This is a genomic window from Cupriavidus sp. C3SS-1 (genome assembly GCF_057073755.1).
The window spans coordinates 562,764-675,443 of sequence record NZ_CP172699.1 but is presented as its reverse complement, the minus strand read 5'-3'; the positions used below and the strand labels follow the sequence as shown (position 1 = coordinate 675,443).

The 112,680-nt window shown below is 66.7% G+C and carries 105 protein-coding genes and 1 tRNA gene (2 of these 106 running past the window's edge); 65 read left to right on the top strand and 41 right to left on the bottom strand.

Features of this window, described 5'->3' with window-relative positions; translation table 11 throughout:
• The 3 genes from fdxA to ACIGJC_RS03200 form a co-directional block, all read right to left on the bottom strand.
• Positions 1–135 carry the 5' end (the start) of a ferredoxin FdxA gene (gene fdxA, locus ACIGJC_RS03210; protein WP_483710585.1) on the bottom strand. The gene continues 195 nt to the left of window position 1, outside the view, so only the first 135 of its 330 coding nucleotides appear in the window; the start codon lies at positions 133–135; its stop codon lies off the left edge, out of view.
• A gap of 113 nt (positions 136–248) precedes the next feature.
• Entirely contained in the window at positions 249–1,172 is a 924-nt protein-coding gene (ppk2, locus tag ACIGJC_RS03205) for a polyphosphate kinase 2 (RefSeq protein WP_483710584.1), read from the bottom strand.
• A 254-nt stretch (positions 1,173–1,426) separates the two neighbouring features.
• Complete coding sequence (locus tag ACIGJC_RS03200; RefSeq protein ID WP_483711457.1) at positions 1,427–2,743, bottom strand: sigma-54 interaction domain-containing protein; 1,317 nt, start codon at positions 2,741–2,743, stop codon at positions 1,427–1,429.
• Between the two features lie 273 nt (positions 2,744–3,016).
• On the opposite strand from ACIGJC_RS03200, the gene ACIGJC_RS03195 reads away from it, so the two are divergent.
• The 11 genes from ACIGJC_RS03195 to ACIGJC_RS03145 all read left to right on the top strand — a co-directional run bounded on the left by ACIGJC_RS03195 (position 3,017) and on the right by ACIGJC_RS03145 (position 11,740).
• Positions 3,017–3,910, top strand: coding sequence for an MBL fold metallo-hydrolase (locus ACIGJC_RS03195; protein WP_483710583.1), 894 nt, complete (start codon positions 3,017–3,019; stop codon positions 3,908–3,910).
• Entirely contained in the window at positions 3,907–5,286 is a 1,380-nt protein-coding gene (locus tag ACIGJC_RS03190) for an NAD(P)/FAD-dependent oxidoreductase (RefSeq protein ID WP_483710582.1), read from the top strand. The genes ACIGJC_RS03195 and ACIGJC_RS03190 overlap by 4 nt, the downstream gene beginning before the upstream one ends.
• A gap of 6 nt (positions 5,287–5,292) precedes the next feature.
• Positions 5,293–6,108: a sulfite exporter TauE/SafE family protein gene (locus tag ACIGJC_RS03185; protein WP_483710581.1), complete on the top strand. Its 816-nt coding sequence runs from the start codon at positions 5,293–5,295 to the stop codon at positions 6,106–6,108.
• Positions 6,109–6,220: 112 nt separating this feature from the next.
• Complete coding sequence (locus tag ACIGJC_RS03180) at positions 6,221–6,907, top strand: DUF2076 domain-containing protein (protein WP_483710580.1); 687 nt, start codon at positions 6,221–6,223, stop codon at positions 6,905–6,907.
• A 156-nt stretch (positions 6,908–7,063) separates the two neighbouring features.
• Complete coding sequence (locus ACIGJC_RS03175; RefSeq protein ID WP_483710579.1) at positions 7,064–7,345, top strand: hypothetical protein; 282 nt, start codon at positions 7,064–7,066, stop codon at positions 7,343–7,345.
• A gap of 141 nt (positions 7,346–7,486) precedes the next feature.
• Entirely contained in the window at positions 7,487–8,500 is a 1,014-nt protein-coding gene (locus ACIGJC_RS03170; RefSeq protein WP_483710578.1) for an FUSC family protein, read from the top strand.
• Between the two features lie 161 nt (positions 8,501–8,661).
• Positions 8,662–8,886: a DUF2188 domain-containing protein gene (locus ACIGJC_RS03165; protein WP_483710577.1), complete on the top strand. Its 225-nt coding sequence runs from the start codon at positions 8,662–8,664 to the stop codon at positions 8,884–8,886.
• A gap of 81 nt (positions 8,887–8,967) precedes the next feature.
• Entirely contained in the window at positions 8,968–9,480 is a 513-nt protein-coding gene (locus ACIGJC_RS03160; RefSeq protein ID WP_483710576.1) for a CinA family protein, read from the top strand.
• A gap of 36 nt (positions 9,481–9,516) precedes the next feature.
• On the top strand, positions 9,517–9,750 hold the full coding sequence (locus ACIGJC_RS03155; RefSeq protein ID WP_483710575.1) for a hypothetical protein: 234 nt from the start codon (positions 9,517–9,519) through the stop codon (positions 9,748–9,750).
• Between the two features lie 99 nt (positions 9,751–9,849).
• Positions 9,850–10,833 carry a chemotaxis protein CheB gene (locus tag ACIGJC_RS03150; protein ID WP_483710574.1) on the top strand — a complete coding sequence of 328 codons (984 nt, stop codon included), beginning with the start codon at positions 9,850–9,852 and terminating at the stop codon, positions 10,831–10,833.
• 31 nt (positions 10,834–10,864) lie between these two features.
• The gene (locus tag ACIGJC_RS03145; RefSeq protein WP_483710573.1) at positions 10,865–11,740 is read left to right on the top strand and encodes a DUF72 domain-containing protein; all 876 of its coding nucleotides are present in this window, start codon (positions 10,865–10,867) and stop codon (positions 11,738–11,740) included.
• A 43-nt stretch (positions 11,741–11,783) separates the two neighbouring features.
• On the opposite strand, the gene ACIGJC_RS03140 is transcribed toward ACIGJC_RS03145, so the two are convergent.
• From ACIGJC_RS03140 to ACIGJC_RS03130, 3 genes are all read right to left on the bottom strand, one after another.
• A complete protein-coding gene (locus ACIGJC_RS03140) occupies positions 11,784–11,933 on the bottom strand; it encodes a hypothetical protein (RefSeq protein ID WP_483710572.1) in 150 nt (49 codons plus the stop codon).
• A gap of 25 nt (positions 11,934–11,958) precedes the next feature.
• Entirely contained in the window at positions 11,959–12,477 is a 519-nt protein-coding gene (locus ACIGJC_RS03135) for a hypothetical protein (RefSeq protein WP_483710571.1), read from the bottom strand.
• A 256-nt stretch (positions 12,478–12,733) separates the two neighbouring features.
• Positions 12,734–13,198, bottom strand: a complete 465-nt coding sequence (locus ACIGJC_RS03130; RefSeq protein WP_483710570.1) for a hemerythrin domain-containing protein — start codon at positions 13,196–13,198, stop codon at positions 12,734–12,736.
• A gap of 194 nt (positions 13,199–13,392) precedes the next feature.
• On the opposite strand from ACIGJC_RS03130, the gene ACIGJC_RS03125 reads away from it, so the two are divergent.
• A complete protein-coding gene (locus ACIGJC_RS03125; protein WP_483710569.1) occupies positions 13,393–14,607 on the top strand; it encodes a zinc-dependent alcohol dehydrogenase in 1,215 nt (404 codons plus the stop codon).
• Positions 14,608–14,743: 136 nt separating this feature from the next.
• Here ACIGJC_RS03125 and sodB read toward each other — a convergent pair whose 3' ends face one another.
• Positions 14,744–15,325, bottom strand: a complete 582-nt coding sequence (gene sodB / locus ACIGJC_RS03120; RefSeq protein WP_483710568.1) for a superoxide dismutase [Fe] — start codon at positions 15,323–15,325, stop codon at positions 14,744–14,746.
• Between the two features lie 143 nt (positions 15,326–15,468).
• On the bottom strand, positions 15,469–16,854 hold the full coding sequence (gene xseA, locus ACIGJC_RS03115) for an exodeoxyribonuclease VII large subunit (RefSeq protein WP_483710567.1): 1,386 nt from the start codon (positions 16,852–16,854) through the stop codon (positions 15,469–15,471).
• Positions 16,855–17,908: 1,054 nt separating this feature from the next.
• Between xseA and ACIGJC_RS03110 the strand changes: the two genes are divergently transcribed.
• The 7 genes from ACIGJC_RS03110 to ACIGJC_RS03080 all read left to right on the top strand — a co-directional run bounded on the left by ACIGJC_RS03110 (position 17,909) and on the right by ACIGJC_RS03080 (position 23,143).
• Positions 17,909–18,529 (top strand): MotA/TolQ/ExbB proton channel family protein, encoded by a 621-nt coding sequence (locus ACIGJC_RS03110; RefSeq protein WP_483710566.1) that lies wholly within the window; start codon positions 17,909–17,911, stop codon positions 18,527–18,529.
• A 24-nt stretch (positions 18,530–18,553) separates the two neighbouring features.
• Positions 18,554–18,985, top strand: coding sequence for an ExbD/TolR family protein (locus ACIGJC_RS03105; protein ID WP_483710565.1), 432 nt, complete (start codon positions 18,554–18,556; stop codon positions 18,983–18,985).
• Positions 18,986–19,110: 125 nt separating this feature from the next.
• Positions 19,111–20,208 carry a tetraacyldisaccharide 4'-kinase gene (lpxK, locus tag ACIGJC_RS03100; RefSeq protein WP_483710564.1) on the top strand — a complete coding sequence of 366 codons (1,098 nt, stop codon included), beginning with the start codon at positions 19,111–19,113 and terminating at the stop codon, positions 20,206–20,208.
• Positions 20,189–20,392, top strand: a complete 204-nt coding sequence (locus tag ACIGJC_RS03095; RefSeq protein ID WP_483710563.1) for a Trm112 family protein — start codon at positions 20,189–20,191, stop codon at positions 20,390–20,392. Before lpxK ends, ACIGJC_RS03095 begins: the two co-directional genes overlap by 20 nt.
• 10 nt (positions 20,393–20,402) lie before the next feature.
• Positions 20,403–21,212, top strand: coding sequence for a 3-deoxy-manno-octulosonate cytidylyltransferase (gene kdsB, locus ACIGJC_RS03090; protein ID WP_483710562.1), 810 nt, complete (start codon positions 20,403–20,405; stop codon positions 21,210–21,212).
• Between the two features lie 335 nt (positions 21,213–21,547).
• On the top strand, positions 21,548–22,213 hold the full coding sequence (gene adk, locus ACIGJC_RS03085; protein WP_483710561.1) for an adenylate kinase: 666 nt from the start codon (positions 21,548–21,550) through the stop codon (positions 22,211–22,213).
• A gap of 171 nt (positions 22,214–22,384) precedes the next feature.
• Positions 22,385–23,143: a 3-hydroxyacyl-CoA dehydrogenase gene (locus tag ACIGJC_RS03080; protein ID WP_483710560.1), complete on the top strand. Its 759-nt coding sequence runs from the start codon at positions 22,385–22,387 to the stop codon at positions 23,141–23,143.
• Positions 23,144–23,170: 27 nt separating this feature from the next.
• On the opposite strand, the gene ACIGJC_RS03075 is transcribed toward ACIGJC_RS03080, so the two are convergent.
• Positions 23,171–24,007, bottom strand: a complete 837-nt coding sequence (locus tag ACIGJC_RS03075; RefSeq protein WP_483710559.1) for a helix-turn-helix transcriptional regulator — start codon at positions 24,005–24,007, stop codon at positions 23,171–23,173.
• Between the two features lie 138 nt (positions 24,008–24,145).
• Here ACIGJC_RS03075 and ACIGJC_RS03070 point away from each other — a divergent pair, with 138 nt between their 5' ends.
• A complete protein-coding gene (locus tag ACIGJC_RS03070; RefSeq protein ID WP_483710558.1) occupies positions 24,146–24,931 on the top strand; it encodes a class I SAM-dependent methyltransferase in 786 nt (261 codons plus the stop codon).
• A 15-nt stretch (positions 24,932–24,946) separates the two neighbouring features.
• On the opposite strand, the gene ACIGJC_RS03065 is transcribed toward ACIGJC_RS03070, so the two are convergent.
• Positions 24,947–25,861, bottom strand: coding sequence for a LysR family transcriptional regulator (locus ACIGJC_RS03065; RefSeq protein ID WP_483710557.1), 915 nt, complete (start codon positions 25,859–25,861; stop codon positions 24,947–24,949).
• 99 nt (positions 25,862–25,960) lie between these two features.
• Between ACIGJC_RS03065 and ACIGJC_RS03060 the strand changes: the two genes are divergently transcribed.
• Complete coding sequence (locus ACIGJC_RS03060) at positions 25,961–26,977, top strand: bile acid:sodium symporter family protein (protein ID WP_483710556.1); 1,017 nt, start codon at positions 25,961–25,963, stop codon at positions 26,975–26,977.
• 74 nt (positions 26,978–27,051) lie between these two features.
• Here ACIGJC_RS03060 and ACIGJC_RS03055 read toward each other — a convergent pair whose 3' ends face one another.
• Together ACIGJC_RS03055 and tsaE are read right to left on the bottom strand one after the other, a co-directional pair.
• Positions 27,052–28,551, bottom strand: coding sequence for an N-acetylmuramoyl-L-alanine amidase (locus ACIGJC_RS03055; protein WP_483710555.1), 1,500 nt, complete (start codon positions 28,549–28,551; stop codon positions 27,052–27,054).
• Positions 28,545–29,066: a tRNA (adenosine(37)-N6)-threonylcarbamoyltransferase complex ATPase subunit type 1 TsaE gene (tsaE, locus tag ACIGJC_RS03050; RefSeq protein WP_483710554.1), complete on the bottom strand. Its 522-nt coding sequence runs from the start codon at positions 29,064–29,066 to the stop codon at positions 28,545–28,547. Before tsaE ends, ACIGJC_RS03055 begins: the two co-directional genes overlap by 7 nt.
• Positions 29,067–29,082: 16 nt before the next feature.
• On the opposite strand from tsaE, the gene queG reads away from it, so the two are divergent.
• The gene (gene queG / locus ACIGJC_RS03045) at positions 29,083–30,264 is read left to right on the top strand and encodes a tRNA epoxyqueuosine(34) reductase QueG (protein WP_483710553.1); all 1,182 of its coding nucleotides are present in this window, start codon (positions 29,083–29,085) and stop codon (positions 30,262–30,264) included.
• On the opposite strand, the gene ACIGJC_RS03040 is transcribed toward queG, so the two are convergent.
• Complete coding sequence (locus tag ACIGJC_RS03040; RefSeq protein ID WP_483710552.1) at positions 30,257–31,150, bottom strand: AEC family transporter; 894 nt, start codon at positions 31,148–31,150, stop codon at positions 30,257–30,259. The two genes, queG and ACIGJC_RS03040, sit on opposite strands and share 8 nt — an antisense overlap.
• A gap of 228 nt (positions 31,151–31,378) precedes the next feature.
• Here ACIGJC_RS03040 and ACIGJC_RS03035 point away from each other — a divergent pair, with 228 nt between their 5' ends.
• The 6 genes from ACIGJC_RS03035 (at position 31,379) to plsY (ending at position 36,047) form a co-directional block, all read left to right on the top strand.
• Complete coding sequence (locus ACIGJC_RS03035) at positions 31,379–31,948, top strand: chalcone isomerase family protein (RefSeq protein ID WP_483710551.1); 570 nt, start codon at positions 31,379–31,381, stop codon at positions 31,946–31,948.
• Positions 31,949–32,060: 112 nt separating this feature from the next.
• Complete coding sequence (locus ACIGJC_RS03030; protein WP_483710550.1) at positions 32,061–33,029, top strand: tripartite tricarboxylate transporter substrate binding protein BugE; 969 nt, start codon at positions 32,061–32,063, stop codon at positions 33,027–33,029.
• A gap of 313 nt (positions 33,030–33,342) precedes the next feature.
• Positions 33,343–33,822, top strand: coding sequence for a methylated-DNA--[protein]-cysteine S-methyltransferase (locus ACIGJC_RS03025; protein ID WP_483710549.1), 480 nt, complete (start codon positions 33,343–33,345; stop codon positions 33,820–33,822).
• Positions 33,823–33,866: 44 nt separating this feature from the next.
• Positions 33,867–34,802 (top strand): site-specific tyrosine recombinase XerD, encoded by a 936-nt coding sequence (gene xerD / locus ACIGJC_RS03020; protein ID WP_483711456.1) that lies wholly within the window; start codon positions 33,867–33,869, stop codon positions 34,800–34,802.
• Positions 34,803–34,835: 33 nt separating this feature from the next.
• Positions 34,836–35,327 carry an aminoacyl-tRNA deacylase gene (locus ACIGJC_RS03015; RefSeq protein ID WP_483710548.1) on the top strand — a complete coding sequence of 164 codons (492 nt, stop codon included), beginning with the start codon at positions 34,836–34,838 and terminating at the stop codon, positions 35,325–35,327.
• 111 nt (positions 35,328–35,438) lie between these two features.
• Positions 35,439–36,047 carry a glycerol-3-phosphate 1-O-acyltransferase PlsY gene (gene plsY, locus ACIGJC_RS03010; protein WP_483710547.1) on the top strand — a complete coding sequence of 203 codons (609 nt, stop codon included), beginning with the start codon at positions 35,439–35,441 and terminating at the stop codon, positions 36,045–36,047.
• A 13-nt stretch (positions 36,048–36,060) separates the two neighbouring features.
• Here plsY and ACIGJC_RS03005 read toward each other — a convergent pair whose 3' ends face one another.
• The 9 genes from ACIGJC_RS03005 to ACIGJC_RS02965 all read right to left on the bottom strand — a co-directional run bounded on the left by ACIGJC_RS03005 (position 36,061) and on the right by ACIGJC_RS02965 (position 47,196).
• Positions 36,061–37,023, bottom strand: a complete 963-nt coding sequence (locus ACIGJC_RS03005; RefSeq protein WP_483710546.1) for a CobW family GTP-binding protein — start codon at positions 37,021–37,023, stop codon at positions 36,061–36,063.
• A complete protein-coding gene (locus ACIGJC_RS03000) occupies positions 37,023–38,672 on the bottom strand; it encodes an amidohydrolase (RefSeq protein ID WP_483710545.1) in 1,650 nt (549 codons plus the stop codon). Before ACIGJC_RS03000 ends, ACIGJC_RS03005 begins: the two co-directional genes overlap by 1 nt.
• Positions 38,673–38,720: 48 nt before the next feature.
• Positions 38,721–39,782 (bottom strand): ABC transporter ATP-binding protein, encoded by a 1,062-nt coding sequence (locus tag ACIGJC_RS02995; protein WP_483710544.1) that lies wholly within the window; start codon positions 39,780–39,782, stop codon positions 38,721–38,723.
• Positions 39,783–39,785: 3 nt separating this feature from the next.
• Positions 39,786–40,814 carry an ABC transporter ATP-binding protein gene (locus tag ACIGJC_RS02990; RefSeq protein WP_483710543.1) on the bottom strand — a complete coding sequence of 343 codons (1,029 nt, stop codon included), beginning with the start codon at positions 40,812–40,814 and terminating at the stop codon, positions 39,786–39,788.
• Positions 40,815–40,824: 10 nt separating this feature from the next.
• The gene (locus ACIGJC_RS02985) at positions 40,825–41,652 is read right to left on the bottom strand and encodes an ABC transporter permease (RefSeq protein ID WP_483710542.1); all 828 of its coding nucleotides are present in this window, start codon (positions 41,650–41,652) and stop codon (positions 40,825–40,827) included.
• Position 41,653: 1 nt separating this feature from the next.
• Positions 41,654–42,631, bottom strand: coding sequence for an ABC transporter permease (locus ACIGJC_RS02980; protein ID WP_483710541.1), 978 nt, complete (start codon positions 42,629–42,631; stop codon positions 41,654–41,656).
• 89 nt (positions 42,632–42,720) lie between these two features.
• Entirely contained in the window at positions 42,721–44,325 is a 1,605-nt protein-coding gene (locus ACIGJC_RS02975) for an ABC transporter substrate-binding protein (RefSeq protein ID WP_483710540.1), read from the bottom strand.
• 817 nt (positions 44,326–45,142) lie between these two features.
• A complete protein-coding gene (locus ACIGJC_RS02970) occupies positions 45,143–46,408 on the bottom strand; it encodes an ATP-binding protein (protein ID WP_483710539.1) in 1,266 nt (421 codons plus the stop codon).
• A gap of 56 nt (positions 46,409–46,464) precedes the next feature.
• The gene (locus ACIGJC_RS02965; RefSeq protein WP_483710538.1) at positions 46,465–47,196 is read right to left on the bottom strand and encodes a response regulator; all 732 of its coding nucleotides are present in this window, start codon (positions 47,194–47,196) and stop codon (positions 46,465–46,467) included.
• Between the two features lie 326 nt (positions 47,197–47,522).
• Between ACIGJC_RS02965 and ACIGJC_RS02960 the strand changes: the two genes are divergently transcribed.
• From ACIGJC_RS02960 to ACIGJC_RS02945, 4 genes are read left to right on the top strand one after another with little or no spacing between them, the layout of a single operon-like run.
• Complete coding sequence (locus ACIGJC_RS02960) at positions 47,523–48,971, top strand: MdtA/MuxA family multidrug efflux RND transporter periplasmic adaptor subunit (RefSeq protein ID WP_483710537.1); 1,449 nt, start codon at positions 47,523–47,525, stop codon at positions 48,969–48,971.
• 9 nt (positions 48,972–48,980) lie between these two features.
• Positions 48,981–52,121, top strand: coding sequence for an MdtB/MuxB family multidrug efflux RND transporter permease subunit (locus ACIGJC_RS02955; RefSeq protein WP_483710536.1), 3,141 nt, complete (start codon positions 48,981–48,983; stop codon positions 52,119–52,121).
• Complete coding sequence (locus tag ACIGJC_RS02950) at positions 52,118–55,429, top strand: efflux RND transporter permease subunit (protein ID WP_483710535.1); 3,312 nt, start codon at positions 52,118–52,120, stop codon at positions 55,427–55,429. The genes ACIGJC_RS02955 and ACIGJC_RS02950 overlap by 4 nt, the downstream gene beginning before the upstream one ends.
• A gap of 8 nt (positions 55,430–55,437) precedes the next feature.
• On the top strand, positions 55,438–56,901 hold the full coding sequence (locus tag ACIGJC_RS02945; RefSeq protein WP_483711455.1) for an efflux transporter outer membrane subunit: 1,464 nt from the start codon (positions 55,438–55,440) through the stop codon (positions 56,899–56,901).
• A gap of 248 nt (positions 56,902–57,149) precedes the next feature.
• On the opposite strand, the gene ACIGJC_RS02940 is transcribed toward ACIGJC_RS02945, so the two are convergent.
• Positions 57,150–58,073: a LysR family transcriptional regulator gene (locus tag ACIGJC_RS02940; protein WP_483710534.1), complete on the bottom strand. Its 924-nt coding sequence runs from the start codon at positions 58,071–58,073 to the stop codon at positions 57,150–57,152.
• A 105-nt stretch (positions 58,074–58,178) separates the two neighbouring features.
• Here ACIGJC_RS02940 and ACIGJC_RS02935 point away from each other — a divergent pair, with 105 nt between their 5' ends.
• The 7 genes from ACIGJC_RS02935 to ACIGJC_RS02905 all read left to right on the top strand — a co-directional run bounded on the left by ACIGJC_RS02935 (position 58,179) and on the right by ACIGJC_RS02905 (position 64,785).
• Entirely contained in the window at positions 58,179–58,631 is a 453-nt protein-coding gene (locus ACIGJC_RS02935; protein ID WP_483710533.1) for a PACE efflux transporter, read from the top strand.
• 149 nt (positions 58,632–58,780) lie between these two features.
• A complete protein-coding gene (locus tag ACIGJC_RS02930) occupies positions 58,781–60,043 on the top strand; it encodes a flavin-dependent oxidoreductase (RefSeq protein WP_483710532.1) in 1,263 nt (420 codons plus the stop codon).
• Between the two features lie 57 nt (positions 60,044–60,100).
• Positions 60,101–61,261: an ABC transporter substrate-binding protein gene (locus ACIGJC_RS02925; RefSeq protein ID WP_483710531.1), complete on the top strand. Its 1,161-nt coding sequence runs from the start codon at positions 60,101–60,103 to the stop codon at positions 61,259–61,261.
• A gap of 29 nt (positions 61,262–61,290) precedes the next feature.
• Positions 61,291–61,881: a MarR family winged helix-turn-helix transcriptional regulator gene (locus ACIGJC_RS02920; RefSeq protein ID WP_483710530.1), complete on the top strand. Its 591-nt coding sequence runs from the start codon at positions 61,291–61,293 to the stop codon at positions 61,879–61,881.
• A gap of 72 nt (positions 61,882–61,953) precedes the next feature.
• Positions 61,954–63,471, top strand: a complete 1,518-nt coding sequence (gene dacB, locus ACIGJC_RS02915; RefSeq protein ID WP_483710529.1) for a D-alanyl-D-alanine carboxypeptidase/D-alanyl-D-alanine endopeptidase — start codon at positions 61,954–61,956, stop codon at positions 63,469–63,471.
• A gap of 166 nt (positions 63,472–63,637) precedes the next feature.
• Positions 63,638–64,465, top strand: coding sequence for an AzlC family ABC transporter permease (locus ACIGJC_RS02910; RefSeq protein WP_483710528.1), 828 nt, complete (start codon positions 63,638–63,640; stop codon positions 64,463–64,465).
• On the top strand, positions 64,462–64,785 hold the full coding sequence (locus ACIGJC_RS02905) for an AzlD domain-containing protein (protein WP_483710527.1): 324 nt from the start codon (positions 64,462–64,464) through the stop codon (positions 64,783–64,785). The genes ACIGJC_RS02910 and ACIGJC_RS02905 overlap by 4 nt, the downstream gene beginning before the upstream one ends.
• Here ACIGJC_RS02905 and ACIGJC_RS02900 read toward each other — a convergent pair.
• Entirely contained in the window at positions 64,768–65,931 is a 1,164-nt protein-coding gene (locus tag ACIGJC_RS02900) for a helix-turn-helix transcriptional regulator (protein ID WP_483710526.1), read from the bottom strand. The genes ACIGJC_RS02905 and ACIGJC_RS02900 overlap by 18 nt on opposite strands.
• Before the next feature lie 49 nt (positions 65,932–65,980).
• A complete protein-coding gene (locus ACIGJC_RS02895; RefSeq protein WP_483710525.1) occupies positions 65,981–67,087 on the bottom strand; it encodes a helix-turn-helix transcriptional regulator in 1,107 nt (368 codons plus the stop codon).
• Positions 67,088–67,428: 341 nt separating this feature from the next.
• Here ACIGJC_RS02895 and ACIGJC_RS02890 point away from each other — a divergent pair, with 341 nt between their 5' ends.
• From ACIGJC_RS02890 to ACIGJC_RS02860, 7 genes are all read left to right on the top strand, one after another.
• Positions 67,429–68,625: a phosphoglycerate kinase gene (locus ACIGJC_RS02890; RefSeq protein ID WP_483710524.1), complete on the top strand. Its 1,197-nt coding sequence runs from the start codon at positions 67,429–67,431 to the stop codon at positions 68,623–68,625.
• Between the two features lie 38 nt (positions 68,626–68,663).
• The gene (gene pyk, locus ACIGJC_RS02885; RefSeq protein WP_483710523.1) at positions 68,664–70,100 is read left to right on the top strand and encodes a pyruvate kinase; all 1,437 of its coding nucleotides are present in this window, start codon (positions 68,664–68,666) and stop codon (positions 70,098–70,100) included.
• A 111-nt stretch (positions 70,101–70,211) separates the two neighbouring features.
• Entirely contained in the window at positions 70,212–71,276 is a 1,065-nt protein-coding gene (gene fba / locus ACIGJC_RS02880; RefSeq protein WP_483710522.1) for a class II fructose-bisphosphate aldolase, read from the top strand.
• Between the two features lie 102 nt (positions 71,277–71,378).
• Positions 71,379–72,287, top strand: a complete 909-nt coding sequence (locus ACIGJC_RS02875; protein WP_483710521.1) for a phosphoribosylaminoimidazolesuccinocarboxamide synthase — start codon at positions 71,379–71,381, stop codon at positions 72,285–72,287.
• Between the two features lie 53 nt (positions 72,288–72,340).
• The gene (gene purE, locus ACIGJC_RS02870; RefSeq protein ID WP_483710520.1) at positions 72,341–72,838 is read left to right on the top strand and encodes a 5-(carboxyamino)imidazole ribonucleotide mutase; all 498 of its coding nucleotides are present in this window, start codon (positions 72,341–72,343) and stop codon (positions 72,836–72,838) included.
• Positions 72,839–72,878: 40 nt separating this feature from the next.
• Positions 72,879–74,123: a 5-(carboxyamino)imidazole ribonucleotide synthase gene (locus ACIGJC_RS02865; protein WP_483710519.1), complete on the top strand. Its 1,245-nt coding sequence runs from the start codon at positions 72,879–72,881 to the stop codon at positions 74,121–74,123.
• Positions 74,124–74,152: 29 nt separating this feature from the next.
• Positions 74,153–75,139: an L-threonylcarbamoyladenylate synthase gene (locus ACIGJC_RS02860; protein ID WP_483710518.1), complete on the top strand. Its 987-nt coding sequence runs from the start codon at positions 74,153–74,155 to the stop codon at positions 75,137–75,139.
• Positions 75,140–75,439: 300 nt separating this feature from the next.
• On the opposite strand, the gene ACIGJC_RS02855 is transcribed toward ACIGJC_RS02860, so the two are convergent.
• Together ACIGJC_RS02855 and ACIGJC_RS02850 are read right to left on the bottom strand one after the other, a co-directional pair.
• A complete protein-coding gene (locus tag ACIGJC_RS02855; RefSeq protein WP_483710517.1) occupies positions 75,440–76,453 on the bottom strand; it encodes a Bug family tripartite tricarboxylate transporter substrate binding protein in 1,014 nt (337 codons plus the stop codon).
• 172 nt (positions 76,454–76,625) lie between these two features.
• Entirely contained in the window at positions 76,626–79,592 is a 2,967-nt protein-coding gene (locus ACIGJC_RS02850) for an SNF2-related protein (RefSeq protein WP_483710516.1), read from the bottom strand.
• 240 nt (positions 79,593–79,832) lie between these two features.
• Between ACIGJC_RS02850 and ACIGJC_RS02845 the strand changes: the two genes are divergently transcribed.
• The 5 genes from ACIGJC_RS02845 (at position 79,833) to ACIGJC_RS02825 (ending at position 83,350) form a co-directional block, all read left to right on the top strand.
• Entirely contained in the window at positions 79,833–80,027 is a 195-nt protein-coding gene (locus ACIGJC_RS02845) for a zinc-finger domain-containing protein (protein WP_211948900.1), read from the top strand.
• Between the two features lie 112 nt (positions 80,028–80,139).
• Positions 80,140–81,162, top strand: coding sequence for a lipopolysaccharide heptosyltransferase II (gene waaF, locus ACIGJC_RS02840; protein WP_483710515.1), 1,023 nt, complete (start codon positions 80,140–80,142; stop codon positions 81,160–81,162).
• Positions 81,163–81,179: 17 nt separating this feature from the next.
• Positions 81,180–81,620: a YybH family protein gene (locus ACIGJC_RS02835; RefSeq protein ID WP_483710514.1), complete on the top strand. Its 441-nt coding sequence runs from the start codon at positions 81,180–81,182 to the stop codon at positions 81,618–81,620.
• A 55-nt stretch (positions 81,621–81,675) separates the two neighbouring features.
• Entirely contained in the window at positions 81,676–82,743 is a 1,068-nt protein-coding gene (locus ACIGJC_RS02830; protein WP_483710513.1) for a YheT family hydrolase, read from the top strand.
• Between the two features lie 28 nt (positions 82,744–82,771).
• Positions 82,772–83,350, top strand: coding sequence for a DUF2946 family protein (locus tag ACIGJC_RS02825; RefSeq protein WP_483710512.1), 579 nt, complete (start codon positions 82,772–82,774; stop codon positions 83,348–83,350).
• A gap of 15 nt (positions 83,351–83,365) precedes the next feature.
• Here the strand turns inward: ACIGJC_RS02825 and ACIGJC_RS02820 are convergent, their stop codons facing one another.
• Entirely contained in the window at positions 83,366–85,153 is a 1,788-nt protein-coding gene (locus ACIGJC_RS02820; protein WP_483710511.1) for a beta-barrel assembly-enhancing protease, read from the bottom strand.
• Between the two features lie 73 nt (positions 85,154–85,226).
• On the opposite strand from ACIGJC_RS02820, the gene moaC reads away from it, so the two are divergent.
• Positions 85,227–85,706: a cyclic pyranopterin monophosphate synthase MoaC gene (moaC, locus tag ACIGJC_RS02815; RefSeq protein ID WP_483710510.1), complete on the top strand. Its 480-nt coding sequence runs from the start codon at positions 85,227–85,229 to the stop codon at positions 85,704–85,706.
• 24 nt (positions 85,707–85,730) lie between these two features.
• On the opposite strand, the gene ACIGJC_RS02810 is transcribed toward moaC, so the two are convergent.
• On the bottom strand, positions 85,731–87,071 hold the full coding sequence (locus tag ACIGJC_RS02810) for a GGDEF domain-containing protein (protein ID WP_483710509.1): 1,341 nt from the start codon (positions 87,069–87,071) through the stop codon (positions 85,731–85,733).
• 204 nt (positions 87,072–87,275) lie between these two features.
• On the opposite strand from ACIGJC_RS02810, the gene ACIGJC_RS02805 reads away from it, so the two are divergent.
• Together ACIGJC_RS02805 and ACIGJC_RS02800 are read left to right on the top strand one after the other, a co-directional pair.
• The gene (locus ACIGJC_RS02805) at positions 87,276–87,794 is read left to right on the top strand and encodes a hypothetical protein (protein WP_483710508.1); all 519 of its coding nucleotides are present in this window, start codon (positions 87,276–87,278) and stop codon (positions 87,792–87,794) included.
• Positions 87,791–88,321 (top strand): YMGG-like glycine zipper-containing protein, encoded by a 531-nt coding sequence (locus ACIGJC_RS02800; protein ID WP_483710507.1) that lies wholly within the window; start codon positions 87,791–87,793, stop codon positions 88,319–88,321. The genes ACIGJC_RS02805 and ACIGJC_RS02800 overlap by 4 nt, the downstream gene beginning before the upstream one ends.
• Before the next feature lie 4 nt (positions 88,322–88,325).
• Here the strand turns inward: ACIGJC_RS02800 and ACIGJC_RS02795 are convergent, their stop codons facing one another.
• The 8 genes from ACIGJC_RS02795 to recA all read right to left on the bottom strand — a co-directional run bounded on the left by ACIGJC_RS02795 (position 88,326) and on the right by recA (position 96,823).
• Positions 88,326–90,131: a PglL family O-oligosaccharyltransferase gene (locus ACIGJC_RS02795; protein WP_483710506.1), complete on the bottom strand. Its 1,806-nt coding sequence runs from the start codon at positions 90,129–90,131 to the stop codon at positions 88,326–88,328.
• Positions 90,132–90,225: 94 nt separating this feature from the next.
• On the bottom strand, positions 90,226–90,723 hold the full coding sequence (locus ACIGJC_RS02790) for a pilin (protein WP_483710505.1): 498 nt from the start codon (positions 90,721–90,723) through the stop codon (positions 90,226–90,228).
• A 318-nt stretch (positions 90,724–91,041) separates the two neighbouring features.
• Positions 91,042–91,737, bottom strand: coding sequence for a TerC family protein (locus tag ACIGJC_RS02785; RefSeq protein WP_483710504.1), 696 nt, complete (start codon positions 91,735–91,737; stop codon positions 91,042–91,044).
• Positions 91,738–92,007: 270 nt separating this feature from the next.
• Positions 92,008–92,889: a succinate--CoA ligase subunit alpha gene (sucD, locus tag ACIGJC_RS02780; RefSeq protein ID WP_483710503.1), complete on the bottom strand. Its 882-nt coding sequence runs from the start codon at positions 92,887–92,889 to the stop codon at positions 92,008–92,010.
• A gap of 87 nt (positions 92,890–92,976) precedes the next feature.
• Positions 92,977–94,146: an ADP-forming succinate--CoA ligase subunit beta gene (gene sucC / locus ACIGJC_RS02775; protein ID WP_483710502.1), complete on the bottom strand. Its 1,170-nt coding sequence runs from the start codon at positions 94,144–94,146 to the stop codon at positions 92,977–92,979.
• 87 nt (positions 94,147–94,233) lie between these two features.
• Positions 94,234–94,908: a DUF2889 domain-containing protein gene (locus ACIGJC_RS02770; RefSeq protein WP_483710501.1), complete on the bottom strand. Its 675-nt coding sequence runs from the start codon at positions 94,906–94,908 to the stop codon at positions 94,234–94,236.
• Positions 94,909–95,190: 282 nt separating this feature from the next.
• Entirely contained in the window at positions 95,191–95,661 is a 471-nt protein-coding gene (gene recX / locus ACIGJC_RS02765) for a recombination regulator RecX (protein ID WP_483710500.1), read from the bottom strand.
• Positions 95,662–95,761: 100 nt separating this feature from the next.
• Entirely contained in the window at positions 95,762–96,823 is a 1,062-nt protein-coding gene (gene recA, locus ACIGJC_RS02760) for a recombinase RecA (protein ID WP_483710499.1), read from the bottom strand.
• Positions 96,824–97,118: 295 nt separating this feature from the next.
• Between recA and ACIGJC_RS02755 the strand changes: the two genes are divergently transcribed.
• The 5 genes from ACIGJC_RS02755 to ACIGJC_RS02735 all read left to right on the top strand — a co-directional run bounded on the left by ACIGJC_RS02755 (position 97,119) and on the right by ACIGJC_RS02735 (position 101,929).
• Positions 97,119–97,808 (top strand): response regulator, encoded by a 690-nt coding sequence (locus ACIGJC_RS02755; protein ID WP_483710498.1) that lies wholly within the window; start codon positions 97,119–97,121, stop codon positions 97,806–97,808.
• 69 nt (positions 97,809–97,877) lie between these two features.
• Positions 97,878–99,422, top strand: coding sequence for a sensor histidine kinase N-terminal domain-containing protein (locus ACIGJC_RS02750; protein ID WP_483710497.1), 1,545 nt, complete (start codon positions 97,878–97,880; stop codon positions 99,420–99,422).
• Positions 99,419–99,739 carry a DUF4212 domain-containing protein gene (locus tag ACIGJC_RS02745; RefSeq protein ID WP_483710496.1) on the top strand — a complete coding sequence of 107 codons (321 nt, stop codon included), beginning with the start codon at positions 99,419–99,421 and terminating at the stop codon, positions 99,737–99,739. The genes ACIGJC_RS02750 and ACIGJC_RS02745 overlap by 4 nt, the downstream gene beginning before the upstream one ends.
• Positions 99,740–100,005: 266 nt before the next feature.
• Entirely contained in the window at positions 100,006–101,700 is a 1,695-nt protein-coding gene (locus tag ACIGJC_RS02740; protein ID WP_483710495.1) for an MFS transporter, read from the top strand.
• A 152-nt stretch (positions 101,701–101,852) separates the two neighbouring features.
• A tRNA-Met gene (locus ACIGJC_RS02735) sits at positions 101,853–101,929 on the top strand.
• Positions 101,930–102,105: 176 nt separating this feature from the next.
• On the opposite strand, the gene ACIGJC_RS02730 is transcribed toward ACIGJC_RS02735, so the two are convergent.
• Positions 102,106–102,744: a LuxR C-terminal-related transcriptional regulator gene (locus tag ACIGJC_RS02730; RefSeq protein WP_483710494.1), complete on the bottom strand. Its 639-nt coding sequence runs from the start codon at positions 102,742–102,744 to the stop codon at positions 102,106–102,108.
• A 182-nt stretch (positions 102,745–102,926) separates the two neighbouring features.
• Positions 102,927–103,994: a CaiB/BaiF CoA transferase family protein gene (locus tag ACIGJC_RS02725; protein ID WP_483710493.1), complete on the bottom strand. Its 1,068-nt coding sequence runs from the start codon at positions 103,992–103,994 to the stop codon at positions 102,927–102,929.
• 356 nt (positions 103,995–104,350) lie between these two features.
• Between ACIGJC_RS02725 and ACIGJC_RS02720 the strand changes: the two genes are divergently transcribed.
• Complete coding sequence (locus ACIGJC_RS02720; RefSeq protein WP_483710492.1) at positions 104,351–104,788, top strand: universal stress protein; 438 nt, start codon at positions 104,351–104,353, stop codon at positions 104,786–104,788.
• A 44-nt stretch (positions 104,789–104,832) separates the two neighbouring features.
• Here ACIGJC_RS02720 and ACIGJC_RS02715 read toward each other — a convergent pair whose 3' ends face one another.
• Together ACIGJC_RS02715 and ACIGJC_RS02710 are read right to left on the bottom strand one after the other, a co-directional pair.
• A complete protein-coding gene (locus ACIGJC_RS02715; RefSeq protein WP_483710491.1) occupies positions 104,833–105,873 on the bottom strand; it encodes a serine/threonine protein kinase in 1,041 nt (346 codons plus the stop codon).
• Between the two features lie 19 nt (positions 105,874–105,892).
• Positions 105,893–107,398 carry a DEAD/DEAH box helicase gene (locus tag ACIGJC_RS02710; protein WP_483710490.1) on the bottom strand — a complete coding sequence of 502 codons (1,506 nt, stop codon included), beginning with the start codon at positions 107,396–107,398 and terminating at the stop codon, positions 105,893–105,895.
• A gap of 291 nt (positions 107,399–107,689) precedes the next feature.
• On the opposite strand from ACIGJC_RS02710, the gene ACIGJC_RS02705 reads away from it, so the two are divergent.
• The 5 genes from ACIGJC_RS02705 to ybeY form a co-directional block, all read left to right on the top strand.
• Positions 107,690–109,381: a ClcB-like voltage-gated chloride channel protein gene (locus tag ACIGJC_RS02705; protein ID WP_483710489.1), complete on the top strand. Its 1,692-nt coding sequence runs from the start codon at positions 107,690–107,692 to the stop codon at positions 109,379–109,381.
• Between the two features lie 106 nt (positions 109,382–109,487).
• Positions 109,488–109,874 (top strand): hypothetical protein, encoded by a 387-nt coding sequence (locus ACIGJC_RS02700; RefSeq protein ID WP_483710488.1) that lies wholly within the window; start codon positions 109,488–109,490, stop codon positions 109,872–109,874.
• An 83-nt stretch (positions 109,875–109,957) separates the two neighbouring features.
• A complete protein-coding gene (miaB, locus tag ACIGJC_RS02695; protein WP_483710487.1) occupies positions 109,958–111,310 on the top strand; it encodes a tRNA (N6-isopentenyl adenosine(37)-C2)-methylthiotransferase MiaB in 1,353 nt (450 codons plus the stop codon).
• A gap of 23 nt (positions 111,311–111,333) precedes the next feature.
• Complete coding sequence (locus ACIGJC_RS02690; RefSeq protein ID WP_483710486.1) at positions 111,334–112,332, top strand: PhoH family protein; 999 nt, start codon at positions 111,334–111,336, stop codon at positions 112,330–112,332.
• Positions 112,333–112,680, top strand: the start of a protein-coding gene (ybeY, locus tag ACIGJC_RS02685) for an rRNA maturation RNase YbeY (protein ID WP_483710485.1). It continues 408 nt past the right edge of the window; the window shows 348 of its 756 coding nt (coding positions 1–348); it begins with the start codon at positions 112,333–112,335; its stop codon lies beyond the right edge, outside the window. It begins immediately after the preceding gene.

Here is a 112,680-nt window from a genome sequence, read left to right as displayed (position 1 = left end):
CATCGAGCAATCGATGCACTGGTCAGGATCGATGGCCAGGAAGTTGGGCCCTTCGTGGAAGCACGACATGGGGCAGACTTCCACGCAATCGGTGTGGCGGCACTGGATGCAGGCATCCGTCACGACAAAGGTCATCTTTGGGGGCAAACAGCGGACAGCAAACCCTTTGATGCTAGCGCGCCACCGCCGCCGGCGGGCCGGCAAGCGCTGTCGGACTCGTTCAAAATGCCTGAACCGCAGCAGCCGGATCAGTAGATCTCCGGAACGATCATGTCCTGCGGCACCGGAATGCGCACATAATCGGCATGCCGCTCGCGCTTGGGCAGCACCACGGGTTCCTGGTCGACGTCCGTATAAGGCACCTGCTGCAGCAGGTGATGGATGCAGTTGAGCCGCGCGCGCTTCTTGTCCACCGCCTGCACCACCCACCAGGGCGCTTCCGCGATATGCGTGCGCTCCAGCATGATTTCCTTGGCGCGCGTGTAGTCTTCCCAGCGGCGGCGCGACTCCAGGTCCATCGGGCTGAGCTTCCACTGCTTGAGCGGATCGTGGATGCGGCTCAGGAAGCGCAGGTGCTGCTCGTCGTCGGAGATCGAGAACCAGTACTTGATGACCTGGATGCCCGAGCGCACCAGCATGCGCTCGAACTCCGGCACGGAGCGGAAAAACTCTTCGTACTGGTCGTCGGAGCAGAAACCCATGACGCGTTCGACGCCGGCGCGGTTGTACCAGCTGCGGTCGAACAGGACGATCTCGCCAGCCGCGGGCAGGTGCGACACATAGCGCTGGAAATACCACTGCGTGCGCTCGCGGTCATTGGGCGCGGGCAGCGCGGCCACGCGGCACACGCGCGGGTTCAGGCGCTGTGAAATGCGCTTGATCACGCCGCCCTTGCCGGCCGCATCGCGGCCTTCGAACAGCACCACTATCTTGTGGCCGCTGTTGACTACCCAGCTCTGCAGCTTGACCAGTTCGCCCTGCAGGCGGAACAGTTCGTGAAAGTAGCGCTGGCGGTGCGCCCGTTCATCGGGTCCATCCTCGGCCAGCATGGCCTGGCCGTCGGGGCCCGTCACGAATTCACGATCCTCCAGTTCGAGTTCCAGCTCTTCGTCGTACTGGTCCGCCACCTCGCGGTGGATGCGCCGGATCAGCGCCTCTTCATGGTTGGTCATGTCATGCTCCCCATGCTTGTTCCGGTTTCGGCCAGGGCCTGGCACAGGCCCTCAGGGGGGCAATGCTAGTGCCCAAGTATGGCAATGGAGTGAAGGACTGCGCTACGACTACAAGTGGTTGCTCCCCGCTCCCATCGGCTGCGGGTGTTTTCTCCCCTCTCCCATAAACGGGAGCGGGGAGAAAACACGGGGCACGCCACCGTTGCCAGCATCCTCACGACGCTCCACGGTTCCTCGCTGCGAAAAGCCGCGGTTCACTCCAGCCCCAGCGCCCGCAGCCGCCGGTAAAGCGTGCGCTCGCTGCAGCCCAGGTGTGCCGCCAGCGCTTTGCGCGTGCCCGGGAATGCCAGCGCCAGCGTGCGCAGCGCCGCATCGTCGGGCCAGCGCGTGCGGCCGTGGCCTTGCCATGCGATCTCGCCCGGCGAATCCACGCGTACCGGCGTGGCCCGGCCCTGCAATAGTTCAGGCGGCAAATCGCGGGCGCGGATCACGCCGTCATCGGCGAACAGCATGGCGCGCTCCAGCACGTTGCGCAGTTCGCGGATATTGCCGGGCCACGCGTAGGCGCTCAGCCTTGCCGCAGCGTCGTCATCAATGCGCACGGTACGGTCCACCGGCAGCGCGCGCCGCAGCAGCGCCTGCGCCAGCAGCGGGATGTCCTGCCAACGCTCGCGCAAGGCAGGCAGGTGGATCGGAAACGCATTGATGCGATACAGCAGGTCCTGCCGGAATGTGCCCTGCGCCACCATCTCCTGCAGCGGCTTGTGCGTGGCCGCCACGAGGCGGAAGTCGGCGGCATGCGTTTCCAGCCCGCCCACGCGGCGGAACGTGCGCGACTCGATCAGCCGCAGCAGCTTGACCTGCATGGCCAGGGGCACGTCGCCGATCTCGTCCAGGAACAGCGTGCCGTGCTGCGCGGTTTCCACCAGCCCGGGCTTGCGCGACTGCGCGCCGGTGAACGCGCCTTTCTCATAGCCGAACAGCTCGCTCTCGAACAGCGTTTCAGACAGGCCCGAGCAGTCCACCACTACGAACGGTCCAGTGGCGCGATCGCTGGCGTCATGCAGTGCGCGCGCGAACATCTCCTTGCCGGTGCCGGACTCCCCTTGCAGCAGTACCGGCAACGCGGACGGCGCTACGCGATGCAATTGTTCGAGCACCGCGTTGAACGCGGGCGAGCGTCCGACCAGCCCGCCCTCGCTGACGCGTGCGGACGCGCTCCTGACGGTATCGAGCCGTTCGACAAAGGCGACGATGCTGCCGTCGGCGCCCACGATGGGCCGCAACTCGACATCGACATGCTCGGGACCGCGCGGCGTGTGGTGAACGTGCAGGACGCGGTCGCTGCCCAGCGTCTCGCGCGCCTTCTGCATCGGGCAATGCTCGCCGGCGCGGTCGCAGGGCTCGTCGTACTGGTGCGAGACCTGGTAGCACTTCCTGCCGACGGTCTGGGTCCCGTTGCGCGCGAACTGCCGCTGGTAGGCGGGATTGGCCGCGACGATGTTGTAGTCGGGATCGAGCACGATCATCGGCTGCGCCTCATGTTCGAGGAAGGCGATCAGCGGACGCATCGCGTCGGCCTGGACCGGCGCATTGCCGGTCTCGGAAGGGGAAGTTTTCGGGGGCGCCATCATTGTAGGCAATCCACTGCCACGGACTGCCAATCACTGCCATATGACAGAGGAGTATGCCATAGGCGCACGCTGGAAGCGGCGCTCCCAAACGGCCCCAGCATCTCTTTCTCCTTGATTACCCTGAAAAAAACCGCCCTGATCGCCAGCATGCGGCGCAGCAGGCACGGAAATTGACTTACTACGGCCCATAACATCAACTGGCAGACAAAATTGGCAGCTACCCCCTCGGCCCCCAGCCTTGCCGTAGAAGGCTTTTTCGACCCTCGTACCAGTACCGTCAGCTACCTCGTGCTCGACGAGGCCTCGCGCCAGTGCGCCGTCATCGACAGCGTGCTGGACTATGACGCCAGCGCCGGCCGCACCAGCACCGCCAGCGCCGACCACCTGATCGCGCGGGTACAGGCGCTCGGCGCCACGGTCGCGTGGATTCTCGAAACCCATGTCCATGCCGACCATCTTTCCGCCGCGCCGTACCTGCAGGCGCAACTTGGCGGCATGACCGCCATCGGCAATCACATCACCACCGTGCAGGACGTGTTCGGCACCATGTTCAACGCCGGCACCGCGTTTGCGCGCGACGGCAGCCAGTTCAACCGCCTGCTGGCCGACGGCGACGTCCTCAACATCGGTGGGCTGGAGATCACGGTGCTGGCCACGCCGGGCCATACGCCCGCCTGCCTGACCTATCTCGTCAGCGACGGCAGCCGGCAGGCCGCCTTTGTCGGCGACACGCTGTTCATGCCCGACTACGGCACCGCCCGCTGCGACTTTCCGGGCGGCGATGCGCGCACGCTGTACCGCTCGATCCGGCGCATCCTGTCGCTGCCGCCGCAGACCGAGCTCTACCTGTGCCACGACTACCAGCCCGGCGGCCGCGAACTGTGCTTCCGCACCACCGTGGCCGAGCAGCGCCGCGCCAACCTGCATGTCCACGACGGCGTGACCGAAGACGATTTCGTCGCCATGCGCACGCAGCGCGATGCCACGCTCGGCATGCCCGCGCTGATGCTGCCGTCCGTGCAGGTCAACATGCGCGCCGGCCACCTGCCGGAGCCGGAGGACAACGGCGTGCGCTACCTGAAGATCCCGCTCAACGCGGTTTGAAGCCCTGCGGCCCGGCCGCCTCTCTTCCGCCGCCTGCCGGCGGCGGGCAGCATTTACCCTCAAGGAACGCCCCAAACATGGATCCTCGCCCCCAAGATCCCCGCCCTGCCGTACGTAGCGGCCATGCCCCGGCCGCCAAAGTCATCGACAGCACGCACCGCGTGGTCATCATCGGCGCCGGTGCCGCCGGCATCGCCGTGGCCGCCAGTCTGCTCGCGCGCGAGCCGGGGCTGGACATCGCACTGATCGACCCCGCGCAGCACCACTACTACCAGCCCGGCTGGACCATGGTGGGCGGCGGCGTCTTCAAGGCCGCCGCCACCGTGCGCGCGATGGCGGACTGCATTCCGCCGCAGGCGCGCTGGATACGCGCTGCGGTGGCCGCATTCGACCCCGAGCGCAACGAGGTGCGGCTCGACGATAGCCGCATCGTCCGCTATGAGCAGTTGATCGTCTGCCCGGGCTTGCAACTCGACTGGGACGGCATTGAAGGCCTCACGCACGCGCTGGGGCGCAACGGCGTGACGTCGAACTACCGCTTCGACCTGGCGCCCTACACGTGGCGGCTCGTCAGCGCGCTGCGCGGCGGCAAGGCGCTGTTCACGCAACCGCCGATGCCGATCAAATGCGCCGGCGCGCCGCAGAAGGCCATGTACCTGGCCTGCGACGCCTGGCGGCGAAAAGGCACGCTCGGCGCCACGCGTGTCAGCTTCCTCAACGCCGGCGCAGCGCTGTTCGGCGTGGCGGATTACGTGCCGGCGCTGATGTCGTACGTGCGGGCATACGGCATCGACCTGCGCCTGCAACACCGGCTGACCGCCATCGACGGTGCGCGCCGGCGTGCGCGCTTCGTGCGCACCCTGGCCGACGGCACCACGCAGGACGTCGAAGAAGACTTCGACATGATCCACGTCGTGCCGCCGCAAAGCGCGCCCGGCTTTATCAAGGCCAGCCCGCTCGCGGATGCCGCCGGCTGGGTCGGCGTCGACCCGGCCACGCTGCGCCACCCTGCGTTTGCCAACATTTGGGCGCTCGGCGATGTGACTAACACCGGCAATGCGAAGACCGCGGCCGCCGCGCGCAAGCAGGCGCCGATCGTCGCGCACAACGTGCTGGCCAGCCTGGGCCGCGCGCAGGGCCTGGCCCACTACGACGGCTATGGCTCGTGCCCGCTCACGGTCGAGCGCGGCAAGATCGTGCTGGCCGAGTTCGTCTATGGCGGCAAGGTCAAGCCGACGTTCCCGAACTGGTTCATCGATGGCACGCGCCCTTCGCGCGCGGCGTGGATGCTCAAGGCCAACGTCCTGCCGTCGCTCTACTGGGAGGGCATGCTCAAGGGCCGCGAGTGGCTGGTGCGGCCGGCAGTGGTCGGATAGCCCGCGATGGAAGCCACTATCCTGACCGCCGCGCTCGGCGGCGTGATCGGCGCCATCCTGGCCGCCACGGGCGCGGGGGGCGGCATCCTGGCCGTGCCGATGCTGGTGTTCGGCCTGCATCTCGGCGTCGCGCAGGCCGCGCCCATGGGGCTGATCGCGGTGGGGATGTCGGCCGCGGTCGGCGCGGGACTCGGCTTGCGCGACGGCATCGTGCGCTATCGCGCCGCGGCGCTGATCGGCATGCTCGGCATGGCCGTGGCGCCGCTCGGCGTGGCGCTGGCCGGGTGGCTGCCGAATGCGCCGCTGATGGCGGCGTTCGCGCTGGTGCTCGGGCTCAATGCCTGGCGCACCCTGCGCAAGGCCGGCACGGTGGCAGCGCCCACGGAACCACCGCCGTGCGTGCTGCAGCCACAGCGTCGCCGGTTGCTATGGACGCGTCCGTGCGCCCGCGCGCTGGCCGCCATCGGCGCGCTGTCCGGCTTGCTGAGCGGGCTGCTCGGCGTGGGCGGCGGCTTTGTCATCGTGCCCGCTCTGCGCCGCTATACAGACCTGCCTGCGCGCAGCGTCCTGGCCACGTCGCTGGCGGTGATCGCGCTGGTGTCGGCAGGGGCCATCGCGGCGGCCACCGCGCGGGGCCGCGTGGACTGGGGCATGGCCCTGCCCTTCGCGCTCGGCGCGGTGGCGGCGATGCTGGCGGGCAGGCGTTTCGTCGCGGCGGCGCCGCCGGCACGGCTGCAGCGCCTGTTCGCGCTGGTGAGCATGGCCGCGGCCATGCTGATGCTGTGGCGCGTTGCCACGGGCGTGGCGTCAACGGCCGCCTGATCCAGTTGCAGCGAGAGCATGACGATCGCCCCCCGCTTTAAGTTTCGCTTAAGTCTCAGCCCATAGACTGCTCCCGTACCCAAGCACCGGATCGCCCGGACAGGAGAAACTCATGGCCCCCCAGGAACTGCAGGCACTCGAAACCTTTCTGACCCAGCTTGTGCAGGCCCGCGCCAGCGCCAGGGACCCGCAGGCCCAGCAGCTCATCGCCGAAGCCGTGGCCCGGCAGCCTGACGCGGCCTACCTGCTGGTCCAGCGCGCCATGCTGCTCGACCACGCGCTCGCCTCGGCGCAGGCGCAGGTCGCATCGCTGCAAGCGCAGCTCGCCGCCGCGCAGGCCAACGCAGGCAATGGTGGCTTCATCAGCGCGCAGAACGCATGGGGCAACACGCCCATGCAGACGGCACCCGCGCCGCAAGTCATGCAACAGCCTGCGCCGCAAGCGATGCCACAAACGATGCCGCAAGCCGCGCCGGTGCAGGCATCGCGCCCGGGCTTGCTCGGCGGCGGCTTCGGCAGCACGCTGGGCAGCATCGCCACTACCGCGGCCGGTGTGGCTGGCGGCGCGTTCCTGTTCCAGGGCATCGAGAACCTGTTCCACCACAACAGCGGCAGCGGCTTCCTCGGCCAGTCGGGCTCGGGCCAGGCACCGTCCGAGACCATCGTCAACAACTACTACGGCAACGACGACGCGGGCAACAGCAATATGGCCACGGCAAACGGCTTCCTTGACGATGGCGGGCTGTCCGGCGGACTCGACGACGGTGGCTTCTTCGACGACGATTCGTCGCTGGCGTAAAGCGCACACGGCGCAACGCGCGCCGGCAGGAAGCTTCCCCTGGGCGAGGGCCAGATGCTATGTTGGCAGGACGGATTCGAGGCAGGCCGCGTCGCCCGCGCGAAGCGACCTGCCCGTACCGCACATTCGCGCCCGCCATCCAGGGGAGGACATTGCATGCGCGCACGCTTGCGCCCGCCCACCGAAGGATTCCGATGGCTGTGGCAGTTATCTGCGGCCGGCTGGGGATATTGCGGCCTGGCCTACGCAAGCGCCGGACGGCTGCCGCCGCACTGCTGGCCGGCCAGGTCCGGCATGCCGCTGCGCGACCGGTATTCGTCGCGCCGGACCTCGCTGGTGCTGTTCACGCTCGCCTACCGCAAGGGCGTTGCGCCCGGCGGTGCCGCGCCGCCCAGTGAAATCGTGTCGTGGCGCAACCAGGCGTGGATAACGGCCTAAGGGCCTAAGGGCCTAAGCAGCCCGCACTCGCCGCGGTAGCGAAGCGCCATCGCGCCATCTCTCGCGGGCAACGCCAACGCGCGGCTTGCGGCCACGCGGCGTGACGTACACTGGGCATTCGCCCCCTGCCGCCACGCGACCATGCTCGATCTCCTGCGCAAGACCACCGATGTGCTGTTCGATACGAACCGCCGTTTCCGCCAGGCCAGGCAGTTCCATGCAATTCGCGTCGCGCTCGCGCTGCTGGTTTCGATCGCGCTGACCACCGGCATCGACATCCCGCACGGCGAGTGGGCCACCATTACCGTGCTGGTGGTCATCGGCGGGCTGCAGCACCACGGCAATATCCGCCGCCGCGCGGCCGAGCGCGGCCTGGGCACGCTGATCGGCGCGCTGGCGGGCCTGGCGCTGATCGTGCAGCAATCGTATGTCGGCTTGCCGCTGCTCACCTATGCGCTGATGGCCGTGATCTGCGGCTATTGCGCGTACCACGCGATCGGCAAGGGCGGCTATATCGCGCTGCTCGCGGCGATCACCGTGGTGATCACAGCCGGCCATGGCAACCAGAATGTCTATGACGCGCTGTGGCGCACCGTCGATGTGTTCATCGGCACGGCGATCGCGCTGGTGTTTTCGTTCGCGCTGCCGGCCTATGCCTCCTATGCCTGGCGCATCCGGCTGGCGGCGCTGCTGCGTGCGAGCGCGGCGGTCCACCGCAGGATGCAGAGCGGCTTCACCGATGCCGCGGAACAGCGCACGGCAATGCTCGACCTCGGCACGCGGCTGATCCCGTTGCGTGGACTGATTCCGTCCGTGGCCAAGGAGACCGGCGTGCCGGCCGCGGAGTTCGAAGAGATCCAGCACGCCGCGCGCGTCTGCATCAGCGCGCTGGAACTCATGGCCGCGATCGAACAGGAGACCGGCCTGCGCGAGGGCGAAGACCCGGGCATCGAGCCCGCGCTGCTGTCGATGGCCGAGGCGCTCGAGACCGGGCAGGCGCCATCGCCGGCCTCGTCAGCAACCGCCGCCCAGGCCGACCCGCTGCCAGGCCCGCTCCCTTTCATGGCGCGCCAGCTCGCCGCCGACCTGGCCCGCATGCGCGCGCGCCTGGACCGGCTCGGCGCGCAGCACGGCTTTCCCTACGGAACGCGATAGCCCGCACAGGGGCACCGTCCGACGGCGCATCGATACCCGGACCTCCGTGCCCCATGCGCGTGTCCGCAAATCGCCTACGCCCTTGTCAGACGCGCGCCGATTGCCGCGGTGCCTCGTCCGGTGAATTAATCAAGGTGAACGGGACAACCGGAGGTACCGGAATGAAGTCCATGGACGTGCATGTCGTGCCGGCGCAGCAAGGCTGGGCCGTCGAGGAAGCCAGCAGCCCGGCCAGCCGGAAGCTGTTCGCGACGCAGGAAGATGCGATCGAGGTCGCCACCGAGATGGCCCGGGAGCGTCGCAGCGAGCTGTTCATCCATGGCAGGGATGGCCAGATCCGCAGCCGCAGCTCATTCGGCCATGATCCGCGCCATATACGGGGCTGATGGCCTCGGCACACGTAGTCGGCATGCAATTCTGGCGTGGAGCTTGCTGCGAGTATTGCGCACAACCCTGCGGAGCCAGCCATGGACCCGATCGAGGAAACCGCCCGCTTCCTGCAGCGGCGCGGACTGCGACTGGCCACGGCCGAGTCATGCACGGCCGGCCTTATCGCTTCGCACATCGCCGATGTGCCCGGCTGCGGCGGCACATTGCAATGTGCCATCGTGGCCTATTCGCCTGATGCCAAGACGCGGATCCTCGGCGTAACCGACACGCTCATTGAACGGCACGGGCTGACCAGCGAGGAAGTGTCGCTTGCCATGGCAAAGGGCGCGTTGAAGATCAGCCGGGCCAACGTCGCCGTGGCCAATACCGGCGTGGCCGATGATGGCGCGCCGGACGGCACGCCGCCGGGCACGCAGTGCTTTGCGTGGCTGATCCGCCTGCCGGCGCGCGCTGCCCTGCCCTATGCATTCACCGAGACCAGGCGCTTTCGCGGCAACCGCACCGAGATCCGCGAGGCGGCAGCCGTATGGGCACTGCAGCGCATTCCGCACTACTACGCGCTGGCAACTTCTACCGGCACGCCGCCCTAAGGGGCGCCCATCCTTACCGATATCGAGGCACCACTCATGACTTCCACCAGACAAGCACCTGAAAAGCATCCGTCGGACCACACGCCGCAGTCCCCGCAAGCCCCGGACACCGTCGAGGTGAAGGTCTCCGGCGAAGGCAACGGCCTGGTCGATGACGAGACCTCGGGCTCGATGCCCTTGCCGGACCCCGGCAAACCGGTCCTCGACTCCCGCAAGACGGCCAACCAGGCCAACGGTGGCGAAGGCGACGAAGACGCGACCAGCCAGTAAAGCGGGCGAGATCGCGCGCGGGCCGCCGCACGTTGACGGGCTCCCCGACAGCCCCCATGGCATGGCGAATGCGTGGAGGGTGGTATCACTGGAGCTGAGATGAACAAAAATGTCGTCACGATCGGGGGTTCACGCGGGGCGTTCGCCGTACTGCGGACCGTGGTGACGGCCCTGCCCGCGAAAATCGACGCCGCCATTTTCGTCGTGCTGCACGTGGGCAAGCACAAGTCGGAACTGCCATCGCTGCTGAGCCGCTGGGGCAAGTTGCCCGCATCGTATCCTGTCCATGGCGATCCCTGGCACCACGGGCATATCTATGTGGCACCGCCTGACCACCACATGATGATCACGGAGGATACGATCCAGCTTTCCCGCGGTGCCAAGGAGAACTTCAGCCGCCCCGCGATCGATCCGCTGTTTCGCTCCGCGGCCGTGGCGCTTGGCGCGCGCGTGCTCGGCGTGATTCTCAGTGGCGATCTCGACGACGGTGCCGCCGGGCTGGCCTTTGTTCGGGCGTTCGGCGGGCGCACGTTGATCCAGAACCCACACCAGTCCGAGGCGGCGTCCATGCCGCGATCGGCCATGGAGGCAGCCGGCGCCGACGCCACGGCGGGCCCCGAGGAGCTCGGTGAAGCGATCCTGGCCATGCTGAGCGCCGGCATCGAGGGCGAACGCAAGCCCATGCGGGAGAAAGACATGCAAGCACTGCGAACCGAGGCCGCTACCGCCGAAAGCGCAATCGGCGGCTATGAGGCGCTGGACAGCATTGCTTCCCGCGCGACGATCACGTGTCCCGACTGTGGCGGAGCGATGTGGCAGCTGCGCGACGGGCAGCCGCTGCGCTTCCGGTGTCATACCGGCCATGCCTTCAGCGGCCTGGCTTTGACCACTGCGGAGGACAAGGCCGCCGAGCAGGCGATGTGGACGGCGCTGCGCGCGCAGAAGGAGGCGCTGGCGCTGGCGCGGATCCGCGCGACGCAGGCAAAGGCCGACGGCAACCATGACGCCTACCAGCTTGAGCAGTCGCGCATCCAGCAATGCGAACGGCTGCTGAAGGTCCTGCACACCGCGATGTCCACATGAGCGCGAGGTGCGCCGCGGTGCCGCTGCGGCCATGACGATACGCGTCGGCATCTCCGGCTGGCGCTACGCGGGGTGGCGCGGCGTGTTCTATCCACCGGGGCTCGCGCAGCGGCGCGAACTCGAGTACGCCTCGCGCCAGGTGGAGAGCATCGAGATCAACGGCTCGCACTATTCGCTGCAATCGATCGAAAGCTGGCAGGCATGGCACGACGCCGTGCCCGATGATTTCATGTTTGCGGTCAAGGGCCCGCGCTATCTCACGCACCGGCTGCGTTTTCGCGACGAGACGGCCGTGCCGGCATTGGCAAACTTCTTCGCCTCCGGCGTGCTTGCGCTGCGGCGCAAGCTGGGCCCGTTCCTGTGGCAGTTTCCACCAAACTTCCGGTTTGACCCCGAGCGCTTCGAACGCTTCTTGTCGCTGCTGCCACGCGACACCAGTGCGGCACTCGCGCTGGCCCGTGCGCATGACGGGCGCGTGAAGTCCCCCTGGCTGGCGGCAGAGGCCCACCAGCGGTTGCGCCACGCCGTCGAGATCCGGCACGAAAGCTTCCGTACCGCGGAATTTCCCGCGCTGCTGCGCCGCCACCGCGCTGCGCTGGTGATATCGCACGCGATCGCCGACTGGCCTTACTCCGAAGACGTGACCAGCGACTTCGTCTACATCCGACTGCACGGCGCCGAAGCGCTATACAGCGGTGCCTATGCCGACCAGGCGCTGGACCGCTGGACGCAACGCATCCGCGCCTGGGCCGCCGGTGGCGAGCCCGCCGATGCGCTGCGCATCGGCAAGGCTGCCGCGAAGCGCGCGCGGCGCGACGTGTACTGCTATTTCGACAACGACAAGAAGGTCAACGCACCGTTCGACGCGCGCAGGCTGCGCGAGCGGCTCGACCGGACCGGGCATTGAAGACTGGGGCTGCCGCAATGTATGGAAGCCAGCCGCGCCACCTTTACCATGCGAGCCGTGGCGACAGGACAAACAGCAGGTAGACGAACCCCACGACGCAGAGCAAGACCAGCAGCGAAAGATAGAAGCGGCTGCGCCCATGCGGATCGGTCTTGCGGTACAGACGGTGCGACTTCTCGAAATGCGGCCTCATGGCAGCGCTGCGCAAGGCGGTTTCATCACGCGCGTCCGGCCGCAGGCTCTGTGGCCACGCGCAGTTCGCTGCATAACACGCAATCCGGCAGGCATTCACTGGCCACCGCTTCGACGCGCAGCTTCGTGGCCAGGTCGCGCACCGTGCCGCGCAATGTCCATACGCCGTCGCGAAGTTCGGCCTCGACGATGCCGGGATCGACGATCCCGGCCAGCTCGATTTCCAGCCGTTCGCGCAGCCGCGCTTCGCTGGCCGGCACTGCCGTGCGCACGCCGTCCCCGTCGAAGCGCCCGGGCAGCGGCTCGGGCATTCCGCTGCGCCCGGCTGGTGTCGGCCCCGGCGCATTGGCTGGCGCGACACCATACATGCCGTAGCGCTCGACGCCCGCCGGCTCGTTGAGCCCCGACGGTACATAGGGCTGCACGGGCTCGTTGTCGTGACTGGCAGGCTTGACGTCGCCGGCCGCGGCGTGGCCGTGATCGTCGCTCACCGCGCTGTGGCCACCATAGCGGTAGTCGGTCAATCTTGTTCTGTCTTCAGGCATGGTGCGGACTCCAGGAGATCCACCGTGATCCACACGGCTCTGATGTTCTGCGAGCAACGTTTGTACCAAGCCGGGCATGCATGACGTGACCGCATATCGTATTGGCCTTTTTTGGCCCGGCATGGCTTCATCGGCCGGAATCAGCCGGGCCACCTTCAAGCTGGCGGTAGTTCTTGCGCCGCCATTGAAGAAAAGGGGTACGGGAGTTGCTTGCAGCGTCGCCCGCGGCGCCTGTATCGGGCGTCCGGTTCCCGCGTCAGGCATGCTCGCCAAGCAACTCCGTTTTACGCGCTTCGAGCTGCTGCGCGACATCGGCGAGATCGACCTTGGCCTGGATGACGGCGGGGAACAGTTCGTTCTCCTCTTCCTCGACATGATGGCCGACATACTCGGACAGCACCGTGTATCGTGCCTCGAGCATTTCCGGCTCGCCGGACTCGATCTCCGCGACCAGGTCCTTGGCGACGCCGTGCTCGACCTTGGCCTCATCGAGCATGTCGTCCATCTTGTCGTTCACGCCGCGCAATGCGGGGTAGAAGATCTCTTCCTCGATCTGCGCATGGACCGTGAGCTGGCGGCAGGTCTCCGCCGCAATGGACTGTTTGTCGGCATCTTCCTTCGCGTCCTGGAACTGCTTGAACAGCTTCTTCACGGCACGATGATCGTCGGCCAGCAGGCCAAGGGCGGCACGTTGCCCGGTGGGGATTTTCGATTTGTCCATGATGTCGTCCCTGCAATGGAGATTGAGCCATTGGCGCGCCCGCTGCGCAGCACGCCTCGCCCGCCAGCAGCAAAATGCGTTCCATGCGGGGCGCCGTGGTCAGATTCGAGGATGCGCTGGAGCGGCAGTCCCGTGCATGTCACGCTTCTTGCGTCTGCAGGGGAGGCGTTTTCAACCCGTGCAGGAGACCGCATATGAAAGCAGTGGTATTTCACGCGATTGGTGACATCAGGCTGGAGGACGTGCCCGATCCGCGCATCGAAGAGGAATCCGATGCCATCGTGCGGCTCACCGCCAGTGCTATTTGCGGCACGGATCTGCACTTCGTACGCGGCACGATGGAAAGCCTGAAGCCGGGCACGGTGCTCGGCCATGAAGGCGTGGGCGTGATCGAGCAGCTCGGCAAGGCAGTGCGCAACCTGGCAATCGGCGATCGCGTGGTGATTCCGTCCACGATCGCATGCGGATACTGTTCCTATTGCAGCGCCGGCTACTACGCGCAGTGCGACAACGCCAACCCGCATGGCAAGCAGGCCGGCACGGCGTTCTACGGCGGCCCGGAGCAGACCGGGCCGTTCCAGGGCTTGCAGGCCGAGAAAGCGCGCGTGCCGATGGCATCGGTCAATCTCGTCAAGCTACCGGACACCGTGACGGACGAGCAGGCGATCATGCTGTCCGACATTTTTCCCACCGGCTATTTCGCCGCGGATATGGCGGGCATCCATCCCGGCCATAGCGTGGCCGTGTTTGGTTGCGGCCCGGTCGGGCAGTTCGCGATTGCGTCGGCAAAGCTGCTGAACGCCGGACGCGTGCTGGCGATCGATGCCGTGCCGGACCGGCTGGACATGGCGCGCGCACAGGGCGCGGAGACCATCAACTTCGACGAGGAAGATCCGGTGCAGGCCATCCTGGCGCTGACCGGCGGCATTGGGGTCGATCGCGCCATCGACGCGGTCGGTGTCGATGCCGTTCACGCGCATCATGGCCCGGCGTCGGGCGATCCCGCCAATGCCGAAGGAGAGAAACTGAAGGACAAGCTCGCGCCCCACGCGCGCCCTGACGGCCGCAACTGGGTCCCCGGCGATGCGCCCGCACAAGCGCTGCAATGGGCAGTGAAGAGTCTGGCCAAGGCCGGGACACTGTCGATCATCGGCGTCTATCCGCCCACCGACAACACCTTCCCCATCGGCGCGGCCATGAACAAGAATCTGACGCTGCGCATGGGCAACTGCAACCACCGCGCGTATATCCCGAAGCTGGTTGAGCTGGTGCGCACGGGTGCCATCGATCCGACCGCGATCCTCAGCAGGACGGAACCACTCGCCGATGCGATCGCGGCATACCGGCAGTTCGACACGCGCCAGCCGGGGTGGATCAAGATCATGCTGGAGCCGGCAAGTGCCGGTTAATGGCGGTAAGTGGCCGCGCAAAAAAACAAGCCCTCGCTGTGGAGGGCTTGTTTTCAATGCCGAGGCCCGAGCTGAACTGTCGGAGCCTCATGGGCTATCGCGCCGGCGTGCTGATCGCGTCAGCACGCAGCGGATCTCAGCCGGCGAAGTTCTTGCTGGCGAAGTCCCAGTTCACGACGTTCCAGAATGCCTCGACGTACTTGGGACGGGCATTGCGATAGTCGATGTAGTAGGCGTGTTCCCACACGTCGCAGGTCAGCAGCGGCTTGGCGTCGGTGGTCAGCGGGGTGGCGGCGTTCGAGGTGGACACCAGGTCGAGCGAACCGTCGGCCTTCTTGACCAGCCAGGCCCAGCCCGAACCGAACGTGCCGACGGCGGTCTTGGTGAACTCTTCCTTGAACTTGTCGAACGAGCCCCATTTGGCGTTGATGGCATCAGCCAGCGCGCCGGTCGGCTGGCCGCCGCCGTTGGGCTTCATCGATTCCCAGTAGAAGGTGTGGTTCCACACTTGGGCAGCGTTGTTGAAGATGCCGCCGGACGACTTCTTGGTGATCTCTTCCAGGGTCGCGTTCTCGAACTCGGTGCCCTTGATGAGGTTGTTCAGGTTGGTGACGTAGGTCTGGTGATGCTTGTCATGGTGGAACTCCAGCGTCTCCTTGGAGATGTGCGGAGCCAGGGCATCATGCGCGTACGGCAGCGGGGGGAGCTTGTGTTCCATTGTTCTGTCTCTGTGGGTTGGGGTTGTGGTCGGGAATGCGGCCGGGGAATTGCCGATTGTAGGAGACTTGCAAGACCCACGCAAACCGCGGCGCAAAGCCCCCTGAGGTCATGTTAGTTTGTCCGCGGCGGGTCGGTCTGGGTTCAGATTCCGCCCAGCTTGGCCTGTACGGCGGCAATCGCGACGTCGGCCACGCCTTCGGCCAGATGGGCCTCCACCACGCTGCCGGGACGCAGTTCCGCAGGCGAGCGCAAGGCGTGTCCGCGCGGGTCCAGCAGCACCGCGTAGCCGCGTTCCAGCGTGCGTTGCGGGGCCAGCAATTCCAGCGCGCCCGCCACGCGTGCCAGGCGCTGCGCCTGCCGCTCCTGCTGGCGGGCCGCCGCGGCCTGCATGCGCTGCGCCAGCCGCGCGACGCCGGCACCGGCCGCCGCCGTGTCGGGCCGGCAAGCCGTCCAACGCATGGCGAGCAGCTGCTGGCGATGGCGCTGCGCCACCAAGGTCTCCCGCAACGCCGCACGCAAGTGTCGCGCCAGATTGTCGACACGCGCGCGCCGCTCCTGCAGTTGCGCTTGCGGGCTGCGCAGCCGCCGCGCGAGCCAGTCCAGGTGCTGTGCGCGCCGGTCCAGTTCCCGTCGCATCGACTGCACCAGGCCGTCGCCGGCGCGGCGCGTCAGCGCCAGCAGATGCCCGCGGTCCGGACTGACCAGTTCGGCCGCGCCGGTGGGCGTGGGCGCGCGCACGTCGGCCACGAAATCGGCAATGGTGAAATCGGTTTCATGGCCCACGCCGGAGATCACCGGCACCGCGCTGCGCGCAATGGCATGCGCTACTACTTCTTCGTTGAAGGACCACAGGTCTTCGATGCTGCCGCCGCCGCGGCACAGGATGATCACATCGCATTCGCGCCGCGCGCTGGCCTGGTCGAGCATGTCGGCAATTTTCTGTGCGGCGCCGGCGCCCTGCACCGGCACCGGATAGACCGCCACCGGCACATGCGGCGCACGCCGGCGCAGCGTGGTCAGGACATCGCGCAAGGCAGCCGCCTGCAGCGAAGTCACGATGCCGATCGCACGCGGATGCGTCGGCACGGGCCGCTTGCGCTCGGGAGCGAACAAGCCTGCCTGGGCGAGCTTTTCCTTCAGGCGCAGGAACGCCTCGTAGAGATTGCCAAGGCCCGCGCGGCGCATGGCCTCCACCCCGAGCTGCAGGTCCCCGCGCGCTTCGTACAGCGTGACCACGGCGCGTACTTCCACCGCTTCGCCTTCACGGGGCGTGAAATCGACATGCTGGTTGCGCCCGCGAAACATCACGCAGCGAATCTGCGCTCGCGCGTCCTTGAGCGAAAAGTACCAGTGGCCGCTGGAGGCCCGGGTGAAGTTCGAGATTTCGCCGCGCACCCACGTCAGCGGAAATCCGCGCTCGAGCATGGTCGCGATCGCGTGGTTCAACTCGCCGACGGGAATCGCTTCGCGCGGGTTGCGGGCAGGCATGGAGGACGATTCGCGCGAAAAGGTCTGCGGCTCTGGCATGGGGCGTCGCCGCGCGTGCGGCGTGGGTTGGACATGTCCACAGCATAACGGCTATGTCAAGAGGACAGTTATGTTGTCGCAGACCATTGGCGGAGTCCCCATGAGTAGGTACAACCCTTTGATTCTTATGAATTTTCAGACCGCAACAAAAATTAGGCAATGTAACCAATTTCCTTACGCGTCAACCACTTACGGGGCGCCTGTGGGGCTTGTTCACAAAGTTATCCACAGGATCTCTGGATAAAAGAGAACCATCCGGCGCAACTGGTGTAAAGGTGTAGCGCTCGCCGCCTGCATCCAACCCACTGCCTTCCGCCATGTCGGAGGGATGGATCGCGGGGGCCACTCGCCTGTTTTGAGCCCGTTGGCGCGTGTCATTGCCCATTTTTTTGGCAACAACAGAAAAACTCAGAAAAATCAATGACTTAAGGCCGATCTCCAGAGGTTGTCCACAACCCGTCCACAATGCTCTCCTTGTGCTGTGTGGAAAAAGACCGACATGGATCAAGGCGACGGCCGCGGAGGTCGCGAGCCCGTTGCGCGCCACATTGCCTATTTTTTAGGCGACAGGATGACTTTTCATTAAAATCAATGACTTAGGCGTCTTCTCAGAACAATTTCCACAGGCCGTCCACAATCCTGTCCCGCAACCGTGTGGAAAGCAGCGGGTAAACCCCTCCCGAGGCTCGGAAAGGGCTATCCACAGCCGAATAAATGCCGTGAGACCCCATCTGCACAAAAAACAGGCAGGATCTCCTTTACCCTTATGGATCAACAGGTTAGCGTGCTTGTCAGGCTGGTTTCCACAATCCATCCACAATCCTGTCCCGCCTGGCTGTGGAAAGTGTGCGCCGCCGCACCGATGCGCGGCCGAGACACCCTTTGACAGCGTCTTGCCGCGCGCCATGGCGCGGGTTAGAGTGCTGCCTGATTTTCGGAGCAGTGCCGCTGCGTGCAAGCCTCGGTGTGCGCGTATCCAAGGCCTGCCATATAAAGCCGGTCGTTGTCTTGTCGTGTCTGATTGTCGTTCCTGGTTGTCGATTCGGGGGTCCCATTGTTTTCGATCATTCAAGCGGCCGGCTGGCCGATCTGGCCGCTGCTGCTCGCTTCGGTAATTGCGCTGGCACTGGTCGTCGAGCGTTTTCTGACCCTCAAGCGCAGCAAGGTACTTCCCGCCCGCCTCTACGATGAGGCGCTGTCGGCCGCGCAGCAACGCCGCGCCACGCCGGAGGTGGTCAACACGCTCGAACAGAGTTCGCCGCTGGGCCGCGTGCTGGCGGCGGGCCTGCGCCACGTGGTGCTGCAGCCGCATACCTCGCGCGACGCCGCCAAGGAAGTCGTGGAAGAAGCCGGGCGCGTGGTCGCCCATGAGCTGGAGCGCTACCTCAACGCGCTCGGCACCATCGCTTCGGTCGCGCCGCTGATGGGGCTGCTGGGCACGGTGATCGGCATGATCGAGATCTTCGGCAGCCAGGGCGGCACGGGCGCCAATCCCGAGCAGCTGGCGCACGGTATCTCGGTGGCGCTGTACAACACCGCCTTCGGCCTGATCATCGCGATTCCCGCCCTGATCTTCTGGCGCTATTTCCGCCGCCGCGTGGACGACTACGTGGCCGAACTGGAATTCCGCGCCACGGCGTTCCTGGACGCCATCCTGCCGCAACGGCGCGGCTGAGCGCCGGAACAGCCAGGAAGCGCCATGCAATTCCGTTCCCGCCAGCGGCGTGAAGAGCCGGAAATCAACCTGATTCCGCTCATCGACGTACTGCTCGTGATCCTGATCTTCCTGATGATCACGACCACCTACTCGCGCTACACCGAGCTGCAGATCCAGCTTCCGACCGCCGATGCCGAGCGCGCGCAGCAGCGCCCGCAGGAGATCGTCGTGTCGGTGTCTTCGCGCGGCGTCTACTCCGTTAACAAGCAGGTGCTGGAGCAGAAGGATGTGACCAGCCTGGCGGACCAGCTGCGCGCCGCGGCCGGCCCCGCCACGAGCGGCCAGCCGCCGGTGGTCATCGTCAACGCCGATGCCCAGGCAACGCACCAGGCCGTCATCAACGTGATGGAAGCCGCGCGACTGGCCGGGCTGTCGCGGCTGACCTTCGCCACGCAGAGCGCCCAGCCGCGCTGACCGCTGCCAGCATCGGGCCCCGCCGGACAAGGGGCCCGGGGTTGCCGCATGCGCACGGCAATGCCCATAATGTGCGCGTCCGGCTGGCCACAGCGCCAGCCAACCAATCCTCCCCCTGCCCTCCCATGTCCGTTCCACGCCATGACTTTGCCGATTTCGTGACCGCCCAGTGGCAGCGCCGCGGCTGGTTCGCGTGGGTGATGCTGCCGTTCTCGCTGCTGTTCGGCCTGATCGCGCGAGTGCGCCGCCATGGCTACCTGCATGGCTGGTTCAAGTCCACGCGGCTGCCGATGCCCGTGATCGTGGTCGGCAACGTGACCGTGGGCGGCACCGGCAAGACGCCGGCCGTGATCGCGCTGGCGCAGGCACTGACCGAGGCCGGCCTGCGCCCCGGCGTGGTGTCGCGCGGCTACGGCGTCACGCTCAAGCATCCGCGCCGGGTCAAGCCGACGTCGAAGGCATCGGACGTCGGCGACGAGCCGTTGCTGATCGCGCGCGCGGCCGACGTGCCGGTCTGGGTGTTCCCCGACCGCGCGCTGTGCGCGCAGACCATGCTGGTGTCGCATCCCGGCGTCAACGTGCTGCTGCTCGATGACGGCCTGCAGCACTACCGCCTGCAGCGCGACTTCGAGATCGTGATGTTCGACGCCCGCATGGGCGGCAACGGCCTGCTGCTGCCGGCCGGCCCGCTGCGCGAGCCGCTTTCGCGTCCGCGCGACGCCACGCTGATCAACGACCCCAACTTCCGCGCCACGCCGGACCGGCCCGATGTCTATGGCATGCGGCTGGAACTCGACGATGCGTGGCAGCTCAACGACCCCGCCATGGCGCGCCCCGTCAGTGCCTTTGCCGGGCGCCGCGTGCTGGCCGCGGCCGGCATCGGCAACCCGGAGCGCTTCTTCGCCAGCCTGCGCGGCGCCGGCCTGAGCCCGAGGACGCTGCCGCTGCCGGACCACTACGATTTCGCCGACGATCCGTTCGCCGGCAACCCCGACGCGCTCGACGCCGACGTCATCCTGATCACCGAGAAGGATGCCGTAAAATGCGAGCGATTCGACGACCCGCGCATCTGGGTCGTTCCCACCACGCCCGTGATCGACGCGGGCCTGGTCGACAAGATCCGGCGTGCCGTGCAGGCGCGCATCCCGGCCGCGACGGCGCCTGCATCGGGCGGCGCCACCGGCCCCAACAAGGAACCCCGAGATGGACAACCGGCTGCTTGAAATCCTGGTCTGCCCGCTTTGCAAAGGCAAGCTGGAATACGACCGCGCCGCGCAGGAACTGATCTGCCACGCCGACAAGCTGGCCTACCCGATCCGCGACGGCATTCCCGTCATGCTGGCCGACGAGGCCCGCCAGTCGGTGCCGGGCCGCGTGATCGACCCGGATGCGCCCCGGGCTGGCTGAGACCCGCATCATGAGCATTCCCGCCTTCACCGTCGTCATTCCCGCGCGGCTAGCGTCCACGCGGCTGCCGGACAAGCCGCTGGCCGATATCGGCGGCAGGCCGATGGTCGTGCGCGTGGCCGAACGCGCGCATGCCTCGTCGGCGCGGCGCACGGTGGTGGCCACCGACGCCCCGGCCGTGGCGCAAGCCTGCGCCGCGCATGGGATCGAGGCCGTGCTGACGCGCGCCGACCATCCGTCGGGCACCGACCGCCTGGCCGAAGTCGCGGTCCGGCTTGGATTGCCCGACGACGCCATCGTCGTCAACGTGCAGGGCGACGAGCCGCTGATCGACCCGCAACTGATCGACGATGTCGCGCTGCACCTTGCGCACCATCCCGACTGCGCCATCGCGACCGCCGCCCATCCCCTGCACGAGGTGGCCGAGGTCTTCAACCCGAACGTGGTCAAGGTGGTCTGCGATGCCGCCGGCCGTGCGCTCTACTTCTCCCGCGCGCCGATTCCCTGGTCGCGCGACGACTGGGCCGGCGTGCCCGCGGTGCCCGCCTCGATGGCGCAGGTGCCGCTGCCGCCCATGCCAGTCCTGCGCCATATCGGCCTGTACGCCTACCGGGTCGGCTTCCTGCGCCGCTTCCCGACGCTGGCGGCGGCGCCGCTGGAGCAGACCGAGGCGCTGGAGCAACTGCGCGCCATGTGGCATGGAGAGCGCATCGCCGTGCTGGAAACAGCCGCCGCGCCAGCGCCCGGCGTCGACACGCCGGCCGACCTGGAGCGCGCGCGCGCGCTGTGGGCCCAGGGCATGGCGCAGGAAGGTCCCTGAGCCACTTTGTTGCGCGGCGACGGCTTTTGCGTTGGGGTTCATACACCTGCAACAGGAATCGGCCCGATTTCGGGCCGGATTCTCTTCGCCTCGTGGCATAATGCCTGGCGATACAGAGCCGTCGGAATAGCGCACCAGAATGCGCTGGCCGGCCAAGGCTCGGTGGGGAGATACAGATAGAGCCCGTCCGGTGACCCGCGCCGCGTTCCGCAGCGCCGCACCGGCCGACCACGTGACCTGATCCAAGCGCGCGCAGTAAGTCCTGCGTCAAGTTACGGCGTTACCCTCGTTCTCGTCTCCCGCCACACCAGATTCAAAACTCTGAGGACCCGTAAATGCGTTTGATCCTGTTGGGCGCGCCTGGCGCCGGCAAAGGCACGCAAGCCAAGTTCATCTGCGAGAAGTTCGGCATTCCGCAAATCTCCACGGGCGACATGCTGCGCGCCGCAGTGAAGGCCGGCACGCCGCTGGGCATTGAAGCCAAGAAGGTCATGGACGCAGGCGGACTGGTGTCGGATGACATCATCATCGGCCTGGTCAAGGACCGCCTGAAGGAAGCCGACTGCAAGAACGGCTACCTGTTCGACGGCTTCCCACGCACCATTCCGCAGGCCGAGGCCATGAAGGAAGCCGGCGTCGCGATCGACTACGTGCTGGAAATCGACGTGCCGTTCGACGCCATCATCGAACGCATGGGCGGCCGGCGCGTGCACGTGGCATCGGGCCGCACCTACCACGTCAAGTTCAACCCGCCCAAGGTCGAAGGCGTCGACGACGTGACCGGCGAAGCGCTGATCCAGCGCGACGACGACAAGGAAGACACCGTGCGCAAGCGCCTGGACGTCTACGCCCAGCAGACCCGCCCGCTGGTCGACTATTACTCGGACTGGGCCGCCAAGGGCGACAGCACCGCCAAGGTGGCACCGCCCAAGTACCGCAAGATCGAGGGCATGGGCGACGTCGAGAGCATCACCGCGCGCGCGTTCGAGGCACTGAAGTAAGCCCCGGCACTTGAGCCATCCCAAAAAAGCGACCTCCGGGTCGCTTTTTTGTTTCTGACGAGGCATGGCCTCCCCTCTTGCCAGCTGCGCATGGCTCCGTACAATAGCGCGGAAGTTGACGTTTACGTAAACGGCAGTTGCCACGGCGACTGATCACAGAGGAGACAGCAGATGGACATCCAGGGCAATGTATTCATCGTTACGGGCGGCGCGTCGGGCCTGGGCGCCGGCACCGCGCGCATGGTGGCCGAGGCGGGCGGCAAGGTCGTCATTGCCGACCTGAACGAGGCCGCGGGCAATGCGCTCGCACAGGAGCTGGGCGGCACCTTCGTCAAGTGCGACGTGGCGTCCGAAGCCGATGGCCAGGCCGTCGTGGCCGCCGCGCAGGCGCTGGGCCGCGTGGCGGGGCTGGTGAACTGCGCCGGCATCGCCGTCGCCAGCAAGACCGTGGGCAAGAACGGCCCGCATCCGCTCGATGCCTTCGACAAGACCATCCGCGTCAACCTGATCGGCACCTTCAACATGATCCGGCTGGCGGCGGCAGCCATGGTGCAGAACGCGCCCGATGCCGAAGGCGAGCGCGGCGTGATCATCAACACCGCCTCGGTGGCGGCGTTCGACGGCCAGATCGGGCAAGCCGCCTATGCGGCCTCGAAGGGCGGCGTGGTCGGCATGACGCTGGCCATCGCGCGCGACCTGTCGCGCGACGGCGTGCGTTGCGTGACGATCGCCCCGGGCCTGTTCGAGACGCCGATGCTGCTGGGCATGCCGCAGGATGTCCAGGACGCGCTCGGCAAGATGGTGCCGTTCCCGTCGCGTCTCGGCCGCCCGGCCGAGTATGCCAAGCTCGCGCAGGCCATCATCGGCAACACCATGCTCAACGGCGAAGTGATCCGCCTTGACGGCGCGATCCGGATGCAGCCCAAGTAAGCGTCCGCTCTCCCCACTGCTGCGGGCTCAGGCCGGCAGCAGCATCACCAGCATCAATCCCGGCGCCGCCGCCGGCCATAGCGTTAGCTGCTCGAACTGCAGCGCGCCGAGGGCCGGGTGGTGGAAACCGCGGCGTCCGCCTTCCCGGTCTTCCACGTCCTGGGACTGCCAGGCGGCGCGAAAGGCCGGGCTTTCCATCATCAGGCCCTCGATCAGCGCACGCATGGGCGCATCGTCCGCGTGGCGGATGCTGTGCGCGCGGAATTCCGCCACCAGGCGGCCGGCGCGGTGCGGCCAGTCCTCGACCAGCGCCTGCAGCGGCGCGGACAGGAACATCGCGCGCAGCAGATTGCGCTCGGGGTTGTCGGCATCGAGCCAGCCGACGAACAGCCGCGCCGCGGCCTCGTTCCACGTCAGTGCGTTCCACTGGCGATCCAGCAGGTAGGCCGGGCCGTTGATGGCATGCACGCTGGCCATGACTGCCGGGGGAACCGCCTCGGTGCCGGCCTGCTGCGCATCGCGTCGCCCAGCCAATTCGAACAGGTAGGCACGCTCCGCCCGCGACAGGCGCAGCGCGGTGGCCAGGCTGGCCAGCGCCCGCGCCGACAACGCGACCGGGCGCCCCTGCTCCAGCCAGGTCACCCACGTGGCGCTCAGTCCGGCCAGCTGGGCCACTTCCTCGCGGCGCAGGCCCGGCGTACGGCGGCGTCGGCCGGGCGGCAGGCCCACATCGTCGGGCGCGAGCCGTTCACGGTGGGCGCGCAGGAATGCGCCGAGTACCGCCTCCCGCGTGACCAGCGCGGCCGCGCCCGGCTCTGATGGAGGATCCGGCGATGCAAAGGTATCTGAAAGAGATTCGACCATAGGCTGGTGCGTCTTATACCAGGATAAAACGGTAACTTGTACCGGGAAAACGATCGCCCTACAGTAGTCCGGAACCCGCACCGCGGGCAAGTCCCCGATCATCAGAAGACCGGCATGCAGCCGGTTCAGGAGCCAGTCATGCAACAACAGGAACTCGTCGCGGCCCAGTTCGGCGCCACCGCCAGCGCTTACCTCACCAGTGCCGTCCACGCGCAGGGCGCAGACCTGGAACAGCTCAGGCAGGAGCTCGCGGACCTGATCCCGGCCGACAAGCGGGCATCCAGCACGGTGCTGGACCTCGGCTGCGGCGCCGGGCACGCGAGCTTCGCCGCCGCGGCCGTGGCGGGCACGGTCACGGCGTATGACCTGTCGCAGGAAATGCTCGACGTGGTGGCAGGCGCCGCGCGCGAACGCGGGCTCGCCAACGTCGTGACGCGCCAGGGCGCCGCGGAAACGCTTCCGTTCGAAGACGGCAGCTTCTGCGCCGTGGTCTCGCGCATGAGCGCCCATCACTGGCGCAATGTGCCGGCGGCGCTGCGCGAGATGCGCCGCGTGCTCAAGCCGGGTGGCAAGGTCGTGCTGATCGATATCGTGGGCGCCGAGGATCCGCTGCGCGACACCTGGCTGCAATCGGTCGAATTGCTGCGCGATCCGTCGCACGTGCGCGACTACACCGGCCCGGCGTGGCGCGCGATGTTCGCGTCGGCGGGCTTCGCGGCAGACGAAATCGGCGTCTCGCCGGTCTGGCGCATCGGCATCGAGTTCCAGAGCTGGGTCACGCGCATGCGCACCGCGCCGGTGGCGGTCGAAGCCATCCGCCACCTGTGGCAGCTGGCGCCCGCCGAAGTCCGCGAGCACTATCGCGTGCAGGCGGACGGCAGCTTCGACCTGGAAGCGGTCATGGTCACTGCCCGGGCACGCTGAAGACACCGAGGCCGCTCAGGCGGCCTCCGGCTCCGGCCCCGCTGCCGTGATGCCGAGATTGCGGACCAGCGACCATACCGCCGCCGCGGCCGGCGACAGCGAGCGATCCGCGCGCCGCACCATGACAATGCGGCGCTCTTCGCGCGGCACCAGCGGCCGCCATACCAGGGGCGACGCCGCCGGCAGCGGCAGCGAGTAGGTCGGCAGCACCGACGCGCCGATGCCGGCCTCCACCATGCCGAACACGCTCGCCGAGTGTCCCATTTCCTGAATCACCCGCGGCACGATGCCGTGGCGCCCGAACACGCGATCGATCAGGGGCCGGCTGCCCGAGGCGAGGTCCAGCAGCACCAGCCGCATGCCGTCCAGCGCCGCCCACGGCACCGTCTTTTCCTGCGCGAGCGGATGATCGCGCAGGCACACGAAGCAGAACGGATCGGTCACCAGCGGCTCGATGGTCAGTCCCTCATGCACGAGCGGGTCGATCAGCACGCCGAAATCCACGCCGCCGACACGCACCTGCTCCAGGCCATCGGCCTGCACGTTGTCGCGCACGGTCAGGCGGATTTCCGGGTATTGCGCCGCGCATGCGGAGACAACCATCGGCATCAGCCGCGCCGAGATCGTCGGGGCGCCAGCGATCACCACACGACCACGATAGTGCTCACCAAGCTGGCGGGTGTCTTCGAGCGTGTCGTCCAGCTGGCCCAGCAGCCGCTCCAGGGCCGGCGCGAGAGCATGGCCCGCCGGGGTGAGTACGACTTCCCGGGTAGTGCGATCCAGCAGCCTCACGCCAAGTGCCGTTTCAAGCTCCGCGACGCCGCGGCTGATCGCGGATTGCGTCAGACCGATGGCATCGGCCGCCCGGCTGAAACCGCCCTTCTCCGCCACGGCGAGAAACACCCGTAGCTGCCGGATTGTGTAATTCATGCAACGACGAGATAAATGAATGCAATAAATGAATTTGCATTCTAGACCTGGGTGTCGTCCAATACTAGGCTAAACCCTTAGACGCCTTAGAAGTCCAGCATGCTTTCCAAGCTCAAGAAACTCTACGACCTGATCGACGGCTTCGTCCTGATCATGCTGACCGCCATTGGCATTGCCCTGCTCGCGCCCGAGTTCGGCAGCAGCCGCGGTCCGCTGCACCTTGGCACCGTCACCAGCCTGGGCGTGGCGCTCGTCTTCTTCCTGCATGGCGCGGCATTGTCGCGTGACAAGCTCGTGGCAGGGGCCCGGCACTGGCGCCTGCACGTGTTCGTGCAGACCTTCACCTACGTCGTATTCCCGGTGGTCGGCCTGCTGCTGATGCTGTCGCTGCGCAATTCGCTGCCGCCGGACCTGCTGCTCGGCGTGTTCTATCTTTGCGCGCTGCCGTCCACGGTATCGTCGTCGGTGGCCATGACCTCGATGGCGCGCGGCAATGTGCCGGGCGCCATCTTCAACGCCACCATCTCGGGCCTGATCGGCATGGCCGTGACGCCGTTGCTGATGGGCCTGGTGATCAGTGCCAGCGGCGCGTCGATGCCGCTGGGCAAGGCGCTCACGGGCGTGGCGCTGCAGCTGCTGCTGCCGTTCGCGCTGGGCCAGTTGATGCGCCCGCTGATCGCTGGCTGGCTGGCGAAGAAAAAGCACATCACCAGCAAGGTCGACCGTGGCGTGATCGTGCTGATCGTCTATTCGTCGTTCTGCGACGCAACCGCCGAAGGCCTGTGGCACCACTACCACTGGCAGACCATCGCCGCCGTGATGGGGCTGGCCGCCGTGCTGCTGTTCGTCGTGCTGGGCACGACCACGTTCGTTGCGCGCCGCCTGCACTTCAGCGTCGAGGACGAGATCACCGCGGTGTTCTGCGGCTCCAAGAAGAGCCTGGCCAACGGCATTCCGATGGCCAATATCCTGTTCGCCGGCCACCCGGCGCTGGGGCTGCTGGTGCTGCCGCTGATGGTCTATCACCAGTTGCAGCTCATCGTTTGCTCGGTCATTGCCGCGCGCTATGCGAATCGCGATGCGCTCATCGAGGACGCGAGCACCGCACGCGCCTGAGCTTCGCCGCACGGATGAAAAAACGGGGGATGCAGTGCATGCATCCCCCGTTTTTCTTTTCCGCCCCGTGACCGCTACACCGAAGGATTCTTCGACAACGGCGGATTGCGCGCGAAGTAGCTGCGAATCCCGCGCAGGATCGCATTGGCCAGTTGTTCCTGGTGCGCGTCGTCATTGAGCTTGCGCTCTTCCTCGGGGTTGCTGATAAAGGCCGTCTCGACCAGGATCGACGGGATATCCGGCGCCTTCAGCACCGCAAACCCGGCCTGCTCCACGCTACCCTTGTGCAGTCGGTTGATGCCGCCGATTTCCTGCAGCACGGCCTTGCCGACCTGCAGGCTGTCGTTGATCTGCGCCGTGGTCGACAAGTCCAGCAGCACGCGCGCGACCTGCGCGTCCTTGTTCAGGTTGGCGCCGCCAATCAGGTCCGACGCGTTTTCTTTGTTGGCCAGCCAGCGCGCGGCCGTGCTGGAAGCGCCGCGCTCCGATAGCGCAAACACCGAGGCGCCCTTCGCTTCCGGCGACAGGAAGGCATCGGCGTGGATCGACACGAACAGGTCCGCCTGCACGCGGCGGGCCTTCTGCACGCGCACGTTCAGCGGCACGAAGAAATCGGCGTCGCGCGTCATCATCGCTCGCATATTGGGCTGCGCATCGATCTTGGCGCGCAGCCGGTGCGCGATCTGCAGCACCACGTCCTTCTCGCGCGAGCCCGAGGCACCGATGGCACCCGGATCTTCGCCGCCATGGCCGGGATCGATCGCCACCGTCAGCAGGCGGCGCATCTTGAACGGGCGCTCGGCAGTGGGATCGCCCTGCGCGACGGGCGGGACCACCGGCGCGTTCGGCCTGGGCACCACGGGCACCGCAGGCTTCGGCGGCCTGACCGCTGCAATGGGCGGCGGCGGCGCCGTGGTCGCGGGCACGTCGCCCTTTTCATCGAACTTGCGCACGAGCGCGCCGATGGCGTCTTCTTCCGCGCCTGCCGGGGCCCCGGCGATGCCGTCGGAACCCGGCGGCGGCGCGCTGTTGGCGAAGCGGCGCTGCTTTTCCTCGGTGTCGCGCACCAGCTTCCACAGCGGATCGGGCGGATTCACCGGATACAGGTCGAACACCAGCCGGTTCTTGTAGCTGCCGATCGGCGCCAGCGTGAACACCTGCGGCGCGACGTTTTCCTTCAGGTCGAACACCATGCGCACCACGCGCGGCCGGTTCTGGCCGACGCGCACCGTCTGGATATAGGGATCGTTCGACGTGATCTTGGCCACCAGTTCGCGCAGCGTGGGCGAGAGGTCGAGGCCGTCGATGTCCACCACGAGCCGGTCCGGGTCGTGGAGCATCTGGTGCACGGCAGCCAGCGGCGTGTCGGATTCAATCGTGACGCGCGTGTAGTCCTCCGCTGGCCATACGCGCACGGCGACGATGCCGGCGCCAAAGGCCAGTTGCGGTCCGGCCAGTGTCAGCACGGCCGTGCCGGCACCCAGCTTCAGGCACTGCGCCATCCATTTGCGGCGGGCCTGCAGCAGTCCGTCGGGTCCATCGGGTCGGTCGGTGGCGAGTCGCTTGATCAGCATGCGTTAAGCAAGGTAATTCCAGTGGGAGTATAGGCGCGCAGCGTCGCAATCCGGCGCTGGCCGGCCACATCCGCCATATCGTCCGCGGAGATGTCCGATTGGAGCAACACGTGCAGGTCCGGTTCCCCAAGCAGGCGTCCGGCCTTCTCCGGCCACTCCACGAGATTGAAGGCGGGCTCGGCAAAGCAGTCGCGGAAACCTGCGTCGATCCATTCCTCCGGATCGGCGAAACGGTACAGGTCGAAGTGGTAGACCGTCAGCGGCGACCCGTCGGCGCGCGCCACGTCGTAGGGCTCGCACAGCGTGTAGGTCGGGCTGCGGACCTTGCCCGCATGCCCGAGCGCGCGCAGGATGGCGCGCGACAAGGTGGTCTTGCCCGCGCCAAGATCGCCCGAGAGCTGCACGTGCACGGTGGTGGGCGGCAAGGCGCTGACCACGCCGGCGAGCGCCGCACCGAAGCGCGCGGTGGCGGCTTCGTCGGGCAGCGTCAGGGAACGTTCTTCAAGCAGGGGCATTGCGTACAATTCAGGGATGACCGACCGAGCATCCGAAGCGCCAGGCGCCCCCACTCCGCGGCCCCAGGCCGCTGCCGATGCAGCAGGCAAGGGCGGCCTGGAGGCGCTCGTGCTGTCAATCCGGGAGTGGGGTGCCGAGCTGGGCTTTGCCTCGGTACGCATCGCGGATGTCGATCTCGGCCATGCCGAGCCAGGTCTGATGGCATGGCTGGCCAAGGGTTACCACGGCGACATGGATTATATGGCCAACCATGGCCCGCGGCGCGCCCGTCCCGCCGAACTGGTGCCCGGCACGGTACGCGCCATCGTGGCCCGCATGCCCTACCTGCCCGCCACCGCTGCACCGGACTGGCGCCGGCATGAACTGGCACGGCTCGACGACCCCGCCACCGCCGTGCTCTCGCTCTATGCGCGCGGCCGGGACTACCACAAGGTGCTGCGCAACCGGCTGCAGCAGCTCGCCAGCCGCATCGAAGCCGCCATCGGCCCGTTCGGCTACCGCGTGTTCACCGATTCGGCGCCCGTGATGGAAGTGGCGCTGGCCAGCCAGGGCGGCCTGGGCTGGCGCGGCAAGCACACGCTGCTGCTCGACCGCGACGGCGGCTCGATGTTCTTCCTCGGCGAGATCCTGGTCGACGTCCCGCTGCCGGCCGACCCGCCCGAGGCCTCGCACTGCGGCAACTGCCATCGCTGCATCGACATCTGTCCCACGCGCGCGATCCTCGGGCCCTACAAGCTCGACGCGCGCCGTTGTATTTCTTACCTGACCATCGAGCACAAGGGGCCGATCCCCGAGCAATTTCGCGCGCCCATGGGCAACCGCGTCTACGGCTGCGACGACTGCCAGCTGGCCTGCCCCTGGAACAAGTTCGCGCACCGGGCCACGCTGCCCGACTTCGAGGTACGCAACGGCTTCGACGCCGCGGACATGGTCGACCTGTTCCTGTGGACCGAGGCCGAGTTCAACCAGCGCCTGGAAGGCAGCCCGATCCGCCGCATCGGCCATGAACGCTGGCTGCGCAACCTGGCGGTGGGACTCGGCAACGGCCTGCGTGCCGCCGCCTCCGGCCAGAGCCCGCAAGACCACGCGCTGGCCGCGCGGATCCGCGTCGCCCTGGAAAGCCGCCGCGAAGTCGCCACGCCGCTCGTGCGCGAGCACATCGACTGGGCGCTTGCCCAAGACCAGGCGGTCAGCTGACCAGCGCGAGCCAGATCGGCGTGGTGAGGATCGCGGCCACCGTCATCACGGAGATGGTCGCTGCCACCATCGGCCCGTTGCCGCCCATGCGCGCCGCCAGGATATAGGCGCTCGACGCCGTCGGCAGCGAGGCATACAGCACCACGATCTGGTATTGCAGCTCGGTCAGCGGCAATAGCCGGCCCGCCAGCCAGGCCACACAGGGCATTGCCAGCAGCTTCACGCCGGACCACCACGCGACCGGGCCGACCGTGCCGGCCGCGCCACTCATCTGCAGCCCCGCGCCCACCGTCATCAGGCCGAGGGCCGTCGATGCCGAGCCGAGCCGGTTCAGCGTCATGGCCAGGACCTCGGGCGCATGCAGGCCCAGCAGGTTGGTCAGCAGCCCGCCGGCCGTGGCCAGGATCAGCGGATTGCGCACCAGCTCGCGCCACAGCCGCGTCTCGCCATGCCGCGCCAGCGCCCATACCGCCGCCACGTTGCACAGCGGCACCGTGCAGCCCACGATCACCGCCATCATGGCCAGGCCCTCGCTGCCACCGATGCGCGAGGCCAGCGCCAGGCCGATATAGGAATTGAAGCGAAACGCCGTCTGCAGGCCCGAGGCAAAATCCACGGCACCGGGTCGCAGCACCCATTTGACGGCGTACCCGGCGACCATGCCGAATGCCATGACGCCCAGCGCGAGGCCGAGCATGGCCGAGGTCGAGGAGAAATCGAACACCGCGCTGTTGGTCGACTGCAGCAGCAGCGCCGGAAACAGCACGAAGTAGACCAGGCGTTCCACGCCGCTCCAGAAGGCACGGTCGAACGGTGAATAGCGAACCAGCAGCCAGCCGATCAGGATCAGGCTGAAGTCCGGGACCAGCAGGAGAGCGGAAGACATCTCGTGGGCGTTTTCGTTGTTATCGAGGCGCGGCGGCCGATGTAGGGGGGGAAATCGCGGAATGTGCAGACTAGGGCAGATCCGGATTGGTATTTTTCCAGAAATGGGCCAGCATGGCATACCAAGTTGTACGCCTGACCCTTTATGCTGCACCGTCGTCAACCGCCATCGCCGGGCCTATGGATTGCCCCGCGCCTGTGTTCACCCTCCCGCCCCACCGCGCGCCGCGTGCTGGCCTCGCTCGCCGCAAGCCTGGCGCTTGCCGTACTGCCGGCCGCCGCCGGGGCGACGGAATTCGAGGGTCTGCGCTTTGACGATGCCGCGCGCGTGGCCGGCAAGGAGCTGCAGCTCAACGGCACCGCGCTGCGCTCGGGCCTGCTGCTCAAGGGCTACGTGGCGGCGCTGTACCTTCCCGAGAAGGCGCGCAACGCCACCGTGGTGCTCGGCACGTCCGGCACGAAGCGGCTGCAGTTCCGCATGCTCCGCGAAGTCGATCCCAACGTATTCGCCAGGGCGATGCAGAAAGGCATGCGCGAAAACCACAGTGAGCTGCAGATGCAGATGCTGTCGGCCCGGATGGTCCAGTTCGAACGCACCATCGACCAGGTCGGAACCGCCCGCAAGGGCGACGTGATCAACCTCGATTTTTCGCCGGACGCCGGTACCGTGGTCGCCATCAACGGCACCCCGCGCGGCCGCCCGATCCCCGGCGAGGACTTCTACCAGGCCGTGCTGCGCGTCTTCCTTGGCGAACACCCCGTCGACCGGGACGTCAAGCGCGGCCTGCTGGGCGGCTGAGGCCGCCGGTCATGATGTTGCCGCCAGCCGTGCCGCCACCTGCGGCGCGGCGGCGGCGTTTTCTTCCGGGCATCACCCCCGCCCGGACTTTCCTGACGGGAGACCTGATCTCATGCAAGCTGGCAAAATCGCTTTGACCCTGGCCCTGGCCACCGCGGCATCGGTCGCGCAAGCACAGAGCTTTCCGACCAAGCCGATCCGCCTGATCATTCCGTTCGCGCCGGGCGGCACCACCGACATCGTCGGTCGCGGCGCCGCCGACCAGATGAGCCGCATCCTGGGCCAGCCGGTGGTGGTCGAGAACCGCGCCGGCGGCGGCGGCTCGATCGGCGCCGACGCCATCGCCAAGGCGGCGCCCGACGGCTACACCATCGGCATCTCCACGGTGTCGACCATGGCCGTGAACCCGGCCTGCAATCCCAAACTCTCGTACGACCCGATCAAGGACTTCAAGCCCATCACGAACCTGGCCAACGTGGCCAACGTGATTGCGGTGAACCCGAGCTTCCCGGCCAAGAATTACAAGGAATTCCTGGCCGTGCTGAAAGCCAACCCGGGCAAGTACTCGTTCGCGACGTCCGGCACCTGTGCGTTCGGCCATATGCTGGGCGAACAGTTCAAGGTCTCGACCAAGACCTTCATGGTGCATATCCCGTACCGCGGCGCGGGCCCGGCGCTGAACGACGTGCTGGCCGGCCAGGTGCCGATCATGGTGGACAACCTGCCGTCGTCGATGCCTTACATCAAGGCCGGCAAGCTGCGCCCGATCGTGGTGGCTTGGAACAAGCGGGTGGATTCGCTGCCGGACGTGCCGACCTTTGGGGAGATGGGACTGAAGGAGCCTAACGATCCGGCCTGGTACGGGCTGGTGGCTCCGGCCGGGACGCCTGACGACGTCATCAAGAAGCTGAACGAGGCCGCAGTCAAGGCATTGCAGGACAAGGGCTTCCAGGAGCGTTTGCGTGCCGCCGGTGCGGAGCCCTCTGGCAATTCGCCTGCGCAGCATGCGGCGGAGATCAGGAAGGAGTTCGACAAGATGAAGAATCTTGTTAAGGTGCAGAACATCAAGCTGGAGCAGTAAGACGCTCTTTCGCACATACCGGGCCGCCTGCGGGCGGCTTTTTCTTTTTGGCTGGCTGGGGATATCGTGCTTGGCAGGCGCCTGCGTTTCGCCGGCGTAGCCGGCGAGTCACTTTTTGTCCAAGCGACAAAAAGTAACCAAAAAACGCGTTTACCTGCGGGCACAAGCCCAAGCGCGTAGAACCCACCTCCTTCGAAATCGCTGATCTGGGAGTGGTGCCCCTTTCCAGCGACTGAGTCATTCCGGTCTCTCTCCCTGGTGCCGCCCATCTCGGCAAAACGATTAAAATCCAGGCTTCGCTTCCGCTACTGCCATGCACGCTCCTTTCGACGCCATCCTCCCCGCGCCTTTTGGCAAGGTCGGCGTACGTGCCGACGATGCGCAGATCCGCGAGATCTTCTATTTGCCTGCGAACGTGGAAAGCGTGGCGCCGCGCAGCGCGATCATCCTGCGGCTCGCTGCGCAACTGGACGCCTATTACGCTAACGCGGATGCGCCCTTTGACGTGCCGCTGGCCATTGCCGGCACGCCGTTCCAGCGGCAGGTATGGCAGGCGATTTGCGCGGTGCCGCGCGGCGGGCTGACTACCTATGGCGATATCGCACGCAAGCTAGGCGGCGTGGCGCGCGCGGTCGGCCAGGCCTGCGGGCAGAATCCGCTGCCGATCGTGATCCCATGCCATCGCGTGGTGTCCGCAAACGGCATCGGCGGCTTCTCCCACCATGCCGAGGACGGCTTCCACCTGGAAGTGAAACGCTGGCTGCTGCGCCATGAAGGCGCCATGCTGCTATGAAGCGTCGCGCCGGCACCAGCCGGACGACACGCAAGCCGCGCGCCATGCACGTCGATGCGGATGCCGCCGCACTCGATGCCGCCATCGCCCCCGAACTCGACCTCGTCGGCCGCTTCTGCGATGCCCTGTGGCTGGAGGACGGCCTGTCGCGCAACACCATGGACGCCTACCGGCGCGACCTCGCCTTGCTGGCGCGGTGGCTGCATCAAACCGGCAACGGTGGCCTGCTGGACATTGGCGACACCGAGCTGAATGCCTACTTCCTCGCGCGCCACCCCGAGACCCGCGCCTCGTCCTCGAACCGCCGCCTGGCCGTGTTCCGCCGCTTCTACCAGTGGGCGCTGCGCGAGCAGATGATCCAGGCCGATCCATGCATCCTGCTGCGCCCCGCCAAGCAGCCGCCACGCGTGCCAAAGACGCTCTCCGAAGCACAGGTGGAAGCCCTGCTCGAAGCGCCCGATACCGGCACGCCGCTCGGCCTGCGCGACCGCACCATGCTGGAGCTGATGTACGCGAGCGGCCTGCGCGTGTCGGAACTGACCCAGATGAAGACGGTGGAGATTGGCCTGAACGAAGGCGTGGCGCGCGTGGTCGGCGGCAAGGGCGACAAGGAACGCCTGGTGCCGTTCGGCATGCAGGCCGGCGACTGGCTGCGCCGCTACCTGGCCAGCGCGCGTCCCGCGCTGCTGGCCGGCCGCGCCTGCGACGCGCTGTTCGTCACGCAGCGTGGCGAAGGCATGACGCGCCAGGCCTTCTGGCACCTGATCAAGCGCCATGCGTTCGATGCCGGCATCAACGTGCCGTTGTCGCCGCACACGCTGCGGCATGCGTTTGCCACGCACCTGCTCAACCACGGCGCCGACCTGCGCGTGGTTCAGCTGCTGCTGGGCCACGCCGATATCTCCACGACACAGATCTACACCCACGTGGCGCGCGAGCGGCTGCGCGAGCTGCACCAGCAGCACCATCCGCGCGGCTAACGATCTGTTGTCCCGTCCTGCCTGCAACCCGACATGAGCAAATCGAAACATATCTCGGAAACCCCGGCTACCCAGTTCCTGCGCCGGCAGGGCGCCGCCTTCGGCGAGCATCCGTATGAATACGTGGACCATGGCGGCACCGGCGAATCGGCACGCCAGCTTGGCGTGCCCGAACATGACGTGGTCAAGACCCTGATCATGGAAGACGAGCGCGCGCAGCCACTGGTGGTGCTGATGCACGGCGACTGCTCCGTGTCGACCAAGAACCTGGCGCGCCAGATCGGCTGCAAAAGCGTGCAGCCGTGCAAGCCCGAAGTCGCGCAGCGGCACAGCGGCTATATGGTCGGCGGCACCTCGCCGTTCGGCACGAAGAAGCGCATGCCGGTGTATGTGGAGGCGACGGTGCTGGAGCTTGAGAAGATCTATATCAACGGAGGACGGCGCGGCTACCTGATCAGCCTGGACCCGAAGCTCCTGACCACGCTGGTCGATGCAAAACCCGTGGAGTGCGCGCTGCCCGACTGACCCGCCGGTGTCGGTGGCGGATATTGGGGAAGTCACGCTCGTGGCGAACCCGCCGCCGCGCTACAATCCCGCCAATTCCAGACAAGGCAGCCACTGCCCGCGCATCCCCTCATGGCCAACCTGCTATTCGCCCTTGCCGCCTACCTGATCGGGTCGGTCTCCTTTGCGGTCGTCGTCAGCAAGGTCATGGGCCTGCCCGATCCGCACAGCTACGGATCCGGCAACCCGGGCGCGACCAACGTGCTGCGCACCGGGAACAAGAAGGCGGCCATCTTCACGCTGATCGGCGACGCCCTCAAGGGCTGGCTCGCGGTCTGGCTGGCGAGCCGTTTCGGGCCCGCGTACGGCGTCGATGACAACGGCCTCGCCATGGTCGCGCTTGCTGTGTTCCTCGGCCACCTGTTTCCGGTGTTCCACCGCTTTGCCGGCGGCAAGGGCGTCGCCACGGCGGCGGGCATCCTGCTGGCCGTCGACCCGATCCTGGGCCTGGCCACGCTGGCCACCTGGCTCATCATTGCGTTCTTCTTCCGCTATTCGTCGCTGGCCGCACTGGTCGCAGCGATCTTCGCGCCGTTCTTCTACGTGCTGATGGAAGGCATCGACGCCATGGCCGGCGCGATCCTGGTAATCGGCATCCTGCTGATCGCGCGCCACCGCCAGAACATCACCAAGCTGCTCACCGGCAAGGAAAGCCGCATCGGCGAGAAGAAGAAGGTCTGAGCGCCGCGCTGCTCTACTCCATCAGCGCCGGACCGAAATGCCGCCACGGATCGAATGGCGTCGCGGCTGGCTGACGGGCTGCAATAAAGATGATGCGCGAGCGTGCCGGTGACTGGAGCAGCGCCTGCGCCTCAAGCGTCCAGCGCTTGCCGCAGATCTGCAGTAGCCGCGGCGCATCCTCACCTTCCAGGAACACCATGCCCTTGCCGCGCAACACGTGTGCGGGCAAGGCGTCGAGCGCGCGCTCCAGGTCGGCACGCCGGAAGCGGATCGACGAGGCAAAGCTGCTGCCGGCGAAGACATCGGCATGGTCGGCCCCGATGGTTGCGGCTTCATTGCCGATACCGCCCGCCATCGCGGTTGCGCCCAGGTCCGGCCCCAGGATCAGGCTCGGGTCGACCTCGCCGTGCCGGCATGCGTGCACGCGCGCATCCGGCACCTCCGCAGCCAGCCAGTCGCGCACCGCTTCCAGCGATGGCGCATCGACCAGATCCGCCTTGTTCAGCAGCACCAGGTCGGCCGCACCCAGCTGCGCACGCACGGTGTCGCCGACATAGCGGTCGGCAGCCAGGCGCCGCACGGCTGCGGCGTCCACCACCGTCACCACGCCTTCGCAGCGAAAGCCGGCATTGGCACGGCCGATCTGTGCGATGCGGGCCGGATCCCCCACCCCACTCGCTTCGACCAGTACGCGCCCGGGCGGATCGGGCAGCTGCAGCACCTTCAGAAAGGCCTGCATCAGGTCGCCGCCGACCGCGCAGCACACGCAGCCGTTGGTCAGGCTGATGATGCCCTCGGACATGCCCGGGGCACCACGGGCGATCAGTTCGGCGTCGATGTTGATGGCGCCGAAATCATTCACCATCACCAGCACGCGCTCGCGCTGCTGTGTGCGCAGCAGGTGGTTGAGCAGGCTGGTCTTTCCGGCGCCGAGAAAGCCGCCGAGCACCGTCAGCGCAATGTCCGGGCGTTGCATCAGGCATTCCCCGGCGCCGGAAAGACCTTGCCGCCCAGCACCGTGCCCCAGACGGGCACGTCGCGCAGGTTCGCTGGCGGCACCGCGAGTGGATCGTCTTCCAGCACCGCGAAATCGGCATGCTTGCCCACTTCGATGCTACCCACCAGATGATCCATGCGCAGCGTATAGGCGGCACCCAGGGTCATCGCGTGCAATGCGTCCTGCACCGAAATGCGCTCGCCCGCGCCCAGGACGCGGCCGCTCGCGGTCTGGCGGTTGACCGCGCACCAGGCGGTGAACAGCGGCCCGATCGGCGTGATCGGCGCGTCCGAGTGCAGGGAGAACGGCACGCCGCTGCGCAGCGCGCTTTGGGCGGCGTTCATGCGATTGGCGCGGTCCGGCCCGACCGTCATGGTGTAGTGCGCATCGCCCCAGTAGAACAGGTGGTTGGCGAACAGGTTGGCGCACAGGCCCAGCGCCGCCATGCGCCGGAACTGCGCGGGGGACGCAAGCTGGCAGTGCTGCAGCGTATGGCGGTGGTCCCAGCGCGGATGCTTGCGCAGCACGCCTTCGACCGCATCCATGGCCAGCTCGGTCGCTTCGTCGCCGTTGGTGTGGATATGCACCGTCAGGCCAGCGCGGTGATAAACGGCAAGCACCTCTTCTACCTGCTGCGGCGGCATCACCCACAAGCCGTTGGCGGCGCCGTTGTAGTAGCCCGGCCAGCTCATGCGCGCGGTAAAGCCCTGGATCGATCCGTCGATCACAAGCTTGACCAAACCGAAGTGCAGCTTGTCGGTATTGCCCTCCATCGCCTGCGCCACGCGCTGCGCGCCACCGCCTTCCTGATCGCGCAGCGGTGCGTAAGCCGGCACCATGCGCACGGGGAAATCGGGGTCCGCGGTGACCCGGCCCAGGTTGGACACGGCCTCCGCATCGAGGCTGTTGACCAGATCGGTCGCGGTGGTCACGCCGGCCTGCTGCGCCACGCGGCCAAAATTGCGGATGCCCTCCTCGGTTTGCCCGGCATCGAAGAACACATTGCCGAGCAGCCTGAACACCAGGAACATCGCGGCAAATTCCTGCAGCTCGCCGGTCGGCAAGCCGTCGCTGTCCTTGGCGATGCCGTCCACCGGCGTTGCGGCATCGATGCCCGCCGCTTCCAGCATGGCGGTGTTGACGTTCATCAGGTGCATGCTGGCATGCATGACCACGATGCGGCGCGTGGCCGAGACCTGGTCCAGGTGCCGCGCGGTCATGCGCGCTCGGCCGAAGTGGATCGGATCGAAGCCCCATGCCAGCAGCGGCTGTCCGGAGTCCTGCAACTGCGCCTGCGCTTCCCGCAGGCGCTCCACCACGGCGTCAAAGCTCTTCAGGCCGGGCCATACGCGCCCGTCCGGGCCGCGGCGGTCGTAGTAGCCGACATAGACGAACTTCCACATGCCGCCTTCGAGCAGATGCGAATGCCCTTCGATCAAACCGGGCATCAGTACTTTGTCGGCAAAGCGCGTGTCGAGCGTCGCCGTGCCCCAGCCGGCCAGGTCCTCGGCACAGCCTACGCCCAGGATGCGGCCGTCGCGCACGGCGACATGCGTGGCGACGGGTTGCATCGGATTCATGGTGAGGATCTTGCGCGCCGCGTAGACGGTGATGGGCGACTGGCTCATATGGGGTCTCCGATTATTCGTGTTGAAAGTCGTTGATGTCGTTGCGGCTCACGCAGCGGCCAGCGCCGGCTTGCTTGCCGGCACGCAACTGGCCATTGGCGAACGCGGCATGCCCTGCACCAGCTCGACGCGATGGCAGGCCACCGCATGGTCCGCGCCAAACTCGCGCAGTACGGGAGCCTCGGTCCGGCAGCGCGCCTCCGCCACCGGACAGCGCGTGTGGAAGTGGCAGCCGGCGGGCGGATTCAGCGGGCTGGGCGGATCGCCCTCGAGCCGGATGCGCGCACGGCTGGCCAGTTGCGCGGGATCCTTCACCGGCTCCGCGGACATCAGCGCGTGCGTGTACGGATGCAGCGGCGCACCGAACAGCCGCGCGCGGCTGCCGCGTTCGACGATCCGGCCGAGGTACATCACTGCAACCTCGTCGCACAGGTGCTGCACCACCGCCAGGTCATGCGAGATGAACACATAAGTCAGATCGCGCTCGCGCTGGATGCGCGCGAGCAGGTTGATCACCTGCGCCTGGATCGCCACATCGAGCGCCGATACCGGCTCGTCGCACACCACCAGCGACGGATTGACCGCCAGCGCCCGCGCAATGCCGATGCGCTGCCGCTGCCCGCCCGAGAACTGGTGCGGGAACAGTTGCTTCTGGTCCGGGCGCAGGCCGACCAGCCCCATCAGCTCGTCGACGCGTGCATCGATCTGCCGCGCGTCCATGCAGGTCAGCTGGCGCATCGGCTTGGCGATGATGGCCTCGACACGCTGGCGCGGATCGAGCGAGGAGTACGGGTCCTGGAAGATCATCTGGACCCGCCGCCGCATTTCAAGCTGTGCGGGTCCGCGCTCACGCAGCATGTCGATGCCATCGAGCATGGCATGGCCGCCCGTGCTCTGGATCAGCTGCATCAACGCCAGTGCGGTGGTGGACTTGCCGCAGCCGGATTCGCCGACGATGCCAAACGCGCTGCCGCGCCGCACCTGGAAGCTGATGCCGTCGACGGCATGGACCTTGGGCACCTTGGCGAAAGGATGCGGCCGGCGCAGATTGTAGTGCACGCGCAAGTCGCGCACGTCGAGCAGGACATCCTGGTTCGAAGCCAATGGCATGGTTCAACCCTCCACGGCCACGGTGGCCGGTACAGCGCCGGCAGCTTCGCGCAGCCAGCAAGCCGCCAGGTGGCCGCCGTTATCGAACATCGGCGGCCGATCGCCGCAGCGGCTGGCCGCGCGCGTGCAGCGCGGCGCGAAAGCGCAGCCGGCGCCGAGCTGGTCCAGCGCCGGCACCACGCCCGGAATCTCGGGCAGAGGCGCGGGCCTGCAATCGCGCAGCGCACTGGCGGCATCCACATGCAGCACGCAGTCGAGCAGCCCACGCGTGTACGGATGCGAAGGCCGCGCCAGCACCGTATCGACGCGTCCTTCTTCGATCTTGCGGCCCGCGTACATCACCATCACGCGGTCGGCCAGTTCGGCAATGGCGCCCATGTTGTGGGTGATCAGGATGATGGCGGTGCCGAGCTGGCGCCGCACATCGCGCAGCAGGTCGAAGATCTGCGCCTGCACAGTGACGTCCAGCGCGGTGGTGGGCTCGTCGGCGATCAGCACCTTGGGACGGCCCGCCAGCGCCATGGCGATCATCGCGCGCTGGCGCATGCCGCCCGACAGCTCGTGCGCATACTGGTCGACGCGGTGGGCCGGCTCGGGAATCTTCACTGCATCGAGCAGCGCCACCGCTTCGGCGCGCGCGGCGCGCATGCCCATGCCGCGATGGCGCACGATGGTCTCGACGATCTGCTGGCCCACGGTGAAGACCGGGTTGAGCGCGGTCATCGGCTCCTGGAAGATCATGCCGATATCCCGGCCGCGCACGTCGCGCATGCGTGCGGGCGGCAGCGCGAGCAGGTCCTGGCCGCCAAGGCGGATGGTGCCTGCGGTGATGCGGCCCGGCGCTGGCACCAGTTGCAGCAGCGACAGGCTGGTCATGCTTTTGCCACAGCCCGATTCGCCGACGATGCCGAGCACCTCGCCGGCATCCAGGTGGAATCCCACATCGTCCAGGACGCGCACGGGTCCCTTGGCAGTGCGGAACTCCACGCACAGCCCCTCCACTTCCAGCAACGGCTTGCGGTCTCTTTCCATGCGGGCTCCTTCAGCGCTGGCGCAGTTTCGGGTTGAGGGCATCGTTGAGGCCATCGCCCACGAGACAGATGGCCAGCACCGTGAAGAAGATCGCCATACCCGGGAACATCACCGACCACCACGCTTCGAAGATCTGGTCGCGCGAATTGCCGATCATGTAGCCCCAGCTGGTGATATCGGGATCGGACAGCCCGATGAACGCCAGCCCGGACTCGAACAGGATGGCCACGCCGACGTTGAGCGCCAGCGCCACGATCAGCGGCGGCGAGGCATTCGGCAGGATCACGCGGAAGATGATGTTGGCGTTGCTGGTGCCGATGGCGCGCTCGGCACGGACGAACTCGCGCTCGCGCAGCTTGAGGAATTCGGCGCGCGTCAGACGCGCCAGCGGCGGCCAGCTGACCAGCCCGATCACCACGATCACCGTGCCGATCTTGGCGCCGAACACCGCGACCAGCACCATCGCCAGCACGATGGGCGGCAGCACCTGGAAGAACTCGGTCACGCGCATCAGCACGGTGTCGATCCAGCCACGGTGATAGCCAGCCAGCGCGCCGACCAGCACGCCAATCACCAGCGTGGTCGCGGTGGCAGCGAGTCCGATGGCCAGCGTCACGCCGGCGCCGTGGATCAGTCCGGCAAGCACGTCGCGGCCGAGGTAGTCGGCGCCCAGCGGCGCATCCGCCGATGGCGGCGACAGCGGCGCGGCCACCACGTCCTGCGGATTGACGGCATAAAGCGCGGGTCCGATCAGGCCGGCCAGCGCAATGGCCAGCAGCACGAGCGCGCCGAGCACCGCGCCACGGTTATGCAGGAACAGTTTCCATCCGGTGTTCATTTCAGTCTCCGGTGCGAATGCGGGGATCGAGCAGGCTGTACAGGTAGTCGGTCAGGATGTTGGCCACCACCACCATCGCGCTGGACATCAGCAGGATGCCGAGCATCAGCGGATAGTCGCGGTTGAGCACGGCGTCCGAGGCCAGGCGGCCAAGCCCGGGCCAGTTGAACACGGTCTCGACCAGCACCGCGCCGGCCAGCGCGTGCGAGAACTGCAGCCCGGCCAGGGTGACGATCGGCAGCAGCGTGTTCTTGAGCGCATGGCGGTAGACCACCACGCGTTCGCTCATGCCCTTGGCGCGCGCGGTGCGGATATAGTCCGCGCCGAGCACGTCGAGCATCGTGGCGCGCGCCTGGCGGCTGTATTGCGCCAGGTAGATCATCGCCAGCGAAACCACCGGCAGCACCAGATGGTGCAGCACGTCTGCCGCCAGGGCCCAGCCCTCGGCGCGCTGGCCCATGGTGTACATGCCCGACGCCGGAAACACCGGCAGCCAGTAGGCGAAGGCGATCAGCAGCATCATGCCGCTCCAGAACACCGGCGCGGCAAAGCCTGCCAGCGACAGGAACGTCACCAGGCCGCTGACGGCGCCGCGCGGACGATGCGCCGACAGCGCGCCGAGCAAGGTGCCGATCACCACGGCGAGCAGCAGCGCGGGCAGCACCAGCATCAGGGTATTCGGCACGCGATCGAAGATCAGCGTGGTCACGGGCTGGTGGAAGAAGAGCGAGTCGCCCAGGTGTCCGGACAGCACGTTGCCGACATAGGCCGCCAGGCGCTGGCCCAGCCCGGCATCCAGGCCCATCTGCGTGCGCAGGGCCGCGAGCTGTTCGGCGGTCGCGCCGCCGGACTGCGCCGCGATCACGTCCGCCACGTCGCCGGGCGCGGCCGACAGCAACAGGAAATTGAGCACCACCACGGCCAGCACCATCAGGGCGCCGGCGCCGAGGCGGCGCGAGAGGTAGATCAGGGTATGCATGCGGAGCGGCCCGTTGGTTGATGATCGACGTGAGCGGCCCGCCGCGCCCATGGCACGGCAGGTCCCTTGTCCCTTCGGTACGGCCGGGCCTATTTGGCCCAGTACACTTCGTCGAACGGCGCGAACGCGCCCCAGATGCTGCCCGGCAGCCCGCGCAGTTTCTTGTTGGCGACCGAACTCACCGGCGCGGTGTTGAGCCACGCGACCGGTACCTCGCTGTTGACGATCTTCTGGAAGCGGTCGTAGAGCGCGGCGCGTTTGGCGGTGTCGGTCTCGGAGGCGGCCTCGGCAAGGATCTTGTCGACCTCGGCATTGGCATAGCCCTGCGTGTTGGACCAGATCACGCCCTTCTTGATATTGCCCGACTGGTAGGTGCGCGCGACGCCGATCACCGGATCGCCCCAGTTGAAGACCGAGTCGGTGGTCATGTCGAAGTCCCAGCTGGCGATGCGCTGCGACCAGGTCGGGAAATCCGGCGAGGGGCGCAGTTGCGCCTGGATGCCGACCTTGGCCAGTTGCGGGCGCAGGTACTCCGCCACCAGTTGCGAGGTATCCGGAGCGCCCGGCAGGAAGTCCAGGCGCAGCGCGAAGCGCGTGCCGTCCGCCTTCTTCGGATAGCCCGCCTCATCCAGCAGCTTGTTGGCGCGTGCCAGGTCCACCTTGTAGGGGTCCAGCGTCTTGCTATAGAACGGGCTGGCCGGATGGACCGGGCCCCAGGCCGGTTGCGAGCGGCCGCGCTGCAGCTTCTGCGAGATGAAATCGCGGTCGATGGCGTAGGAGATGGCCTGGCGCACCTTCACGTTGGCGAGCGGACCCTGGCGCGTGTTGAAGGCCAGCCAGTTCAGCGAGCCGACGCCCTCGTAGCCGCTGCGGGTGACCGTGAGCTTCGGATCGGCCGCGAGGCGGTCCACATCCGCGATACGGAACGGAGCGAAAGCAACGAAGTGAATGTCTCCGCGCTGCATGGCCAGCGCCGCCGCCGCGCGATCGGGCACGATGCTGTAGGTGATCTTGTCCAGGTACGGCTTGCCCTTGCGGAAGTAGCCGTCAAAGCGCGCCAGCGTGAGGTATTCGCCGGGCTTGTACTCGACGAAGCGGAACGGACCCGAACCGACCGGCGCGTTGTTCTTCGGGTTCTGGCGGATCGGCCCGTCGCTGTAGACATGCTTGGGCAGGATCGGCATCAGTGCCGGTGTCGAGCACGCGAGCAGCAGCGCCGGATTGGGCTGCTTGAGCCGGAACACTGCAGTGTGAGCGTCCGGTGTCTCGACCTTGTCCAGCGCTGCCAGCATCGCGGGGCCAAACGGATGATTGGCCTTGACGGTCTCGGCCGAGAACGCGACGTCGGCAGAGGTGATCGGCTTGCCGTCGTGGAATTTTGCGTCCTTGTTGAGCTTGAACGTGTAGGTCAGGCCGTCCGGCGACACGCTCCAGCTATCGGCGAGATACGGGTGGAACTGCCATTTCGCGTCGGCCTGCAGCAGGCTGGCGAACAGCTGCGATGCGGGCACACCCGTTGCCACGCCCGACTGGATGGCCGGGTTCAGCGAGTTGATCGCCGTGATCGAAAGCACATTGAGACTGCCGCCGCGCGTGACTTCCTCGCTGTGCGCGTGGGCAGCGGCGGACATCAGCAAGGCGGCGGTGCCGAGGCGCGTGCTCGCACGCACGATCTGTTTGAAGCTCGTCAACATCGGTTCTCCCTTCGTATCCGGCGTGCCAGCGCAAGCACCGGCAATGCCAGACCTGGCACGACCTAGAGGGTCCGTCCGCCCGGCAATGCGGTGGCGGCGATATCACTGACTTGAGGCGGGATCGAAGCGTGCTGTCTTGCACCGGCCCTCTGGTCTTATAGGCGAGGCGGCGCTGGACTCGATAGGTCCAGTTAAGGGGATTCGGTGGGGCCAGAGTCAGCGTGCCGTGAGCTACCCGTTGCAGGAGCGAGGCTGAGAGGAGATCGGTGAGTTGTCAATCGAGGTAATCCTGAGCCGCCTGTTCCCGCCCTGCTTCTTCTCGCGCCATATTCCGCTCGAAGCAACGGACACAAACTGAGCTCTTGCTTCGCGTCTTCCGCGAAGCACTGCAGAAATTCCTGCAGTGCAAATTCGAGTCTTCCCCATCCGCTTCGAAGCCGGTTTCGCCATTCTCGACCTGTTGCGTGGCGCAGGCACTTGCTTATTCACGCGCGCCCGACGGCCGTCCGCGTGGATTCTTGGAGGCCCCAATAAATGATGCAAGAACCTAGATGGCGGCCTGGACAAACTCAAGGTTGTCTTTGCTGCCGGTTCTGCAAAAGAACAGAAGGGATCTGATGCGAGAACCAACAAACGATCAGTGGAAAAGTATGGCGCCAGAACAAAAGAAGACCTACAAGGTCTTCATTGGCGTAGTTTTAATTCTTCTGGCCATACTTTTGATCAGGAAGTTGGTCTTTTGAATGACTCACCTCCGGTCCCGGATCGACGCCCCAGTGCCTCGGCATGTGGGCTCGCAGCCTGTCTCCATCTTCCCCTACGCCGCCGCCCCCCCAAACAACATCTCAACCCTAAACCCCCCATCCTCGGCATTCACAAGGTTAAGCTTCCCCCCCGCCTGCCGCACAAGCCGATCCACGATAGCCAGCCCCAGCCCCGAATGAGCATTCCCGCCGCGCGCTGGATCCAGCCGCACGAACGGCAGCGTAACGCGTTCCTTGTCCGCCTCAGGAATCCCCGCCCCCTGGTCTTCCACCACCAGCAGATACCCGTCCGGCGTGCGCGTCGTCGCGATGCATACCGGCGGCTTGCCATACACATAGGCGTTGTCGACAAGATTGCCGATGATCCGATCCAACTGCGTGGCAATCATTCGAAATCCATCACCGGCACCCAGCGACAGCACCACCTGCCGTTCCTGCTCCGCGAGCGAGGCAGCCAGTTCATTCACCCGACGGTCCACCGGCACCGGCCGCGCAGTCGGCTCACTGGTCTGTGCAAAGCTCAGAAACTGTTCCACGATAGCCGCCATCGAATCGACATCGCGCGTCACGCCCGCCGCCGCCTTCGGGTCCGACAACAACTCCGCGCGCAGCCGCAGCCGCGCCAGCGGTGTCTTCAAATCGTGCGCAATGCCGGCCAGCATGGTGTTGCGCTCCTGGTCGATGCGCGTCAGGTCCGCCACCATGCGGTTGAATCGCTCGATCAACTGGCGCAGCTCATGCGGCCCGCGCTCGCGCAGCGGCGCTACCGGCTGCTGCCGGGACAACTGCTCCGCAGCCGCCGCCATGTCGCGCACCGGCCGCTGAATCTGCCACGCGATCAGCAGCGCAAAGATGATGGCCACGCCCACGACAAGCATCACGCCCGGCACGAGCCGGTTGTCGGGCGGAGGATTGTGAACCCAAAGGATCGGCATGGCGATCCAGTTGTCGCGCGTCGGCAGCTTGATCCACAGCCGCGGCGTGGCTTCGTCCTCGACCCGGATCTCGGTGCCTTGCGGCAGGCGGGTGATGAACTGCTCCACCAGCCGCCGCGAGCGGCCCTTGGGCACGATGGTGTGTTCTTCGGCGCTGGCCTCGCTGGCCACCTCCACCAGGCTCGGCAGCGGCACGGGCGGGCGCGCATCGAGCGCGCGCTGGATGCTGGCGAACTGGAACAGCATCTGCTCGACCGAATAATCCACCTGTTGCTGGCGCCGGTCCATGCGCAGGATGGCCAGCCAGGAGAAATGGCTGATCACCAGCACGGCAGCGATCAGCAGCGCGATGCGGCCGAACAGGGTATCAATACGCAACTTCATGTCGGGCTCGTCGTTGCCGCCATGCCGTCAGATCGACAGCCGCGGCGGCATGGGCGTCACTGCGGAATGTCTTCGGCTTCGTCGGGCACGAACGTGTAGCCGCGCCCGCGCACGGTCTGGATGTAGCGCGGCCGCTGCGCGTCTTCGTCGAGCAGCCGGCGCAGGCGCCAGATCTGCACGTCGATGCCGCGATCGCTGATGCCACTGGCGGTGCCGTACATCAGCTCGACGATGCGCTCGCGCGAAAGCACTTCGAGCGGATGCATCAGCAGCAGCTTGAGCAGCGCGAACTCGGTGTCGCTGATCGACAGCACCTGGCCCGCGCGCTGCAGCGAGCGCTGTCGGAAATTCACGCGGAACGGCCCGAACGCGATCGACTCGCGGTCTTCGGGCGCAGCCGCCGGACGCGCCAGCTTGCGGCGCAGCACGGCATTGATGCGCGCCAGCAGCTCGCGCGGCGAGAACGGCTTGCCAAGATAGTCGTCGGCGCCGATCTCCAGGCCCACGATACGGTCGATCTCGTCGCTGCGTGCGGTCAGCAGGATCACCGGAATATCGTCGTTCTTGGCCCGCAGGTTGCGCAGCGCGGTCAGGCCATCGACCTTCGGCATCATCAGGTCCAGCACGATCAGCGCCGGACGTTCGCGCTCCAGGCGCGCCTGCAGGCCGTCGCCGTCGTGCAGCACGGAGACGGCAAAGCCTTGCTGGGTCAGGTACTCCCGCAGCAGGTCGCGCAGTTCAGGGTCGTCGTCGACGACAAGGATCTGGGTGGGCTGGTTCGTTCGCATAGGCACATGATAGTCAGGCTGGCCGCTTTCCTGCCGAATCGGGCTGGCGGCTTTGTTTCCGGAGATTACACGGGCGGCGCTGGTAATCCTCTGTAATAAACGCAGGCCGCGCTGAAACACGTGCATCCGGCGTCTCACATTATCCTTGCGGCATGGCATGCCTTTGCGCTGCCCGGCCTACCCGCAGGCCGCTGCCCCACGTGGGCAGAACCCCACGCCAGATGGGGCTAGTGCCGCACCTGATGCGGCATACTGCAAGCATCGCCGCGCCCGAGACCGCGCGAAGAACGCCGGCGCATAACGCGCCGCTCCCATGGATTCCGGACATGTCGAACCCCGAACAAGGCCAACACCTCACCCCGCCGTCCCGTCCACCGCAGGATCCCGGTCGCTCGCCGCGCCGCAAGCTGATCGCCACAGCCCTCGTCGTGCTGCTCGCCGGAGGCGGCTGGTACTGGTACAGCCACCGCGGCGCCGGCCCGGGAACGCAGGCGACCCGCGGCCCCGGCGGCGCCAGTGGTCCGGGCGCGCCGGGACGTGGCGGCGCCGGCGCGCCTCGCTCGCCGGTCGTGGTATCCACGGTCGCGCAGCGCGACATGGACGTAGTCCTGAACGGGCTGGGCAACGTCACGCCAGTGTCCAACGTCACCGTGCGCGCCCAGGTGTCGGGCCCGCTGCTCAAGGTGCTGTTCAAGGAAGGCCAGATGGTCAAGGCCGGCGACGTGCTGGCCGAAATCGACCCGCGCCCGTTCCAGGCCGCCGTGGACCAGGCCGTCGGCCAGCTGGCTCGCGACCAGGCGCTGCTGCAGAACGCGCGGCTGGACCAGAAGCGCTACAAGACCCTGCTGCAGCAGGACTCGATCTCCAGCCAGCAGGTCGATACACAGGACGCGCTGGTGCGCCAGTACGAAGGCGTGGTCAAGACCGACCAGGGCAACGTGGATAATGCGAGGCTGCAGCTGGGCTATACCAAGATCGTCGCGCCGGTGTCGGGCCGCATCGGCCTGCGGCAGGTGGACCCTGGCAATATCGTCAATACGTCCGACACCAACGGCATCGCGCTGATCACGCAGATCCAGCCGATTGCCGTGCTCTACACCATCCCCGAAGACAACCTGCCCGCGGTGCTGAAAAAACTCAACACGGGCGAGAAAATGCCGGTGCAGGCGTGGGACCGCCAGATGCGCAACCAGCTTGGCGACGGCGCGCTGCTGACCACCGACAACCAGATCGACACCACCACCGGCACGGTCAAGCTCAAGGCGATCTTCCCGAACGCCGACGGCATGCTGTTCCCGAACCAGTTCGTCAATGTGCGCACGCGCGTCGACACATTGAAGGACGCCACCGTCATTCCGGTGGCCGCCGTGCAGCGCGGCCAGCAAGGCACCTTCGTCTACGTGGTCGACGACAGCAGCAAGGTCAAGGTGCAAGTGGTCACGCTCGGGCCCGGCGACGGCACCCGCACCGCCGTGCTCAAGGGCGTGGAGCCTGGCCAGCGGGTGGTGGTCGATGGCGCCGACCGGCTCAAGGAAGGCATGACCGTGGAAGCCGTGGACCCCGCCGCACGCGCGGCCCAGCTGGTGCCGGCCAGCCAGCCGCGCGGACGTGGACGCCGCCGTGACGGCAGCGGCTGGGGTGGCGCCAGTGGCGCCCATGCCGACGGCGGCGCGAGCGCGCCGCAGGGCGAACACCGCCGCCAGCGCGAAGGTGCCGGCACGGGCGGTGCCAGCGGCGCCGCGGCCGATGCCTCCGCCGCGCGCCGCCAGCAGTAAGGATTCCGCATGAACCCGTCACGCCTCTTCATCGAGCGCCCGGTAGCCACGGCGCTGCTGATGCTGGCCATCCTGCTCTCCGGGCTGGTGGCCTACCGGCTGCTGCCGCTGTCCGCGCTGCCCGAGGTGGACTACCCCACCATCCAGGTCACCACGCTTTATCCGGGCGCGAGCCCCGACGTGATGACTTCGTCGATCACCGCGCCGCTCGAACGCCAGTTCGGGCAGATGCCGGGGCTCAAGCAGATGTCGTCGTCCTCGTCGGGCGGCGCATCGGTGATCACGCTGCAGTTCGAGCTGACGCTGCCGCTCGACGTGGCCGAGCAGGAGGTACAGGCGGCCATTAACGCCGGCAGCAACCTGCTGCCGTCCGACCTGCCGATGCCGCCGGTCTACAGCAAGGTCAACCCGGCCGACGCGCCGATCATGACCATTGCCATGACCTCCGACACGCTGCCGCTGCCCAAGCTGCAAGACATGGTCGACACGCGCGTGGCGGCCAAGATCTCGCAGATCCAGGGCGTGGGCCTGGTCACCATCAGCGGCGGCCAGCGCCCAGCGGTGCGCATCCAGGCCAACCCGACCGCGCTGGCGTCGCTAGGCATGTCCATCGACGACCTGCGCACAGCCATCGGCGCGGCCAACGTGAACGGCGCCAAGGGCAGCTTCGACGGGCCGGCGCGCGCCTCGACCATCGACGCCAACGACCAGCTGCGCTCGGCCGACGAGTACAAGCAGATCATCATCGCCTACCAGAACGGCGCGCCGATCCGCATCACCGACGTGGCCGATATCGTCGACGGGCCCGAGAACAGCCGCCTGGCCGCATGGGCCGGCGGCAACCCGGCCATCATCCTCAACATCCAGCGGCAGCCCGGCGCCAATGTGATCGAGGTGGTGGACCGCATCAAGACGCTGCTGCCACAGCTGCGTACCGCGCTGCCGGCGTCGGTGCATGTGCAGCTGATGACGGACCGCACCACCACCATCCGCGCGTCGGTGCATGACGTCCAGTTCGAGCTGTTCCTGGCCATTGCCCTGGTGGTGATGGTCATCTTCGTGTTCCTGCGCAACGTCTCGGCCACCATCATCCCCGGCGTGGCCGTGCCGCTGTCGCTGGTCGGCACGTTCGGCGTGATGTACATGGCCGGCTTCTCGATCAACAACCTGACGCTGATGGCGCTGACCATCGCCACCGGCTTCGTGGTCGATGACGCCATCGTCATGATCGAGAACATCATGCGCTACATCGAGGAAGGCGATTCCCCGATGGAAGCGGCGCTGAAAGGCTCGAAGCAGATCGGCTTCACCATCATCTCGCTGACGTTCTCGCTGGTGGCCGTGCTGATTCCGTTGCTGTTCATGGGCGATGTGGTCGGCCGCCTGTTCCGCGAATTCGCCATTACGCTGGCGGTATCGATCCTGATCTCCGCCGTGGTCTCGCTGACGCTCACGCCGATGATGTGCGCGCGGCTGCTGCGCCACGTGCCGGAGGCACAGCAATCGCGCTTCCACAAGGCCACCGGGCGCTTCTTCGATAACGTGATCCACCGCTACGGCATTGCGCTCGAATGGGTGCTCGACCGCCAGAAGGCCACGCTGGTGGTGGCCATCGCCACGCTGGTGCTGACCGTGCTGCTGTACATGCTCGTGCCCAAGGGCTTCTTCCCGGTGCAGGACACCGGCCTGATCCAGGGCATTACGGAAGCCGCGCAAACCACGTCGTTCCAGGCCATGGGGCTCAAGCAGCAGGCGGCGGCCAAGGTGGTGGCGGAAGACCCGGCCGTGGCCAGCGTGTCTTCCTTCATCGGCGTCGACGGCTCCAACACCACGCTCAACGCCGGGCGCATGCTGATCAACCTGAAGCCCAAGGGCGAACGCGAATCGATCGGCGTGGTCTCGCAGCGGCTGCAGCACGCGGTGGAAAGGCTTGGCGGCATTTCGCTGTACACGCAGCCGGTGCAGGACCTGACGATCGAAGACCGCGTGTCGCGCACGCAATACCAGTTCACGGTGGAGGATCCCGATCCGCAGAACCTGTCGACGTGGGTGCCGCGCCTGGTCGAGCGCCTGCGCCAGGAGCCCGAACTGCGCGATGTGGTCAGCGACCAGCAGAACAACGGCCTGCGCGCCTATGTGGATATCGACCGCGACGCCGCGGCGCGTTTCGGCATCACCACGGCAGTGATCGACAGCGCGCTGTACAGCGCCTTCGGCCAGCGGCTGGTGTCGACCATCTTCACGCAGTCGAGCCAGTACCGCGTGGTGCTGGAGACCATGCCCGAATTCCGCAAGGACCCGCAGTCGCTCGCGGAACTGCGCCTGCCTTCCTCGTCCGGCGGACAGGTGCCACTGGGCGCGTTCGCGCGCATCAGCGAACGCACGGGGCCGCTCGTGGTCAACCACCAGGGACAGTTCCCGGCGGCGACCATCTCGTTCAACCTGGCACCGGGCGAATCGCTGGGCGCCGCGGTCGACAAGATCAGCAAGGTGGAGCAGGAACTTGGCCTGCCGATCTCGATGCAGACCGAGTTCCAGGGCGCTGCGCTGGCGTTCCGCGCGTCGCTGTCGAACACGCTGTGGCTGATCCTGGCCGCGGTGGTGACGATGTATATCGTGCTGGGCGTGCTGTATGAAAGCACCATCCACCCGGTGACCATCCTGTCGACGCTGCCGTCGGCGGGCGTGGGCGCGCTGCTGGCGCTGCTGCTCGCGGGGCAGGACCTGGGCATCATCGCGATCATCGGCATCATCCTGCTGATCGGCATCGTCAAGAAAAACGCCATCATGATGATCGACTTCGCGCTCGAAGCCGAGCGCGAAGCCGGCATGGCGCCGCGCGACGCCATCCTCCAGGCCTGCCTGCTGCGTTTCCGTCCGATCCTGATGACTACCATGGCCGCGCTGCTGGCCGCGCTGCCGATGATGCTCGGCACCGGCATCGGCTCGGAACTGCGCCGGCCTCTCGGCGTGACCATGGTCGGCGGCCTGCTGGTGAGCCAGGTGCTGACGCTGTTCACCACGCCGGTGATCTACCTGGCCTTCGACCGCGTGGCCTATCGCCTCAAGGACTGGCGCAAGCGCCGCTTCGGCGACCCGGGAGAAGGCGGCCCGGATGAAGGCGATCCGTCGGCAGCGGGGCCGCGATGAACCTGTCCGCCACGTTCATCCACCGGCCGGTCGCCACGGCGCTGCTCACCATCGGCATCCTGCTGGCGGGGCTGGCGGCGCTGCGCCTGCTGCCGGTGTCGCCGCTGCCGCAAGTGGACTTCCCAACCATCTCGGTATCGGCCTCGCTGCCGGGCGCAAGCCCCGAGACCATGGCCGCCACGGTGGCCACGCCACTGGAGCGTGCGCTGGGCACCATTGCCGGCGTGACGGAGATTACCTCCAGCAGCTCGCTCGGCTCGACCCGCGTGACGCTGCAGTTCGACCTGTCGCGCGATATCGACGGCGCCGCGCGCGACGTGCAGGCGGCCATCAATGCGTCGCGCGCCACGCTGCCGACCAGCCTGCCGAACAACCCGACCTACCGCAAGGTGAACCCGGCCGACGCGCCGATCATGATCATCGCGCTGACTTCGCCGACCATGACGCGCGGCCAGCTCTATGACGCGGCGTCGACGATCCTTTCGCAAAAGCTGTCGCAGGTGGAAGGCGTGGGCCAGGTGACCATCGGCGGCTCGTCGTTGCCGGCGGTGCGCGTGGAACTGAACCCGACCGCGCTGAACAAGTACGGCATCTCGCTCGAGGACGTGCGCAATACCATCAGCGCGACCAATGCCAACCGGCCGCTGGGCACGCTGGAGAACCGCTCGAGCAACTGGCAGGTGTACGCCAACGACCAGGCGATGAAGGCGAGTGACTACATGCCGCTCGTGATCCGCTACGCCACGCCAGGCACGTTCTCGTCGGCGTCGGCCGGCGCGCTGATCGCCAGCACCGCCAACGCCGCGGCCATGGGCGGCGTGAGCACCAAGGTGGTCAACGGCGTGACCGTGACCACGATCACCACCAGCAGCGGCACCACCACCGTGACCAGCGGCGCCACCGGCGGCAACAACGCCACCAAGGGGCCCAACGCCTTCGCCGTGCCGGTGCGCCTGCAGGACGTGGCGAGCGTGGTCGATTCGGTGCAGGATATCCGCAACGCGGGCTCCGCCAACGGCAAGCCGTCGGTGCTGCTGGTGCTCAACCGCTCGCCGGGCGCGAACATCATCGAGACCGTCGACCGCGTGCGCGACATGCTGCCCAAGCTGCAGAAGATGATCCCCGGGGCCATCGCGATGGACGTGATGATGGACCGCACGCCGACCATCCGCGCGTCGCTGCGCGAGGTCGAGCACACGCTGATGATCTCGGTGGCGCTGGTGATCATGGTGGTGTTCCTGTTCCTGCGCAATGTGCGCGCGACGTTCATCCCCAGCGTGGCCGTGCCGGTATCGCTGATCGGCACGTTCTCGGTGATGTACCTGGCCGGATTCTCGCTGAACAACCTGTCATTGATGGCGCTGACCATTGCCACCGGCTTCGTGGTGGACGACGCCATCGTAGTGCTCGAAAACATCTCGCGCCATATCGAGGAAGGCATGAAGCCGCTGGCGGCCGCGCTGCGCGGCGCGCGCGAGGTCGGCTTCACGGTGCTGTCGATGAGCCTGTCGCTGATCGCGGTGTTCATTCCGCTGCTGATGATGGGCGGCATCGTCGGGCGCCTGTTCCAGGAATTCGCCATCACGCTGTCGGTGTCCATCCTGGTGTCGCTGGTGGTGTCGCTGACCACCACGCCGATGATGTGCGCGCGACTGCTGCGCCCTGCGGTGCCCGAGCAAGAACAAGGCCGCTTCTTCCGCGCCAGCGAACGCGTGTTCCGCTGGCTGCATGACGGCTATGCGCGCACGCTGGCCGTGGCGCTGCGCTACAGCGCGGTGGTGTGGCTGGTGCTGCTGGCCACGGTGGCGCTCAATGTCTGGCTGTACGTGATCGTGCCCAAGGGCTTTTTCCCGCAGCAGGACACGGGCCGCCTGATCGGCTTCATCCGCGCCGACCAGGCCACCTCGTTCCAGGCCATGCAGCCGAAACTGGACAACTTCATCCGCATCGTCCAGTCCGACCCGGCCGTGGAAAACGTCACCGGCTTCACCGGCGGCTCGCAGCGCAACACCGGGCAGATGTTCGTCACGCTCAAGCCGCTGTCGCAGCGCAAGGAAAGCGCCGATGCCATCATTGCGCGGCTGCGCATCAAGCTGGCCAAGGAGCCCGGGGCAAGCCTGTTTCTCACGCCCGTGCAGGACATCCGCGTCGGCGGCCGGCAGAGCAGCTCGCAGTACCAGTTCACGCTGCAGTCGGACGACCTGCAGGTGCTGCGCGACTGGGAGCCGAAGGTGCGCGCGGCGATCTCGAACATCAAGGGCATCGAGGACGTCGACACCGACACCAACGACAAGGGCCTGCAGACCTCGGTCATCATCGACCGCGATGCCGCGTCGCGCCTCGGCGTCACGGCGCAGCAGGTCGATGCGGTGCTCAACGACGCGTTTGGCCAGCGGCTGGTGTCGACCATCTACAACCCGCTCAACCAGTACCGCGTGGTCATGGAACTGAGCCAGGAATACTTGCAGGGGCCGCACGCGCTGAACGACATCTACGTGGTCACGGGCAACGGCCGCCGCGTGCCGCTGTCGGCGTTCGCCACGGTCATGCCGACCAGCACGCCGCTGGGCGTGAACCACCAGGGGCAGTTCGCCGCGTCGACGATCTCGTTCAACCTGGCCGAAGGGTTCTCGCTGTCGCAGGCCACCGATGCGGTCAAGCGCGCCATGGCCCAGATCGGCGCGCCCGAGACGCTGCAGGCCAACTTCCAGGGCGGCGCCAAGGCGTTCCAGGACTCGCTCAAGAGCCAGCCGGTCCTGATCCTGGCGGCCATCATCACGATCTACATCGTTCTTGGCATCCTGTATGAAAGCTATGTCCACCCGCTGACGATCCTGTCGACGCTGCCATCGGCGGGCGTGGGGGCGCTGCTGGCGCTGCTGGCGTTCCAGACGGAGTTCAGCATCATCGCGCTGATCGGCGTGATCCTGCTGATCGGCATCGTGAAGAAGAACGCGATCATGATGATCGACTTCGCCATCGATGCCGAGCGGCGCAACGGCCTGTCGCCGCGCGATGCCATCCACCGCGCCTGCCTGCTGCGTTTCCGCCCGATCCTGATGACCACCATGGCCGCGCTGCTGGGCGCGGTGCCGCTGGCCATCGGCCGCGGCGACGGCGCCGAGCTGCGCGCGCCGCTGGGCATCTCGATCGTTGGCGGGCTGGTGGTGAGCCAGTTGCTGACCCTGTACACCACGCCGGTGGTCTACCTGACGCTGGACCGCTGGCGCCTGAAAGCGAAGGCCTGGCGTGAACGCCGCCGCGGCGGTCCGCGCGATGCCGCGCCCGCTACCGGCACTGAATCATGAAGACGATGATGAACTCCCTCTCCCGCCTCCTCACCCGTGGCGCACCCGTGCCGCTGGCCTGCGCGCTGCTGCTCGCCGGCTGCGCCGTGGGTCCCGACTACAAGCGGCCCGATGCGCCGGTCTCGACCGCGTTCAAGGAAGCGCCTGCCGACGCCGAAGCCTGGACCGGCGAGTGGAAGACCGCCGAGCCGCAGGACGCCCACGCGCGGCCACAGTGGTGGCAGGTGTTCGGCGACAGCCAGCTCGATGCGCTGATGTCGCAGGTGCAGATCTCGAACCAGAACATCAAGGCCGCGGAGGCGCAGTACCGACAGGCGCTGGCCTCGCTGCAGGCCGCGCGGGCGGGCTTCTTCCCGACCGTGGATGCACAGGCGGGCGTCTCGCGCGCGCGCGGCGCGAGCGGCAACACGCTCAATGGTCAGAGTGCGACGCTGGGCGCGACCTGGGAACTGGACGTCTGGGGCCGCGTGCGGCGGCAGGTGGAAAGCAGCGAAGCGACCGCGCAGGCCAGCCAGGCGGACCTGGCCTCGACCCTGCTGTCGACGCAGGCGACGCTGGCGCAGAGCTACTTCCTGCTGCGCATTGCCGATGCACAACGGGCGCTGCTGGACCGCACCGTGGCCGACTATGCGAAGTCGCTGCAGCTCGTGCAGAACCAGTACAAGGCTGGCACCGCGCAGCGTTCCGACGTACTGCAGTCCGAAACGCAGCTCAAGAGCGCGCAAGCGCAGCAGCTCGATATCCAGATCACGCGTGCGCAGCTTGAGCATGCGATTGCGGTGCTGGTGGGCAAGCCCCCTTCGGACCTGACACTCGGCCAGGCAGATCTCGCCAGCGCGCCGCCACGCGTGCCGGCGGCGGTACCTTCGCAACTGCTTGAGCGGCGTCCCGACATTGGCGCAGCGGAGCGTCGCATGGCGTCCGCCAACGCGCAGATCGGCGTAGCGCAAGCCGCTTATTACCCGACGCTGTCGCTGTCGGCCAGCGGTGGGCTGACGGCCAGCACGCTGGCGCGGTGGATATCCCTGCCGGACCGCGTCTGGTCAATCGGCGCGGGGCTGGCCGGCACGCTGTTCGATGGCGGCCTGCGTAGCGCGGCCAAGGCGCAGGCCGTGGCCGCCTATGACCAGACCGTTGCCAATTACCGGCAGACCGTGTTGGGGGCGTTCCAGGAAGTCGAGGACAACCTCGCCGCGCAGCGGCTGCTCGAACAGGAATCGGTGGTGCAGAACGATGCGGTGCGGGCGGCGCGCGATGCGCTGGCGCTGGTTAACAACCGCTATCGGGCTGGTACGGCCAGCCTGCTTGATGTGCTCGTCGCCCAGACCACGGCTTATACGGCCGAGCGCACGGCGCTGACGCTGATGGGCCGGCAGTACACGGCTAGCGTAGTGTTGATCAAGGCGTTGGGGGGTGGGTGGCATCAGGAGGAATTGGGCGGTGGCGCGGCTGCTACTGTCGGGCAGAGGTGAATGTGATTTGACGAGGTGTCGCCCTTGGCTGGCGTGGCTGTTTCGCCGGCGTAGCCGGCGACCTACTTTTGTCCGAGCGACAAAAGTAGGCAAATGCGCGTCTTCGTGGTCGACGAACGGCTCAATGGATACTGACGGTACAGGGCATAGCCACACTGCCTGCCGCGTAGATGATCAGGATAGAGGCGTCGGAAGAGCAAACCCGGATTACTTGGTGGCCCCTGCTAACCGCGTCATCGGTTGGACGCCTACGGCTGCGCTGCGCGCGTGTCGGAGTCCGGCTTTGGCCGCGGCAATGCCTGCCCACATATCCTCTCCCGTAACCACCGCGCCGCCTTGCCAGGCGGGCGCTGCTTCTGCCACACCAGTTCCAGCGCCACTGGCCAGTCCTGCTCCTGGAACGCCAGCGGCGGCGATACGAGCTGCGCCGCCGCAGGTGAATTGGCCACAACGTGCCATGGCACGAACGCCCATCCAAGCCCCCGTTTGACCAATTCGACAATCACCCACTGGCTCTCGACCCACCAGACGTCCGATGCCACGCGCAGTCGCATCTTTTCCTCGCTGTCAGTGCGCGTCGCGACCATGAGCTGACGGTAGCGCTTCAATTCTTCCCAGTCGACACGCTGGCCGCCCGCAAGCGGATGGTCCGGCGCGCACAGGATCTTCATCGGCACCCAGCCCAATGCATGGAAACCCAGCGCGGGCGGCAAAATCTCCTGCCGCCACATGATGCCCAGATCCGCGCCGCCTTCAATCACCAGCCGGCTGACGTCCTCCATCAAGGGAAACAGCAACTCCAGCTCGACTGCGGGAAAGCGACCGGAAAATTCCTCAAGCAGCATGCCGAGCGTCTCTTCGGGATACAACTCGTCCACCGCCAGGACCAGCCGCGTCTCCACGCCCTCGCCAAGGCTCATGGCCACGCCACGGAAATGCTCGCAGCGCTCCAGGATCACGCGCGCCTCGACCAGCAGCCGTTCGCCGGCCGGGGTCAGCACCGGATAGCGGCCGGAACGGTCGAACAGCGCATTGCCAATATCGATCTCGAGATTCGCCACCGCCGTGCTGATCACCGACTGAGCCTTGCCCAGCCGACGCGCTGCAGCGGAGAAGGAACCTGTCTCGGCCGCTGCCGCAAAGGCCTGGAGCTGCTCAAGGGAAAGGGACATGGCGGATAAATTGGTGATGTATCGGTTTTAGCGATACTACCTAACTTGGCACCCCCATCAAAGCAGATAGACTCCATGCCATCGAACATTCTGCAGGAGAGCCCCATGCGCAACACCCGTGACCGGATCCGCCACGCCGTCGGCTTCGAAGTCATCGGCTTGCTGGCGTTCGCGCCGCTTGCCAGCGTGGTGTTCGGCTACGAGCTGCACCAGATGGGGTTGATCGGCGCGGTCGCGTCGCTGATCGCGGCGGTCTGGAATTACGTCTACAACGTGCTCTTCGACAAGGCCATGCTGCGGTTCACCGGGCAGCTGCGCAAACCGGTCTTTGTACGCGTGCTGCATGCCGTGCTGTTCGAGCTTGGCCTGCTGGTGGTGTTCCTGCCGTCGGTGGCCTGGTACCTCGATATCAGCCTGGTCGACGCGCTGATCATGGACATTGCCGTGGCCGGCTTCTATATGATCTATGCGCTGATCTACAACTGGCTGTACGACATCGTCTTTCCGGTGCCGTCGCTCAAGGCCGACAAGCGGGAAAGCGGCGCCGCGCTGGGCTGACATCGCGCCCGCGTCACGCGGGTATTCCCCGACGCCGAGGCGCCTTGTCCGGCCGGATCGAATAGTTATACTCCATAACGAAATTCGAGCCGACCGGACTAGGCGCCTTTTTGCATGGTCCCGCTGTCGCGCCATGACGCGGAGACCACATGAAGATCGCAATCGCCGGCGGCGGCATCGGCGGACTGACGCTGGCGCTGCTGTGCCACCAGCAAGGCATCGAGACTGAAGTCTGGGAGGCCAGCGAAACCCTGCGCCCGCTGGGCGTAGGCATCAACCTGCTGCCGCACGCGGTGCGCATCCTGTGCGCGCTGGGCCTGCGCGACGGGCTGGCCGCGATGGCGGTCGAGACCTCGTCGCTGTCCTATTTCAACAAGTTCGGCCAGCGCATCTGGCATGAGCCGCGCGGCCTTGCCGCCGGCTATGAATGGCCACAGTTCTCGATCCATCGCGGCGAGTTCCAGATGCTGCTGCACCGCACCGCCGTCGAACGCCTCGGCGCGGACCGCGTGCATACCGGCCATGCGTTCGAGTCGGTATTGAGCACCGGTACGCACGCCGGCGAGCCGGTGCGCTTCAGCCTGCGGCGCCGGCACGACCAGGCCGAGGTGCAAGCCAGCGCCGACATCCTGGTCGGCGCGGACGGCATCCATTCGGCGGTGCGCCGGCAGTTCTACCCGAGCGGCGACGCGCCGCGCTTTTCGCGCCGCATGCTATGGCGCGCCGTCACCGAAGCGCCGCCTTATCTCGACGGCCGCTCGATGTTCATGGCGGGACACCAGGACCAGAAGTTCGTCGCGTATCCGATCTCCGAGCCGCTGCGCCGGCAGGGACGCTCGCTGATCAACTGGATCGCCGAGCTGCGCGTTCCAGGCGATGTCTCCGACACGCCGCCGCGCAGCGACTGGAACCGCCAGGTCGACAAGTCGGTGTTCCGCGACGCGTTCGCCGGCTGGCAGTGGGACTGGATCGACATTCCCGCGCTGATCGACGGCGCCGCCGCCATCTACGAATTCCCGATGGTCGACAAGGACCCGCTGCCGCGCTGGACCTTCGACCGCGTCACGCTGCTCGGCGATGCCGCGCACCCGATGTATCCGATCGGCTCGAACGGCAGCGCCCAGGCGATCCTCGATGCGCAGTACCTGCTCCAGAGCCTGCTCGGCACGCGCGACATGGCCTATGCGCTGCGCGAGTACGAGGCCGAGCGGCTGCCGCGCACCGCCGGCATCGTGCTGCGCAATCGCATGAACGGTCCGGAGCAGGTCATGCAACTGGCCGAAGAACGTGCGCCGCAGGGCTTTGCCGATATCGAGCAGGTGATTGCGCGCGCCGAGCTGGAGGCGATCGCGCTGCGCTACAAGCAGTTGGCAGGTTTCGACCCGCAGTCGCTGCAAGCGGCCCGGCGCTGAAGGCCGGACAACGGACAAGCGACTCACAACCCATAACAACGAGAGGAGACAACCACCATGACGCCCCTGCGCCCGCGCATCCTTCCCCTGCTGATCCACTTCGCTGCCGCCGCGGCCCTGTCCGGCGCGGCCGGCGTGGCGATGGCCGACGTGACCGTCGGCGTGAGCCTGTCGACGACCGGGCCATCGGCGTCGCTGGGCATTCCGCAGAAGAACAGCATGGCCTACCTGCCGGAACGCATCGGCGGCGAAGCGATCCGCTACGTGGTGCTCGACGATGCATCGGACCCCACGCAGGGCACCAAGGTGGCGCGGCGCTTCGTCACGGAGGACAAGGTCGACATCATCCTCGGCTCGTCGGCGGTGGCGCCATCGATCGCCATTGCGGAAGTGGCCGATGAAAGCCAGACCGTGCAACTCGCGTTCTCGCCGATCGAACTGAAACCCGGGCGCGGCGCCTGGACCTTCCGGCTGGCCCAGCCGGTGCGCCTGATGGCGGAGGCGCTGGCCGCCACGGCAAAGGCCAATGGCGTAAAGACCATGGCCTTCATCGGCTTTGCCGACGCCTATGGCGAGACCTGGCTCAAGGACTTCACCACGGCCGCGAGCGCGGCCGGCATCCGCCTGATCGCCACCGAGCGCTACGGCCGGGCCGATACCAGCGTGACAGCCCAGGCCATCAAGCTGATCGCCGCCAGGCCGGACGCCATCATGATTGCCGGCGCCGGCACCGGTGCGGCGCTGCCGCACACCACGCTGCGCGAGCGCGGCTACAACGGCCCGGTCTATCACACCCACGGCGCGGCCACCAGGGACCTGATCCGCATCGGCGGCCGCGCGGTCAATGGCGCCATCCTGTCGGCCGGGCCGGTGATCGTGCCGGAGCAGCTGCAAGCCGGCAATCCGGTACGGCAGCCGGGGCTGGACTATGTCGGCCGCTACGAAAAGCAGTACGGCGCCGAAAGCCGCACGCAGTTCGGCGCGCATGCCTATGACGCCGGGCTGGTGCTGCAGCGGATCGTTCCGGTCGCGCTCAAATCCGGCAAGCCGGGCACGCCGGAATTCCGGCAGGCTCTGCGCAAGGCGCTGGAGACCGAGCGCGACATCGTGGTGTCGCACGGGGTACTTAACTACAGTGCGCAAGACCACTATGGCTTCGACCAGCGTGGGCGCGTTATGCTGATAATCGAAAACGGCAACTGGAAGCTGCTCAAATGAGCCCTGAACCGTCAGACGCCCCAGTCGACATGGCACCGCATCCGGTCGCCACGGCCGCCGCTGAGCGCGGCACGCCAAAGCGCACGCGCGCCGCGGCCCCGCGGCGCAAACCCCGCGAGCCGCTGGCGCCCGATCCCGCGACGCCCGGGACGGCGGCCGACAGCGGCTTCGACCCGCATGTGCCGGATATCGACTACGGCGTGCTCGACACCCTGGTCGGCTACGCAATCCGCCGCGCGCAGATCCGCATCTACGAGGACTTTGTCGCGTCGCTGGCGCAATGGCAGATCACGCCACCGCGTTTTTCGGCACTGGTGATCATCTCCCGCAACCCGAAACTGAAACTCACCGAACTGGCGCGCATCCTGGGCATCGCGCGCTCCGGCGCGGTGTTGCTGGTCGATGCGCTGGAAGAGATGAACCTGGTCGCCCGCCGCCCCGCTCCCGAGGACCGCCGCGCCTACAGCTTGGTACTGACACCAACTGGCAAGCGCACGCTCGCGGCCGCGAAGCAGGCGGTCGTCGCCCATGATGCGCACGTGGCCTCGGCACTGACCGAGCAGGAGCAGGCCACACTCAAGTCGCTGCTCGGACGCCTGGCGCCGCCGCGGGCGCAGTAATTGCCGGCGCGTACGGGATGGCTGCGATGGCTGCCGGACGTGTCATCCGGCAGCCCCCGGCCATGCGTTAACATGGCCGCCATGCCAAGAAGAATCACCGTGTTTTGCGCGGCCGCCGTCCTGCTGCTTGCCGCCGCCCAGCCTCCCGTCCTCGCCCGTCCCGCCAAGGCCGCCAGGATTTCCGCCAGCATGCCGGCCGATGCCCCGCTGGTGCGCGCCGGCCTGCCGGCCCAGGTCGCCGCGGCGCTGCAGCGCGCGCACGTGCCGGCCAGCGCGGCCAGCTTCTACGTGGTCAAGGTCGGTGCCCCATCGGCGCGCGCGAGCTGGAACGCGCAGCAGCCGATGAACCCGGCCTCGACCATGAAGCTGGTTACCACCTTCGCGGGCCTGCAGCTGCTTGGCCCCGACTACCGCTGGCAGACCTCGCTCTACGCCGACAGCCAGCCGGACGGCTACGGCACCGTCAACGGCAACGTCTACCTGCGCGGACGCGGCGACCCGAAACTGGTGCCCGAGGAAATGGCCAAGCTCGTGGCCAGCGCGCGCGCGGGCGGCGCCACCACGATCAATGGCGACCTGGTGCTCGACCGCAGCTACTTCGCCGACGGCCTGAACGGCAACGGCACCATCGACGGCGAAGTGCAGCGCGCCTACAACGTCGGCCCCGACGCGTTGCTGTACGCCTTCAAGACACTGTCGTTCACGCTGACGCCCGATGACGCGAACCGGTCCGTCGCGGTGACGGTAACGCCAGCCCTCGCGCAACTGCGCCTGGACAATCGCCTGACGCTGACCAACGGCCGCTGCGGCGACTGGCAATCGAGCGCCACGCCGACCGTGGCGCCGCAAGGGGACGGCACGGTGGTGGCGTCGTTCTCGGGCGCCTATGCGAGCGATTGCGGCGAACACGTGCTCAATATCGCAGCGCTGTCGCACAGCGAATTCGCGTGGGGCGGCTTCGTCGCCGAATGGCAGGCCGCGGGCGGGCGCTTCGCGCACCTGCCGGCCCTGCGCCGCGGCACGGTCCCGCGGGGCGCGGTTCTGCTGGCGCGGCACTACGGCCAGCCCCTGGGCGCGATCGTACGGGACATCAACAAGTACTCGAACAACGTGATGGCGCGCCAGCTGTTCCTGACCATCGGCGCCGAAATCGACCGCGGCGGCCCTGCCAGCACGGCGCGCTCCACGCGCGTGGTGGAGCGCTGGCTGAGCCGCCAGGGCCTGGACATGCCAGGGCTGGTGCTCGACAACGGCTCGGGCCTGTCGCGCGAGGAACGCATCAGCGCCTATGACATGGCGCGGCTGCTGCAGCAGGCGGTGGCCAGCAATGTCGGCCCGACGCTGCTCGATTCGCTGCCGATCCTCGGCGTCGATGGCACGCTGCGCAACCGGCTCACGCGCGCCAACGCGGCCGGCAATGCCTATCTGAAGACCGGCACGCTGCAGGACGTGCGCGCACTGGCCGGCTATGTGGATGCGCTCAACGGCGACCGCTATGTGGTGGTGAGCTTTATCAACCACCCCAACGCGTCGCAGGCGCAGGAAGCGCACGATGCGCTGATGCAGTGGGTGTATCGGGGCGCACCCTGACACGCGCTTGTCAGCAGGCCGCGCGGGCCAGCGTGGGGGCCAGCCAACGCTGGCCCCGATTTTGTTAAGTATCCACTTACCAGGGCCGCGCCCGCCCCTATAATGGCGCAATGCCGGCAGCCCCCGCTGCGCCGGCGCCCTCCGCGCAGTTCCCCCGACATTGCCCATGAATTCCCCTCAACCCTCGGCCTGGTTGCGCCTCTGGCATCGCATTGCACCCGCCGAGCGCGCCTCATTTATCGAAGGCGTGCGCTTTTTTGCACCGTCGCTGCCCGCCGTGTTCTCGTGGGGCCTGGTCACGGGCGTGGCGATGAGCAAGTCCGTGATGACGGTGCCCGAGGCCATCGGCATGTCGCTGCTGGTCTATGCGGGCTCGGCGCAGCTCGCGGTGCTGCCGCTGTTCGCGGCCGGGCTGCCGTTGTGGACGGTGTGGCTGACCGCGGCCATCGTCAACCTGCGCTTCGTGATCTTCAGCGCGGGACTGCAGCCGCATTTCAGCTATATGCCGCTGTGGCGCCGCACGCTGCTCGGCTCGTTCAACGGCGACCTGCATTTCGTCTATTTCATGCAGCGCTACAGCACGCCGGGCTACGAGCCCGGCAAGGAAGGCTATTTCTGGGGCATGGCGCTGGCCAACTTCGCCATGTGGCAGGCCTCGTCGATCATCGGCATCGTGCTGGCGAGCCTGTTCCCGGACAGCTGGGGCCTGGGGCTGGCCGGCACCATGGCGCTGATCCCGGTGATGTTCGCCACCATCAATTCGCGCTCGACGCTGCTGGCCGTGGTGGTCTCGGCCATCCTCGCGCTGCTGTGCTTCGACCTGCCCTACCGATTGAGCCTGGTGGTGGCGGTGATCGGCGCCATTGCCGCCGGCATGGCCAGTGACGAGCTGGCCGCGCGCGCCACGCTGCGCCGCATCCACAGCCGCAAGACTTCCGCGCAGGCGACGGGCGAGTCCGCGGTCACGCCGGCGGAACAGGGAGACCGGGCATGAGCCACACGGAAATCTGGATCGCGCTCGCCGGCATGGCGGTGATCACCATCGTCACCCGCGCGCTGTTCCTCATGGCGGGCGAACACGTGACCGTGCCGGACCGGCTCCAGCGCGCCCTGCGTTACGCGCCGGCAGCCGCGCTCGCGGCCATCATCCTGCCCGACCTGATGACCTGGCACGGCCATTTCACGCTGGCGCCGTCCAACTACAAGCTCGTGGCCGGCATCTGCGCGGGCGTGTTCTACCTGTTCACGCGCCGCATGGTAGGCATGATCGCGATGGGCATGGCGGTCTACACGGCGCTACGCCTGCTCGCCTGACGGCGCCTGCCCGGCGCCCAGCACCACGCCAAGCCGCGTCAGCAGGTGCGCCAGTTGCGCCTGCGTGCCGGTGCCGGTCTTGGTGAAGATCGCCTTGAGCTGCGTGCGGCTGGTCTCGCGCCGGATGCCAAGCTGCTCGCAGGCCTCCGGCAGGCCGATGCCCGTGGTCAGCAGCATGGCCAGCCGGCTCTCGGCGGGCGTGAGTCCGTACAGTTCGCGCAGCACGCCCGCAATGCCCATGGCCTGCGCGCCGGCCTCATGCACCGCCACCAGCACGGCCGGGTGCTGCCAGTCGACGGCCAGATGGTGGGCCACCGGCAGCGGCAGCACCACGACCTGGGCCTCGCGGCCGTCCGGGCCGGTCGCGCGCAGCGCCTGCGCCGGCTGCACGATGGCCGGATCGACGGCGGTGCGCAGCACCTCGGGGAACGGTCGCGACAGCCGCCATTCTTCGGCCTTGAGCGATCCCGCGGCAGCGCCGGCCCCAAGCGCCACAATGGGCAGCAGCCGGCGGCTCCACGCCTCGCCGGCCTGGTTCGCCAGCAGGACCTGGCCGTCCTCGGTAAACACAATCACGGCAAAGGGCAGCCGCTCCAGCAACTCCGCCGAGACATGCGCGAGCGTCGACACCTGGCGCGTGCGGTCGCGCAGCGCGATGGCGTGGCGCACGTGCGGAATGGCCCAGTCCAGCGCGCGGGCATCTTGCGTCGAATAGCGCGCACCGCCCTGTGGCCGCTGCAGGGACAGGAAGACCTCGTAGTGCGGCTGCCGCTCGATCAGGCAGGCCATCAGCGACGACAGCCCGTACTGCCGGAAGAATTCGCCATAGAACGGCAGGCTGCGCATGGCCTGCTCGCCCAGTTCGCGCGAGTCGATGTACCAGTTGCCCACGGTCAGCTGCGAGACGAACGGGATCGCCGGATCCAGCGCCTCGTAGTAGTCACGGTACGCGGCGACTTCTTCGGGCACCGGGTTGACCACCTGGTTGACCAGCACACGGTCGCGCACCGTATCGCGCACCACCAGCGCCGCGTGGATGCTGCCGCTGGACTGGCACAGCGCGGCCAGGCTGCGCTGCCAGGCATCGGCATCGAAGATGCCCTGGTAGAGCGCGCGAATGGTGTCGTGCATCTCGTCTTCGTTCATTGCCTTTCCTGCTTGTTCTTGTCAGGGCAATTGCCGGGCCGCGGCGGGTTCAGTCCCCTTCCAGTGCCGCCGCCAGCCGGGACAGCAGGTGCGAAAGCTGCGCCTGGCTGGTCGTGCCGGTCTTGTGGAATACGGCCTTGAGCTGGGTGCGGGCGGTCTCGTGACGGATGCGCAGCTGCTCGCTGGTTTCGGGCAGGCCCTGCCCGGTGACCAGGGCGGTGGCAAGGCGGGTCTCGGCCGGCGTGAGGCCGTACAGTTCGCGCAGCACCGTGCCCAGCTTCGGCGGCGTGGGGCCGTCTTCATGCACGACCACGAGCGCGGCAGGCTCCTGCCATTCGGAGGCGAAGGCGTGTGCCGGCGGCAGCGGCAGCACGATCACCTGCGCGCCGTTGCCGTGGCCGTCGGTGGCGTGCGCGGCCTGCGCCGCGGCGGCGCGCCGCGGATCGCAGGCGGCCTGCAGCATCTCGTCGAACGGGCGCGACAGCGTCCATTCCGATACCTTGCCGGCCGGGTCCAGGCGCCGCGCCCACTGTTCGCCGGCGCGATTGCCCATCAGCACCTGCCGCCGCGGCGACATGACCAGCAGCGCGAAGCTCAGGCGCTCCACCAGCTGGGACGACAGGCTGGCCAGCGTCGACAAGCTGTGCGTGCGGTCCCGCAGGGCCATGGCGCTGCGCATGTGCGGGATCGCCCACGCCAGGCCGCGCGTATCGTCGCTCGAGAAGAGCGGCTGCGACATGGCGCGCTGCATCGAGAAATAGACCTCGTAGTGCGGCTGGCGCGCGACCAGGCAGGCCACATAGGAACGCAGGTCGAACCGGTTGAAGAAATCGCGGTAGAACGGATGGCGCGACATGGCGCCCTCGCCCAGGTCGCGTGCGTCGATATACCAGTCACCCGGCTTCATGCGCGGCGCGAAATGCTTGGCCGGGTCGATGGACTGGAAGTTGCTCTCGTATTCCCCGAACAGCTCCACCACCGGATTGACGATCTCGTTGACGGTGACCTGGTCGCGCACGGTATCCCACACCATCATCGATGCGTGCGCGGTACCTGCCATCTCGGTCAGGATGCGCAGGCTCCCTTGCCACGCACCAGGGTCAAGAATGCCCTCGTACAAGCCACGGATCGCTCCATGCATGTCCGCTTCGTTCATCTGCTTCCCCTGCATTCACGACGAATTGTCCGCCCGGCAGGCTTGTGGCTCGCCCGGTGGCTTATTGTTGTTATGGCCGCTGTAGACCGGCTCTGTGCTCCTACGTGTCTGACAATGCAGACTTTGCATACATTACCGCACTCGGGGCAGGAGCACGATATACCCGGCACCCTGCTTTGGTGGGGAGCGATGTCGGCCAGCACACGCTCGAGACAAGGCTTGTGCACAAACAAGCACATCAATGGTGCAGGTTGGTCCGGAATCGTCTAGGCAATGACCACGATCAGGTAAAATGCTTGTTTCCCCGAAATTTCAGCGAAATCTCGCGCCATCACACCGTCATGACCTCCGTCCTGCGTCTATCCGACCTCATCTCCCAAGGCAAACTCTCCGGCAAGCGTGTCTTCATCCGCGCCGACATGAATGTGCCGCAGGACGACGCCGGCAATATCACCGAGGACACCCGCATCCGTGCGTCGGTACCCGCCATCGAGGCCTGCCTGGCTGCCGGTGCCGCGGTGATGGTCACGTCGCACCTGGGCCGCCCGACCGAGGGCGAATTCAAGCCGGCCGATTCGCTGGCGCCGATCGCCAAGCGCCTGTCGGAACTGCTCGGCAAGCCGGTGCCACTGGTGCAGAACTGGGTCGATGGCGTGCAAGTCGCGCCGGGCCAGGTGGTGCTGCTGGAAAACTGCCGCGTAAACAAGGGCGAGAAAAAGAACAGCGACGAACTGGCGCAGAAGATGGCCAAGCTGTGCGACGTCTATGTCAATGACGCATTCGGCACCGCCCACCGGGCCGAGGCCACCACGCATGGCATCGCCAAGTACGCACCGATCGCCTGCGCCGGCCCGCTGCTGGCCGCCGAGATCGACGCGCTGGGCAAGGCGCTCGGCCAGCCGGCGCGTCCGCTGGTGGCTATCGTCGCCGGCTCCAAGGTGTCGACCAAGCTGACCATCCTGAAATCGCTGGCCAGCAAGGTGGACAACCTGATCGTCGGCGGCGGCATCGCCAACACCTTCCTGCTGGCCGCCGGCCTGAAAATCGGCAAGTCGCTGGCCGAGGCCGACCTGGTCGCGGACGCCAAGGCCATCATCGACATCATGGCCGCGCGCGGCGCCTCGGTGCCGATCCCCGTGGATGTGGTCTGCGCCAAGGAATTCAGCGCCACCGCCGCCGCCACGGTCAAGGACGTCAAGGACGTGGCCGATGACGACATGATCCTCGACATCGGTCCGAAGACCGCCGCGCAGCTGGCCGAACAACTGAAGGCCGCCGGCACTATCGTCTGGAACGGCCCGGTGGGCGTGTTCGAGTTCGACCAGTTCGGCAACGGCACCAAGGTGCTGGCCGAAGCCATCGCCGATTCGAAGGGCTTCTCGATTGCCGGTGGCGGCGATACGCTGGCCGCCATCGCCAAGTACGGCATTGCCGACCGCGTGGGCTATATCTCGACCGGCGGCGGCGCGTTCCTGGAATTCCTGGAAGGCAAGAAGCTGCCCGCGTTCGAGGTGCTGGAGCAACGCGCGGCCGGCTGAGGCCAGATTCGCCCATGTCCGCACAAGGATCTCCCGTCATGACCCGCTCGACCAAGATCGTTGCCACCATCGGCCCCGCCTCCAGTTCGCTGGAAGTGCTGACGCGCATGATCGCGGCCGGGGTGGACGTGGTGCGGCTGAACTTCTCGCATGGCACCGCGCAGGACCATATCGACCGTGCGAAGCTGGTGCGCGAAGCCGCGCAGGCGTGCGGGCGCGAGGTGGCCATCATGGCCGACCTGCAGGGCCCCAAGATCCGCGTAGGCAAGTTCGAGAACGGCAAGATCACGCTCAAGCCGGGCGATCCGTTCGTGCTCGATTCGGCGTGCCAGCTTGGCAACGAAGGGCGCGCCGGCCTTGACTACAAGGACCTGCCGCGCGACGTGGGCCCGGGCGACCTGCTGCTGCTCAACGACGGCCTGATCGTGCTGGTGGTGGACCGCGTGCTCGGCAGCGAGATCTTCACCACCGTGCGCATTGGCGGCGAGCTGTCCAACAACAAGGGCATCAATCGCCAGGGCGGCGGCCTGTCGGCGCCGGCGCTGACGGCCAAGGACATGGACGACATCAAGACCGCCATGGCCCTGGGCGCGGACTATGTCGCGGTGAGCTTCCCCAAGAACGCCACCGACATGGAAATGGCCCGCCAGCTCGCGGCCGTGGCCGGCCAGCCGCACGGCCAGAAGGCGCGCATGATCGCCAAAATCGAGCGCGCCGAAGCCATCAACCCGGGCGTGCTGGAAGAGATCCTGCAGGCTTCGGACGGCATCATGGTGGCGCGCGGCGACCTGGCCGTGGAAGTCGGCAATGCCGCCGTGCCGGCGCTGCAGAAGCGCATGATCAAGCTGGCGCGCGAGGCCAACAAGCTGACCATCACCGCCACACAGATGATGGAAAGCATGATCGTGAACCCGGTGCCGACGCGCGCCGAAGTCTCCGACGTGGCCAACGCCGTGCTCGACGGCACCGACGCCGTGATGCTCTCCGCCGAGACCGCCGCGGGACGCTTCCCGGTGGAAACGGTCGAGGCCATGGCCGCGGTCTGCATCGAAGCCGAGAAGTCCGAAGTCGTTCAGCTCGACACGGACTTCCTCAACCAGACCTTCTCGCGCATCGACCAGTCGGTGGCGATGGGCGCGCTATTCACCGCCTATCATCTGCAGGTGAAGGCGATTGCGGCGCTGACCGATTCGGGCGCGACCGCGCTGTGGATGAGCCGCCACCGCATCCACGTGCCGATCTACGCGATGACGCCCAACGTGGCGTCGCAGCGCAAAATGCAGCTGTACCGCAACGTGGTGCCGCTGCCGCTGCAGGCCAGCACCGACCGCGACACCGCGCTGGAGCAGGCCGAAGCGCTGCTGCTCGCGCAGGGCGTGGTGCAGCGCGGCGATTTCATCGTGCTGACCATCGGCGAGCCCATGGGCCAGCCCGGCGGTACCAACACCCTCAAGATCGTCAGGGTGGGAAGTTGAAGCAGTTTTTGCGGCGGCAGGCTGTGCAGGATTGCCCGGCCGCCCGGCATGGCGCAAAGCGCCATCAGAACAAGATACAGAGACACCCCATTTACCTTCAGGAGTTTTGACATGCCACTCGTATCGATGCGCCAGCTGCTCGACCACGCTGCCGAAAACGGCTATGGTCTGCCGGCATTCAACGTGAACAACCTCGAGCAGGTCCAGGCCATCATGCAGGCGGCCGACGAGGTCAATGCCCCGGTCATCATGCAGGCCTCGGCAGGCGCCCGCAAATACGCCGGCGAACACTTCCTGCGCCACCTGATCGAAGCTGCGGTCGAAGCCTATCCGCACATCCCGGTGGTGATGCACCAGGACCACGGCCAGTCGCCGGCGATCTGCCAGGCCGCGATCGACCTGGGCTTCTCGTCCGTGATGATGGACGGCTCGCTGCGCGAAGACGGCAAGACGCCGGCCGACTACGAGTACAACGTCGACGTGACCCGCAAGGTCGTGCAGCTGTCGCACGCGATCGGCGTGACCGTCGAAGGCGAACTGGGTTGCCTGGGCTCGCTGGAAACCGGTGAAGCCGGCGAAGAAGACGGCATCGGCGCCGAAGGCAAGCTGGACCACTCCATGCTGCTGACCGACCCCGAGCAGGCCGCCGACTTCGTCAAGGCCACCCAGCTCGACGCGCTGGCCATCGCCATCGGCACCTCGCACGGCGCCTACAAGTTCACGCGCAAGCCGACCGGCGACATCCTGGCGATCAACCGCATCAAGGAAATCCACGCGCGCATCCCCAACACCCACCTGGTGATGCACGGCTCGTCGTCGGTGCCGCAGGAACTGCTCGAAGAGATCCGCAAGTTCGGCGGCGACATGAAGGAAACCTACGGCGTGCCGGTCGAGGAAATCCAGGAAGCCATCAAGTACGGCGTGCGCAAGATCAACATCGACACCGACATCCGCCTGGCCATGACCGGCGCGATCCGCCGCTTCTTCGCCGAGAACCCGAGCAAGTTCGATCCGCGCGAATACCTGAAGCCGGCCCGCGAAGCCGCCAAGCAGGTTTGCAAGGCCCGCTACATCGCCTTCGGCTGCGAAGGCCAGGCCGGCAAGATCAAGCCGGTGTCGCTGACGGATATCGCCAGCCAGTACAAGTCGGGCAAGCTTGCCCAGGTTGTGCAGTAATGTCCCCTGACCGCCATCCGCGCATGCGGATGGCGGTTTGACGTTCCGGCCGCCGCGGCAGCTTCTTGCGCCCGGCGGCTTCGCCGTTTTATCGGAACCACCATGTCCAACGCTCTCTACCAGTCCTCCATCACTTCCCTGCCGCTGCTTGGCCACGGCAAGGTGCGCGACAACTACGCCGTCGGCGAAGACAAGCTGCTGATCGTCACCACCGACCGCCTCTCGGCCTTCGACGTCATCATGGGCGAGCCGATCCCCGACAAGGGCCGCGTGCTGAACCAGATGGCGAATTTCTGGTTCCGCAAGCTCGCGCATATCGTGCCGAACCATGAGACCGATGTCGCCGCGGAAACCGTGGTGAAGGCCGAGGAAGTCGCGCAGGTGCAGGGCCGCGCCGTGGTGGTCAAGCGCCTGAAGCCGATCCTGGTCGAAGCCGTGGTGCGCGGCTACCTGGCCGGCAGCGGCTGGAAGGACTACCAGGCGACGGGCAAGGTGTGCGGCATCGAGCTGCCGGCCGGCCTGCAGAACGCGCAGAAGCTGCCCGAGCCGATCTTCACGCCGGCCGCCAAGGCCGAGATGGGCGAGCACGACGAGAACATCTCGTTCGGTGAAGTCGAGGAACGCATTGGCGTGGCGCTGGCCCGCCAGATGCGCGACATCTCCATCCGCCTGTACAAGGAAGCGGCCGAGTACGCCGCCACGCGCGGCATCATCATCGCCGACACCAAGTTCGAATTCGGCCTGGACGAGAACGGCACCCTGACGCTGATGGACGAAGTGCTGACCGCCGATTCGTCGCGCTTCTGGCCGGCCGATTCGTACCAGGTGGGCACCAACCCGCCGTCGTTCGACAAGCAGTTCGTGCGCGACTGGCTCGAAGCCGTGCGCATCGACGGCAAGCCGTGGCCGAAGACCGCGCCGGCGCCGAAGCTGCCGGACGACGTGATCGAGAAAACCGCGGCCAAGTACCGTGAGGCGCTGACGCGCCTGACGGGCGAAGAACTGAAGTAAACCACTTCGTCATTCCCGCGCAGGCGGGAACGACAACAGAAGGAACAGATAACGTGAGCCAACAAGACAAGCCGCTCGTCGGCGTCGTAATGGGCAGCAGCTCCGACTGGGACGTGATGCAGCACGCCGTGGCCATGCTGAAGGATTTCGGTGTGCCGTTCGAGGCCCAGGTGGTTTCTGCGCATCGCATGGCCGACGACATGTTCCGCTATGCCGAGACCGCGCGCGGCCGCGGCATCCGCGCGATCATCGCCGGTGCCGGCGGTGCCGCGCACCTGCCGGGCATGATTGCCGCCAAGACCATCGTGCCGGTGTTCGGCGTGCCGGTGCCGTCCAAGTACCTGCGCGGCGAGGACTCGCTGCTGTCGATCGTGCAGATGCCCAAGGGCGTGCCGGTGGCGACGTTCGCGATCGGCGAAGCCGGTGCCGCCAATGCGGCGCTGCACGCCGTCGCCACGCTGGCCACCACCGACGAGGCGCTGGCCAATGCCCTGGAAGCCTTCCGCGCGAAGCAGACCGAGGCTGCCCGCGCCATGACGCTGCCGCTGTAATCCCACCGAGCTGTAACCCCGGAAACCACGGAACCGAGCAATGCCGACCGATATCCATCCCTACCTCTCCGAAGCCCACACGCCGGAGTCGCGCGCCGAGTTCGGTGTCGACAACCCCAGCGCGCCCATCCTGCCCGGCGCCTGGCTCGGCATGCTCGGCGGCGGTCAGCTTGGCCGCATGTTCACGCATGCGGCGCAGAGCATGGGCTATCGCGTCTGCGTGCTCGACCCGGACCAGGACAGCCCTGCCGGTTCCGTGGCCGACAAGCACATCTGCGCGCCCTACACCGATGAGGCTGCGCTCTCCGAGATGGCTCGGCTGTGCCAGGCTGTCAGCACGGAATTCGAGAACGTGCCGTCGCTGTCGCTGGATCGTCTGGAACAGCTCGGCTCCTTTGTCGCGCCGCGCGGCTACTGCGTGTCGATCGCGCAGAACCGCATCGGCGAGAAGAAGTTCTTTGCCTTGTGCGCCGAGCGCACCGGCGTGCCGACCGCCCCGCACTGGGTCATCCAGCACGATGCGGACGTCGACCAGTTGCCCGACACGGTGCTGCCCGGCATCCTGAAGACCGCCCGCATGGGCTACGACGGCAAGGGCCAGGCCCGCGTGAAGACGCGCGAAGACGTGCGCGCCGCATGGAAAGCCATGCAGCACGTCCCGTGCGTGCTGGAGCAGATGCTGCCGCTGGCCTACGAGGTCTCGGTGCTGGCCGCGCGCGCCGCCGACGGCAGCACCGCCACCTGGCCGCTGGCCGAGAACGTGCATCGCGACGGCATCCTGTTCTCGACCACGATGCCGTCCACCAGCGTTTCGGCCGACATCGCCGACCGCGCCCGTGCCGCCGCCGCCATCATTGCCACGGAAATGGGCTATGTGGGCGTGCTATGCATCGAATTCTTCGTGCTCACCGACGGCTCGCTGATCGCCAACGAAATGGCGCCGCGCCCGCACAACTCCGGCCACATCACCATGGATGCGTGCGAGACCAGCCAGTTCGAGCAGCAGGTGCGCGCCATGGCGCGCCTGCCGCTGGGCAGCACGCGCCAGCATTCGGCCGGCAAGATGCTGAACCTGCTGGGCGACGTGTGGTTCGAGTTCGGCCTGGAACGTACGCCGGCATGGGATGAAGTCCTGGCCCAGCCCGGCGCCAAGCTGCACCTGTACGGCAAGAGCGACGCGCGCCCGTCGCGCAAGATGGGCCACGTGAACTGCATCGGCGACAACGCCGAGGCCGCCGAGCAGGCATTCCAGGTGGCCGAGCAAGCGCTGCATATTCCGGTCTGAACTACGCTACGCTAGCTTCTAGGAACAAGATGTCTCGCATGCCTACGGCCGCCGAACTTGACGAAGCGGTCCGCCTGCTGGAGGCCGGCCAGCTGGTCGCCTTTCCCACTGAAACCGTCTACGGGCTCGGCGCCGACGCCGAGAGCCCGGAAGCCGTGGCGCGCATCTTCGCGCTCAAGGGCCGGCCGTCGAACCATCCCGTGATCGTGCACGTGGTGGACGGCGCCGACATCGGCTATTGGGTCGACGAGGTGCCGGACGCGGCAAACAAGCTGATCGAAGCGTTCTGGCCCGGCCCGCTCACGCTGATCCTCAAGCGTGCCGCGCATATCGATGCGGCAGTGGCAGGCGGCCAGGACAGCATTGGCCTGCGCTGCCCATCACATCCCGTTGCACAGGCGCTACTGTCGCGCTTCAAGCGCGGCCGTGGCGGCATTGCCGCGCCCTCTGCCAACAAGTTCGGCCAGGTCAGCCCGACCACGGCGCAGCACGTGCGCGACGAGTTCGGCGATGCGGTCTATGTGCTCGAAGGCGATGGCGTGGAAGTGGGGATCGAATCCACCATCGTCGACCTGTCGCGGCTGGATCAGGGCATTGGACCCGTGCTGCTGCGCCCGGGTGCGATCACGCCGGCGATGATGGCGCAGGTGCTTGGCGAAGCGCCCTTGCCTCCCGACGCCGCGGCGCCACGCGCTTCGGGCACGCTCAAGGCGCACTACGCACCGCATACCCCGCTGGTGCTGGCCGATGCGGCAGAACTGGTGGCGCAACTGCCCACCCTTGCTGCCGATGCCCGCGTGGCGTGGGTCGGCCGTGCGCCGATCGACGATGCCCGTTGTACCTGGGTGCAGGCGCCCGCGGATGCTGCTGCCTATGCGCGCGAGCTATATCGGCTGCTGCGCAAGCTCGACAAGCAGGGGTACTCGCGGCTGGTGTTCGAGCCGCTGCCGGACGGGCATGAATGGGCAGGCGTCAGGGATCGGCTGCAACGAGCGGCGGCGGCGTTCGGGGGGTAAGGCTCTCGCCGCTCTTCGCAGCCGCGATGAGCCGACTTGTTGTGATTGAGCGAAGCTCCTTCCCTTGTGGGCTGGACGGTCCGCTCGAACGCGATGCCCCCTACTGTCCCGACAAATCCCGTTGCAGGATCGACCCTCAACCTGAAGATCCTGCCGGTTACCTTCGAGCAACACTGCACTATTCTGGCTGGCGTATGCGCACCAAATCGGCCTGCTGAGACGAATCTTCGCTCACATTTAGTCATGCCAGTGGCCGGGCCACGCGTCACTACGCGCAGCCCGGTAATCCAGGCATCCCGATCAATCGATCGAAGCCCCCACCGTCTTCACCACCCCCGCCCATTTCTGCCGATCCGCCTTCACCGTCGCCCGGAACTGCTCCACGCTTTCCACGCGCGGCGAATTGCCTGCGTCGATCAGTTTCTGGCGGATAGCCGGTGTTTCCAGCGCGACCTTCACCGCATCGTTGATCTTGCGCGAGATTTTTGGATCCATCCCCTTCGGCCCGAAGAAGCCGAACCAGATGGTGCTGTTGAAGCCCGGCAGTCCGCTTTCGGCGATGGTTGGCACTTCCGGCACCACCGGCACGCGCTTGCTCGTGGTCACGCCAAGCAAGCGGACTTTGCCGGCGCGATATTGCGGCAGCACGCTCTGAACCTGGTTGAAGATGCAGCACACTTCGCCCTTGAGCACGGCCTGCAATGCATCGGGGCCGCCCTTGTAGGGGACGTGAACCATATCGAGGCCCGCGCGCGCATTGAACTCGGCGAATGCCAGGTGCGTGCCGGTGCCGTTGCCCGTCGACGCATAGTTGTACTTGCCCGGATTGGCCTTGACCTTCTCGATGAACTCCTTGACCGACTTCACATCGATCACGGCCGGGTTGATGGTCAGCACGTTGGACACTTCGACCAGCGGTGCGATCGGTGTGAAATCGGCATCGGCATCAAACGGCAAGGTCTTGTACAGCGCAGGGTTGATGCCATGCGTGGCAGCAGTGCCCAGCAACAGCGTGTAGCCATCCGGCTTGGCATGCGCCACGACTTCCGAAGCAACATTGCCGCCGGCGCCCGGACGGTAGTCATAGATGATCGTGGTCTTCAGCGACTTCTGCAGCGACTCCTGCAACGTGCGGCCCACCATGTCCACGCCCGAGCCGGCGGTGAAACCCATCAGGATCGTCACCGGCTGGTTCGGCCATTCGCCTTGCGCCTGGGCGGGCGCGGCAATGGCGCAGGCGGCGACCAGGCCGACAGTCAACTGGAGTGCTGAACGGAGGAAGAAGCGCGAGGGCAGGCGGGACATAGGGGGCACCGTCGAAGGAAATGAATGACAGGGGCGCCGGAACCAGCGCGACGCCATCACGAGCCAGGGTCTTGGCGCCCCGGACCGAAAGCCACACGATAGCAATGTTCGGGCCAAAACCAAACGACCGAGTTCGCTTGAAGGTATGCCGAGCCGGCATATGGTCGTGCCACAGCAACGCTCAGCGCCGCAGCAGCCCGACCAGCTCATCGACGTCAGGCAATGCCGCGCCGATGCCAGCCACGGCGTCCTCGCCGGCGTCCAGCACGCCATCGGCCAGCGCGCGTTTGTCCTTGTGCAACTCGACAATGCGCTCTTCGATCGTCCCCGCCGTAATCAGCCGGTACACCGTGACGGGACGCAGCTGGCCGATGCGATGGGCGCGGCCCATGGCCTGGTCCTCAGCGGCGGGGTTCCACCACGGGTCAGCGATGATCACGTAGTCGGCAGCCGTCAGGTTCAGGCCGAAACCGCCTGCCTTCAGGCTGATCAGGAAGACATCGCCCTCGCCGGACTGGAAGGCCGCCACGCGCCGCGTACGCTCCGCGGCCGGCGTGGCGCCGTCCAGGTACTGGAGCGCCAGGCCCGCACGCTCCAGCCCTTGGCTGAGCAGACGCAGAAAATCTACGAACTGGCTGAACACCAGCACCTTGTGCCCGTTGGCGGCAAGCTCGCTGGCCAGTTCGACGAAGGTGCGCAGCTTGGCGCCCTCCTGCCCGATCTCGGGTGTGACCAGCCGCGCATCGCAGGCGGCGCGGCGCAGCCGCATCAGTTGCGCCAGCACGTGGATGCGCGCCTGCGCCTGGAACTGTGCCTGCGCGATGGCCCTGGCCCGCGCGCCTACCGGTGCGCCGCGCGTGGCCTTGCGCGCGGCTTCTACACGTGCCAGCGCGGCTTCGGCGTCGGACTGGGCCTGGCGGCGCAGCGCTTCGTAGTGGGCTGCCTCGACCGGCTCCGGCTCCACGCGGATGACCACCTCGGTGCGCGCGGGCAGATCGTCGAGCACCTGCGCCTTGGTCCGGCGCAGCACGAACGGCGCGATCATTCGCCGCAGCCGCTGCCGGACTTCAAGCGCGCCGCTGCGCTCGATCGGATTGGCGAAATGCTCGTTGAAACGTGCGAGCGAGCCGAGCAAGCCCGGGTTGCAGAAGCGCATCACCGACCAGAGTTCGGACAGCCGGTTTTCCACCGGCGTGCCGGACAGCGCCATGCGAAACCCTGACGGCAGGTCAAACAGCGCCCGCGCGCGGCGCGAAGCGGCATTCTTGATGGCCTGCGCCTCGTCGGCCACCACGGTGTGCCACTCGCGCGCGCAGAACGCGTGATGCGCCTGCTGCAGCAGTGTGTAGGAAACGATCACGAGGTCGCCGGCCCCGGCTTTTGCGAGCAGGGTCTCGCGCTCGCCGTCGGCATAGACATGAACGTCAAGGGTCGGCGCGAATCGCCGCGCCTCGGCGGCCCAGTTACCGCACACGGAAGTCGGTGCGACCACAAGGCCCGCACCACCGCCCGCGCGGGCCAGCAGCACCGCCAGCGCCTGCAGCGTCTTGCCCAGGCCCATGTCGTCGGCCAGGCAGGCGCCGAGCCCGGCCGCGGCCAGCGTCATGGCCCAGCGGAAGCCGTCATGCTGGTACGGGCGCAGTTCCGCTGCCAGGTTGGCCGGCACGGCGATATCCGCCTCGCGCGCGGCGCGCAGCCGCGCGAGCCGCTGGCGGAAATGCGCATCGGGATCGATCCCCGCGCCGGCCAGCACGTCGTCCAGCCACGGCGTCGCCATCAGTGGCACGCGGATGCCATCGGGCACGCGGTCGGCCACGCTGGCCAGGTCGCGCAAGCGGCCGCGCAGCGTGCGCGTGAGTGCTATGTAGACGCCCTGCCCCATCGGCACGAAGCGGCCGGCGTGGCTGCCGGTCCAGTCGATCAGCTTGCCGAGTTCGAGCACGAGCCCCTCGGCCACGCGCAGCTCGCCCACCAGCCGGTACCAGGCGTTGCGGGTTTCGACGGCCACGCTGAGCTGCGGCAGGTCCGCGGCCAGCACGCGCATCTCCTTGCCGCGCGGCCACTCCAGCGCCTGGACGGCCGGCAGGCGTGGCAGCGCTTCGACCACGGCCAGTGCGTCTTCGGCATCGTCGAGCATCCAGTTGTGCTCGCCGCCGGGCGGGGCCAGCGGCACCAGGAACGGCAGTTCGGCGAAGACCTCGGCCACGTGGGCCAGCTCCGCCTCCAGGTCGCGCTGCGTGGACAGCGTTTCGCCACGCACGGTGGCCATCAGCCGCTCGCGTCCCGCCCCCGGCGCCAGGCGCGGGCCGAGCGGTCCCAGCGGCGTGACCACCAGCCGCAGCGCAATGCCCTGGCCTCGTGGCGCCACTTCGGCGCGCAGCCGCGACTCGGGCTCCAGTTCGCGTACGGCGCCGGTCGGGTCCGCCTCGACCTGGAAATGCCCGGCCAGCGCGCGCAGCGTGCGGTCCAGTTGCGCGCGGCCGGCTTCGGGGATGGCCAGCCCGTCGGCAATCAGCCGAGCTGCCCCTTGTTGCGCGGGCGTGAAGCGAATCACGCGCAGCCGCTGCGGTCCATCGCGCAGCACGGTGATCTGCCGCAGGGCCTCGGCATCCTGGCGTGCCGCGGCCGGCAGGAAGGCGTCCATGTCGGGCGCTTCGCGCAGCGGGGGATAGATGCGCAGCACATAGCGGCCGTCGGTGTGCACGGCCTCCAGCGCGGGCGATCCTTCGATCACCTCCAGCGGCTGCTCCGGCGATCGGGCCAGCACCACGGCCGGATGTCCGATCAGTGCGACGATAGCCGCCGCCCGGTCGAGCACGTAGCGCCGGTTGTGCGACTGGTCGCGCCGGATGGCTTGCGCGACGCGTGTATCCCAAGGTTGCAGTTGACCGTCCTCCGCCACGCGCGCCAGCGCTATGGGCCGGGGCTTGCCCCAGCCGCGCGCGCCGCGCGACTGCTCCAGCGGCTCGATCGCGGCGACGGCGCCGTCGGCATCCAGCGTCAACGCCCATAGCAAGCGGCGATCGTGCGCGTTGCCGGCGGCCGCGCTGCCGCCAGCGAGCTCCTGCAACGCTTCCAGCGCCTGTTGCCAGGCCTGCGAGGCGCTGTCGGGGCGAGCTGCGGGGTCGGGAGGAAGGGCCGAAGGCACGGGAACCGGTGCGGACAGAGGAATTTGGGGAAGAACGACGGGAAAGCGGGCATTTTAGACCGCCTTTCCCCGTCAGCCGCGTTGGCACCCATGTCGCCGCAGCTTACAATGTGTGCTTTTGCCGCAGCCGGGTTTCCGGTGGGATCGGCAAACCAGACAAGAAGTGGCTGACGTTCCATCCGGCCTGGCCGGCACGGCGACAGCCCGACCCAAATCCGAAGCACGACACCCCGCAACACCATGACGCAAACCGCCAACATCGTAGAAATCGGCGCTGAAGACATTCCGCTGCACTGCCCCACCGCCAATACGCCGGCCTGGAACTACCATCCGCGCGTCTTCCTGGATGTGGTGGATACCGGTGAAGCCAAGTGCCCGTACTGCGGTACGGTGTACAAGCTCAAGCCGGGCACCGTGCTGAAGGGCCACCACTGAGCGGCGCGCGCCGCTCCCGCGGCACCCCGACGCTCCGGGCCGCCTGGCGGCGCTCCGGGGCGTTGACGTTTCCGCCCGTCGCGCTCAAGCGCGGGCAAGCTTCGCCCCATTCATGAAAAAAGCCCTCGTCATCGCCCCCGACCGGATCAGCGACGCGCTGATGGCCCAACCGCTGCTGGCGCTGCTCAAGGCACGCCATCCGCGGCTGGTCATCGATGCCCTTGCGCCCAAATGGGTCGGCCCCGTGCTGGCACGCATGCCGGAGATGGGCAGGGTCTTTCCGAGCGACCTGACGCACGGCAAGCTGCAGCTCTCGGCCCGCTTCATGTTTGCCCAGCAGCTCAAGAACGAAGGCTACGACATGGCCTACGTGCTGCCGGAGACGCTCAAGTCGGCGCTGATCCCATGGCTCGCCGGTATCCCGCTGCGCGTCGGCTACCGTGGCGAATCGCGTTTCGGCATGCTGAACGTGAGCCACGCCAATCCGCCGCGCAACGGCCGCCCGGTCATGGCCGAGCACTACGCCCGCCTGGCGCTGCGGCCCGGCGCCAAGCCGCCGGCGGAATTATCCGAGCCGCGCCTGCGCACCGACCCGAACCGTATTGCCGCCACCGCGGAGCGCTTCGGCATCCCACCGCAGACGCGCCTGATCGCCTTCTGCCCGGGGGCCGGCTTCGGCCCCGCGCGGCGCTGGCCGGCCGCGCATTTCGCCAGGCTGGCGCAGATGCTGCGACGCTCGTACCCGTATGCCCTGATGATCACGCTGGGCGCGGCGGCCGACGCTGATGCCGCGGCCGAGATCACGAAAGAGGCGCCCTTCGTGCGCAACCTGTGCGGGCAGACCTCGCTCGACGACGCCATCGACTTGCTTGCGCTGTCCGAGGCCGCGGTCTGCAACGATACCGGCCTGATGCACATCGCCGCGGCGCTGAACCGGCCGCAGGTGGCCGTGTTCGGCTCCAGCGATCCGCGCCAGACGCCGCCCCTGTCACAGGCTGCGAGTATCATGTGGCTGCAACTTGAATGCAGTCCGTGTCTCAAACACGAGTGTCCCCTGGGACACCTGCGCTGCCTGAAGGACATCGAGCCCGAGATGGTGTTCGTCGAGCTGCGCAAGCTGCTGCACCGGCCCTGACTCCTGACATCGCGACCATGCCCCGTTTTGCCCGTCTGTTCGATTCCGCGGAAGACATTGTCCAGGCCTTCCGCGAGGCCATGAAACTGCGCGATGCCGAGGGCGCGCTGCGGCTGTGGCTCGACGAAGACTCGATCACCTGCATCATGCCTGACGGCCAGCGCCTTATCGGCCATGAACACCTGCGCCAGGCGTTCTTGCAACTGCTCGAAGAACAGCCGGTGCTGATCGATGCGATCGAGACCAGCAGCCATGCGTCGCTGGGCGTGTCGATCTTCGACGTGACCGAGGCCCTGCGCTTCGGCGCGGACCGGGTCGAGGCCGACCTGTACGTGCACACCACCTACGTGCTGATGCAGAACCACGAGGGCTGGCGCCTGGCCCATATCCACTGCAGCCCCGCCAATGCCGTCCAGGTAGCCTCCGTGGCCGCGGCGCCGGGACAGGCGCTGCACTGAAAGCCGCCACCAGCCGCGCGCCTGCGCGAGCGGTCCTTCGCATGATCCAGCCGGCATGACGCAGCTTCCGCACCATCGCCTGCCCCCCAACACCCAGGCCAGTACATCCGCCCATGCTTATGGGGATGGCATCGCCATGCCGTGGTGGCTGCGTGGCGGCCACGCCCAGACCATTATTCCGGCGCGTTTTACGCAGCGGCCGCCGCGCGTGCACTTTCGCCGCGAGCGCTGGGAAACGCCGGACCAGGACTTTATCGAACTGGACTGGACCACGCACGCCGTGCGCGCCAACACGCCGCTGCTGGTGATGTTCCACGGGCTGGAGGGCGACTCCGGCAGCCACTACGCGCAGGCGCTGATGCACGCATTGCAGCCGCGCGGCTGGCAGGGCGTGATCCCGCACTTCCGCGGCTGCTCGGGCGAACTCAATCGCGCGCCGCGCTTCTATCATTCGGGCGATTCCGCCGAGATCCGCTGGGTCCTTGAACGCCTGCGCCGCGAGCATTGCGCCGATGGCAGGCCGATGCTGGTGGTCGGCATTTCGCTGGGCGGCAACGCCTTGCTGCGTTACCTTGGCGAACAGGGCAGCGCAGCTGGCTATCTCAGCGCTGCCGCGGCTATCTCAGCCCCGCTGGACCTGGCCGCCGGCGGCGCGGCGCTGTCCGCCGGGTTCAACATGCTTTACACGCGCATGTTCCTGCAGACGCTCAAGCGCAAGTCCCTGGCCAAGCTGGAGCAGTTTCCCGGTCTGTTCGACCGCGACGCCATGCTGGCGAGCCGCGACCTGTACGCGTTCGACAATATCGTGACCGCGCCGCTGCACGGCTTTCGCGATACCGACGACTACTGGAAACGCGCATCGAGCAAACCCGTGCTGGGCGAGATTGCCGTGCCCACGCTGGTGCTCAATGCGCGCAATGACCCGTTCTTGCCGGCTCGGTATCTGCCTGGCCCCGCCGACGTCAGCCCACAGGTCTGGCTGGAGCAGCCCGAGCACGGCGGGCACGTTGGCTTCATGACACCGCGCACCGGCCTGCTGGGACAGTTGCCGCTGCTGCCGTTCAGCGGGCATATCGAATGGCTGCCTGCAAGGATCCTGCGCTTCTTCGACAGCATGTCCTGAAGCCGGCCCGCAAAGAGGAGACACGACGATGGATGAATCCGTCCGGCAAGCGATGGCGCGCTGGCCCGATGTGCCGAACTGCTACGGCTGGCTAGCCCTGGACCGACGCGGCCAATGGCGCCTGCGCAACGAGTTCGCGCAACAGCACGGCCTGTCGGGCGACCCGATCCGGCACGAAACGCTGGTGGCGTTCATCGAGCGCAACTACCTGCATGACGAGCGCGGCGCGTGGTACTTCCAGAACGGGCCGCAGCGCGTCTTTGTGTCGCTGGCTTATGCGCCATGGGTCGTGCGGCTGCATGAAGGCCGCCTGCGCACGACCACGCAGCGCGCGTTTGCCGCGCAAGCCTGCTTTGCCGACGAACAGGGCAATGTCGTGCTGGCCGGCAAGATCGAAGGCGAGGAAGGTGATTCGCACGCGGCGCTGCTGCACGACCACGACCTGGACCTCTTCAGCGGCACCTGCGAGTGGCATGGCGACGCATGCGGCGCGGATCTCGGCGTGTTCCGCCATGACGGCCGCGACATTCCGATCGAACCGATTGGCGCCGACGAGGTGCCGAAGCGCTTCGGCTTCGTGCGCGACCCGCAGGCGCCGGCCGCCTGATCGGGCCGGCCAGGATCAGTTGGGCATGCCCTTGTTGTCCTGCCGTTCCTCGCGGTATTGCCGCTGGAGCTGGTGCAGCCGCGCATCGACCTCGGACAAGGTGTAGAAATCGCCATCGCCGGCCTTGCGCGCGATCTGCAGCTGTTCGATCGCGGCCTGGAAGGCGCCCTCCATCGCATACTTCTCCGCCAGCGCCTGGTGCTGCTGCACACGCTTGCCTTGTCCGGCGTAGGCACGCGCCAGCATGTCCCACCATTCGCTGCGCCCGGTCTCTTGCCGCGTGCGCTCGCGCAGGAACGCGACCGCCGCATCGTACTGGCCGGTGCCGAGCAGCGTGTCCGCATAGGCAAGCGCCACGGCGTGCGACAGCGGGAAGGCCTTCATCGATGCCGTGGCCTGGCTCATCGCCTCCGGCACGCGGCCCTGCTGGCGCGCGAGTTCGATCGCCATCACGTCGAGCATCGGGCTGCCCGAACTGGCGCCGGGAATATTGCCGTAGAGGCGGCGCGATTCGGCCAGCTCCTGCTCGGCGGCAGGGTAGCGGCCCAGGCGCTGTTCGATGAAGGCCAGGCCGTAGTGCAGCGCCGGCGAGCGCACCACGGAGGCGCCGGCCAGTTGCGCGCGTATGGCAGTGCGCAGGTTCTGCAGATCGCTGGGCGAGCTTTCCTGGATGACGCGGGCGCGCATGCGCGCAAACTCGTAATCGGGCGTGTTCGACACCTTGCGGGCCATCACGTGGCTGACGCGGTCCTGCATGTCGGCAATCCGCTCGGACGTAAGCGGGTGGGTGCGTACATACGAGGGCACCGAATTCTCCGCCGTACCCGATGAGCGTTGCAGCCGCCGGAAGAAGTCGGGCATGCCCTGAGGATCGAACCCGGCAGCCGTCATGATCTGGAAGCCGACGCGATCGGCTTCGCGCTCGGCGCCGCGCGAGAAGGACAGCTGGTTGGCAATGGCCGCGCCCTGCCCGCCCATGGCGAGCGCTGCGGCGGCATCGGGACTGCGCGTGGCCGCCAGCCCGGCCAGCACCATCGAGGCCAGTGCGATCCACATCGACTGGTCCTGCTGGGTGATGCCGCGCGCGATATGGCGCTGCATCACGTGGCCGATTTCGTGGCCGAGCACCGACGCGAGTTCCGACTCGGTCTCGGATTGCACCAGCAGACCGGTATGCACGCCGACATAGCCGCCCGGCAGCGCGAAAGCGTTGATGCTGCGGTCGCGCACGGCAAACAGGTCGAAGCCGGTGGCGAAGGTCCCGGAGCCGTTCGAACCCGAGATGCTCTGGCGCCGCGCGGCCTGCACCAGCCGGTAGCCAAGCGCGTTCAGATAGTCGGACAGCAGTGGGTCGGCCACATAGGCCGGATCGCGCCGGATATCGCGGATGATGCGGTCGCCCAGGCGCTTTTCCATATCCGGCGACAGCGCCGCCGTGGACGGATCGCCCATGTCCGGCAACTGGACGCCGCCAACATCGACCACCGGATTATTGGTGCGCAGGCCGAACTCGGATTTCTGCCCCGCCTTGACGCTGCGATTGAGGTTGTCGTAGACCTGGTCGCTGGTTTCGACGGGGGGCGCGATCGCCACCTTGGCCGCGGCGCCCGACGCCCCCGCCGGCGCGCTGCCCTGCGGCCACGCGGGCGTGACCATGGTCAGCGCGATCAGCGCCACCAGCGAGCGGCGCCATGGCCTCGCATGCCGTGCCGGGACATGTGATGCCGGGCCGGCAGGCGTAGCGCCTGGCAGCCCGCAAAGGCCGGCGGGGCCGGGCCTGCGAAGCAATGGGGTCTTGGGCATGTTGCTATGATAGCGGCCTCCGCAAGCCGTTCCCATTAGCGGTTTGCCGCACGTTGCCGTACAGGAACCCGCCATGACGCAGCTTACCCATTTCGATACCGCCGGACAGGCCCACATGGTCGATGTCGGCGACAAGGCCAGCACCCATCGCGTGGCGGTGGCCACCGGCACCATCACCATGCTGCCCGATACCTTTGCGCTCGTGCGCGACGGCACCGCGAAGAAAGGCGACGTGCTGGGCATTGCGCGGATCGCCGCAATCATGGCAACCAAGCGTACCGCCGACCTGATTCCGCTGTGCCACCCAATCGGCCTGACCAAGGTGGCAGTGGACTTTGCGCTGGACGAGGCGGCCGCCAGCGTGACCTGCACGGTCCGCACCGAAACGCGCGGCCAGACCGGTGTGGAGATGGAAGCGCTGACCGGCGTGCAGGTCGCGCTGCTGACGATCTACGACATGTGCAAGGCGGTGGACCGGGGCATGGTGATGGGCGGTGTGCGCCTGATGGAGAAGCACGGCGGCAAGTCGGGCGACTGGGTGGCCGGCGCCTAGACGGAAGCCTTCACAACCGGAGGTCTACGGCGCCTCCGCCCAGTCGGCAAGAGTCTGATGCCCGTCCGATGACGCTGAATCGTAAATCGTCAGCGGAAGAGAACCGGCCACGCGTCCGACGGCTGCATCGGACCATTCGCTGCACCGGATACTGTTGCGGCCCGCTTCCTTCGCTTCATACAGCAGGGCATCGGCTGCGGCAATCAAGGTCTTTTCGGTGGCACCGTGCCTCGCCACCGAAAAATCCACGGCCAGCACGCCAAAGCTGGCGGTCGTCGGGATCTTGCCGCTGGCGGCGTCGGCAGTCGGATTATCCACAATTGCCGCGCGCAACCGCTCGGCGACGGACAAGGCACCGTCAAGATCCGTTTGCGACAGGACCAGCAGGAATTCTTCCCCGCCGTAGCGCACCACGCTATCGACATGCCGGCGCGTCATCGCCTGAAGCAGGTCCGCCACATGTTGAAGCACGGCATCGCCGGTCTGATGGCCGAAGGTATCGTTGATGCGCTTGAAGTGGTCGATATCGCAAACCACAAGGGTCAGCCAATACTTGTAGCGCTCCGCCCTCGCAATTTCCATCGGCAGCAGCGTTTCATGCAAATGGCGCCGGTTGTAGCACCCGGTGAGATGGTCCCGGGTCGACTGGTGCTTCAGCTCGATCAGCGCCCGGTATTCGTCGCGCCATAGCCGGTGGTAGCGGCGGGCTGCCACCAGCCCGAAGCTGTTGGCCAGCAGCAAGAGCATCGTCATGGTCAGGGCATCCGAATGGGTCAGGCTCCCCTTCTTCACCGCGATCAGGATGAAGACCGCAGTGGCAGCGATAGCGATGCCCTTTGCAATGACCAGCCGGTTGGGAATAAAGATATAGACAACGATCAGCATGATGCACAGTGACATCGCATGCCATGGAATCTCGCTGGGTCGGTACCAGACGATCAGCATGAAGGTTGCCATGCCCACGACCTCGGCGGCACTGGCCACGAACCAGTGCGCCGCGATGGATTCGGACTCGTCGCGCAGCAGATACAGGCCCATGACCGCCGTGATCGCGACCAGCATGCGGCCGACGAACAGGATCAGCGCCACGCGCCCATAGCCCAGCGCCGCGACATCCGTCATGGAAAAAGCCAGATAGAAGGCCGAGCAGAACAGCAGTGTCAGGTGCAGGGACGACCGGCTGCGCGTCAGATGGTGGCGCTGGAATGCCAGCTCCGTTTCTGCCCGGCGGAACTCCACGCGCAACGGGTCAATGGCAAATTCAGATGGGGATTCGAGGTTCACGGTCTTGTGTGCGTGATAACTTCGAAACACTTTATTACAAATTCCGCCGCAGTGCGGTGAAGTAGAAAAATCAAAGTGCATTTTGCAACGCCCCGGCGAACGGTGGATCGCCCTGCGTACGGTCGGCGCATCGTGCCGTAATAAAGGTAACGCCGCATTTCACGGTGCCTGCGGCACCGCCGGCGGGCGTAAATTGGTATTCAATATCAATCAGGCCAGCATGGCCGGACAGGCCGCGGCACCGTAGTGCCGGCGCGGCCTGGCGCATTCGCATAGGTGAGATCCATGAACGGGCGCAAGCTTTGCCAGTTGGCACTGGCTCTGGCGGCGGTCACCACCAGCGGCGCGGCAGTCGCCGGCCGGGCCTATTATCACGGCGGCGGCGGCTACTATCACGGTGGCTATTACCACGGCGGTTACTATCACGGCGGTTACTACCCGGCGCGTGTCGGCGTGGGCGTGTATTTCGGCCCGGGATTCGTGTACGGGGGGTATCCCTATGGCTACTATCCGTACCCGTACTACTATCCGCCCGCGGTCATGACCGCACCGGCGTCACCGCCGCAATACATTGAACAGGGTCCCAACGGACCGGTAGCCGCGCCCGGACCGGAAGGCGGCATGCCCGGACCTGAAGGCGCCATGCCCGACGCACCGGCGCAGGCGTGGTGGTACCACTGCAACCAGCCGGAAGGTTATTACCCCTATATCCACGCATGCCCTGGCGGCTGGCAGAAGGTGCCGGCGCAGCCGCCGGCCGGTTCCGTCCCCCCTGACCCGGGTGCAACGGGGATGTCGTCATGAAGGCATGTGCTTGCGTTATCCGTCGTCCGCTGGCCGTTCCACTGGCTGTGGCAACGCTGGCATTGGGTGCCTGCGCCGTGATGCCATCGGGTCCCTCCGTCATGGTGCTGCCGGGTACTGGCAAGAGCTTTGACCAGTTCCGGATTGACGACGGCAACTGCCGCCAGTACGCATTCGGACAGGTGGGTGGCGTCAGTTCCGCGCAGGCGGCGAATACCAGTGCGGTCGGCAGCACGGTGGTGGGTACCGCGCTGGGCGCCGCCGCGGGCGCGGCATTCGGCGGCGGCGAGGGTGCAGCCGTGGGTGCCGGCGTAGGTTTGCTGACCGGTGCGGCATTCGGCGCGAGCAATGCGCAGTACTCGGGCTACGGCACGCAGCAACAATATGATGGCGCCTACCTTCAGTGCATGTATGCCAGCGGGCACCGCGTGCCGGTCCACGGCAACATGGCAACGGTGGCGCGGCCAGCGCCGTCTTACTACTATCCGCCGCCGCCTCCGCCACCGGGGTACGGCGGGTCGTATTGAGCGGTCAGTCCGGTTCGGGCATGTGCTGCGCCTGCTGGCGGATCCATCGACAGAATTCGCGCGGCCGCGCCGTATCGGAGACTTCGCCGCAGGCTTGGTCGAGCGCGGCGTACTGTGCCGCCTCATCCCCCACGTAGTAGTAGCGTAGCCGCTCCAGCCACGCGCGGCCTTGCGCGGGATCGCCCGTCAGCGCCATCAACCATGCGGTGCGGGCAATCATCGTCGGCGTCGGCAGCAGATGCACGGCGGCGATATGGGAAGGCAACAGTTGTGCGGCATTGGCAGGCGTGATGATGGCGCGCTCGGCGACATCGGCTGACGCATACTGGCGGAACCAGTAAGCAGGCATCGGCAGCGTGACACGACGCTCGCGGCTGGCATACTCGCGCGCCTCGGCACGCCGGTAGTCCTGCCACATCGTAGCGAGCACGATCGCGCTGACCGCTGCGAATCCCGCAAGCAATCCTAGCGACAGCCAGCGCGGCATGTGCCATCGGCCGAAACCGCGCGGCTCGAGCCAGCCTAGCATGAAGCAGAACGGCAGGAAGAAGTACAGGTAATGCAGCGGGTACTCGAGCATCGAATGCGCGCACAGCATGGCCAGCCATGTCAGGACGACGACGGTTTGCGCTCGTTCGTCGTTATTCGCCTGGATCAGCCGGACACGCACCACGCGCCACAACCATCCCGCCAACGCAATGGCCACGCCAGCGGTCCCGACAATACCAGTCTTGGCCAGCAGGTCGAGTATCGCGTTGTGGGAATGCAGGGCCATCTCGACCTTCACGCCGACTTGCGGCAACAGCTGGAACTGGGCCCAGCCGAACTCGCCCCAGCCTACGCCGAGCCACGGGTGGGTGCGGAACATGGCCCAGGCGTGGGTCCAGAGTGCGCGGCGGGCGGACGTCTGGTCCGCGGACTTTAGTTGTGCGACGGTATCGAACAGGCGCCAGTCGAAGGCGTGGCTGGCGGCCTTGATGGTCGGTTGTAGCGCCAGCAGGACGACGACCGTGACGACGGCCGCAACCAGAAGGCCGACCGGTCGCTGCATCGGATCGATATCGCGGCGAGCGCCGCGCGCAAGCCATGCGGCGAAGATGGCGTACAGCGCAGCGATGCCTACGTGAATGACGCCGGTGCGTGAGCCTGACAGCACGATGCCGGTTTCCAGCAGGACCACGGCTGCCAGCCACATCGGGAAACGCAGCTTACCGCGCGAGGCTAGCCATGTCGCGGCGACCAATGCCATGCCGTCGATGGTGGCCTGGTGATTGGGCTGGTTGACGTTGCCCCAGAGGCGGCGGTTGTCGTCATAGAAGTAGGAGGAGACTAGGCCGAAGGTTTGGGATTCGAGATGGAATAGCTGGACCCACTGAAAGAGGGTGCCGAGCAGGCCTGCTAGGAGGAAAGCGGTGGCGAAAGCGTCTGCTATGGCACGACGCTTCTCTGGCGACGCCAAAGCGCCATAGCGCCACGCCGCGAGCATGACTGTTGCGCCGAGTGCCAGTGTGAGCTGCGTCGTGAAGCGGCTGCCCGTCAGATCAGTGAGGCCGGAGGCTGATTGGATTGCGCCAAGGGCAATCAGCCAAATCGGAAGGATTGCAATCCAGGGGATGTGCGCATCGGTCGTCTCGGACGAGGATCGGAACGTCGATACCGGCAGCACACAGGCAAGCAGCAGGAATGCTGATGCTGCCGCCCACTCGCCGTAGAAAGTGGCCAGCGGGAGAGTGTGCCGGGAAACCAGGAGCGGGAAGGCAATTGTGAGGACAAGGAAGATCGCCGGAACGGCGGTCCTAGGCTGCGGCATGCGGCGCCTTGGTGGGGAAAAGGCGGATGATAGCTTGAGGGACAGGCAAAGAAAAAGCGCCCGAAGGCGCTGACAATCGAGTAATCGACCGCAATTAGCGATTTGTGGCGGGCATGATGTTCGCGGGGATGGTATCGGCGGCAGCCTTCGTATACACAATGCCAGTTCCCGCTGCGTTCGGTGTCCAATCTGCGTTATAGACGAAGCTGCCCACGGCGGTCGAACCCGTGAAGGCTACGTTCACCTTTCCAGGGACCGGCGGGGTACCGGCCGTGGCCGCAGTACCCGTCAATGCAACAGCACCAGTTGCGAAGGTAGGCGTCGGCAGGGCTGCAATGTTCAGCGCGGCAGCAGTTTGACACGCCGTTCCGTCACCGGCATTGTTCTGAAGGCACTCGGCAATCAGCGTCTTCAGCGTTGCAAGGTCGGAAATGTTGGTCTGCCATTTGGACCTAGTGACGTAATCCTGATACTGCGGAATCGCAATCGCCGCCAAAATACCAATAATCGCCACAACGATCATCAGTTCGATCAGCGTAAAGCCCTTCTGAACCCGACGGCCCAGCTTCTTGATTTGTTGTACCCGTTGCATGAGATGACCCCTCGAAGAGATTTTAGGTTGTCGCACTGCACGTCTTCGATTTGTGAAGTGCGGGGAGGATAGAGCAGGTACTGTGCCAGGCATAGATACCCCACTAACAGGGGGCCAGGCGACAAATTTCGTCACCCGGCAAACGTGCACCCATGTCCTAGCACCAAAAATTGTCAGTTGTCTGCCAATGTCTCCTGCCGCACCGACAAAATATGCGATAACTCACATAAGTTAGTCCGCATTTCCGGGCATCCATCAGCAGAAAGGGCAGCCACCAGGGCTGCCCTTTGCTATGCGGCGTTCAGCACGCCCGCTTCGTCAGGCCGTCTGTGCAGCGCGGCGGCTCATCAGTTTGCCGACCACGACCACCAGGAGCGCCCCGGCAATGCCGAACACCAGGTGGGCGTGCGGCACATTGAGTTCGAACCAGGCAGCATCGACCGGATCGCTCACCAGCATTTCACCGGCCAGGTAGCCCAGCAGCGCAGCACCCAGCACGATGATGATCGGGAAGCGCTCCATGACCTTGAGCAGCAGCGTGCTGCCGAACACGATCAGCGGGATCGACAGGCCCAGGCCCAGGATCAGCAGCATCAGCTGGCTGCCTTCGGGGCCCTTCTGCGCGGCAGCAGCCACGGCCACCACGTTGTCCAGGGACATGACGAGGTCGGCGATCAGGATGGTGCGAATGGCTTGCCAGATGTTGTCCTTGGCGTCGTGGCCGTCTTCGTCATCTTCGCCGGTCAGCAGTTGCACGCCGATATAGACCAGCAGCACGGCGCCGACGATCTTCAGGTACGGCAGGCTCAGCAGCTTGACGGCTGCCACGGTCAACACCACCCGCATGATGATGGCAGCGGCGCTACCCCAGAAGATGGCCTTCTTCTGTTGCGCAGGCGGCAGATTGCGCGAGGCGAGCGCGATAACCACCGCGTTGTCGCCGGACAGGACGATGTTGGTCAGGATGATCGATCCCAACGCAATCCAGAACGTGGTGGAAGACAGCAGTTCCACGGCATTGCTCCTCGAGGTTTCTATCTAATATGTCCGACCGCGCCCGATTGCGGCAGTTCGGATGTCTGAAAAAACAGACATGTATAGCGTGCGAACCTTTCGATTCGATTTCAAGTCAGGGGCAAACTTCTCGGGAAATACCCTAGGAAGCGCTTCGCCACAATGACATTGCCCCCGCACTTGGCGGGGGCAATCCCGCTCCAGGCAGGCCGGAGCGGTTCCACACAGGGCCTTGCGCGCCGCATGACGCGCCGGGCCTGGATGTGTGACTTACAGCATGGCCTTCAGCAGGCGAGCCATTTCCGACGGGTTCTTGGTCACCGTGATACCGCAGGCTTCCATGATTTCCAGCTTGGCCTGGGCGGTGTCGGCACCACCCGAGATCAGCGCGCCGGCGTGGCCCATGCGCTTGCCCGGAGGGGCGGTGACACCAGCGATGAAGCCAACCACCGGCTTCTTCATGTTTTCCTTGATCCAGTAAGCCGCGTTGGCTTCGTCCGGGCCACCGATCTCGCCGATCATGACCACGGCGTCCGTTTCCGGATCGTCGTTGAACATCTTCATGACGTCGATGTGCTTCAGGCCGTTGATCGGGTCGCCACCGATACCGACAGCCGACGACTGGCCCAGGCCGAGCGCGGTCAGCTGGCCCACGGCTTCGTACGTCAGCGTGCCCGAGCGCGACACCACGCCGATGCGGCCCTTGCGGTGGATGTGACCCGGCATGATGCCGATCTTGATTTCGTCCGGCGTGATCAGGCCCGGGCAGTTCGGTCCCAGCAGCAGGGTCTTCTTGTTCTCGCGGCGCATGCGGTCCTTCACTTCCATCATGTCGCGCACGGGAATGCCTTCGGTGATGCAGACCACCAGGTCCAGGTCGGCGTCAACGGCTTCCCAGATGGCGGCAGCGGCGCCTGCGGGCGGCACATAGATGACGGAAACGGTGGCGCCGGTCTGGGCCTTGGCATCCTTCACGCTGGCGTAGATGGGAATGCCTTCGAAGTCTTCGCCGGCCTTCTTCGGGTTCACGCCTGCGACGAAGCAGTTCTTGCCGTTGGCGTAGTCACGGCAGCCACGGGTGTGGAACTGGCCGGTCTTGCCAGTGATGCCCTGGGTGATGACCTTGGTGTCTTTGTTGATCAGAATCGACATACGTTATTCCTTTGCTTGGCTCTGGCAGCGCGGGCACGCAGCCACGCGCGCTGCCCCAGTCCGCTTGAATGTGTTTTGGCGCCCGGATTACTTCTTGCCGGCGGCAGCAGCCACGACCTTCTGGGCGGCTTCTTCCATGGTGTCGGCAGCGATGATGGGCAGGCCCGAATCGGCCAGCATCTTCTTGCCCAGGTCTTCGTTGGTACCCTTCATGCGGACCACCAGCGGCACCGTCAGGTTCACGGCCTTCGACGCCGAGATCACGCCTTCGGCGATCACGTCGCAGCGCATGATGCCGCCGAAGATGTTGACCAGGATGGCTTCAACGTTCGGGTTGCTCAGCATCAGCTTGAAGGCTTCGGTCACCTTCTCGGTGGTGGCACCGCCGCCCACGTCGAGGAAGTTGGCCGGCTCGCCGCCGAACAGCTTGATGGTGTCCATGGTGGCCATGGCCAGGCCGGCGCCGTTCACCAGGCAGCCGATGTTGCCGTCCAGCGAGATGTAGGCCAGGTCGAACTTCGAGGCTTCGATTTCGTTGGCGTCTTCTTCATCCAGGTCGCGGTAGGCGACGATTTCCGGGTGACGGAACAGCGCGTTCGAGTCGAAGTTGAACTTGGCGTCCAGCGCGATGACCTTGCCTTCGCCGGTCAGGATCAGCGGGTTGATTTCGGCCAGCGAAGCGTCGGTGTCGTAGAACGCCTTGTACAGGCCTTGCAGGGCCTGGCGAGCCTGGGGCACGGAAGCGTCGGGCACGCCGATCTTGCGGGCGATGTCGTCGGCGTCAGCGTCGGTCAGGCCGGTCGACGGCTCGATGATCAGCGTGTGGATCTTTTCCGGGGTGTGGGCAGCGACTTCCTCGATGTCCATGCCGCCTTCGCTCGATGCCATCAGGGCGATCTTCTGCGAAACGCGGTCCACCACCAGCGAAACGTACAGTTCCTTCTTGATGTCGGCGCCTTCTTCGATCAGCAGGCGGTTGACCTTCTTGCCTTCCGGACCGGTCTGGTGCGTGACCAGCTGCATGCCCAGGATGTTGGTGGCGTAGGTCTTGACCTCGTCGATGCTCTTGGCAACCTTCACGCCGCCGCCCTTGCCACGGCCACCCGCATGAATCTGTGCCTTGACCACCCAAACCGGGCCGCCAAGCTCTTCTGCGGCCTTCAGGGCTTCGGCAACCGAGAACGCGGGGATGCCGCGCGGAACCGGCACATTGTATTTGCGCAGGATTTCCTTGCCTTGGTACTCATGGATATTCATGCGTGTTTCCTTTCGGGTAGGCGTAAAAGGTAGAAGGGAAGAATCTGAAAGAAGACGAACTCTCTCGTCCGTGGCCGATCCTGAGGATCAGCCGGAAGTGCCGGTTGGCCGGTCGTACGGAACATTGCCGTGGCCGGCAGCCGCTTGCGCCTGAGGCGTGTTCGCAGCAACCTGCTCCGCCTCGGCCCGAACCTTGGGCTTCGGCTGGTGACCATACCAGCGTGGGTAAAACTCTCGAACCACCTCGCCATCGAAACGCAGCGCGTGGCAGCCGTTCAACTGGTAAGGGGGTTCGGGATTGGGATCATTGTCGGCGCCATCGCGAATGCTGATGACTTCGCCGGCGAATGCCTGGATCGCGGCACTCGGCAGCACGCCAGCGGCTTCGGTCAGATGCGAGCAGCCCTGGATACCGGACAGGCGATCGCGCACCGCCTTGCGGAAGCCCTTGCGCAGGTTCAGTCCGATCAGCTTGCGGTAAGCCGGGCCGATCTGGTCGCATTGCGTCGGATACGGCACCCAGTCGGAACAAGCCTCCGCATCCAGCACGTTGAGTTGCTCGTCTATCGTGACGCGCAGCCACAGGTCGTGCAGCGGCTGTCCAACCGGACGGATCCGGCCGCCAGCGAGGTCAATGTCACGCGGCTTGGTGTCGGTCAGGTTGACCTCGATGTCCCACAAGCCGTCTTCCCTGAGGTAAGCCTGGGCCGTAATGGCGCGGGTATGACGCAGGGAGCGGTTGACGGGCTGGGAAAGAGGCATGACCAGACTGGGAATACGGGGGCAAGGTACCGTGGAAAGGCAACGGCGCCGAAAAACCCGAAGAGTTTAACATGCCGGACCGCTTTGCCCGGGAACATCCGCATGCGCCAAGTGTCGGCGTCGGATTGTCGGCCAACGGGAGCGGAAAACCGGCGGATAAAAGCCATATGGCCGCTCCCGGTGCCGGACTCGGCCCGCGGCGTAGCTGGCATACGGCCGAATACACTTGTCGCCAGTACTGGTATTGCCCTGAACTCAGGCCGGATACGCGGGCCGGCCGCCCTATTCCATCCCGTCCGGATACTCGTCCTCGGCGCCCTGGATCACCTTGCCGATGACCGAGCGCGAAAAACCGCGCGCCATCATGAAACGGATTTGCTTCGCCCGCTCTTCCGGCGTGGCCGGCGGGGTGCCGAAACGCTTGCGCCAGACCTCGCGCGCGCGCTCGGGCTCGGACTCGCGCAGGCGATCTCGCAATTCGCCCAACTGCTCGCTGCCAAGCTGGTGGGTCTTGGCCTCCTGGATGACGCGGGCTGCACCGTAGCGGCTGCCGCGGCGGTGCAGCAGGCTGTCGGCAAAACGCTGGTTGGACAGCCAGTTCTCGCGCTCGAGCGCATCGAGCAGCTGTTCGAGCTGCTCGGGGGATTCCGCGTGCGGTGCCAGCTTGCGCGCCAGTTCCGCCCGGCTGTGCTCGCGGCGCGACAGGTAGCCTACGGCGCGGGCCTTGAGGGAAAGCGGGGGTCGGGTGGCCATCGGCGCAATTCGGAATTCGGAATTCGGGTAAGGCGGGAAACAAAAAAGGCTGGCGCATCGGCAATGCGCCAGCCCCCTGGAGCGTGCCTGTCGGCAGCGCTCAGTCTTGTTCCACGACCGCGGCCGCCTGCACGCCATTCATCGGCGCCACGCCCAGCGCGGTGCGGACCTTGTTCTCGATCTCCTGGGCAATGTCCGGGTTCTCGCGCAGGAATTCGCGCGCATTGTCCTTGCCCTGGCCGATCTTGTCGCCGTTGTAGCTGTACCAGGCGCCCGACTTCTCGACGATCTTGGCGTCCACGCCCAGGTCGATGATCTCGCCCTGGCGCGAAATACCCTGGCCGTAGAGGATATCGAAGAAGGCCTCGCGGAACGGCGGCGACACCTTGTTCTTGACCACCTTGACCTTGGTCTCGTTGCCGATCACGTCGTCGCCCTTCTTGATCGAACCGATACGGCGGATGTCCAGGCGCACGGAGGCATAGAACTTCAGTGCATTGCCGCCCGTGGTGGTTTCCGGCGAACCGAACATCACGCCGATCTTCATGCGAATCTGGTTGATGAAGATCACCAGGCAGTTGGTGCGCTTGATGGTGCCGGTCAGCTTGCGCAGCGCCTGGCTCATCAGGCGGGCCTGCAGGCCGGGCAGCGAATCGCCCATTTCGCCTTCGATTTCGGCCTTGGGGACCAGCGCGGCCACCGAGTCGATGACGATCAGGTCGACCGAGCCCGAACGCACCAGCGCATCGGTGATTTCCAGCGCCTGCTCGCCGGTGTCCGGCTGCGAGATGAGCAGGTCGCCGACGTTCACGCCCAGCTTGCCCGCGTAGTTGACGTCGAGCGCGTGCTCGGCATCGATAAAGGCGCAGGTGCCGCCCAGCTTCTGCATTTCGGCCACGACCTGCAGCGTCAGCGTGGTCTTGCCCGACGATTCCGGACCATAGATCTCGACCACGCGCCCGCGCGGCAGGCCGCCGACGCCAAGCGCGATGTCCAGGCCGAGCGAGCCGGTGGATACCACCTGGATATCCTTTTCGACCTCGCCATCGCCCAGGCGCATGATCGAGCCCTTGCCGAACTGCTTCTCGATCTGGGAGAGCGCGGCGGCAAGCGCCTTCTGCTTCTCGGCGCTCACGCCGGCACCTGCCTTCTTGTCGTCCATGGTCGTCCTTGAGTCAAATGTTGAGTCAATGGTGGTATAAAGGGTCGAATGTGGCGCGGCACCGGCATTTCAGAATTTTCCGGCTCTTCCGGCTCTTCCGGCTCTTCCGGCTTGCTGCCGACCGGTTTCCCGGGTCTCGCCACAACTACAAAATCACCCGACTGCCTGCACAGCCGCCTTCTGCTGCGGCCTGCGCGGAATGTGCGGGTACTGTATAAAAAAACAGTATGCTTGGCAAGCCCTGTCCGCATTGTTTGCGTGGCCGCTGGCAATGCCGGCCGTGGTGGAGACAACCATGCGCATTCTGATCGCCGAAGATGACGATGTGCTGGCCGACGGCCTGACGCGCTCGTTGCGTCACTCCGGTTATGCCGTCGACCATGTCACGAATGGCCTGGAGGCCGATTCCGCGCTGTCGACCCAGAATTTCGACCTGCTGATCCTGGATCTGGGCCTGCCGCGCATGCCGGGCCTGGAAGTCCTGAAGCGCCTGCGCGCGCGCGGCGCCATGCTGCCGGTGCTGATCCTGACCGCCGCGGACAGCGTGGGCGAGCGCGTCAAAGGCCTGGATCTGGGCGCCGACGACTATATGGCCAAGCCTTTCGCGCTGACCGAACTTGAGGCCCGGGTGCGCGCGCTGGTACGACGCGGCGCAGGCGGCGGCGCCACGCTGATGCGCCATGGCCCCCTGTCCTTCGACCAGGTCGGTCGCATTGCCTATATGAACGATCAGATGCTGGACCTGTCGGCGCGCGAAATCGGACTACTGGAAATCCTGCTGACGCGCAGCGGGCGGCTGGTCTCCAAGGAACAACTGGTCGACCATCTGTGCGAATGGGGCGATGAAGTCAGCAATAACGCGATCGAGGTCTACGTGCACCGGCTGCGCAAGAAGATCGAGGTCGGCGGCATCCGCATCGCCACCGTGCGCGGACTGGGCTATTGCCTGGAAAAATTCCAGCCGGCCGTGGCCGCCCCGAACTAAGGCGTCCGCGCGCCGTTCCCGTCCACGCAGCCGATCACTCGACCGAAACCGCCTACACCCTTTGCCGAGATGAGCCAGCTGCGACTGCCATGGCGGCATCGGCCCGCCAAGGATCCCGCGCCCCCGTCCGGCGCCTCCGATCCCGACGACCTGGCCGACGCCCTGCCCCATCTGGAGGAAAGCACCGCCCACCCCGCCCCGCGCTCGCTGTTCGGCGAGATCCTGGACTGGATGCTGGCGCCGCTGCTCCTGCTGTGGCCGATGAGCATCGCCGTCACGTACCTGGTGGCCAAGTCGATCGCCAACGGGCCGTTCGATCGCGCGCTCGAGGCCAGCGCCATCGTGCTGTCGCAGCAGGTCCGCGAAGTGAATGGGCGCGTCACGCTGCAACTACCGTTGTCGGCGCGCGAGATCCTGCGCGCGGACGAGACCGACAACATCTACTACCAGGTCGTCGGCAAGCGCGGCGAGTATGTCGCCGGTGACCACGACCTGCCGCTGCCATCCGAAGAAGACCAGGGCCATCCCGGCCTGGTCTCGCTGCGCGATGACCGCGTGGCGGCCAACGACGTGCGCGTGGCCTACACCTATGTCGATCTCAAGAACGTCGGCGGTACCCAGCCCGTGCTGGTGCAGGTGGCAGAGACCCTCGACAAGCGCGCGCGGCTTGCCAACGAGATCATCAAGGGCGTGATCCTGCCGCAGTTCGTGATCCTGCCGCTCGCCGTGGTGCTGGTGTGGTTCGGGCTCACGCGCGGGCTCGCGCCGCTCACGGCGATCCAGCAGCGTATCCGCGCGCGCAATCCCGGCGATACCAGCCCCATCGACGAGCGCGCGGCGCCGCAAGAGATCACGCCGCTGGTCGCGTCGTTCAACGAGCTGCTGGCGCGGCTGGACCAGTCGGTGCAGACGCAAAAGCGTTTTATCGCCGATGCCGCGCACCAGATGAAGACCCCGCTTGCGGGACTGCGCATGCAGGCGGAACTGGCACAGCGCGAACAGTCGCCGGAGGAATTGCGCCGGTCGCTGGCGCAGATCGCGGGCAGTTCCGAACGCACGGCGCACCTGGTCACGCAGTTGCTGTCGCTCGCTCGCATGGAGAACCTGGCTGGCGCGGGCAGCATGGCCGCGCTCGACCTGGCCGCGCTGGCGCGCGACGTGGTGAAGGACTGGCTGCCGCGCGCCTGGGCCCGGCAGATCGACCTGGGACTCGATGCCAGCGACCATCCGGTCATGGTCCAGGGCAATCGCCTGATGCTCACCGAAATGCTCAATAACCTGATCGACAACGCCATCCGCTACACGCCGCCCCACGGACATGCCACCGTGCGCGTCAGCGCCGATGCGTTCGAACCATTCGCCTATCTCGATGTGGAGGACACCGGGCCGGGCATCGCGTCCGCGGATCGCGAGCGCGTGATGGAACGGTTCTATCGCGTGCTGGGCACCAACACCGAAGGCAGCGGCCTGGGCCTGGCCATCGTCCGGGAGATCGTGCAGCAGCATGGCGGCGAAGTCCGGATCGATGACCACGTCTACCAGCAGGAGCCTCGGCTGGCCGGCGCGCGGTTCCGCATCACGCTGCGGCAGCCCACACCGGAGCCGGCGGCATGAGCACGCCTGCCCCGCACGATCCGGCGCTCAAGCGCGCCTGGCGGCGCAACCAGCGCTGGATCTGCGCGCTGCTCGCGGCCTGGTTCGTGGTCACCTTCGTCGTCAGCTGGTTCGCCCGCGACTTGCGCTTTGACTTCTTTGGCTGGCCGTTCTCCTTCTGGATGGGCGCACAGGGCGCGCCGGTCGTCTACGTCCTGATGACCGCGCTCTATGCGTGGCGCATGAACCGGGCCGACGACGAAGCTGACGCGGGCGCTGCAGACGGCTCCCCGCCTTCGGAGGGCATGAAACCGGAAGCCGGCAAGGATGCTGCTTAGCACCAAGCCGGCATAGCGCGAGCGCACGGCGCTCGCCGCACTTTCGCCTTCGCAATGCAGCACCGAAAGTGCCGGCTCAAGCGCTGCGCGGGCTAGCGTATACCCCGACGATTTACGCGCCAGACAGCGGAAATCTGTCAGAACTCAGTAAGTTTCGCCTCCCAAAATCCAGTCAGCTCCGGTGCCTATGGCTCCGCAGCGCGCCATGTCTTGCGGTGCGTCCGCGGCCTCGCCGGTGAACCATTTCAGACGGAGGAGACAACAACATGGCAAACCCGCAGAACGTAGCGATGCCTGGAGGCAGCGCGCAACATGCGCCGATGACGACCGAGGAGAAGAAGGTCATCCTGGCCTCGTCGCTCGGCACGGTGTTCGAGTGGTATGACTTTTACCTGTACGGCTCGCTGGCGGCAGTGATCGCCAAGCAGTTCTTCGCCGGCCTGGATCCCACCTCCGCCTTCATCTTCGCACTGCTGGCCTTCGCCGCCGGCTTTATCGTGCGCCCGTTCGGCGCTCTGGTATTTGGCCGCCTCGGCGACATGATCGGCCGCAAGTACACCTTCCTGGTGACGATCCTGATCATGGGCCTGTCGACGTTCATCGTCGGCCTGCTGCCCGGCTTTGCCACCATCGGCTGGGCCGCCCCGATCATCCTGATCGCACTGCGCATGCTGCAGGGCCTGGCGCTCGGCGGCGAGTACGGCGGTGCCGCCACCTACGTGGCGGAACACGCGCCGCACGGCAAGCGCGGGTCCTACACGGCCTGGATCCAGACCACCGCGACGCTGGGCCTGTTCCTGTCGCTGATCGTGATCCTGCTGTGCCGCGAACTGACCGGTGCCAATTTCGACGCCTGGGGCTGGCGCATTCCGTTCCTGGTCTCGATCCTGCTGCTGGCCATGTCGGTGTACATCCGCCTGTCGATGAGCGAATCGCCGGCGTTCCAGCGCATGAAGGCCGAAGGCAAGACCTCGAAGGCTCCGCTGACCGAATCCTTCGGCCAGTGGCGCAACCTGAAGATCGTGATCCTGGCGCTGCTGGGCCTGACCGCGGGCCAGGCCGTGGTCTGGTACACGGGCCAGTTCTACTCGCTGTTCTTCCTGACCCAGGTGCTGAAGGTCGACGCCAAGACGGCCAACCTGCTGATCGCCGGCGCGCTGGTGATCGGCACGCCGTTCTTCCTGTTCTTCGGCTCGCTGTCGGACAAGATCGGCCGCAAGTGGATCATCATGATTGGCTGCGCCCTGGCCGTGCTGACCTACTTCCCGCTGTTCAAGGCGATGACCCACTATGCCAACCCGGCACTGGAACGCGCCCAGCAGTCGGCACAGATCGTGGTCACCGCGGATCCGGCAAGCTGCTCGTTCCAGGGCAGCCCGATCGCCCGCGAGATCGACTTCCGCAGCTCGTGCGATATCGTCAAGCGTACGCTGGCCCAGGCATCGGCCAGCTATGAAGTGGTAGCCGCCCCGGCCGGTACGGTGGCATCGGTGAAGATCGGTGACAAGGAGATCAAGTCCTTCGACGCCACGGTGACCACGGGCGCGTTCGACGACGCCAGCAAGAAGCAGATCGCCGAGTTCAAGAAGGCCGTCGGCGCCGAGATGTCCGCGCACGGCTACCCGACCAAGGCGGATCCGGCCCAGATGAATACGATCATGGTGCTGGTGATCCTGGTGATCCTGGTGATCTACGTGACCATGGTCTACGGCCCGATCGCGGCGATGCTGGTCGAGATGTTCCCGACGCGCATCCGCTACACCTCGATGTCGCTGCCCTACCATATCGGCAATGGCTGGTTCGGCGGCTTGCTGCCCACCATCTCGTTCGCGCTCGTGGCCCAGAACGGCAACATCTACTACGGCCTCTGGTACCCGATCATCATCGCCGCGGTCACCTTCGTGATCGGCGCGCTGTTCGTGCGCGAGACCAAGGACGTGGATATCTACGCGAACGACTGAGCCAAACCCTTTGAGGCAAGACCGATCCGGTAATCGGTCGCTCCAACCGGCAGGCCGCAAGGCCTGCCGGTTTTCTTTTCACGCCCGTGTCATCATCTTTTCAAAGAGGTGTTGACAGGTCGTAAATTCCCGGTAGAATAGCGGTCTCTGTTGGCGAATTAGCTCAGTCGGTTAGAGCGACGGAATCATAATCCGCAGGTCCGGGGTTCGAGTCCCTGATTCGCCACCATCCATTCTCAAAGGGGGTTAGCGCAAGCTAACCCCCTTTGTCTTTCCGGGTTCCGTTGAGCGGTCCCGTCTTCGCCGGCGACTACGCTGCCGCGACGCGGTCATTCAGAATGGCCGCCCTTCTCGCGCTCAGCCTCGACTGCCGCCCGGCGGCACTTGACCTGCCGGGGACAGCCATCACAGCAACCGGTGCCGGCGCGCATAGTCGACCATCTCGACGACGGACTCCACATTCAGCTTGCACATGATGTTGGTCTTGTGGGTGCTCACGGTCTTGCTGCTGATCAGCAGCAGCGCGGCGATCTCCCTGTTCGAGTGTCCGCGCGCCAGGTACTGGAGCACCATGAGTTCGCGCTCGGTCAGCCGCGCCAGCCTGCCGGCAGACGGCAGGCGCAGCGAGCGTGCGGCTTCCAGCGTCTGCGTGGGAAACACCAGGTAGCCCGACATCACGCCCTGCGCGGCCTGGACCATTTCAGCCAGGTCCCGCTGGCGCGGCACGAAGCCATGGGCCCCTGCGCGCAGCGCCTGCACCGGCGCCATCGTGGCATCGCTGTCGGACAACACCAGCAGCCGCACCGCGGGATAGCCGGTGGCCAGCCGCCTGATCAGCGCGATGCCGGCCTGGCCAAGCGTGTCCAGCTCGATCACGACCAGCCGTGGCTGGCGATCACGCACCAGCTGCCGGGCCAGCCGCACGTTGTCGGCCAGCAGCGTCCGGCGCGCGCCCAGCGCATGGACGATCTGCCACGATGCCTCGCCGGGCGGCGCAGGCCCTGCATCGACGATCAGGGCTTCATCGAACGAGGTGGGGTCCAACGCGCGGCTCCATGTTGAAGGGACTACCGCGAAGATTAGGTCGTGGGCTCCACGCCGGATCGGCGAAACGGCCGCATCTGCATGCGTACTTGTCGCAACGAAGCTGGAGAATTTCTGCGTCCGGGGCGGGCTTATGCGCTTTACGCTATACGCCCGCCTCCCGCAACGCGTTCAGCTCGCGCTCAGGACGGCTTTGCCGGCGAGAAGCGCGGCGCCGGCGTGGAGCGCGCGACTTCGCGATCGCCCTGGCGGTGCAGGCGGTAGGTGCCGCGCGCCTGGTTGTGCGGATGGCGTGCCGCCTCGTCCAGCGTGAGCACGCGGGCAAAGCAGACATCGGTACCGCCGAGCAGCGATTCCCAGTGCGTGCTGGGACGCGAAGCGATCAGCGCGGCGATGCGCGCCTTCACCGTCGGCCACTGCGCGCGGTCATACTGCGCGGCCGGATCGATGTCCGTGAGTTCGAGGCGCTCGAGCAGTTCGCGATAGAACTGCGGCTCGAGCGCGCCGAGCGTGATGGCGCGGCCATCGGCACACGCATAGACGTCGTAGAACGGGGAGTCATGGAAGGCGCTGGGCTGCGGGCCGCCCAGCGTGCCGGCCGCGCGCGATACCTGCACCAGCGAGCCGAGCATGGCGACGATGTCGGTGATCGCCGCATCCACCACGCAGCCCTGCCCGCTCGACCGCGCGTGCAGGATGGCGCTGGTGATGCCGAATGCCAGGCCGAGGGCCCCCGTGGCATCGCCGACCACCGTGGGCGGCACCATCGGCAGCGCGCCGTCACGCGCGGCCATCGACAGCAGGCCGGTCAGCGCAATGTAGTTCAGGTCGTGCCCGGCGCTCTGCGCGAGCGGGCCGGTCTGGCCCCAGCCGGTCATGCGGCCGTAGACCAGGCGCGGGTTGCGCGCATGGCATTGCGCCGGACCCAGCCCCAGGCGCTCCATGGCACCGGGGCGCAGCCCCTCGATCAGGGCGTCGGCGCCGGCCACCAGGTCCAGCGCGGCAGCCACGTCCTCGGCGGACTTCAGGTTGAGCTGCACCACGGTCTTGCCATGCTCGAGTTCCATTTCGGCCGGCACGTTCTGGCCGCGCAGGATCCGCCGGGCATCGGGGGCAACCGGACGGGTCACCAGCGTGACTTCCGCGCCCAGGCCAGCCAGCATGGCTCCGCACAGCGGCCCCGGACCGATCCCTTCGAATTCCACTACCTTGATGCCACGCAGGGGCAGGAGGTTGCCGCTTTCGCTCATGTTTGCTGTCTCCGTCGAGCGCTCCGGCCGGGCCGGATCGCCTGATGTTCTGGGGTAGAAAGGCCGGGCACCATGTCGCGGCAGCGCCAGCCGGGCTCGGCACATGCTAAGCGCGCTTACCAGCGAGCGGCAATGGCTAAATGTGTCAGGCGCCTTGACATATCCTGCCGCATTGCCGCTCCGGGAGCGCAAAAGGAAATTTCCGAGTCACTTGATCTAAATCTGATTGTGGCGCAAGACTTGCTGCCATGATGGTGACGGACGGCCCGCCGCCCGCTCCTTCAATCCGCGGCGCCGATCCTGCCTATCCTATAACCTGGCGTATCCGTTCAGCGCCCCTCCAGGAGATTCCCGCCATGACCAATATCGTGCTCGCCACCGACGGATCGGCCTTCAGCGACGCGGCCGCCCGCTTCATTGCCGAAGGCAAGCTGTTGCAAAGCGGCTTTACCGTCCACGTGGTGCACGTCGCGCCCGAAGTCAGCGGACAGGTCCGCGCCTTTGTCAGCAAGGAAACCATCGACGCCTGGCACCAGGAGGCCAGCGACAAGGCCATGGCCGGCGTGTGCGAGATCCTGTCCGCGGCCGGCATTCCGTTCGAGCGCCACGCGCTGCACGGATTCGCGCCCGAGCGCATCGTCGCCTACGCGCGTTCAGCGGATGCTCAGGCTATCGTCATGGGGACACACGGCCGCGGTTCGTTCTTTGATGCGGTGATCGGCTCCGTGGCGGGCCGCGTGCTGGCGCAGGCGCCCTGCCCGGTGCTGCTGGTCAAGGCGCCCGAAAAGGCCTGAGCGGGGCGGGCCGACCGCCGCACCGCCCCTCTCCAGTCAGTCTCTCAAGCGCCCCACAGGGGCGCTTCTTCCATCAGCGCGACTTGCTCGCGCAGTTCCAGGATGCGGTCCTGCCAGTAGCGCGCCGTTCCGAACCACGGAAACGCCGCCGGAAAGGCGGGATCGCGCCAGCGGCTGGCCAGCCAGGCGCTGTAGTGGAGCAGCCGCAGCGTGCGCAGCGCTTCCACCAGCCACAGTTCGCGTGGCGCGAACTCGGCAAAGTCTTCGTAGCCCGCAACGATATCGGCCAGCTGGTCCTGCATGGCGGCACGGTCGCCTTCGAGCAGCATCCACAGGTCCTGCACGGCGGGCGCCATGCGGCTGTCGTCGAAATCCACGAAATGCGGACCTGCGGCAGCCAGCCCCGTGGCCCGGGCGTCGTCGCCGTCGATCCACAGCACGTTGCCGCGATAGCAATCGCCATGCACGCGCAGCAGGCGCACGTCGCCGGCGCGGTCATAGCAGCGGCGCACGCCGTCCAGCGCAAGCTCCACCACCGCCTGCCACGGTTCGCGCAGATCGGCCGGGATACAGTCTTGCGCGATCAGCCAGTCGCGCGATGCCACGCCGAAGGTCTGCGCGTCGAGCACTGGTCGGGCCTGGTAGACATGGGCAGAACCCACGGCGTGGATGCGCCCGATGAAACGGCCGAGCCAGGTCAGCGTGTCGGCGCGGTCCAGCGCGGGTTCGCGGCCGCCACAGCGGGGAAAGACGGAAAAGCGGAAATCTTCATGGCGTTGCAGCGTGCTGCCGTCCGGTCCGGCAAGCGCCGGCACCGCGGGAATCTCGGCATCGGCAAGTTGCTGCACGAAGGCATGCTCTTCGAGGATGGCGGCATCGGTCCAGCGGCCGGGCCGGTAAAACTTGGCCACCACAGGCTTGGCGTCCTCGATGCCGATCTGCCAGACCCGGTTCTCGTAGCTGTTGAGCGCCAGCAGCCGGCCGTCAGGGCGCATGCCCGCCGACTCGAGCGCATCGAGGATCAGCTCGGGCGTCAGCCCCGCGAACGGAATGCCGCTGTCGCCGGATGCTTGATGTGCGCTCATGCCTTCGGGCCTGGCGGGCTCAGCGCCCGCGCTTGGCCGGTGTGCCGCCAAGCAGCGCTGCCTGCGCCGGACGGCGGTTGCGTGCCGGGGCGCCGGCCCCGTCCTGCGTCGGCCGCGGCTGGCCTCCGCTGCGCGGCTGGGCCGGTGCGGCATTGCGGCTTGCGCCACCCTGCCCGCGGCCGGATTCGCCGCCGGCATGGCCTGCGCCGCCACGTGGCGCATTCTGGGCAGAACGCTGGCGCGGTTGTGCCTGCGCCGGTTTGGCCGCCGCAGGCGCAGCCGCCTTGGGCTGCGCGCGGCCACGTCCGCCGCCCTGTCCACCACCACCGCCGCCACCCTGACCACGCTGTTGGCGGCCCTTCTGGATGGGCTCCGCCGCGATGCTCGGATCCACCTCGAAGCCGGTCAGTACGGTCTGCTCCAACTTGCGCTTGATCAGGCGTTCGATATCGCGCAGCAGCCCGTGCTCGTCCACGCAGACCAGCGAGATCGCCTCCCCCTCTGCGCCCGCGCGGCCCGTACGGCCGATGCGGTGCACATAGTCCTCGGGCACGTTGGGCAGGTCGAAGTTGACCACATGCGGTAACTGATCGATGTCGATGCCGCGCGCGGCGATATCGGTCGCCACCAGCAGGCGCAGCGTGCCGGCCTTGAATTCCGACAGCGCGCGCGTGCGTGCCGACTGGCTCTTGTTGCCGTGAATGGCAAGCGCCGACAGCCCCTCCTTGGTCAACTGCTCGGCCAGGCGGTTGGCGCCGTGCTTGGTGCGCGTGAACACCAGCACCTGGTGCCAGTCATGCTGGCGCACCAGGTGTGCCAGCAGTTCGCGCTTGCGTTCGCGGTCCACCGGGTAGACGCGCTGCTCGACGGTCTCGGCCGTCGTGTTGCGGCGCGCGACCTCGATCGAAGCCGGGTTGTTCAGCAGCCGGTCCGCCAGCCCGCGGATCTCGTCCGAGAACGTGGCCGAGAACAGCAGGTTCTGGCGCTTCGGCGGCAGCACATTGAGGACCTTGCGGATGTCGTGGATAAAGCCCATGTCGAGCATGCGGTCGGCTTCATCGAGCACCAGCAATTCCACATGCGAGAGGTCGATCGTGCGCTGGGACACATGGTCGAGCAGACGGCCAGGCGTTGCCACGACGATGTCCACGCCGCGCCGCAATTGTTCGATCTGCGGGTTGATGCCGACCCCGCCGAACATGACCATCGAGCGCAGCTTGAGGTGCTTGCCGTAGTTGCGCACGCTTTCTTCCACCTGGGCGGCAAGCTCGCGCGTGGGGGTCAGCACCAGCGCGCGCACCACCGGCCGGCCCGGGCGCTGCGCGCCGGATTCGGACAGCAGTTGCAGCATCGGCAGCGTGAAGCCGGCGGTCTTGCCGGTACCGGTCTGGGCGCCGGCAAGCAGGTCGCCGCCTTTGAGGATGGCGGGAATTGCCTGGGCCTGGATGGGAGTCGGGGTGGTGTAGCCCTGTTCGGCCACGGCCCGCACAAGCTTGTCGGACAAGCCGAGTTCGGAGAAAGACATGAATGGATGCTTCGGCCGTCTGCTGCGCGCTGGGCGCGCCAGCCAGCAGGCGACCTGTGTGATCTGAAACAACGCCGGTCGGGGGACCGGCGAAGCGGGGGCCGGCGGCATCCGCTTACGAAACAAAGGTCGGTAGTGTAACAGCCAAGGGCAAACCTTTTCGGCACATGGGCACGCCGTGCCGGCTGATACACACCGGCACGCGGCGCGCGGGTGTGGCGCTGCGCTATCATGCGGCCACCACCCGTCCCGGGGCGACGGCGCGGCGTCGCGCCACCCACGCAAGCACTCATGCGGTTCCGATTCCTCGAAGACCAGGAAGTCACGCTGTTCGCGGCGATTCCGGTCGGCATTCTGGCAGCCATAGCGACCACCCTGTTCAAGGAAGCCCTGGAAAGGGCCGGCGTCGTGATTTTCTCCAGCGACGCGGACGTCGTCGCGGTGTTTGCCGGGCTGGCGCTGGCCTGGCGCATCGTGGTACCGGCCGTCGGCGGCGCGCTGGCGGGCTTGCTGCTCTGCGCCGCCAACCGCTTTTCCGGCAGCGGCGGCGCGACCGACTACATGGAAGCCGTGGCCAACGGCAGTGGCCGCCTGCCGGTGCGCGTCACGCTGCTGCGCTCGCTGTCGTCGTTCTGCTCCATCGTCAGCGGCAGCTCCGTCGGCAAGGAAGGCGCGATGATCCAGCTCGCCGCGCTGTGCGGCTCGCTGTTTCCATCGACACGCATCGGCCGGCCCGACGGCGCCTCGAACATGGGCCGCATGCTGACCGCCTGCGGTGCCGCCGCCGGCCTGGCCACGGTCTACCACACGCCGCTTTCGGCCGCCGTGTTCGTGGCTGAAGTGGTGTTCGGCGCACTGGCGGTGCAACGGCTGATGCCGCTGTTTCTGGCTTCGGTGGCAGGCGCCATGGTCAGCCAGTGGCATGGCGGCCTTCAGCCCCTGTATCCGGGCCTGCACATCGAGCCGGACCTGCGCCCGCAGCTGATACTGGCCGCGGCAGGCCTTGGCGTGACCGCGGGCATTGTTGGCGCACTGTTCCTGCGCGCCGCGAGCAAGGCGCGCGGGCGCTTCGCGCGCGTGCCAGGCGGCCCCGTGGCGCGGCTCGCACTGGGCGGCGCACTGGTGGGCGTGCTGGCCATGGGCGTGCCCGAAGTGGTCGGCAACGGCTTCTCGACGATCCAGACCATCCTGCAGGAACAGCCGCTGACCGTCTCGGTGGGCCTGGTGCTGCTGGCCAAGCTGGCGGCTACCGTCATCAGCATGGGCTCCGGCGCGGTCGGCGGCGTCTTCACGCCTTCGCTGTTCGTCGGCGCGGCGCTGGGCCAGTTGCTGGCGCTGGCCATGCAGGCCGTAGTGCCCGGCGCACCGGCCTCGCCGGTGCTGCCGCTGGTCGGCATGAGCGCCTTTCTTGCGGCGACCAGCCAGGCGCCGTTGATGTCGGTGCTGATGGTGTTCGAGATGACGCTGGCCCCGGCGCTGCTGCTGCCCTCGATGATCGGCGCCGTGGCGGCGTACTACACGGCTTCGCGCTGCCAGACGCTGTCGCTCTACAGCGTGATTGCCGAGCGCGCGCAGGCCTCCGCCGCCGAAGAGAACGCGCGCGCCATGACGCTGGCCGGGCTGTGCGATCCGACCGATACCACGCTGGCGCCGGATGCCTCGCTGGCCGCCGCGGCCGACAAGTTTGCCGAGACGGGCACCCGCTACCTGTACCTGGTCGAGCCCGATGGCCGCCTGCTGGGCGCGCTGTCGATCCACGCGCTGCAACGCGCGCAGCGCGAAAATTCCACCACCGGCGTGCTGGCGCTGGCCCAGCGCGACTTCCCGTCGCTGACCCCGGAATCGCGGCTGCGCGACGCGCTGGAGGTCTTTGCCGCGCATGGCATCAACCGCATTCCGCTGGTGCGCGATGCGGACAGCCGCGAGCTGATGGGCACGGTCTCCAAGCAACGTGTGCTGCAAGAGGCATCCTGTCTGTTCTAGGCGACGCGGCGAACGGGCACGGCACGGTGCCGGTCGAACGGGGTAAAATACGCGGTTGCCCTTCAGCCCCCATGTCAACCTGAGCTGCGCCCTTTCCGGAGCCAATATGCCCGCTGGCCGTTCCCTGCGTCGGAGTGCTTCATCGCGTTTTCTCAAGCCGCTGCTGGCCCTGTCGCTGGGCACGGCACTGTGGCTTGGTGCAGCCGGCGCCATGGCGCAGCCGATCCGCGTGATCCCGGTCGATGCGCCGCAGGCGAAGCTGGTCGTCGCCGCGCCGTCGGCCGGGGCACCGCAGACGGTCACGCTCGATGGCAAGACCTTCGGCGTGGCGCCGGGCCTGCGCGTGTTCAGCAGCGACAACGAGCTGATGAACATGGCTGCCATCGCCGGGCAGAAGCTGCCGGTGCGCTACAAGCTCGACCTGTACGGCCAGCTCCTGACCGCATGGGTGCTCAGCGAACAGGAACAGAAGGCGCTGAAGGCGAAGTCCTGACCCACCGAAGTACGGAGGCGCATGCGCCGTCCGTGTTGTTGCCACACCCTGATGCCCCCAGGTGAACCACTGAGACCGGCACCATGAAGAAAGTATTTGTGAAGACGTACGGCTGCCAGATGAACGAGTATGACTCGGACAAGATGGTCGACGTCCTGAACGCCAGCCAGGGGCTGGAACCCACCGACAACGTCGAAGACGCCGACGTGATCCTGTTCAACACCTGCTCGGTGCGCGAGAAAGCGCAGGAGAAGGTGTTCTCCGAACTGGGCCGCATGAAGGCGCTCAAGGCCGCCAAACCCGACCTCGTGATCGGCGTGGGCGGCTGCGTGGCCAGCCAGGAAGGCGCGAGCATCGTCTCGCGCGCGCCCTATGTCGACGTGGTGTTCGGCCCGCAGACGCTGCACCGCCTGCCCGACCTGATCGCGCGCAAGCAGCGCACGGGACAGTCGCAGGTCGATATCTCGTTCCCCGAGATCGAGAAGTTCGACCACCTGCCGCCGGCCCGCGTGGAAGGCCCGAGTGCCTTTGTCTCGATCATGGAAGGCTGCTCGAAATACTGCAGCTACTGCGTGGTCCCGTACACGCGCGGCGAGGAGGTCTCGCGACCGTTCGAGGACGTGCTGGCCGAAGTGGCCGGCCTGGCGGAACAGGGCGTGCGCGAAGTTACGCTGCTGGGCCAGAACGTCAACGCCTATCGCGGCGCCATGGGCGGCACCAGCGAGATCGCCGACTTCGCGCTGCTGATCGAGTACGTGGCCGAGATCCCGGGCATCGAACGCATCCGCTACACCACCAGCCACCCGAAGGAATTCACGAGCCGCCTGGTCGAGCTGTATGGCCGCTGCGACAAGCTCGTCAACCACCTGCACCTGCCGGTGCAGCACGCCTCCGACCGCGTGCTGATGGCGATGAAGCGCGGCTACAGCGTGCTCGAGTACAAGAGCATCGTGCGCAAGCTGCGCGCGCTGCGGCCCGATATGTCGATGTCGTCGGACTTTATCATCGGCTTCCCCGGCGAAACCGAAGCCGACTTCGGCAAGCTGATGGCGATGGTCGAAGAGATTGGCTACGACACCTCGTTCTCGTTCATCTTCAGCCCGCGCCCCGGCACGCCGGCGGCCAACCTGCACGACGACACGCCGCACGAGGTCAAGCTGCGCCGCCTGCAACACCTGCAGGCCACGATCGAGGAGAACGTGCAGCGCATCAGCCGCAATATGGTGGGCTCGGTGCAGCGCATCCTGGTCGAAGGCCCGTCCCGCAAGGACCCGACCGAACTCCACGGCCGCACCGAGAACAACCGCGTGGTCAATTTCGCGCTGCCGGGCGTACCGCAAGCGCAGCGCGACCGCATGATCGGCCAGATGGTCGACGTGTCGGTCACGCAGGCGTTCCCGCATTCGCTGCGCGGCGAGATCGTGGTGCGGCAATGAGCGAAGCCACCCCACGCGCCAGAATGAAGATTCCTACCGCAGAATTCGTCGCCCCGCGCGACGACAACACGCGGCTGCAGAACCTGTGCGGCCCACTCGACGAGAACCTGCGCCAGATCGAACAGGCGCTCGACGTGACCATCCAGCGCCGCGGCCACCGCATGACCGTGCGCGGAACCAACGCGCAGGATGCCGCCCTCGCGCTGGAGCGCTTCTACAACGAGGCGCGCACCGCGCTGTCGATCGACGACGTGCAGCTGGGCCTGGTGGAGGCACGCCAGATCTCGGCGCACGGCAGCTACCTGCCGCAGGCCGACGACGAGAACGGCGCCACCGAGTTCGAGGACGACTCCCCGGTACTGCATACGCGGCGCTCGGGGCTGCAGGGCCGCACCGCCACGCAGCGCGAGTACCTGCGCCACATCCTGTCGCACGACCTCACGCTGGGCGTCGGCCCGGCGGGGACCGGCAAGACCTACCTGGCGGTGGCGTGCGCGGTCGATGCGCTCGAGCGCGACACGGTCAAGCGCATCGTGCTGACGCGCCCGGCCGTGGAAGCCGGCGAGCGCCTGGGCTTCCTGCCTGGCGATCTCGCGCAGAAGGTCGACCCGTACCTGCGTCCGCTGTATGACGCGCTGTACGACCTGCTCGGCTTCGACCGCACGCAGAAGATGTTCGAGCGCCAGATGATCGAGATCGCGCCGCTGGCGTACATGCGCGGACGCACGCTGAACCACGCCTTCATCATCCTCGACGAGGCGCAGAACACCACGCCCGAGCAGATGAAGATGTTCCTCACGCGCATCGGCTTCGGCTCCAAGGCGGTGATCACCGGCGACACCACGCAGATCGACCTGCCGCGCGGACAGAAGAGCGGCCTGGTCGAGGCCCAGCACGTGCTGCGCGATGTGCGCGGCGTCGCCTTCTCGCGCTTTTCCAGCATCGACGTCGTGCGCCACCCGCTGGTGGCCCGCATCGTCGACGCCTATGACGAATACCACGCCCAGCACAAGGACGCGTAAGTGAAATCCAAGAAAGCCCAGCCTTCCGGTATCAGCCTGACCCTGTTCGATGGCGAAGGCCGTGCGCGCAAGAGCGCCGCCCACGCCGTGCGCGTGCAGCTGCCCGATGGGCGCAGCCTGACCGTCGACCTGTCGCAGGCCGCCGACGGCGTGGTGGCCCTGCTGGCCGAGCACACTGACACCCGGCAGCAGGCCGGCCTGCTGGTGCGCCCGGACAATAACGATGCGCTGTCGGTGGCGGTCATGGCCACGCCGGTGGTCACCACGACGGGCACCCCGGCCACGCCGCCCGCGCTGGAACTTGAAGTGCAGCAAGGCGACGGCGTCGGCAAGCGCGCCGGCCTGCCT

Bases quoted from the DNA above. Each gene is read 5' to 3' on its own strand.
- ppk2 (WP_483710584.1), bottom strand. From the start codon at position 1,172: ATGACCAACCATGAAGAGGCGCTGATCCGGCGCATCCACCGCGAGGTG.
- ACIGJC_RS03200 (WP_483711457.1), bottom strand. From the start codon at position 2,743: ATGCGTCCGCTGATCGCCTTCCTCGAACATGAGGCGCAGCCGATGATC.
- ACIGJC_RS03185 (WP_483710581.1), top strand. From the start codon at position 5,293: ATGGAAGCCACTATCCTGACCGCCGCGCTCGGCGGCGTGATCGGCGCC.
- ACIGJC_RS03180 (WP_483710580.1), top strand. From the start codon at position 6,221: ATGGCCCCCCAGGAACTGCAGGCACTCGAAACCTTTCTGACCCAGCTT.
- ACIGJC_RS03175 (WP_483710579.1), top strand. From the start codon at position 7,064: ATGCGCGCACGCTTGCGCCCGCCCACCGAAGGATTCCGATGGCTGTGG.
- ACIGJC_RS03170 (WP_483710578.1), top strand. From the start codon at position 7,487: ATGCTCGATCTCCTGCGCAAGACCACCGATGTGCTGTTCGATACGAAC.
- ACIGJC_RS03165 (WP_483710577.1), top strand. From the start codon at position 8,662: ATGAAGTCCATGGACGTGCATGTCGTGCCGGCGCAGCAAGGCTGGGCC.
- ACIGJC_RS03160 (WP_483710576.1), top strand. From the start codon at position 8,968: ATGGACCCGATCGAGGAAACCGCCCGCTTCCTGCAGCGGCGCGGACTG.
- ACIGJC_RS03155 (WP_483710575.1), top strand. From the start codon at position 9,517: ATGACTTCCACCAGACAAGCACCTGAAAAGCATCCGTCGGACCACACG.
- ACIGJC_RS03150 (WP_483710574.1), top strand. From the start codon at position 9,850: ATGAACAAAAATGTCGTCACGATCGGGGGTTCACGCGGGGCGTTCGCC.
- ACIGJC_RS03145 (WP_483710573.1), top strand. From the start codon at position 10,865: ATGACGATACGCGTCGGCATCTCCGGCTGGCGCTACGCGGGGTGGCGC.
- ACIGJC_RS03140 (WP_483710572.1), bottom strand. From the start codon at position 11,933: ATGAGGCCGCATTTCGAGAAGTCGCACCGTCTGTACCGCAAGACCGAT.
- ACIGJC_RS03135 (WP_483710571.1), bottom strand. From the start codon at position 12,477: ATGCCTGAAGACAGAACAAGATTGACCGACTACCGCTATGGTGGCCAC.
- ACIGJC_RS03130 (WP_483710570.1), bottom strand. From the start codon at position 13,198: ATGGACAAATCGAAAATCCCCACCGGGCAACGTGCCGCCCTTGGCCTG.
- ACIGJC_RS03125 (WP_483710569.1), top strand. From the start codon at position 13,393: ATGAAAGCAGTGGTATTTCACGCGATTGGTGACATCAGGCTGGAGGAC.
- sodB (WP_483710568.1), bottom strand. From the start codon at position 15,325: ATGGAACACAAGCTCCCCCCGCTGCCGTACGCGCATGATGCCCTGGCT.
- xseA (WP_483710567.1), bottom strand. From the start codon at position 16,854: ATGCCAGAGCCGCAGACCTTTTCGCGCGAATCGTCCTCCATGCCTGCC.
- ACIGJC_RS03105 (WP_483710565.1), top strand. From the start codon at position 18,554: ATGCAATTCCGTTCCCGCCAGCGGCGTGAAGAGCCGGAAATCAACCTG.
- lpxK (WP_483710564.1), top strand. From the start codon at position 19,111: ATGTCCGTTCCACGCCATGACTTTGCCGATTTCGTGACCGCCCAGTGG.
- ACIGJC_RS03095 (WP_483710563.1), top strand. From the start codon at position 20,189: ATGGACAACCGGCTGCTTGAAATCCTGGTCTGCCCGCTTTGCAAAGGC.
- kdsB (WP_483710562.1), top strand. From the start codon at position 20,403: ATGAGCATTCCCGCCTTCACCGTCGTCATTCCCGCGCGGCTAGCGTCC.
- adk (WP_483710561.1), top strand. From the start codon at position 21,548: ATGCGTTTGATCCTGTTGGGCGCGCCTGGCGCCGGCAAAGGCACGCAA.
- ACIGJC_RS03080 (WP_483710560.1), top strand. From the start codon at position 22,385: ATGGACATCCAGGGCAATGTATTCATCGTTACGGGCGGCGCGTCGGGC.
- ACIGJC_RS03075 (WP_483710559.1), bottom strand. From the start codon at position 24,007: ATGGTCGAATCTCTTTCAGATACCTTTGCATCGCCGGATCCTCCATCA.
- ACIGJC_RS03070 (WP_483710558.1), top strand. From the start codon at position 24,146: ATGCAACAACAGGAACTCGTCGCGGCCCAGTTCGGCGCCACCGCCAGC.
- ACIGJC_RS03065 (WP_483710557.1), bottom strand. From the start codon at position 25,861: ATGAATTACACAATCCGGCAGCTACGGGTGTTTCTCGCCGTGGCGGAG.
- ACIGJC_RS03060 (WP_483710556.1), top strand. From the start codon at position 25,961: ATGCTTTCCAAGCTCAAGAAACTCTACGACCTGATCGACGGCTTCGTC.
- ACIGJC_RS03055 (WP_483710555.1), bottom strand. From the start codon at position 28,551: ATGCTGATCAAGCGACTCGCCACCGACCGACCCGATGGACCCGACGGA.
- tsaE (WP_483710554.1), bottom strand. From the start codon at position 29,066: ATGCCCCTGCTTGAAGAACGTTCCCTGACGCTGCCCGACGAAGCCGCC.
- queG (WP_483710553.1), top strand. From the start codon at position 29,083: ATGACCGACCGAGCATCCGAAGCGCCAGGCGCCCCCACTCCGCGGCCC.
- ACIGJC_RS03040 (WP_483710552.1), bottom strand. From the start codon at position 31,150: ATGTCTTCCGCTCTCCTGCTGGTCCCGGACTTCAGCCTGATCCTGATC.
- ACIGJC_RS03030 (WP_483710550.1), top strand. From the start codon at position 32,061: ATGCAAGCTGGCAAAATCGCTTTGACCCTGGCCCTGGCCACCGCGGCA.
- ACIGJC_RS03025 (WP_483710549.1), top strand. From the start codon at position 33,343: ATGCACGCTCCTTTCGACGCCATCCTCCCCGCGCCTTTTGGCAAGGTC.
- xerD (WP_483711456.1), top strand. From the start codon at position 33,867: ATGCACGTCGATGCGGATGCCGCCGCACTCGATGCCGCCATCGCCCCC.
- ACIGJC_RS03015 (WP_483710548.1), top strand. From the start codon at position 34,836: ATGAGCAAATCGAAACATATCTCGGAAACCCCGGCTACCCAGTTCCTG.
- plsY (WP_483710547.1), top strand. From the start codon at position 35,439: ATGGCCAACCTGCTATTCGCCCTTGCCGCCTACCTGATCGGGTCGGTC.
- ACIGJC_RS03005 (WP_483710546.1), bottom strand. From the start codon at position 37,023: ATGCAACGCCCGGACATTGCGCTGACGGTGCTCGGCGGCTTTCTCGGC.
- ACIGJC_RS03000 (WP_483710545.1), bottom strand. From the start codon at position 38,672: ATGAGCCAGTCGCCCATCACCGTCTACGCGGCGCGCAAGATCCTCACC.
- ACIGJC_RS02995 (WP_483710544.1), bottom strand. From the start codon at position 39,782: ATGCCATTGGCTTCGAACCAGGATGTCCTGCTCGACGTGCGCGACTTG.
- ACIGJC_RS02990 (WP_483710543.1), bottom strand. From the start codon at position 40,814: ATGGAAAGAGACCGCAAGCCGTTGCTGGAAGTGGAGGGGCTGTGCGTG.
- ACIGJC_RS02985 (WP_483710542.1), bottom strand. From the start codon at position 41,652: ATGAACACCGGATGGAAACTGTTCCTGCATAACCGTGGCGCGGTGCTC.
- ACIGJC_RS02980 (WP_483710541.1), bottom strand. From the start codon at position 42,631: ATGCATACCCTGATCTACCTCTCGCGCCGCCTCGGCGCCGGCGCCCTG.
- ACIGJC_RS02975 (WP_483710540.1), bottom strand. From the start codon at position 44,325: ATGTTGACGAGCTTCAAACAGATCGTGCGTGCGAGCACGCGCCTCGGC.
- ACIGJC_RS02970 (WP_483710539.1), bottom strand. From the start codon at position 46,408: ATGAAGTTGCGTATTGATACCCTGTTCGGCCGCATCGCGCTGCTGATC.
- ACIGJC_RS02965 (WP_483710538.1), bottom strand. From the start codon at position 47,196: ATGCGAACGAACCAGCCCACCCAGATCCTTGTCGTCGACGACGACCCT.
- ACIGJC_RS02960 (WP_483710537.1), top strand. From the start codon at position 47,523: ATGTCGAACCCCGAACAAGGCCAACACCTCACCCCGCCGTCCCGTCCA.
- ACIGJC_RS02955 (WP_483710536.1), top strand. From the start codon at position 48,981: ATGAACCCGTCACGCCTCTTCATCGAGCGCCCGGTAGCCACGGCGCTG.
- ACIGJC_RS02950 (WP_483710535.1), top strand. From the start codon at position 52,118: ATGAACCTGTCCGCCACGTTCATCCACCGGCCGGTCGCCACGGCGCTG.
- ACIGJC_RS02945 (WP_483711455.1), top strand. From the start codon at position 55,438: ATGAACTCCCTCTCCCGCCTCCTCACCCGTGGCGCACCCGTGCCGCTG.
- ACIGJC_RS02940 (WP_483710534.1), bottom strand. From the start codon at position 58,073: ATGTCCCTTTCCCTTGAGCAGCTCCAGGCCTTTGCGGCAGCGGCCGAG.
- ACIGJC_RS02935 (WP_483710533.1), top strand. From the start codon at position 58,179: ATGCGCAACACCCGTGACCGGATCCGCCACGCCGTCGGCTTCGAAGTC.
- ACIGJC_RS02930 (WP_483710532.1), top strand. From the start codon at position 58,781: ATGAAGATCGCAATCGCCGGCGGCGGCATCGGCGGACTGACGCTGGCG.
- ACIGJC_RS02925 (WP_483710531.1), top strand. From the start codon at position 60,101: ATGACGCCCCTGCGCCCGCGCATCCTTCCCCTGCTGATCCACTTCGCT.
- ACIGJC_RS02920 (WP_483710530.1), top strand. From the start codon at position 61,291: ATGGCACCGCATCCGGTCGCCACGGCCGCCGCTGAGCGCGGCACGCCA.
- dacB (WP_483710529.1), top strand. From the start codon at position 61,954: ATGGCCGCCATGCCAAGAAGAATCACCGTGTTTTGCGCGGCCGCCGTC.
- ACIGJC_RS02910 (WP_483710528.1), top strand. From the start codon at position 63,638: ATGAATTCCCCTCAACCCTCGGCCTGGTTGCGCCTCTGGCATCGCATT.
- ACIGJC_RS02905 (WP_483710527.1), top strand. From the start codon at position 64,462: ATGAGCCACACGGAAATCTGGATCGCGCTCGCCGGCATGGCGGTGATC.
- ACIGJC_RS02900 (WP_483710526.1), bottom strand. From the start codon at position 65,931: ATGAACGAAGACGAGATGCACGACACCATTCGCGCGCTCTACCAGGGC.
- ACIGJC_RS02895 (WP_483710525.1), bottom strand. From the start codon at position 67,087: ATGAACGAAGCGGACATGCATGGAGCGATCCGTGGCTTGTACGAGGGC.
- ACIGJC_RS02890 (WP_483710524.1), top strand. From the start codon at position 67,429: ATGACCTCCGTCCTGCGTCTATCCGACCTCATCTCCCAAGGCAAACTC.
- pyk (WP_483710523.1), top strand. From the start codon at position 68,664: ATGACCCGCTCGACCAAGATCGTTGCCACCATCGGCCCCGCCTCCAGT.
- fba (WP_483710522.1), top strand. From the start codon at position 70,212: ATGCCACTCGTATCGATGCGCCAGCTGCTCGACCACGCTGCCGAAAAC.
- ACIGJC_RS02875 (WP_483710521.1), top strand. From the start codon at position 71,379: ATGTCCAACGCTCTCTACCAGTCCTCCATCACTTCCCTGCCGCTGCTT.
- ACIGJC_RS02865 (WP_483710519.1), top strand. From the start codon at position 72,879: ATGCCGACCGATATCCATCCCTACCTCTCCGAAGCCCACACGCCGGAG.
- ACIGJC_RS02860 (WP_483710518.1), top strand. From the start codon at position 74,153: ATGTCTCGCATGCCTACGGCCGCCGAACTTGACGAAGCGGTCCGCCTG.
- ACIGJC_RS02845 (WP_211948900.1), top strand. From the start codon at position 79,833: ATGACGCAAACCGCCAACATCGTAGAAATCGGCGCTGAAGACATTCCG.
- waaF (WP_483710515.1), top strand. From the start codon at position 80,140: ATGAAAAAAGCCCTCGTCATCGCCCCCGACCGGATCAGCGACGCGCTG.
- ACIGJC_RS02835 (WP_483710514.1), top strand. From the start codon at position 81,180: ATGCCCCGTTTTGCCCGTCTGTTCGATTCCGCGGAAGACATTGTCCAG.
- ACIGJC_RS02830 (WP_483710513.1), top strand. From the start codon at position 81,676: ATGACGCAGCTTCCGCACCATCGCCTGCCCCCCAACACCCAGGCCAGT.
- ACIGJC_RS02825 (WP_483710512.1), top strand. From the start codon at position 82,772: ATGGATGAATCCGTCCGGCAAGCGATGGCGCGCTGGCCCGATGTGCCG.
- ACIGJC_RS02820 (WP_483710511.1), bottom strand. From the start codon at position 85,153: ATGCCCAAGACCCCATTGCTTCGCAGGCCCGGCCCCGCCGGCCTTTGC.
- moaC (WP_483710510.1), top strand. From the start codon at position 85,227: ATGACGCAGCTTACCCATTTCGATACCGCCGGACAGGCCCACATGGTC.
- ACIGJC_RS02810 (WP_483710509.1), bottom strand. From the start codon at position 87,071: ATGCACTTTGATTTTTCTACTTCACCGCACTGCGGCGGAATTTGTAAT.
- ACIGJC_RS02805 (WP_483710508.1), top strand. From the start codon at position 87,276: ATGAACGGGCGCAAGCTTTGCCAGTTGGCACTGGCTCTGGCGGCGGTC.
- ACIGJC_RS02800 (WP_483710507.1), top strand. From the start codon at position 87,791: ATGAAGGCATGTGCTTGCGTTATCCGTCGTCCGCTGGCCGTTCCACTG.
- ACIGJC_RS02795 (WP_483710506.1), bottom strand. From the start codon at position 90,131: ATGCCGCAGCCTAGGACCGCCGTTCCGGCGATCTTCCTTGTCCTCACA.
- ACIGJC_RS02790 (WP_483710505.1), bottom strand. From the start codon at position 90,723: ATGCAACGGGTACAACAAATCAAGAAGCTGGGCCGTCGGGTTCAGAAG.
- sucD (WP_483710503.1), bottom strand. From the start codon at position 92,889: ATGTCGATTCTGATCAACAAAGACACCAAGGTCATCACCCAGGGCATC.
- sucC (WP_483710502.1), bottom strand. From the start codon at position 94,146: ATGAATATCCATGAGTACCAAGGCAAGGAAATCCTGCGCAAATACAAT.
- ACIGJC_RS02770 (WP_483710501.1), bottom strand. From the start codon at position 94,908: ATGCCTCTTTCCCAGCCCGTCAACCGCTCCCTGCGTCATACCCGCGCC.
- recX (WP_483710500.1), bottom strand. From the start codon at position 95,661: ATGGCCACCCGACCCCCGCTTTCCCTCAAGGCCCGCGCCGTAGGCTAC.
- recA (WP_483710499.1), bottom strand. From the start codon at position 96,823: ATGGACGACAAGAAGGCAGGTGCCGGCGTGAGCGCCGAGAAGCAGAAG.
- ACIGJC_RS02755 (WP_483710498.1), top strand. From the start codon at position 97,119: ATGCGCATTCTGATCGCCGAAGATGACGATGTGCTGGCCGACGGCCTG.
- ACIGJC_RS02750 (WP_483710497.1), top strand. From the start codon at position 97,878: ATGAGCCAGCTGCGACTGCCATGGCGGCATCGGCCCGCCAAGGATCCC.
- ACIGJC_RS02745 (WP_483710496.1), top strand. From the start codon at position 99,419: ATGAGCACGCCTGCCCCGCACGATCCGGCGCTCAAGCGCGCCTGGCGG.
- ACIGJC_RS02740 (WP_483710495.1), top strand. From the start codon at position 100,006: ATGGCAAACCCGCAGAACGTAGCGATGCCTGGAGGCAGCGCGCAACAT.
- ACIGJC_RS02725 (WP_483710493.1), bottom strand. From the start codon at position 103,994: ATGAGCGAAAGCGGCAACCTCCTGCCCCTGCGTGGCATCAAGGTAGTG.
- ACIGJC_RS02720 (WP_483710492.1), top strand. From the start codon at position 104,351: ATGACCAATATCGTGCTCGCCACCGACGGATCGGCCTTCAGCGACGCG.
- ACIGJC_RS02715 (WP_483710491.1), bottom strand. From the start codon at position 105,873: ATGAGCGCACATCAAGCATCCGGCGACAGCGGCATTCCGTTCGCGGGG.
- ACIGJC_RS02710 (WP_483710490.1), bottom strand. From the start codon at position 107,398: ATGTCTTTCTCCGAACTCGGCTTGTCCGACAAGCTTGTGCGGGCCGTG.
- ACIGJC_RS02705 (WP_483710489.1), top strand. From the start codon at position 107,690: ATGCGGTTCCGATTCCTCGAAGACCAGGAAGTCACGCTGTTCGCGGCG.
- ACIGJC_RS02700 (WP_483710488.1), top strand. From the start codon at position 109,488: ATGCCCGCTGGCCGTTCCCTGCGTCGGAGTGCTTCATCGCGTTTTCTC.
- miaB (WP_483710487.1), top strand. From the start codon at position 109,958: ATGAAGAAAGTATTTGTGAAGACGTACGGCTGCCAGATGAACGAGTAT.
- ACIGJC_RS02690 (WP_483710486.1), top strand. From the start codon at position 111,334: ATGAAGATTCCTACCGCAGAATTCGTCGCCCCGCGCGACGACAACACG.